Raw genomic sequence first — 101,142 nt, forward strand, 5'->3', positions numbered from 1 at the left:
GGTGCGCGCGCCGACGACCGCGCCGTCGAGCACCGTGCAGTGATTGGCGAGCACCGCCTCCGCGCCGATGTGCGCACCGTGCACGACGCACGCGTGTGCGACCGTGGCGCCGGGTCCGATGTCCACAGGGATGCCGGGCGGGGCGTGCAGGATGCAGCAGTCCTGCACGTTGGCGCCCTCGCGGACCACGATCGGAGCGAAGTCGGCCCGCAGGACCGCGTTGAACCAGACCGAGGCGCCCGCCTCGACGTGCACGTCACCGACCAGCGTGGCCGTCGGCGCGATGAACGCGTCCGGATCGATCGTCGGTGCGCGCCCCTCGAAGGAGTACAACGGCATCGTTTGGTTATACCCCTAGTTGAGTGGCAATGAGCGCTTCATGAGGGGGCGGATTACCTGCATAGATTGCGTGTGGAGCGGGAAAAACTGTAACGTGTTCTAGTTAGAGACACAGAACCGGGAGGCCCACCGTGACTACCAACAGCGCGGGAATTCGTGAGATCGACACCGGCGCCCTGCCCGACCGGTACGCCCGGGGTTGGCACTGCCTCGGCCCGGTGAAGAACTACCTGGACGGCAAGCCGCACGGCATCGAGATCTTCGGCACCATGCTGGTGGTCTTCGCCGATTCGCACGGCGATGTGAAGGTGCTCGACGGCTACTGCCGCCACATGGGCGGAAACCTCTCCCAGGGCACAATCAAGGGCGACGAGGTGGCCTGCCCGTTCCACGACTGGCGCTGGGGCGGGGACGGCAAATGCAAGCTGGTGCCCTACGCCAAGCGCACACCGCGGCTGGCCCGCACTCGGGCTTGGGAGACCGACGTTCGCGGCGGGCTCCTGTTCGTCTGGCACGACCACGAGGGCAATCCGCCCCAGCCTGAGGTCCGGATCCCCGACATCCCGGAGGTCGAAAGCGACGAGTGGACCGACTGGAAGTGGAACTCGATCCTGATCGAGAACGCCAACTGCCGGGAGATCATCGACAACGTCACCGACATGGCGCACTTCTTCTACATCCACTACGGCTTGCCGACGTACTTCAAGAACGTCTTCGAGGGCCATATCGCGTCGCAGTACCTGCACAACGTGGGCCGGCCTGACATCAACGACATGGGCACCACCTACGGTGAGGCGCACCTCGACTCGGAAGCGTCGTATTTCGGCCCGTCGTTCATGATCAACTGGCTGCACAACAACTACGGCGGATACAAGGCCGAGTCGATCCTGATCAACTGCCACTACCCCGTCACGCAGAACTCCTTCATGTTGCAGTGGGGCGTCATCGTCGAGAAGCCCAAGGGCCTGGACGAGAAGATGACCGAGAAGCTGGCCAATACGTTCACCGAGGGTGTCAGCAAGGGCTTCCTTCAGGACGTGGAGATCTGGAAGCACAAGACGCGCATCGACAATCCGCTCCTCGTCGAGGAGGACGGTGCGGTGTACCAGATGCGTCGGTGGTATCAGCAGTTCTACGTCGACGTCGCCGACGTCACCCCGGACATGACCGACCGCTTCGAGATCGAGGTCGACACCACGGCGGCCAACGAGAAGTGGCATGTCGAGGTCGAGGAGAACCTCAAGCGTCAGGCCGAAGAGAAGGACGAGAAGGAAAGAGCCGAGCAGACCTCGTCATGAGTCCGCGCGACGAAGTTCCTGATGTCGACCGGCTGGCCCGGGCGATGCTGATGCTGCATGGCGCGCACGACGACGACCACGGCCACGGTCACGGCGGTTCGGCACCCGGAATCACCTCGAAGGCGCCCTCTTTCGGCGCCGAACGGGCGGCGGCGCTGCGAGAAGCCACCCAACGGGACCGCGAACGCTATCTGCGGTCGGGCCTGGTGTCGGTCGACTGCCGCTTCTGCCACGTCTCGGTGGACGTCAAAAAGCTGGGGCCGGCTCACACGTCGGTGCAGTGGAACACCGAGGCATCGCGACGGTGTGCGTACTTCACCGAGATTCGCGAGTCCGGGGGCGAGCCGGCCCGCGAGAAGAACTGCCCTCGGCTGGCCGACAGCATCAAGCACGCCGTGGCCGAGGGATGCCTGGAGGAGATCTCGTCGGCACCCTCCCCCGGCGACGGCTAGTTGTCTTTTCGCGAGCTTCTGCCGGCCCAGAGACGTAAAGTTGCCCGAAATGCGGCGGTTTTGGGCAGTTTTCTGTCTGTTCGCGGTTTGTGCTGCGGCCTGCACGCGGGTGGTTGACAGCCCGCAGCCGACAGCCGAACCGCCGATCGCCCCAATTACCGCCGGACAGGTCGGCGACCTGCTGAGCCCCGACGTCACCAAGGGCGACGGCAACCTATTCGTGTCCGTCGACCCCGACGGCTGCGCGGGCGTGGCGCGTGAGGTGGATCCGCCGTTCATCGTCGATCACGATCCCGCGGCGTACGACGGCGGGCATTGGATGACGGTCAACGGCGGTCTGGACGTGTACGTCGAGGAGATGGTCGGCGTCTACCGCGCCGATTTCGACGCCAAAAGCGCGCTCGCACAGGCGAAACGCACGATCGACTCCTGTCAGGGCATGACCTTTCGGGTGACCAGCATGGCCGAACGCGAATATCTCTTCGAACTTCTACCACAGGTCGATTCCGGTTCACCCGAGATTCTGCTGTGGTCGTTCAAGGGTGACGACTGGGCTTGCGACAGCGCGCTGGTCGCCGCGTACAACGCCGCGATCGAGATCTCGACATGCGGTCCCGCGAATGGCTACGACGTGCGTTCCCTGGCCGAGGACGCGCTCGAGCGGATCGAGAAGTTGGCCAACACGGCCGCTTGAGCCGGGGCGCGAAATCACAGCCCCCTGAAGCGCTCCTTGACCTCGTCGTCGGTCAGACCGTAATCGGCCAGTGAGTAGGTGTGCTTGGGTGCCCGTGGGCCCTTCTTGCTCTCTTCGTGAGTCGCGGTCGCCGCGTCACGCGCCGCGTCGGTGAATTCGATTCCGAACGCACGGTAGATGTCGGCCACAGCGCCGACGGGATCCTTGATCAGCTCGAAGTAGTCGAGATCGTAGAACTGGGCCGGATCGTGTTTGGCTCGTTCGGCGTTGAACAGTTCCAGTCCCCGCGACCAGGTCTCCAGCGAATTGCGTCCGATCGTCTCCCCGACGAACATGGTGGACCAGCCCTCGGTGGTGTGTTGGGCCAGCGAGCACATCGAGGCCATGATCGTCTCCGGCGGCCGGTGACACTGGATGACCAGCGCGTCCGGATACGTCTTGAACAGCGCGTCGAGCGCGAACAGGTGACTCGGGTTCTTCAGGACCCACCGCTTCTCGGGTTCGTTGAGACCGATCAACTGAAGGTTCTTGCGGTGCCGCCGGTAGGGCTTCGTCCAGTCCTGTTTGGCCAGCCATTGTGAGTATGTCGGGAGGTGGGCCAGCGTCTCGTAGGACACTGAATGGAGCGACTGGCGGAGCAGCTGCCAGCATTCCTCGACCTCGTCGGCGGTCATGTAATGCAGCCCGGTGTAGTCCGGGTTCTCCGCGTGGGCCTTGCTGAACTGGGCGTCGAGTTGGGCGAAAACCGGGTTTTCGGGCCACGTTTCGCGCGGCGGCCGAGGCTGCGGGTATTCCGCCAGCCACAGTTCGAGACCCTGGTGCCGAGGGTCGGCGGCCAAGAGTCGGTGGATGGCTGTGGTGCCGGTGCGGGGCAGACCCGTCACGAAGATCGGCTTCTCGATCGCGACGTCGGCGTGCTGCGGGTGCTGTTTCCACGCCGCTTCCGACACGAGCCGGGCGACCAGCGCGTTGCGCACGAAGAACCGTTGCATCTTGCTGCCGAACTCGGTGAGATCCGCGTCGCGGCGGTAGGATTCGAGCAGCACCCCGAGTGCTTCGCGGTAGTTGTCGTCGTCGCTGCCGAAGTCGTCGAGGCCGCAGGCCTTGGTCGCCGAAGCGTGCAGATCCTCGACCGTACCGACGTCCGTGCGTGCGCTCACGCCTTGTACTCCCCACAGTTGACATCCAGTGCCTGGCCGGTGATTCCGCTCGACAGCTCGCTGGCCATGAACAGGATCGCCGAGGCCACCTCGTCCTCGGTGGGCAGCCGTTTGAGATCGGATGCGGCCGCGGTCGCCTTGTAGATCTCGTCGACGGTGGTGCCGTACTTGCCGGCCTGATGGTTGAAGTAGCTCTCCAACGTCCCGCCCCAGATATAGCCCGGCAGAATGGAATTCACCCGGATACCCTGCTCGCCGAGTTCAGTGGCCAACGACTGCGACATCGCCAGCAGCGCCGACTTGGCCATCTTGTAGGCGCCGTACTTGGCCTGCGAGTGACGAACCACCATGGAGTTCACGTTGACGACGGATCCGTTGGATGCCGCCAGCGCAGGGGTGAACCCCTGAATCAGCCGCAGAGCACCGAAGACGGTCAACTCGATCGCATCACGCATGTGCTCGAACGTGGTGTTGGCCAACGGTTTCATCGACGGCACCCGAAACGCGTTGTTGATGAGCACGTCGACCTTGCCGTACGCCTTCATCGTCTCGTCGACGAGATTGTTCACCTGCGCGTCGTCGGTGATGTCGGTGCCCACCGACAGCGCCCGCCTGCCCAGGTCGGTCACCTGTTTGGCGACGTCCTCCAGCCGTTCGACCGTGCGGGCGGCCAGCACGAGGTCGGCGCCCTCCTGGGCGCACCGGCGCGCGAGCGTCGTGCCCAGCGCGGGTCCGACGCCGCTGATGACGACGACTTTTCCATCGAGCATCCCGGCCATGGTCAGCCCACCATCCTGTTCTGAATCTGCTGTTGTCGCAACGCGATCCTGGCACGCCAGTCGTCGTCGGAGATCTTGTTGCTGTCGTAGTAGGGCAGCGCGTCGGCGACCCTGTCCACGTCGAGGACCTCGACCGTCGGACCGTCCGCCTCGGTCAGCGCGCGTGACAGGCGCTGCCACCGGAACTGCAGATATCCTTTTCGGTGACCGAGCGTCTCGCACCAGTTGGTGACGCCGGGGTTGGCGTCGGAGACGACGATGCGGATCCTATCGTCCGGATCGGCTTGTGCCTGAGTGCCGTTCAGCGATGTCTGGTGGTTGATGTAGTCCAGCGAGATGTACCAGAGGCTGCCGAGCTGGAATCCGAGATACGGAGCTTCGCTCACCGGCAGCGTGATGATCATGGCCTGGTCCGGTGCCAGGTCGAAGTGGCCGACCGACGAGTACTGCGTGGCCAGGCCGCCCGGGGTGAGCCGTGGCGCCACCATCGTGTTCACCGGCAACGTGTTGTAAAACCACTGCGGGAATTGCAGCCACGTCTTGACCCGCTGGACCAGTTGCTTGCCGGCAACGGCATAGCGCTTCTCGATAGTCGCCTTGCTCAGCGGCGGCGGGGCCGTGCCTGCGGTGTCGGTCCGCGCGATGCTGATGTAACCGCGCTGCGCCGACCAGTCGTTGTAGACCTCGCGGACCACCAACTGCGACGGGCTTGTCGGCGTGAACCGCCATTCGTAGGTGCCGTCCTCGGCGATGTCGAGTTCGCGGTCGTCGAACGCGGCTTGGCTGTCAGGGACGTTGTCGTCGGTGTACTCCCCGCCGAGCATCTGGAAGGCGAGGTCGGTCGTGGTGCCCCGCCTACCGGTGACGACGTACTCGTGGCCGGCCTGCACGCGGGTGCCGAAGTAGAGGGCGTCAGGATTGTCGAGACCCATCTTCGTGAACGGCCCCGTCCCGGACTGCATGAACGGATGGTCGCGGTCGTAGTCGAACGCCAGGTGGGTGCAGGCTGCGACGCATCCGGCGAGGTACTGCAGACCCTCGAGCAGGTCGGCTTCCGATTCGATGAACGGCGCGGTGGACACGAGGTGCTCGGCTTCGGCGATCGCGTCGATAAGCGGTTGGGAGTACACACTGCGAAACTAGAACGCGTTCTAGCACTAGTCAATATACCGACCGCTATGGTCCAAATATGGAACGGACAGTAGCCTGGGCGCATGAGCTCAACCGAAACCTCCGGTCGTGCGTCGCCGCCGACCGAGCGCGTGGTGCGCGTGCTCGACTTCCTGGCCGGCCACCCCGACCAGCGGTTCGGCGTCTCAGAGTTGGCTCGGCGCACCGGTTTGAGCAAGCCGACCTGCCTAGGGTTGGTCAGTACGCTCGCCGATGCGGGGTATCTCGTGCGCGATCCGAGCGACAAAACGTACCGGCTGGGCCCGTCGCTGATCACGCTCGGGCACCGGGCCCAAGAGGCGTTGCGGGTGAGCCCCGCCGCCCGCGAGGAACTGCGCCGGCTGTCGTCCCGCTTCGGCGTCACGGCGGCCCTGTCGGCGGTGGTCGATGACCGCATCACGGTGCTCGACCTCGTATCCCCGTCAGGCGTCCGTGCCGGCGTCGAGGTCGGGCAGAGCTATCCGTTCGCACCGCCGGTCGGCTTGATGTTCGTGCTCTGGGACGAGGAGGCGCAACGCGACTGGTTGGCCAAGGAGCCGACGGTGTTGACGCGCACGCCTCTGCGCACGGACACCGAACGGTTGCACCGGGTGATCGCCGAATGCCGCGCGGACGGTTACCTGGTCGAGCGGCTGACGCCCGGCGGGCGGCGGTTGTATTCGTTGATGGCGGGGATGTCGACACAGTTGCCTGACGAGTTGCGTGTGCTGCTCGGTGAACTGGTCTCCGACATCGGCGAACGGGTTTACCTGCGCGACGAGAACGGCACCGGCCGCAAACGCCATGACATCAGCGTGATCTCGGCACCCGTGTACGACCACTACCAGCGACAGATCATGGTGGTCTCGATGCACATCGGAAAGGCATTGACCGACAACGAGATCACCGAGCGGGCGCGAGGATTGGTGGCAACGGCCGACGCGGTGACCGAACAGTTGGGCGGGTTCAAGCGCCGCGACATCACTTAGCACAGCAAACCTAAAATCTTGTTCGGTGCGTTTTGCCCGAGCGGTTCAGGGGTAACCGGAATCGCGTCTGGGGGTCTTCAAGCCGCACCGGTCGCACCGGTCGGGGCGGTAACGGTGATCTCGCATGCGCATTGGCCGGTGTTCCCGACGGGCAAGCGCTGCTCGACGAAGCCGAGAAGCGCGACCTGTTCCTTCGTCGGCTCGACGACGAGGGAGAGTGGTTCTGCTACCACCAGTTGTTCGCCGACTTCCTGCGGCGGCGTTTCAAATGCGACCAGCCGCAACGCATCCCGGAATTGCATGCGACGGCGTCCAGCTGGTTCGCCGACCACAACATGATCCGTGAGGCGATCGGGCATGCAGTGGTCGCCGGGGACGAGGACCGCGCCATCGAGCTGATCGATCGGCACGGTGTCGACTTGGTACAGCAAGCGCAGCTGTCGACGTTGCAGGCGCTGGTCGCCACACTGCCGCCTCGTCTCGTCACGCTCAGCCCGCGGCTGCAACTTTTCCTGGCGCGTGCGCACAGCATCCTGCAACAGCCGGAACAGGCGCGTATCGCGTTGAACGCGTTCGAGGCAGCGCTGGAAGCGCGTGCCCTGCCACCGTCTGAGGTCCGCGACATGCGCGTCGAGGCCGACGTTTTCCGAGCACTCGTCGAAGTCTGGGCCGACCGTGGGGACGGCGTTGAAGAGTTGCTCGCAGAGTGCCTGGCCCGACCGGAGTCTTTGCCGCCGTTTGTCGTCGGCACCGCGGCGAACGTCGCCTCCTTCCTCGAGATCTCTCGGTTCGATTTCGTCGCCGCCCGCCGATGGCAGGACTGGGCCACCGGTTACCACTATCGATGCAACTCGTTCGTCTTGACTTACGGACTCTGTCTGGCTGCGATGGCCGCTTCCCAACAGCTCGACATGGGCGAAGCGGAACGTCGGCTCCGCCATGCGGTGCGGATCGCCAGGCAATCGCAGGCGCCCTATTCGCATGCCGCACGTGTCGCCTATGCGCTGCTGGCGGAGTTGCTTTACGAGCGCGGAGAACTGAGCGATGCCGACCGCCTGCTCGAAGACAGCGGCCGGTTCGGCACGGGCGGCGGGCCGCCGGTGGAGTTCATGATCGCGCGCTGCTGCGCCGGGGCGCGGATCAAGGTCGCGCTCGGACGGCACGACGCCGCTCGCAGGCTGCTGGACGAAGGATCGGAAGTAGCGACTGCCGTGGGCCTTTCGCGGCTGGGCGCCGCCGTGGACGTGGAGCGGATACGGCTGAATCTCGGGTCCGAGGACACCGCCCACATCGGATCGACGCCCGTCGGCGGAATCGGCGCCGAGATCACCGTTCAACTCCGCGACGAGGCCGAGATACTGCGGCTACTCGGCACCGATCCCGATTTGGCCTGTGAACGCGCCATGGCCTGGGTCAAAAGGCTCGAGCCGCAGGGGCGTCCGCGCGCACTGCTCCAAGCGAATCGCCTGCTGATTGCCGCGTTGGGTGCCGCCGGCCGAGTCACCGAAGCGGCACGATTGCTGGCGAGCGTCGGGGACCGATGCGCCGAGCTCGGCATGGTGCGCTACCTGCAGGATGGCGGACCAGAGGTCAGCGCGCTGATCTTTGCAACGGCGCTGCAACGCATCTGCAACCGCTGTTCGCGACGGTGGTTCCGTCATCTCATCACTGCATTCGCGGGGGAATCAGCCGATGAGCAAGTGATCGACTGAAGGAGAACCAAGATGAAGAAGTATTCGTTGTGGGTGTTCGGCCCCGCAGCGATCGCCATTGCGATCGGCGTGCTTGTGCCGCCCGGCGTCTCGCACGCCAAGGACGAGTGGGATATCGGTGCGTACGACACGTGTGTCAAAGCAATACACGATCGGCAAGAAGCCGGCGAAATTGGTCCGCAGCAGGCGGGCGAGGAGCTGAGGTTCTGCTGATATGTCCGGTGGGGTCTGGTCCTCTGATGCGAACGGAGCCCACTGCGCTGCGCCGCCCGCGACAGCACAGACCGCGCCGAAGAGCCCTGGTGAAGTCGTCCAGGCGCCCTCGGCGGGAACGGCCGATCCGGGCCAGAACCCGGAGCGCACCGGCGACGGCACATACGAGGTGGTGCCGATCGGTCCCGGCGGGCCCGTGCTCTTCAATCCGTAGTGGCCCCGAAGACACTTGTGGCGCCAGCTGGCAGCCGGCGCCACAAGGTCGTTCATGGGTTATGCGTCAGTCAACGCAGCCGAGATCGGTGTCGGATTCACCTCGACACCACACTGGGTCGAGATCTCCGTGACCGGCTGGTTGATCGCCTTCAGCTCGGATTCGACCTGCGGGTTCTGCGCGAAGTAGGCGCGGAAGTCCTGCGTGGCCTGATCCTGCGGCTTCGTGGCGATCTCCGTCAGCGCCTCATTGGCCTCGGGGTTCGAGGCGAGATAGGTGCTGGTCGATGCCGACACGGTGCTCGAGGTGTTGGCGATCGCGCTCACGCTGCAGGTGTTGTCCTGCGTCGGCGCGGGGGCCGGCTGGGCATTGACGACCGGTGTCACGATCGCCGCGGACCCGAACGCGAGTAGACCGCCTGCGAACATGCCGTACAGGCCGCGTCGAACGGTCGTTACGGACAGCTTCATCAAATCACTCCTTCGGTCTGCGACTCGGTGGCCGCTCCGTAAGGCGTAACCGACCCCGGGGGAGGCCTAAACAAACCCCAGCGCAGACGCGTATTCGAGCGGCCAGCGTTCGCACTAACCGGTTGATCGCACGCAGCTGGTGCCCGCAAACAACCCGCTAAGCGCCCGGGGTGACCGGGGAAACTCGCACTTCAGACGGCCGTCCGTCGAAGAGCCGTCAGCTCACGCTGGCCACCGCAAACGGCAGCACCGCTGGGGCCCCCGCCGTCCTGACCAGCCGCGATGCCATCGTCAGCGTCCAGCCCGTGTCGGTCATATCGTCGACCAACAACACCGGGCCGTCGACGAGACCTGCCAGGTTGGGCGGCATCCACGCACCGTTCAGCGCGGCCACGCGGTACGCCGAATTCTTGGCGGTCACCGGCCTGCGCCCAGGCGCGTAACGGAGCACACCCAGATCGCTGAGTCGCCCGAGCCGGGCGAGTGCCCGCGCCAGCGACGTGATCAACAGCGGATGCGTGTCCGAGTCGAGCGCCAACACCGCGGTCGGGCGACTCTCCCACTTCCACGCCGCCAGCACCTGCACAGCGGCCTGCACCACGTCGTCGGACGCCTCCGCATCCGGTTCGTCGAGCAGGCGCCGCAGGCGCCCGCCCCAGCCGAGGTCGGTCAGCCGTCCGATCGCTCGACCGGGTTCCGGACCGTCGGAGATCTTGCCCTTGAGGTCCAACCCGAGAACGCCAAGCCCCGAGGGCCACTGTTTGCGCGGCGTCAGTTCGATCCCGGGCCGCATGAGCCGCGTGCGGGTGTCGTCCACGGCGGCGGCATCGACCGTGGCGTCATAGCGCGAACCTGTGCAGTTGTCGCAGCGGCCGCACCGCTCTCCCTCGGCCAGTTCGGGGTCATCGAGCTGAGCGCGCAGGAACGCCATGCGGCAGCCGTCGGTCACCTGATAGTCGAGCATCGCCTGCTGCTCACGTTTGCGCGCCTCGTCGAGATTGCGATAGCGGGCATCGTCGTACACCCACTCCCGGCCCGTTCCGACCCAGCCGCCCTTCACCCGCCGCACCGCCCCGTCGACATCGAGCACCTTCAGCACCATCTCCAGCCGCGTCCGGTTGAGGTCGACCATCGGCTCCAATGCGGCCGTTGACTGCGGCCGCTCCGAATCCAGTGCACGAATCACGTTGCGCACCATCGCTTCCGACGGGAACGCCACCGACGAGAAGTAACGCCAGACATCCTGATCCTCACGGCCCGGCAGCAGGATCACCTCGGCGCTGGCCGTCGACCGGCCGGCGCGGCCCACCTGCTGGTAGTACGCGATCGGCGAGGACGGCGCACCGAGGTGCACAACGAATCCGAGGTCGGGTTTATCGAAGCCCATCCCGAGCGCCGACGTCGCGATCAACGCCTTCACCCGGTTGGCCAGCAGGTCGGCCTCGAGTTGTTCGCGCTCGGCGGCTTCGGTCGAGCCGGTGTAGGCCGCCACCGAATGACCTTGTTCACGCAGCAACGCGGCGAAGTCGTGCGCCTGCGCGACGGTCAACGTGTACACGATCCCGGAGCCGGGCAACGAATCGAGGTGTGCAGCAAGCCAAGCCGCGCGTTGTGCAGGGTTGCCGGCGTTGACGACCGACAGTCGCAACGACTCGCGGTCCAGTCCGCCCCGCAGCACCAAAGTGTCGCCGCCGCCGACGCCCAACTGGGCCGCGACGTCGTCGACCACCCGGTCGTTGGCGGTGGCGGTGGTTGCCAGCACCGGGATGTCGGCGCCGAGTTCGGCGATCAAAGTGCGGATCCGCCGGTAGTCGGGCCGAAAGTCGTGGCCCCAATCGGACACGCAGTGTGCCTCGTCGACGACCACCAGCCCGGCGTCGTGCGCCAGTGCGGGCAACACCGCATCGCGAAAGTCGGGATTGTTCAACCGCTCTGGGCTGACCAACAGCACGTCGAGTTCTCCGGTCCGCACGCGCCGATGGATCTCAGCCCATTCGGCGACATTGCTCGAGTTGATGGTGGCCGCGTGGACACCAGCCCGCTCGGCGGCGGCGACCTGGTTGCGCATCAGCGCCAGCAGCGGCGACACGATCACCGTCGGCCCGTGTCCTTCGACGCGCAGCAGCTTGGCCGCTATGAAGTAGACCGCCGACTTTCCCCAGCCGGTGCGCTGCACGACGAGCGCGCGCCGACGGTGCACGACCAGCGCTTCGATCGCACTCCACTGGTCGTCGCGCAGCACGGCCTGCGGACCGGCCAGCTGCTCGAGGATCTCCTGGGCCTGCGCACGGTTGATCACCGCTTCATCGTGCCTCGCGGGTGCGACAGTTTCGCACCGACATGTGAGCAGGGTTACTCAAGACTCAAGGGTATGCGGCTGACGTGTCCGTAGAACTGCAAGTCCTCGCCTGTCCTGGCCCGCGCGCGCCACTCGCAGGAAGGATGTGACGATAATCTTGCACGGGTATCGCTGCGGATATGGTTGCGGCACACGGTACCTGGATTCGCAGCGTGCATACCGGCGCGCCTGCCTGCACGCGAACGATTCCCTGACCAACTTCGGCTATAGACCGGAGCAGGCTTCGATCGACCCAGGTATCGGCGCCCCGCGCGCTGCGTCGTAGGACTCGGCACGGGTCACCTGGTCGCCTCGCAGTCATGGCCGAACGTGGGTTACCCGCACACCAGATACCGATTGGGCGTGCGGGTAACCCACGTTCGCGCCTACTGGGGTGCCAGTCGGCGTCATCTACGGTCGAACCATGGACGGAACCTTGACCGTGGTCGCGGATGCAGGCCCAAGCGTCGGAGGTGTGGCGGGGTGGGCGGTGTCGTTGATGGACCGGCTCGGTGGCGTGGGTGCGGGCGCGGCGATCGCCGCGGAGAACATCTTCCCTCCCCTGCCGAGCGAGATCATCTTGCCGTTGGCGGGTTTGACGGCCGCCCGCGGCGAGATGTCGCTGTGGGAAGCCATCGTCTGGACGACGGTGGGCTCCGTGGTGGGTGCGATGGTGCTGTATCTGGTGGGCGCGCGCCTCGGACGTGACCGGGTGCACCGATTGGTCGAGCGGCTTCCGTTCTTCTCCGCCGACGATCTCGCGAAAAGCGAGGCATGGTTTCGTCGCTACGGATCCGTGGCGGTGTTGGTCGGGCGCATGATCCCCGTCGTCCGGAGCCTGGTCTCGGTTCCCGCCGGGATGTACTGCATGCCTCTCGTCCGATTCGTCGCGCTGACGGCCGCGGGCAGCGCGGTATGGAACAGCCTGTTGGTGGTGGCCGGCTTCAAGTTGGGCGACAACTGGGAAACCGTGTCCACCTGGACATCGCGTTACCAGTACGGGGTCCTGGCCGTAGCCGCCGTCCTAATCGCGGTGTGGCTCGCGAGGAAGCGGCCCAGCCGAGCCCGTTAGGTCAAGCCGTCGCCGCGTCCTGTTCGCGTTTGATCTCCAGCGCGATGTCGATCAGCTGGTCCTCCTGGCCGCCGATCAGCTTGCGCTGGCCGGCGCGGTGCAACAGCTGGTGCGCCGGCACGCCGTAACGCTCGGACTGGCGGATCGCGTGCTTGAGGAAGCTCGAGTACACACCGGAATAGCCCATGATCAGCGCGTTGCGGTCCAGCAGGCACTCGGCTGGCATCGCCGGTGCGACGACCTCCTCGGCCGCGTCGGCGATGTCGAAGAAGTCGATGCCGGTCTTGACGCCGATCTTGTCGAACACGCCGATCAGCGCCTCCACCGGCGCGTTACCCGCACCCGCGCCGAACCGGCGGCACGACCCGTCGATCTGCTTGGCGCCCGCGCGCACGGCCTCGATCGAGTTCGCGACACCGAGGCCGAGGTTCTCGTGGCCATGAAAACCGACTTGCGCATCGTCGCCCAACTCCGCCACCAGCGCCGCCACCCGGTCCCGGACGCCTTCGAGCACCAGGGCGCCCGCTGAGTCGACCACGTACACGCACTGGCAGCCGGCATCGGCCATGATGCGCGCTTGCTTGGCGAGCTTCTCCGGCGGGATCGTGTGGCTCATCATCAGGAAGCCGACGGTCTCCAGGCCGAGTTCGCGGGCCAGCCCGAAGTGCTGGATCGAGACGTCGGCCTCGGTGCAGTGGGTGGCGATCCGGCAGATCGAGCCCCCGTTGTTCTGCGCCTCCTTGATGTCCTCCTTCGTCCCCACGCCCGGCAGCATCAGGAACGCGATCTTGGATTCGGTGGCCGTCTCGGCGGCCAGCTTGATCAGCTCCTGCTCGGGGGTCTTGGAGAAGCCGTAGTTGAAGCTCGATCCGCCGAGACCGTCACCGTGGGTCACCTCGATGACCGGCACTCCGGCGGCGTCCAGCGCCGCGACGATCGCGTGCACCTCGTCCTTCGTGAACTGGTGCCGTTTGTGGTGGCTGCCGTCGCGCAGCGACGTGTCCGTCATCCGGACGTCCCAGATCGGGTTGAAGTAGATCTCCTGCGTGCTCATGCCTGGCCTCCTGCCTGCACAGCCAGCGATTCCTTCGCGATTTCCTCGCCGACCTTGGCCGCCGCGGCGGTCATGATGTCCAGGTTTCCAGCGTAGGGCGGCAGGTAGTCGCCCGCACCCTCGACTTCGATGAACGTCGTGACGACGTGCTGACCACCGTTGACCACCGACGGCTCGTCGAACTGCGGTTCGTTGAGCAGCCGGTAGCCGGGCACGTAGGTCTGCACCTCGGCAACCACATCCTTGATCGACTGCGTGATCGCGTCGTGGTCGGCGTCCTCGGGGATCGCGCAGAAGATGGTGTCGCGCATGATCATCGGCGGCTCGGCCGGGTTGAGGATGATGATCGCCTTGCCCCGCTGGGCGCCGCCGATGTTCTGCACACCAGCGCTGGTGGTCTTGGTGAACTCGTCGATGTTGGCGCGCGTGCCCGGGCCGGCCGACGCCGACGACACCGACGCGACGATCTCGGCGTAGGGCACCTCCACCGCGCGAGAAACCGCGTACACGATCGGGATCGTGGCCTGCCCGCCGCAGGTGACCATGTTGACGTTCGGCGCGTCGAGGTGATCGCGCAGGTTGGCCGGCGGGATCACACCGGGGCCGATGGCCGCGGGTGTCAGGTCGATCGCGCGAATCCCCGCGTCGGCGTATTTCGGCGCGGCGTCTCGGTGCACGTAGGCGCTGGTGGCCTCGAAGACCATATCGGGTTTCTCGCTTTGGGCCAGCAGCCAGTCGACCCCTTCGTGTGAGGTCTCCAGCCCGAGCTTGCGGGCGCGTGCCAGGCCCTCGCTCTCCGGGTCGATGCCGATCATCCAGCGCGGTTCCAGCCACTCCGAACGCAGCAGTTTGTACAGCAGATCGGTGCTGATGTTGCCCGACCCGACGATCGCGACGCTTGCTTTAGGCATGACGCTCCTATTCGAAACTCAGATGGACCGAGCCGAGCCCGGCGAAGTCTGCGACGTAATCGGCGCCGGGGGTGGCGTCGAACGCCTTGGTGCACGAGCCGGGTAACACGATGTCACCGGCCTTGAGGCGGACACCGAAGCTGTCGACCTTGCGCGCCAACCACGCCACCGCGGTCACCGGGTTACCCAGCACCGCGTCGCTGCGGCCCTTCGCCACCACCTCGCCGTTGCGGGTCAGCACGGCATCGATCGCGGTGATGTCGATGTCCTTCGGCGAAACCCGGTTCTCGCCCAGCACCCAGCCCGCCGAGGACGCGTTGTCGGCGATGGTGTCGCAGAGTTTGATCTTCCAATCAGTGATGCGGGTGTCGATCAACTCGATGGCGGGTGCGAAGGCGGCCGTCGCTGCCAGGACGTCGTCCTCGGTGCAACCTTCACCGGGCAGATCGTCGGCCAGGATGAATCCAACCTCCACCTCGACGCGGGGATAGAGGTAGTCGGCTGACTTGACGGGGGTTTCCTCGTAGACGGCCATGTCGTCGAGCAGATGTCCGTAGTCGGGTTCGTCGACGTTCATCATCTGCTGCATGGCCTTGGACGACAGCCCGACCTTGTGGCCGATGACCGTCGCGCCTTCGGCGACCCGTTGCCGGATGTTGATCAGCTGGATCTCGTAGGCATCGACGACGTCGATGTCCGGATGGGCGTCGGTCAAGGGCGGGATGGGAACCTGGCTGCGCTCGGCCTGGGCGAGATCGGCGGCGAGCTTCTGCCGCACCTGATCACTGAGCATCCTTATGAAGTCCCCTTGTTCTGTTGACCGGCGCGGTTGTGGGTCGGCCGGGCAATTCTATAACGTGTTCTACATGACTGGTCAGGAGTACGACGTCGTCGTGGTGGGCAGCGGCGCAGCCGGTATGGTCGCCGCGCTCACCGCAGCCCACCAGGGACTTTCCACAGTAGTCGTCGAGAAGGCTCCGCACTACGGTGGTTCCACTGCGCGGTCAGGTGGCGGCGTCTGGATTCCGAACAACGAGGTGCTCAAGCGCGACGGTGTCAAGGACACCCCCGACGCCGCCCGCACGTACCTGCACCACATCATCGGCGACGTCGTCCCCGCCGAGAAGATCGACACCTATCTCGATCGCGGCCCGGAGATGTTGTCCTTCGTGCTCGAGCACTCACCGCTCAAGCTGTGCTGGGTGCCGGGCTACTCCGACTACTACCCCGAGACCCCGGGCGGCAAGCCGACGGGTCGTTCGGTCGAACCGAAGCCCTTCGATGCCAAGAAGCTAGGTCCAGACCTTGCCGGGCTGGAGCCGCCCTACGGCAAGGTCCCGCTGAACGTGGTTGTCATGCAGCAGGATTACGTCCGGCTCAACCAGCTCAAGCGGCACCCGCGCGGTGTGCTGCGCAGCCTCAAGGTCGGCGCGCGCACGATGTGGGCCAAGGCCACCGGCAAGAACCTGGTCGGGATGGGCCGTGCGTTGATCGCGCCGCTGCGCATCGGCCTGCGCGAAGCCGGTGTGCCGGTTCGACTGAACACCGCGCTGACCGACCTCTATGTCGAGGACGGTGTCGTGCGCGGCATCTACGTACGCGATGCCAGCGCACCGGAGTCCGCTGAACCCGAACTGATCCGGGCCCGCCGCGGCGTCATCCTCGGCTCGGGCGGCTTCGAGCACAACGAGCAGATGCGGGTCAAGTACCAGCGTGCCCCGATCACCACCGAATGGACGGTCGGCGCCAAGGCCAACACCGGCGACGGCATCATCGCGGCCGAGAAGTTGGGCGCTGCACTCGATGTCATGGAGGACGCCTGGTGGGGGCCGACGGTGCCGCTGGTCGGCGCCCCGTGGTTCGCGCTGTCAGAACGCAACTCGCCGGGCTCGATCATCGTCAACATGGCGGGCAAACGGTTCATGAACGAGTCGATGCCCTACGTCGAGGCATGCCACCACATGTACGGCGGGCAGTACGGCCAGGGTCCGGGGCCCGGCGAGAACATCCCGGCTTGGCTGGTGTTCGATCAGCAGTACCGCGACCGTTATATCTTCGCCGGTTTGCAACCGGGACAGCGGATTCCGAAGAAGTGGCTGGAATCGGGCGTGATCGTCACGGCGGGCACGCTCGAGGAACTGGCCGAAAAGACCGGCCTGCCGGTCGATGCGTTCAAGGCCACCGTCGAGCGCTTCAACGGCTTCGCGCGCTCGGGCGTGGACGAGGACTTCAGGCGCGGCGAAAGCGCTTACGACCGGTACTACGGCGATCCGACCAACAAGCCCAATCCGAACCTCGGCGAGATCACGCATCCGCCTTACTACGCGGCCAAGATGGTGCCCGGCGACCTTGGTACCAAGGGCGGCGTGGTGACCGACGTGCAGGGCCGTGCTCTGCGCGACGACGGCTCGGTGATCGAGGGACTCTATGCTGCGGGCAACGTCAGCGCTCCGGTGATGGGCCACACCTACCCGGGCCCGGGTGGGACCATCGGCCCGGCGATGACGTTCGGATACCTTGCAGCGCTACACATCGCCGGAAAGGCTTGACGCATGCCCATCAATCTCGACGAGGCGCTCGGCGCCGAGCTTCCCGCGGCCGAGTTTTCCTGGACCAGCAGCGACATTCAGCTCTACCACCTCGGGCTCGGCGCAGGTGACGATCCGATGGACAAGCGCGAGCTGCGCTACCTGACCGACGAAACGCCGCAGGTGCTACCGACATTCGGCAACGTGGCGCAGAGCTTCCACATGACGGACCCACCGACGGTGCAGTTTCCCGGTATCGACATCGAGCTTGCCAAGGTGCTGCACGCCAGCGAAGCGGTATCGGTTCCGGGCCCGATTCCACCGTCCGGGACCGGTATCGCCGTCACGCGCTTCACCGACATCTGGGACAAGGGCAAGGCCGCGGTCATCTGGTCGGAGACCACGGTGACGGCGCCCGACGGCACCCCGTTGTGGACTCAGAAGCGCTCGATCTTCGCGCGCGGCGAAGGCGGTTTCGGCGGCGAGCGGGGACCGTCGGGGTCTTCTGAGCCTCCGCAGCGCGCACCGGACTTCGAGATCGCGATCCCCACGTCGCCGCAGCAGGCGTTGCTGTACCGGATGTGCGGCGATCGCAACCCGCTGCACTCCGACCCCGACTTCGCGGCCGCGGCGGGATTTCCGCGCCCGATCCTGCATGGGTTGTGCACGTACGGCATGACGTGCAAGGCGATGGTCGACACCCTGCTCGACGGTGACACCGCGCGGGTGGGCAGCTACGGTGCGCGGTTCGCCGGTGTGGTGTTCCCCGGCGAGACGCTAAAGGCCAGCGTGTGGAAGGAAGGCGACGGCTTTGTCGCCACCGTGACCGCACCTGAGCGCGACGATGCGGTGGCTCTCGCCGGTGTGGAGCTGACTCCGGCCTAGTGCGTCGCTTTCAATCGCCGCGTGGTGCAGTGCACTTTGCACCATGGTGGACTAAATTTCTCACGGTCGAATCCGCCACGCCTCGCGACAAAATGGCGTCTTTGCCGTTTAGTTCGAATATTCCTGAAACACAACGCCATATGCCTTACGTGCACGAAAGTTCGATTGCTGTCGACGATTAGTTCGGATCGTATTACGAACTGCTTCAACCGATCCGGATTACCCAAACAATTCGCAGCCTGATAGTTTTCTGCGTTGACCATCCCAATTGTCGGACGAGTCAGGAGCACATCATGAAGATCAGCAAGATCAGCAGCATGTTGGCAGCAACCGCGACGGCGGGATTCATCGCGGCACCTTTTGCAGCCGCCGAGCCCGAGGCCACGCCGCCGGCCGGGCCGACAGTTCAGACGCAGACACTCGGAACCCAGGGCAAGTTGGTCGACGGGGCCGTCATCCAGGGCTGGACGATCGCCAACCTCCAGCCCAGCAGCGACGTCATCCCCTTCCCGGTGACCGGCACGCTGTGGGAGGCAACGGCGACAGATCAGGCGATCCAGGGATCGGTGACGCCGATCGTGGCGAATCTGGTTGCCCGGGCCGCTGACGGCCAGACGTACCGCTCGCTGTTCGAAGTGGCCACACCGCAGGGCGTGAACCCCTCGACGTTGGCTCAGGGACAGGAGACGTCCGGCAAGGTCTACTTCGACGTCACCGGCGCGACGCCCGACAGCGTGGTCTACAACGCCGGCGGACAGGATCTGTTGGTGTGGACCAAGCCGGCCACAAGCTCGAGCACGAGCACGTCCTCGCCGTCGACGTCGTACGGCACCGGCAGCACCGCACCCGCGGAGGCACCGGCGACCGAGGCTCCGGAGGGCACCACCGCCGCGCCGGAGGGCACCACCGCCGCACCGGCCGCGACGGGCGCCGAGGCACCCGAGGGCAGCCAGGGCACCCCGATCGCCGAGGGCAGCCAGGGCACTCCGATCGCGCCGGCTGAGGGCACCCCCGCACAACCCGCGCAGGGCGTCCCCGCACAACCTGCGGAGGGCACCCCCGCACAACCCGCGCAGGGCACCCCGGCCCCGGCCGGCACCGAGGGCGTTGCGCAGCCCGCGGGAAGCCAGGGCACCCCGCTGCCCGCAGGTGACCAGGTGCAGACCCCGACCACCTACACCCCGGTCCCGACTCCGTAAGCGGATCGCCTAACCGGTCATACGGTCAGCGTCGTCACGAGTGCGATGACCACCACGCGTACAGCCGTGGAAAGGTCGGGCCATCCGGCCCCGCTCGGACGGCGCTGACCGTCTTTCTCTCCTCGTCGGTCCAGACCACGGTCGGTTGACCGTCCACGAGGCCGCAGTAGAGCTGTCCGCTGACGCTGTCCGGCGTGGCGTTGCGCCGCCACGGTCCCGGCGACTGGATATTGCCGGGGCAATCGACTCTGTTAGCGGCCGAGATCGTCTCGTTGAAGACCTTTTCGAGCCCCATGGTGTCTCCGACGAGGCTGAATGTCGCCGACACCGGGCCGTCGGGATCGTCGTTCTGGGCGCATTTCACCTGCGACAGAACACCTTCGGGTGCCTGCGTCGGTTCACACGCGCCGGCGCGGTAGCCCTTCGGCAGCAGTCGGAGCAGCCGCGCATCGTCCTCGGACGTGGCCGTCGGCTGTGGTCCGCTGGTCGTCGTGGGTTCCTCGGGTCCGGCGGGTTGGACGTTGTCCTCAGAGGGCCGTGCCAACCAGAAGAGCAGCCCGGCGAGCGCGGCGACACCCGCCACGGCGGCACCGAGAGCCAGCGGCTTCACGTTGCGTCGAGGCTGCACCGGGCGCGGGCTGACCGTCAGCGGAGCGTCGAACCGGCGGCCCCAATTGCCCTGACCGGCAGAGAAATCCGGATCATGGTCGTCCGACTGAGGCGGCCTCGGCGAGTTCACACCTCAGAGGGTAATAGGCGGAGCGACCCCAGCCGCACGCCGATCAACCCAGGATCAGCCCGGATGTCGGGACACCGGTACCCGCGGTGACGAGGACGTGCTCGACATTCGGAACCGGATTGACCGATGTCCCCCGCAGCTGGCGAACGCCCTCGGCGATCCCGTTCATGCCGTGGATGTATGCCTCGCCCAACTGGCCGCCGTGGGTGTTGATCGGAAGCCGCCCGCCGATTTCGATCGCCCCGTCCTTGATGAAGTCCTTGGCATCGCCCTTGTCGCAGAACCCGAGCTCTTCCAACTGGATCAGGGTGAACGGGGTGAAATGGTCGTAGAGGATCGCGGTCTGGATGTCCTGCGGCTTGAGCCCCGACTGCGACCACAACTGCCTGCCGACGAGCCCCATCTCGGGCAGTCCCAACTCCGGTCGGTAGTAGCTGGTCATCGAGTACTGGTCCGGGCTGGAACCCTGCGAGGCCGCCTCGATGACCGCAGGGCGGTGTTTGAGGTCCTTGGCCCGCTCGGCGGATGTCACGACCAACGCGACGCCGCCGTCGGTTTCCTGGCAGCAGTCGAGAAGCCGCAGGGGTTCGGCGATCCACCGTGAATTCTGGTGATCCTCGATGGTGATCGGCTTCTCGTAGAAGTACGCCTTGGGGTTTTTTGCGGCGTGTTTGCGGTCCGCGACCGAGATCATGCCGAAGTCCCTGCTGGTCGCGCCCGACTGGTGCATGTAGCGCCGGGCGATCATCGCGACCTGCGCAGCCGGCGTCGACAAACCGTGCGGATAGGAGAACGAGTTGTCGACGCCGGTCGAGTCGGCGTTCTCGACCAGGCGCATCTGCACCTGGCCGAACCGGACACCGGATCTCTCGTTGAACGCGCGGTATGCCACAACGCAATCCGCGACACCAGTCGCTACGGCGATCGCCGCCTGCTGAACGGTCGCGCAGGCAGCGCCACCTCCGTGGTGGATCTTGGAGAAGAACTTCAACTCGCCGATGCCCGTCGCCCGCGCGATCGCGACCTCGGTGTTGGAGTCCATCGTGAAGGTGACCATGCCGTCGACGTCGGCGGGAGTCAGGCCCGCATCGTCGAGCGCGTCCAGCACCGCTTCGGACGCGAGCCGAAGCTCGCTGCGGCCGGAGTTCTTCGAGAAGTCGGTGGCGCCGATGCCGACGATCGCCGCCTTCCCCGACAGTCCACTCGACATCAGGCGTTCCCTCCGATAACGAGTGTGGCGGTGGCGATCACGTGGTCGCCCAGGCTGTTGCTGCCGACAATCTTCAGCGTGATCAGCCCGTCGTCGATCGCGGTCACCTCACCGGAGAACGTCACCGTGTCGTAGGCGTACCACGGCACGCCCAGCCGAAGCGAGATGGATTTGATGACCGCGGTCGGGCCGGCCCAGTCGGTGATGTAGCGCTGCACCAGGCCGGTGTCAGTGAGGATGTTGACGAAGATGTCCTTGCTGCCCTTGGCCTGCGCCTTGTCCCTGTCGTGATGGACATCCTGATAGTCCCGGGTGGCGATGGCCGTCGACACGATGAATGTCGGGTCGCCGTACAGGGCGAGCTCGGGGAGCTTGGTACCGACCTCGACTGCGGGTGCGCTCACGCTGTGCCCTCCTCAACTACGGCGCCCTCCTCAACTACGGCGCCCTCCTCGTCAGGCTCCCACGCGTAGAGCGTCCACGCCGGATCGGAGTCACCTTCGGGGAAGTCGATATACGTTGCGCGAACCGGCATTCCGATCTCCACGGTGGCCGGGTCAACGTTTCGGAGCTGCCCGAGCATCCGCACACCTTCCTCGAGCTCGACAAGGGCGATGACGAACGGCAACGTGCGACCGGGCACCTTCGGCGCGTGGTGCACGACGAAACTGAACACCGTGCCCTTACCGCTGGCGACGACGTAGTCGGTCGGCAGGTCTTTGTCCTGCCAGATCGCGGGTATCGGAGGATGCACCAGCGTGCCGTCGTCGCGCTTCTGGATGCGCAACTCGTGGGCATTGACGCCGTCCCAGAAGAACTTGGTGTCGCGGGACGAGGCCGGCCGCATCATCATGTCCGCGTCCAGATCGTCGGGCACCGGCGCGCCCGCGTCTTTCTCGGCGGGCTTGAATTTCATGATGCGCCAAACCATTTCGGCGACGCCCTCGTCGCCCACCTGCCAGGTGATGAGTTGATTGATGAAGTATCCCTCACCCAGCGCTGTCCGCTTCGGGCCCACAACGTCTGTGATCTCAGCGTGGATGCTGACCTCTTCGCCCGGGCGCAGATACCGGTGGTATGTCTGCTCGCAATTGGTGGCGACCACGCCAACGTAGCCGGCATCGTCGAAGAGTTGCATCATCTTGGTCAGCGGATCATCGTCCGAGCGGCCCTGACCTAGCCCGCCCATCGTCCACACCTGGATCATCGCCGGCGGCGCCACGATGCCGGGGTGGCCCGCGGCCTTGGCCGCTGCCTCGTCGGTGTAGATCGGGTTCCGGTCACCGATGGCGTCGACCCAATGGTGGATCATTGGCTGATTGACCGGATCTCGGCCGGTGCGCGGCTCGCTCTTGCCGTCCGCCTTGATCTTCTCGATGTCCGCCCTCAGGTCGGCGCTCACCGCGGAACCCTCGGCACCTTCAAGCCTGCGGCCGCGATCATCTCCCGCATCACCTCGTTGACACCTCCACCGAACGTGATCACCAGGTTCCGTTTTGTCTGCGAGTCAAGCCATTCCAGCAGTTCGGCGGTCTCCGGCTCGGCGGGGTTGCCGTACTTGCCGACGATCTCCTCGGCCAGGCGCCCGGCGTACTGGATCCGCTCGGTGCCGAACACCTTGGTGGCTGCGGCGTCGGCGACGTCGATGGTCTCCCCCGCCGCGGCGACCTGCCAGTTGAGCAGTTCGTTGATGCGCCACATCGCCTTGAGCTCGCCGAGTGAGCGCTTGACATCGTCGTGATTGATCGGAATGTCGCCGTTGCCACCGGGTTTCGATGCCCACGCGTGCACGTGGTCATACAGGCTGGCGAATCGGCCGGCGGGTCCCAGCATCACGCGCTCGTTGTTCAGCTGGGTGGTGATCAGCTTCCATCCGGCGTTCTCCTCGCCGACGAGCATGTCGGCCGGCACCCGAACGTCGTTGTAGTACGTCGCGTTGGTGTGGTGGGCGCCGTCGGACAGGATCATCGGCGTCCACGAGTATCCGGGGTCCTTGGTGTCGACGATGAGGATCGATATCCCCTTGTGCTTCACGGCTTCCGGATCGGTGCGACACGCCAACCAGATGTAGTCAGCGTCGTGCCCGCCGGTGGTGAACACCTTCTGCCCGTTGACGATGTACTCGTCGCCCTGGCGCACGGCTGTGGTGCGCAGCGAGGCCAGGTCGGTGCCCGCTTCGGGCTCGGTGTAGCCGATCGCGAAGTGAACCTCGCCCGCGAGGATCGCTGGCAGGAACTTCTTCTTCTGCTCTTCGGTGCCGTACTGCTGCAGCGTGGGCCCGACGGTCTGCAGGGTGACGGCCGGAAGCGGTACGTCGGCCCGCTGCGCCTCGTTGACGAAGATCGACTGTTCGATGGGCCCAAAACCCAAGCCGCCGAATTCCTTCGGCCAGCCGACGCCGAGCTTGCCGTCCGAGCCCATCCGTTTGATGACCGTGCGGTACGCCTTGCCGTGGCGATCTTTCTCCATCTCCTTGGCCTCTTCCGGAGAGATGAGACTGGAGAAGTACTCGCGTAGTTCGGCCTGCAACTGCTTCTGTTCGGGCGTCAGTTCGATGAACATTCCTATTTCCCGTCCCCTCGCTCGCCCAGTGCGGCTCCCACCAAGTCGAGCCGGTGTGACGGACCACCCACGAGGCGGGCGAGGTCCTTGATCGAGGAGTAGTAGCGGTCCATCGGGTAGGCGATGTCCATACCCATGCCGCCGTGCAAGTGATGGCAGAGCTGCATCACCGGAGGCGCCTGCGAGGCCAGCCAATATCCGAGGATGTCGATATCGTCGTCAGCGTCGCGGCCCTCGGACAGTCGCCAGGTCACCGAGTTAGCCGCCAATGTCAGTGTGCGCGAGGCGATGTAGACCTCGGCGAGCTGCGCAGCGACGGTCTGGAAGGTCGACAGCGGCTTGCCGAACTGCTCGCGGTTGGCCACGTAGTCGGCGGTGAGCCGCAGCGCGCCGGCGACCAGCCCCGAAGCCAACGCACCGATCGCGGCGAGGGCCAGCTGATTGATCCGTCGCGGCTGCGCACCCTCGAGCGTGCCGTCGACGGCTGCGTCGGTGAACGTCACCGAGTACTCGTCACCGTGGTTGGAGGTCGGCGTCTTCGTCACCACCACGCCGTCGGCCTTCGGCGACACCACCACCACGGCGGTGTCGGCGGTGACGACGAGCCAATCCGCCTGTTGCGCATAGGGAACAGCGACCTTCGTACCGTTGAGCCGGCCATCGGCGAACGTGACCGCGGGCCGATCAGGCAGCGGCGCCCCCGGCTCGTTGAGCGCGGCCGAGAGGACCGCGCCTTCGGCGACCCCGGACAGATAGCGGTCCTGCTGCTCGTCAGTCGCCGATTCGAGAAGGGGCAACAACCCCAGACCCAGCGTGGCCAACGCGGGGCTGATCGTGGCGTGCCTGCCGATCTCGGTGAGCGCGGTGGCCACCTCGGGCAGGCCGACGCCGTCGCCGCCGAGACGCTCGGGAACCGCCAGGGCTGTCACGCCTCCGGACACCAGTGCGTCCCAGCTGTTGTCCCGGGTCAGCACCGAGGTCACCACGTCGGCGACAGCCTGCTGCCCTTCGTCTGGACTGAAGTCCACCCGAATCCTCCTTGATACCGGGAAATTTCGCGGTCGCTACAACTTACGTCGTCAGCTGTTGGTGACCGGGCACTTTCCGGTGTAATCCACCTGCCAGTGCTTGATGCCGTTGAGCCAGCCCGACTTGAGCCGCTCGGGCTCGCCGATCGGCTTGAGATCGGGCATGTGGTCGGCGACCGCGTTGAAGATCAGGTTGATGGTCATCTTCGCCAGGTTCGCGCCGATGCAGTAGTGCGCGCCGGTGCCACCGAAGCCGACGTGCGGATTGGGATCGCGCAGGATGTCGAACTTGTGCGGGTTCTCGAAGACCTCTTCGTCGAAGTTGGCCGAGCGGTAGGACATCACGACCCGCTGCCCCTTCTTGATCTGCACGCCACCCAGCTCGACATCCTCCAACGCGGTGCGCTGGAAGGCCGAAACCGGGGTGGCCCAACGGACGATCTCGTCGGCGGCGGTCTCGGGGCGTTCGCGCTTGTAGAGCTCCCACTGGTCGGGATTCTGCGAGAACGCGATCATCCCGTGGGTGATGGAGTTGCGGGTGGTCTCGTTACCGGCGACCGCGAGCATCACGACGAAGAAGCCGAACTCGTCATCGGAGAGCTTCTCGCCTTCGATGTCGGCCTCGATCAGCTTGGTGACGATGTCTTCGGTCGGGTTCTTGGCCCGCTCCTCGGCCATCTTCATCGCGTACTGGATCAACTCGAACGACGACACCGCAGGATCGACGTCGGCGTACTCGGGGTCTTCGCCGGCGGTCATCTCGTTGGACCAACGGAAGATCTTGTCGCGGTCGTCCTGCGGGACGCCGAGCAGTTCGGCGATGGCCTGCAGCGGAAGTTCGCACGAGACCTGTTCGACGAAGTCGCCGGAGCCCTCGGCCGCGGCGGTCTCGGCGATCTTCTGCGCCCGAGAACGCAGTTCGTCTTCGAGCCGTCCCACGGCGCGGGGCGTGAAGCCGCGCGAGATGATCTTGCGAAGACGGGTGTGCTGCGGTGCGTCCATGTTCAGCAGGACGGCCTTCTGCAGATCGATGGCATCGCGCGTCATGTCCTGCGGCCAGACCGGGATGGCGCCGTCCGGTGAGCTGCCGAAGACGTCGTTGCGCTTCGAGACCTCTTTGACGTCGGCGTGCTTGGTCACCAGCCAGTAACCCTTGTCGCCGAAGCCGCCGGTGCCACCCGGCACGTCGACCCAGTGGATCGGCTCGGACTTGCGTAACTCGGCCAGCTCTTCGACGGGCAGGCGCTCCAGGTTCAGGCTCGCGTCGAGGAAGTCGAAGTCGGCTGGGATATTCGGGCAAGGCATGGGGGAAGCTCCTCCGCAACAGTTATTGCAACATGTTCTAGTGCCAGTAAAACATGCCTTCTGCGCAGATAAAAGGCAGGTCATCAACGCCGCTTGTCAGAGTAATGAAACGTGTTCTAGCCTGACGGAATGGGTAACCCTGTCATCGTCGAAGCCACCCGTAGCCCCATCGGTAAGCGCAACGGCTGGCTGTCCGGTCTACACGCCACCGAGTTGCTCGGCGCCACCCAGAAGGCCCTCGTGGAGAAGGCCGGGATCAACGCCGCTGATGTCGAGCAGGTCGTCGGGGGCTGTGTCACCCAGTACGGCGAACAGTCCAACAACATCACCCGGGTGAGCTGGCTGGTGGCCGGCCTGCCCGAGCACGTCGGCGCGATGACCGTGGACTGCCAGTGCGGCAGCGGCCAGCAGGCCAACGGGCTCATTGCCGGATTGATCGCAGCGGGCGCCATCGACATCGGCATCGCCTGCGGTATCGAGGCGATGAGCCGCGTCGGCCTCGGCGCCAACGCCGGCCCCGACCGCAGCATCCTGCGGCCGGCGTCGTGGGACATCGACCTGCCCGACCAGTTCACCGCCGCCGAGCGGATCGCCAAACGGCGCGGGATCACCCGCGAGGACATCGACCAGTTCGGCTTCGAGTCCCAGCGCAAGGCCAAGCAGGCGTGGGCCGAAGGCCGGTTCGACCGCGAAATCAGCGGCATCGAGGCTCCCGTGCTCGACGAGCAGAAACAGCCCACCAGTGAGCGCCACGTCGTGACGCGCGACCAGGGCCTGCGCGACACCACCCTCGAGGGATTGGCATCGCTGAAGCCGGTACTCGAGGACGGCATCCACACCGCCGGCACCTCGTCGCAGATCTCCGACGGTGCGGCCGCCGTGCTGTGGATGGACAGTGATGTGGCCAAGGCCCACGGGTTGCGCCCGCGGGCGCGCATCGTGAGCCAGGCGCTGGTCGGCGCCGAACCGTACTACCACCTCGACGGGCCGGTTCAGTCGACGGCGAAGGTGCTCGAAAAGGCCGGTATGAAGATGGGCGACATCGACATCGTCGAGATCAACGAGGCCTTCGCCTCGGTCGTCCTGTCGTGGGCCCGGGTACACGAACCCGACATGGACTGCGTCAACGTCAACGGCGGCGCGATCGCGCTCGGCCACCCCGTCGGCAGCACCGGCAGCCGGCTGATCACCACCGCCCTGCACGAGTTGGAGCGCACCGACAAGAGCACCGCGTTGATCACGATGTGTGCCGGCGGTGCGCTGTCCACAGGCACGATCATCGAACGGATCTAGTCGCACCTCTGCCCGAAACCGTCGGACAGAGAGGCAGTTTGCGCGCGCTCAGTCGCGCAGCAGTACCGGTCGCACGCGCGCGTGGATGTGGTGGATCTTTCCGTCGTCAGCCGGAATGAGGAAGGTCTCCTCGGTGCGGGCACCCACGCGCCGACCCGCGATTCGCGGCTTCGTGACGACGGTGAACGTCGCGTGCACTTCGTCGCCGTCGACGCGGAATTCACGATCGACGATCGCCGAGATGATCCGGAACTGTGGCCCGCCATTGAGGCTGCGGCGCAGATGCGCACCCGAGAAGCCGGTCTTGAGACCGTTCTCGATCCTGATGCAGTCCGGCGCGAAGGGGACGTCGTCGCCGCGATGGCTGACCAGCGCATCGATATAGGACTCCGCAGCGGCGATGCGATCGGTGTCAGAGACTGTGCCCATCGATCGAGCATAGGATGGCGGCCATGCCAAAGTCGCGGCCACGCTTCATGGATACGAAGGCTTCGGACTTCTTCGTCAAACAGATGTCGAGGCTCAACACCTTCATGTATCGCCGCAACAACGGGGAAGGGCTCGGCGGCGAGTTCCAGGGCATCCCGGTGGCCCTGCTGACGACCATCGGGCGCAAGAGCGGCCAACCGCGGGTCAGCCCGCTGTACTTTCACCGCGACGGCGACAAGGTCATCGTCGCCGCGTCGAAGGGCGGCAGCGACAAGCACCCGATGTGGTACCTCAACCTCAAGGCCGATCCCCGCGTCCAGGTGCAGATCAAAAGCGAGGTACTCGACCTGACCGCGCGCGACGCGACCGAAGAGGAACGTGCGACATACTGGCCACGACTGGTCGAGATGTACCCGACGTACGAGGATTACCAGTCCTGGACCGACCGCGTGATCCCGTTGGTGGTGTGCGAACCCTGACCGACGACCCGGCCGCTCACGCGCCGTAGACCGGCACGGGGGGACGCGCTTTCCCCAGCAGATCGGCGACCACCGGACCGAGTTCGGCCGGATCCCACCGCGCGCCCTTGTCGACCTGGGGCCCGTGCGCCCAGCCCTCGGCGACCCGGACGATCCCGCCTTCGACCTCGAACATGCGGCCGGTGACATCTTTGGATTCGACGCTTCCCAGCCAGACCACCAGCGGCGAGACGTTCTCGGGCGCCATCGCGTCGAAGTCCTGACCTTGGGTGGCCATCATGTCGGCGAACACGGTCTCGGTCATCCGGGTGCGTGCCGACGGCGCGATCGCGTTGACCGTGACGCCGTAGCGACCCATCTCCGCAGCGGCCACCAGGGTCAGGGCCGCGATTCCCGCCTTCGCGGCGCTGTAATTCGCCTGTCCCACACTGCCTTGCAAGCCGGCGCCCGAGCTCGTGTTGATGATCCGGGCATCGACGGGATTGCCGGCCTTGGACTGCGCGCGCCAGTACGCCCCGGCGTGCCGCATGGTGGCGAAGTGCCCCTTGAGGTGCACGGCGATGACGGCGTCGAACTCCTCTTCGCTGGTGTTCGCGAACATCCGGTCGCGGACGATGCCGGCGTTGTTTACCAAGACATCGAGCCCACCGAACGTGTCGACCGCGGTCTGGATCAGGCCCTCGGCCTGGGTCCAGTCGGCGACGTTGGCACCGTTGGCGACGGCTTCCCCTCCGGCTGCGGTGATTTCGTCGACGACGCTTTGCGCGGCGCTACCACCGCCGGCGGGTGACCCGTCGAGTCCCACACCGATGTCGTTGACCACCACGCGGGCGCCCTCGGCGGCGAACGCGAGAGCGTGTGCGCGACCGATGCCGCCGCCGGACCCCGTCACGATGACCACGCGGCCGTCGAGCAATCCCATATTCGTTGTCTCCCTTGACTATTTGATATCGGCAGTGGTGGTTGCGAGGTAGTGCGGCGGCTCGCCGCCGCCGTGCACTTCAAGCGATGCGCCGCTGATGTATGACGCCGCGTCGGAGGCCAGGAATGCCGCCGCCCAACCCACGTCCGCCGGTTTGGCGAGCCGGCCCAGCGGGACGTTGCGCGAGATCGCCGCGATGGAATCCGCATCGCCGTAGAAGAGTTCGGACTGTTCGGTCTCAACCATCCCGACCACGACCGAGTTGACGCGAACCTTCGGCGCCCACTCGACCGCCAACGTGGAGGTGAGGCTTTCCATGCCGGCTTTGGCCGCCCCGTAGGGTGCGGTGCCCGGCGTGGGCCTGCGCCCGCTCACGCTGGCGATGTTGATGATCGACCCGCCACGTTCCTGCTTCTGCATCCGCGCATTCGCGTGGGTGGACACCGAAAGCGGCCCCAAAAGATTGAGTTCGACGATCTTGCGGCTGAACTTGGCCGACGACTCCGCGGCGAGCACGTACGGCGATCCGCCGGCATTGTTGATCACCACGTCGATACGACCGTGACGCTCAGCGACGGTCTCGACCAGAGCGGCGACCGCGTCGTCGTCACGCACATCGCAGGCGTGGAACTCGTACGGCAGGCCCTCGACTGGCCGGCGGGCGCACGTGACGACGGTGGCGCCCTGATCGGCGAACACGGCGCTGATGCCGGCGCCAACCCCGCGCACACCGCCGGTCACCAGCACCACCCTGCCGTCGAGGCCGAGGTTCATGTCTTGCAGGTCGGTCACTGTGCTAGCGTACCAAGCAAGTGCTTGCTTTCCTACCGGACCCAGGAAGTGCTCGGGAGCTCAGATGACTATCAACTCGACCATCACCGAACCGGGAATCGTCTCGGTCACCGTCGACTACCCGCCGGTCAACGCGATTCCGTCGCGCGGCTGGTTCGAACTCGCCGACGAGATCACCAAGGCGGGAGCCGATCCGGAAACGCATGTCGTGATCCTGCGCGCCACCGGCCGAGGCTTCAACGCCGGTGTCGACATCAAGGAGATGCAGCGCACGGAGGGCTTCACCGCGCTGATCGACGCCAACCGCGGCTGCTATGCGGCGTTCAAGGCGGTCTACGAGTGTGCGGTCCCGGTGGTCGCCGCCGTCAACGGATTCTGCGTCGGGGGCGGCATCGGTTTGGTCGGCAACGCCGACGTCATCGTCGCCTCGGACGACGCGACCTTCGGCCTGCCCGAGGTCGAGCGTGGCGCGCTCGGCGCGGCGACGCACCTGTCGCGTTTGGTGCCCCAGCACATGATGCGCCGGTTGTTCTTCACCGCCGCCACGGTCGATGCGGCGACGCTGCACCACTTCGGCTCGGTGCATGAGGTGGTTCCCCGCGATCAACTCGACGAGGCCGCGCTGCGCGTCGCGCGCGACATCGCCGCCAAGGACACCCGGGTGATCCGGGCGGCCAAGGAGGCGCTGAACTTGATCGACGTACAGAGGGTGAACTCCAGCTACCGCATGGAGCAGGGCTTCACGTTCGAGCTGAACCTCGCAGGCGTGTCAGACGAGCACCGCGACGCATTCGCAGGCACCGACAAGGGATCCAAATGAGCGACAAGAGAACAACTCTCGACGACGCCGTCTCGCAGATTCGCAGTGGGATGACCATCGGAATCGGCGGCTGGGGTTCTCGGCGTAAGCCGATGGCGTTCGTGCGGGCGCTGCTGCGCACTGACGTCACCGACCTCACGGTCGTCACCTACGGCGGGCCCGACCTCGGGCTGCTGTGCTCGGCGGGCAAGGTGAAACGTGCCTACTACGGCTTCGTGTCGCTCGACTCGCCGCCGTTCTACGACCCGTGGTTCGCCAAGGCGCGCACCACCGGCGCGATCGAGGCCCGCGAGATGGACGAGGGCATGCTTCGATGCGGGCTGCAGGCCGCGGCCCAGCGACTGCCGTTTCTCCCGATCCGGGCCGGGCTGGGCAGCGACGTCCGCGCGTTCTGGGGCGACGAGCTGAAGACCGTGCGGTCCCCCTACCCCACCGGCGAGGCCTACGAAGAACTCGTCGCGATGCCCGCGCTCACGTTGGACGCCGCGTTCGTCCACATGAATCTCGGCGACGCTGCGGGCAATGCTGCCTACACCGGCATCGACCCCTACTTCGACGATCTGTACCTGATGGCGGCCGAACGCCGGTTCCTGTCGGTCGAGCAAGTGGTTCCGACCGACGAACTGGTCAAGGCCGTTCCGCCGCAGGCGCTTCTGATCAACCGGATGATGGTCGACACCGTCGTCGAGGCACCCAACGGTGCGCACTTCACGACGGCCGAGCCTGACTACCGTCGCGACGAGAAGTTCCAGCGCCACTACGCCGAAGCGGCGAAATCCGAGGAGTCGTGGCAGGAGTTCGTGCAGACCTATCTGTCCGGCACCGAGGCCGACTACCAGGCTGCGGTGCGCAAGCTGCAGGAGGATCAATGATGTCGGTATCCCGTGCCGAAGTGTGCGCCGTCGCCTGCGCCGAATTGTTCCGCGACGCTGGTGAGATCATGGTCAGCCCGATGACGACCATGGTCTCGATCGGCGCCCGACTGGCCCGGCTGACCTTCTCCCCCGACATCCTGCTGACCGACGGTGAGGCGCGCCTGCTCGCCGACACGCCCGCACTCGGCGCCGCGGGGGCGATCGAAGGTTGGATGCCGTTCGGTCGGGTCTTCGAGACGCTGGCCTGGGGTCGGCGCCATGTGGTCATGGGCGCCAACCAGATCGACCGCTACGGCAACCAGAACCTGTCGGCGTTCGGGCCGCTGCAGCATCCGACCCGCCAGATGTTCGGTGTGCGCGGGGCACCGGGCAACACCATCAACCACGCGACGAGTTACTGGGTGGGCAACCACTCGACGCGCGTGTTCGGTGAATCCGTCGACATCGTCTCCGGTATCGGTTGGGACAAAATCGATCCCGACAACCCGGCGTACCGGTTCGTCAACGTGTACCGGGTGATCACGAACCTCGGTGTGTTCGACTTCAACGGCCCCGATCATCAGATGCGGGCCGTGTCACTGCATCCCGGTATCGAGCCCGAACAGGTCGCCGAGAACACCTCGTTCGAGGTGCACGGGCTGGACTCGGCCGAGCAGACCCGGCTCCCCACCGACGACGAGCAGAGGCTGATCCGCGAGGTGATCGACCCCAAGGGACTGCGGGACAAGGAAATCCGGTGAGCACACCGGGTAAGCCGACACTTCGCACACCGCTGACCGAGCTCATCGGTATCGAACATCCAGTGGTCCAGACCGGCATGGGCTGGGTCGCGGGTGCACGGCTGGTCTCGGCGACGTCGAACGCCGGCGGCCTGGGAATCCTTGCGTCGGCGACCATGACGCTCGAGGAACTGCAGACGGCGGTCACCAAGGTCAAAAGCACCACAGACAAGCCTTTCGGCATCAACATCCGCGCTGACGCGGGAGATGCCGGAGAACGCATCGACCTGTTGATCCGCGAGGGCGTCAAGGTCGCCTCATTCGCCCTGGCACCCAAACCCGATCTGATCGCCAAGCTCAAAGACGCCGGCGTCGTGGTGATTCCGTCGGTCGGCCTGGCCAAGCACGCCAAGAAGGTGGCGGGCTGGGGCGCCGACGCGGTGATCGTGCAGGGCGGTGAAGGCGGCGGCCACACGGGGCCGATCGCGACGACATTGTTGTTGCCGTCGGTGCTGGACACTGTCGAGATCCCGGTCATTGCGGCCGGTGGCTTCTTCGACGGCCGCGGGCTGGCGGCGGCGCTGTCCTACGGCGCGGCCGGAGTCGCGATGGGCACCCGATTCCTGCTGACGTCGGACTCCACGGTGCCGGATGCGGTCAAGCGCCGCTACCTGGAATCGGGCTTGGACGGCACCGTCGTATCGACCCGTGTCGACGGGATGCCGCACCGCGTGCTGCGCACCGGCCTGGTCGAGAAGCTGGAGAGCGGATCACGACTTCGGGGATTCTCCGCGGCCGTCCGAAACGCGCAGAAGTTCAAGAAGATGTCGGGTATGACATGGCGGTCGATGATCCGCGACGGCCTGGTGATGCGGCACGGCAAGGAGTTGACCTGGTCGCAGGTGGTCATGGCCGCCAACACCCCGATGTTGCTCAAAGCCGGTTTGGTCGAGGGCAATACGGACGCGGGGGTACTGGCCTCCGGCCAGGTCGCAGGCATCCTGGACGATCTGCCGTCGTGTGCGGAACTGATCGAGACGATCGTTGCCGATGCGGTCAAGCACCTGCGACAGGCCAGCGGCTACATCGAGTGAAGGATATCACTTAATTCTGTGATAGTGAAGCTATAATCTTCATGTGTCAGCACTGAAGCGGTCCCCTTCACCGCGCTCGCGCGCCACATTGATCGGCGACGTGATCGGCTCACGCCACGTGGCCGATCGCGCCGCCACGCATCGTGCACTCGATAAGGCGCTCGTCGACGCCACCGGCGACGCCATCGACGCACCCGCATTCACGGTCGGTGATGAGTTCCAGGGCAGCTATCGAACGGTCGGCGCGGCGATCGAAGCGGCGTTCGTCATTCGGCTGGCCGTCGCGCCCGGGATCGACGTTCGATTCGGTGTCGGCTGGGGTTCAGTGACCGTATTGGATGCGGCTTCCGGGATCCAGGACGGGCCGGGGTGGTGGGCTGCCCGCGAAGCGATCGAGTGGACCGCCTCCGCGCAACGCCAACCGGGGCTGGCCTTGGTGCGCACGTCGTTTCGGGCCGAAGGCGAGAGCCGCCGCGACCTCGACGCGATCAACGCCGCGCTGCTGTGTCGGGACCATCTGATTGGATCGCTCGATGACCGCTCATTGAGGATTGTGAAGGGACTGTTGACTGGCAAGACCAAGAAGGACATCGCGGCGGACGAGGGCATAAGCGCGTCGGCGGTATCCCAACGCGCGGGCCGCGACGGGTTGGACCTCATCCTGCTCGCGGCGCAGTATCTGCGGGACGTGCCATGAGCGCGGTCGCGGTGCTGCTGATCGCGATCGGTGTCGCCGATGTCCTTCGGCGGCTCGTCGATCGCGTGTGGCTATCCGCCGCGGCGGCACCCCTGGTCGTGATCGGTTGCGCGGCGATGGCCGGGTTGTGGCGGCGGGGCGACATCGTGCTGCTCGTCGTGGCGGCGGTGGCCGGCGTCGGCTGGGTGGTGCTGAGCGCGCGAGCCGAACGCACCGGACGCCGACAGATCGCCCCGCTGGTCGTGTTCGGCGGTGCGCTCGGGGTGCTGATCCTGCTCTCGGGCTGGGGTTCGGAGGTGGCAGGTGTGGCGGCGCGGTGGCCGGACTGGGTCGGCATCGCGGTGTCCCCCGACCGGCTCTTGATGATCGTCGGTGTGATGCTGATGCAACTCGTAACCGGGAATCAGTTGGTGCGCTTGGTGCTTGGCTCTGTCGGCTCGGTCAAACCGACGGGCGAGCCGCAGGCCTCGGACCGGTTGAAGGGCGGGCGGCTCCTCGGTCCGATGGAGCGGGTGCTCATCCTCGGGCTGGGCCTGGCAGGCCAGCTCGCCGCGGCCACGGCCGTCGTCGCCGCCAAGAGCATCATCCGATTCCCGGAGATCAACGCTCAGAAGGCACGCGAAAACGGAGGAATCGGAATCGACGAAGTGACCGAGTACTTCCTCGTCGGCAGCTTCGCCAGCTGGATCGTCGCGCTCGGCGGCCTGGCTCTCGCGCACTGAACAGTAAGCCTTTCGATTCGCCCGTAATCCGGCCCCACGTTTCCTACACTCGCGCCCATGAAGACCAACGCCGCCGTTCTGTGGGGACTCAACGAGCCGTGGAGCATCGAGGAGATCGACCTCGATGGCCCAAAGGAGGGCGAGGTCCTCATCTCCTTCGAGGCCACCGGGCTGTGCCACTCGGACCACCATGTCGTCACGGGTGATTTCGCCGATGTGCCGCTGCCGATCATCGGTGGCCACGAGGGCGCGGGCGTCGTCGTGGAAGTCGGTCCCGGCGTGCGCGACCTCAACGTCGGTGACCACGTCGTCACGTCGTTCCTGCCGGCGTGCGGACGCTGCCGTTGGTGCGCCAGCGGACATCAGAACCTGTGTGACCTCGGCGCGCTGATCCTGATTGGCCTGCAGGCCGACGGCACATACCGACGCAAGGTCCGCGGTCAGGACGTCGGCGTCTTGTCGGGCATCGGCAGCTTCTCGCAGTTCGGCACGCTGTCGGAGGCATCGGTCGTCAAGATCGACGACGATCTGCCACTGGCCCGGGCCTGCCTGTTGGGCTGCGGGGTGATGACGGGGTGGGGTTCGGCCGTCAACACCGCAGACGTCAGCCCGGGTGACACGGTCGTGATCATCGGGTGCGGCGGGATCGGCAGCGGCGCAATTCAAGGTGCGCGGCTGGCCGGAGCGGAACACATCGTGGTCGTCGACCTCGTAGAGAGCAAGCGGGAGAAAGCTTTCGGGTTCGGCGCCACCCACTTCGTGACCTCCATGCCGGAGGCGATGGAACTGGTCGCCGAGCTCACCCGCGGCGTGATGGCCGACTCCGCGCTGCTGACCATGGGCGTGCTCGAAGGGCGGATGATCGACGAAGCGCTCAACATCATCCGCAAGGGCGGTGCGGTTGTGATGACGGCGATCGCGTCGATGGCCGACGTCACGCCGACGCTGTCGATGGCGATGATGACGCTGTTCCAGAAGCGCCTGCTGGGCAGCCTCTACGGCGAGGCCAATCCGCGCGCCGACATCCCGCGGCTCCTCAACCTCTACCGCGACGGCAAGCTTCTGCTCGACGAAACCGTCACTGCCGAATACAAACTCAACGACATCAACGAGGGTTACGACGACATGCTCGCGGGGCGCAACATCCGCGGCGTGATCATCCACGACCACTGACGTGATGCCGGAGGCATAGTGCGCTGGCTGTCGCATGTGCGGTCGGTGCTGAGCACCGAGACTAACGCCGTCCGCAATCGCAAGCTGGACCTCAATCCCGCCGATCTCACGCGATTCACGGTCCCGTTGGTCCTGGGTTTGGCGGGTGCGGTGGCGTTCGGCGCCGTGCCGCTGATCGTCATTCGCAGTAGCGTCAGCACTGACGACGTGCTGGTTCCGCTTCTGGGATCGCTGGCCCTGACGGCTGTGGGCACGGCTGTGATGACGTGGTTGATCGCCATCGTGGTGTCCGGTCTCGTGCTGGTGGTCGTGTATCGAACCGCGCCGGCTACGGCGTCACGGTTGGTGATTCGTACCGTCGTCGACTCGTTCGACCGCGTCAGCGATACGGCCGCGCGCCTGGCGACGCTCGCATTGGTGGCCGGCCTCATCGCCCTGGCGATCGGGCTGCCGACGCGGCCCGACGACGAGCTGGCGCATCCGGTGGTCAACGACCTGCTCACCGCGCAGATCGGAGTGCTCCTGGCTGCGCTCGGCGTTGCCTACCTTGCCGAGACCGTGCGCTGCGCCGCCGAACTGGTCGACAGACAATCATTGCTGCTGGCATGGCCGTGGTCGCTTGGGATCTCCTGTGCCAGCTGGATTATCGCGACCAGCGTCGGGCCGTTCCAGACCTCCCGCATGCTGGCGGTCCTGCTCAACGAGTGGCTGCCGGCCGACGTGAACGGAACGCCACGAGCGGAAGTGATCGCCGATCTACTGCCGGCCGGTGCGAACTGGTGGGCGGCCTTCGCACTGTTGCCCGTGATCGCCGTGGTGTGGGCGCTCGGTGCGCACCGCCATGACGGGTTTGCGGCGATGCGAGAGCTCGTCGAGGGCGACAGTGCGAGGCCGCGGGAGGCCTAGAGGCGCTCGATGATCGTGACGTTGGCGGTGCCGCCGCCTTCGCACATCGTCTGCAGGCCGTAGCGACCGCCGGTGCGCTCCAACGTGTTCAGCATCGTCGCGAACAACTTCGCACCCGTCGCACCCAGCGGATGACCGAGCGCGATCGCGCCGCCGCTGGGGTTGACCTTCGCGGGGTCTGCGCCGGTCTCCTTGAGCCAGGCCATCACGACCGGCGCGAAGGCTTCGTTGATCTCGACGGTGTCGATGTCCTCGATCGACAGGCCCGTCTTCTTCAACGCGTACTCCGTTGCCGGAATCGGCCCGGTCAACATGAACACCGGGTCGGCGCCGCGGGCGCTGATGTGGTGGATGCGGGCGCGGGGCTTGAGTCCGTGGTCCTTGACGGCCTGCTCGGAGGCGAGCAGCACCGCACTGGCGCCGTCGGAGATCTGGCTGGCCATCGCGGCGGTCAGCCGGCCGCCGTCGACCAGGGTCTTGAGGCCGGCCATCTTCTCCAGCGAGGTGTCGCGAGGACCCTCGTCGGTGGCGAACCCGTCGACCGCAATGATCTCGTTCTCGAAGTAACCGGAGCGGATCGCCTCTTGTGCCCGTTCGTGGCTCGTCAGCGAGTACTGCTCCATCTCCTCGCGCGAAATGTCCCACTTCTCCGCGATCAGCTCGGCGCCGCGGAACTGTGAGATCTCCTGATCGCCGTAGCGGTGCAGCCAGCTCTTGGATTCGTTTGTCGGCGAGGTGAAGCCGAACTGCTCGGCCACGGTCATCGCCGACGAGATCGGGATCTGGCTCATGTTCTGCATACCGCCGGCGACGATGAGGTCGGCCGTTCCAGACATGATCGCTTGTGCGCCAAAGGAAACAGCCTGCTGGCTGGACCCGCACTGTCGGTCGACGGTGACGCCCGGCACCTCTTCCGGGTAGCCGGCCGCCAGCCACGAAAGCCGGGCGATGTTGCCGGCCTGCGGACCGATGGCATCGACGCAACCGGCGATGACGTCGTCGACGGCGCCGGGATCGACTTCGACGCGGTCGAACAGGCCCCGCCATGCGGCAGCGCCCAGATCCACGGGATGCACACCGGCCAGCGATCCGTTGCGCTTGCCGACTGCGGTGCGAACCGCGTCGATGACGTAAGCCTGCGATGTTGGAGTCATGGTTTCCTCATTTTTTCGTGATGCCACCAAGAACGATAGCGAGATACTGACGGCCGACCTCTTCGGCTGTGAGCGGTCCGCCCGGCTGATACCAGCGGACTGAAACCCAGGTGGTGTCGCGGATGAACCGGTACACCAGATCAACGTCGATGTCGGGCCGGAAGTAGCCCTCTTCGACACCCTGGTTGAGCAGGTCCAGCCACATCTTGCGTTGTTCTTTGTTGCGCTGCTCCACGTAGGAGAACCGCTCCTGCCCGGACAACCGCTTGGCCTCGTCCTGATAGATGACGACCTGCGCGTGCCGGTGCTCGATCGCCTCGAACGAGGTCATGAACAGACCCTTGAGGCGCTCCAGCGGGTTGGGTTCGGTGTCGACGATCTCCTGGTAGCGCGTGAACAACCAGTCGAGGAAACCCCGCAGGACTTCGTCGACCATTTCTTCCTTCGATGAGAAGTGGTGATACAGGCTGCCTGAGAGGATGCCCGCGGAGTCGGCGATATCGCGCACCGTCGTCGCGCGCAGGCCTCGCTCGGCGAACATCGTCGCGGCGAGCTCGAGTAGCTCGGCGCGGCGTGTCGGCGGCTGACTCGCCGGCTGCTTCTGTGGCACCTGATCCACCGACACATGATATCAACCAAGCGCTTGCTTGGCTACTTGCGTCCCGGTTGGCGAGCCGGTCGGTATGGGCGCCATCGTCTTATTCAGCGCCTTCTCCCTCGGATATCGCGATGCGTTGGCCCACCGACCCATCGCGGCCGGACAGAAAGTGCAGCTCGCCCTGGTGACCGTGCTGACCCTGGGTGTCATCGCGATGGTGTATCTGGGATCCTACAAAGCCGGCGCGTCGGGCTGTCGACGGTCGGACTACCACCTAGGCCCGTTGACTCGACACCGAAATCACTTCTCCAGTCAGATAACTGGAGTAGTCACTGGCCAAGAATGCGATCGTCGCGGCGACCTCCCACGGCTCGGCCGCGCGGCCGAACGCCTCGCCCTCCGACAACCGGTCCAACAGATCCGCGCTGCTGGTCTTCTCGAGGAACTTGTGCCGCGCGATGCTCGGTGAGACCGCATTGATTCGCACCCCGTACTCGACGGCCTCGATCGCACTGCACCGAGTCAGCGCCATCACCCCGGCCTTGGCTGCGGCGTAGTGCGACTGTGAATGCTGTGCGCGCCAACCCAACACGCTGGCGTTGTTGACGATCACGCCGCCGTGGTCGGCGTCGCGGAAGTACCGCAACGCCGCCCGCGTCGCACGCATCACCGACGTCAGCGTGACGTTGAGGACGCGGTCCCACTCTTCGTCTGTCATGTCGACGACGGGGGTCTGCCCGCCGAGGCCGGCATTGTTGACCATGACGTCCAGTCGGCCCATCCGCGCCGTCGTAGATGCGATCAACGCATCCACCTGTGCGGTGGAGGTCACGTCGCATACGACACTTTCGACCCGCCCCAACCCGAGTTCGAGCAACTGATCGCGGGCCTCGCCGAGGCGCCGCTCGTGATGGTCGGAGACAACCACGTCGGCGCCCTCGAGCAGCGCCCGGCGTGCCACCGCGGCCCCGATGCCGGTGCCCGCAGCCGCCGTCACGACGACCACCTTGCCGGTCAGCAGGCCGTGTCCCTCAATCTCTTTCGGGGCTTCTGACAGGTTCACGAAGGCCTGACCTCTCGGGGGAGACCGAGCACCCGCTCGGCGATGATGTTGCGCTGCACCTCGTTGGACCCGCCGTAGATCGTGTCCGCCCGCGAGAACAGGTACAGCCGCTGCCACTCACTGAAGTCGCCGTCGGTCAGCGTCAGACCCTCGCGGCCGAGCACGTCCATCGCGATCTCGCCGAGCTCGCGATGCCAGTTGGCCCACAACAGCTTCGAAACGTTGTCTTGACCCGGCTGCTCGACGTCCATGGTCGCCAGTGCGTACGACCGCATCGTCCGCAGGCCGGCCCACGACCGCGCCAATCGCTCCCTGACCAACGGATCATCCGCTGCGCCAGTGCGTTTCGCCAACTCCGCCACACCGGAGAGCTCGCGGGCGTACTCGATCTGCTGGCCCAGCGTCGACACCCCGCGCTCGAACGTCAGCGTGCCCATCGCGACCCGCCAGCCGTCACCCGGTTCGCCGACCACCAGCGACGCATCCGTGCGGGCGTCGTCGAAGAAAACCTCGTTGAACTCCGAGTCGCCGGTCAGCTGCACGATGGGGCGAATCTCCACGCCCGGTTGATCCAGCGGCACCAGCAGATACGACAGACCGGCGTGCCGCTTGGAGCCCTTCTCTGTGCGGGCGACGACGAAGCACCACTGCGCCCAGTGCGCGAGCGAGGTCCACACCTTCTGCCCGTTGACCACCCACTGGTCGCCGTCGAGTTCGGCGGTCGTGGACACGTTGGCGAGGTCGCTGCCGGCACCCGGTTCGGAGTAGCCCTGGCACCACAACTCGGTCACGTCGAGGATCTTCGGCAGGAAGCGCTTCTGCTGCTCGGGGGTGCCGTACGCGATTAACGTCGGTCCCAGCAACTCCTCACCGAAGTGGTTGACCTTCGCAGGAGCGTTCGCAATCGCGTACTCCTCGTAGAACGCCACCCGGTGCGCCACCGACAGACCGCGACCGCCGTGCTCTTCGGGCCAGCCCAGGCATGTCAGTCCGGCCGCCGCCAGATGCTGGTTCCACGCTCGGCGTTCCTCGAATGCTTCGTGTTCTCGGCCCGGCCCGCCGAGGCCCTTGAGTGCGGCGTACTCCCCGACGAGGTTGTCGGCGAGCCAGTCGCGGACCTCGGCCCGGAACTCCTCGACCTCAATCACCCTTGTAGGCTAACCTACCAAGCACTTGCTTTGTTAGAGGAGCAGCGATGAGTTCGGATCCAAGGACCATTCCCCAGGTCTTGGACCACATTGCCGACCGATTCGCCGACCACCCGGCCCTGTTGACCGAGGACCGGACGTTCACGTTCGCCCAGCTGCGCGACGAGGTCCGCCGGGCGGCCGCAGCCATGATCGACCTCGGCATCAACGCCGGTGACCGCGTCGCGATCTGGTCCCCCAACACCTGGCACTGGGTGGTCGCCTGCCTGGCCACCCACTACGCGGGCGGCGTCGTCGTACCTCTCAACACCCGCTACACCGCCAGCGAGGCCACCGACATCCTCTCGCGCACCGGCGCCCCGCTGCTGTTCGCATCGGGTGAGTTCCTCGGCGCCGACAAAGCCGCCTCCATCGACCGCGACGCCCTGCCGCAGCTACACCACGTGGTCCGGGTGCCGATCGAGAAAAACGATGGCACCTGGGATGAGTTCATCACCCGCGGCACCGACCTCGGCGCGGTGGATGCGCGTGCCGGCGCGGTGGAACCCGACGACGTCTCCGACATCCTGTTCACCTCCGGCACCACCGGCCGCAGCAAGGGCGTGCTGTGCGCGCACCGCCAGTCGCTCGACGCCCCGGCGGCGTGGGCCGAGTGCGGCCGACTGACGAGCGACGACCGTTACCTGTGCATCAACCCGTTCTTCCACAACTTCGGCTACAAAGCGGGCATCCTGGCCTGCCTGCAGACCGGCGCCACGCTGATCCCGCAGCTGACGTTCGATCCCGAGAAGACCATGTCCGCCGTGCAGGAGCACCGCATCACCGTGTTGCCGGGGCCGCCGACGATCTATCAGACGCTGCTCGACCATCCCAATCGCGCCGACTTTGACCTGACCTCGCTGCGGTTCGCCGTCACCGGCGCGGCGACCATCCCGGTGGTGTTGATCGAGCGGATGCAAACCGAACTGGACATCGACATCGTGCTGACCGCCTACGGCCTCACCGAGGCGAGTGGGTTCGGAACGATGTGCCGTCCCGACGACGACGCCGTCACCGTGGCCACCACATCGGGCCGCCCGATCGCGGATTTCGAACTGCGCATCGACAACCCGGGCGAGGACGACGCGGGCGAGGTGCTGTTGCGTGGACCGAATGTCATGCTGGGCTACCTCGACGACCCCGACGCCACCGCGGCGGCCATCGATTCCGACGGCTGGCTGCACACCGGCGACGTGGGCACCGTCGACGACAACGGCAACCTGCGCATCACCGACCGCCTCAAGGACATGTACATCTGCGGCGGGTTTAACGTCTACCCCGCCGAGATCGAGCAGGTGCTCGCGCGACTGGACGGCGTCGCGGAATCCGCGGTGATCGGCGTGCCCGACGAACGGCTCGGTGAGGTCGGCAAGGCCTATATCGTGGTCAAGCCCGGCGCCGAACTCGACGACGACACCGTAATCGCTTACACCCGGGAGCATCTGGCGAACTTCAAGACCCCCCGCTCGGTCGAGTTTCTCGATGCGCTGCCGCGAAACCCCGGGGGCAAGGTAGTCAAACCGCTGCTGCGTGAGAGGGCTGGATCTTCCTGATGGACCTGAATATCGACGACGCGACGCGAGAGTTCCAGGCCGAGGTGCGCGAGTTCCTGGCCGAGAACAAGGACAGCTTCCCGACCAAGTCGTACGACACCGCCGAAGGTTTCGAACAGCACCGACGCTGGGACAAGGTGCTCTACGACGCCGGGCTGTCCGTGATCACCTGGCCGGAGAAATACGGGGGCCGCGACGCCAGCCTGCTGCAGTGGGTGGTGTACGAAGAAGAGTACTTCCGCGCCGGGGCTCCCGGCCGCGCCAGCGCCAACGGCACGTCTATGCTGGCGCCGACTCTGTTCGCCCACGGCACCACCGAACAGCTCGACCGCATCCTGCCGAAAATGGCGAGCGGTGAGGAGATCTGGGCGCAGGCCTGGTCGGAACCCGAGTCGGGTAGCGACCTGGCGTCGCTGCGGTCGACGGCCACCAGAACCGACGGCGGCTGGCTGCTCAACGGGCAGAAGATCTGGAGTTCACGCGCGCCGTTCGGGGAACGCGCCTTCGGGCTGTTCCGCTCCGACCCCGAGGCCGAACGCCACCGCGGCCTCACGTACTTCATGTTCGACCTCAAGGCCGACGGCGTCACGGTCCGCCCCATCGCGCAACTCGGCGGTGACACCGGTTTCGGTGAGATCTTCCTCGACGACGTGTTCGTGCCCGACAACGACGTCATCGGCGAGGTGCACGAGGGCTGGCGCGCCGCGATGAGCACGTCGAGCAATGAGCGCGGCATGTCGTTGCGTAGCCCGGCTCGCTTCATTGCCCCCGCCGAACGGCTTGTCGCGCAATGGAAAGAGAACCCCGACCCCGCTTACTCCGACCGCGTGGCCGATGCCTGGATCAAGGCCCAGGCCTACCGCCTGCACACATTCGGCACCGTGACGCGCGTCGCCGCAGGCGGCGAATTGGGCGCCGAGTCGAGTGTGACGAAGGTGTTCTGGTCCGACCTCGACGTCGCCATCCACCAGACCGCCCTGGACATGCGCGGTCCCGACGCCGAGCTCGCCGACAACTGGACCGAAGGGTTGCTGTTCTCGCTCGGCGGCCCGATCTACGCCGGAACCAACGAGATTCAGCGCAACATCATCGCCGAGCGCCTGCTGGGCCTGCCGCGAAAGTAGCCACATGAACTTCGAATTGGACGAACAGCAGCGCGATTTCGCCGCCAGCATCGACGCCGCACTGAGTGCGGCCGACCTGCCGGGCGCGGTTCGCGGGTGGGCCGCCGGGGACACGTCACCGGGCCGCAAGGTGTGGGCGCAGCTGACCGACCTCGGCGTCACGGCGCTTCTGGTGCCGGAGAAGTACGACGGCATCGAGGCTCATCCGGTCGACCTGGTGGTCGCCATCGAGCGACTCGGCCGGTGGTGCGTTCCGGGTCCGGTGGTCGAATCCATCGCGGTCGCGCCGATCCTGCTCGCCGACGACGAGCGTTGCGCCGGCTTGGCTTCCGGCGAGCTGATCGCGACCGTCGCCCTGCCGCCACAGGTGCCGAGGGCTGTCGACGCCGACACCGCGGGGCTCATCCTCGTGGCCGACGATGGTGAAGTACGTGACGGCACCGCAGGAGCCGAGCACGAATCGGTCGACCCGAGCCGAAAGCTGTTCGACGTCAACACGTCAGGCGACGGCAGACCAGCCGACGTGGCCCGCGCCTATGAATTCGGCGTGCTCGCCACCGCGGCCCAGCTGGTGGGCGCGAGCCAGGCGATGCTGGACATGTCGGTCGAATATTCCAAGCAGCGCAGTCAGTTCGGCAAGGTCATCGGCACCTACCAGGCAATCAAGCACAAACTCGCCGACGTGCACATCGCGGTGGAGTTGGCCCGGCCGCTGGTGTACGGCGCGGCCCTGTCGCTTGCCGACGGATCCGCCGACACTGCGCGCGATGTCAGCGCCGCCAAGGCCGCGGCCAGCGACGCCGCACTGCTGGCGGCCCGCTCGGCGCTGCAGACACATGGCGCGATCGGATTCACCCAGGAGCACGACCTGTCGTTGTGGCTGCTGCGTGCGCAGGCGCTGCGCTCGGCGTGGGGGGGTCCCGCTGTCCACCGTCGGCGCGTACTGGAGGCCCTCTGATGAGTGAAGAACGTCAACTGCTGCGGGAGACCGTCGCTGCGCTGGTGGACAAGCACGCGTCGCCCACCGCGGTGCGCGAGGCGATGGATTCCGAACGCGGATACGACGAATCGCTGTGGACGCTGCTGTGCGAGCAGGTCGGTGCGGCGGCGCTTGTGGTGCCCGAGGAGCTGGGCGGCGCGGGCGGTGAGCTTGCCGATGCGGCGGTCGTGCTCGAGGAGCTCGGCAAGGCACTGGTTCCGACTCCCCTGTTGGGGACCACTCTCGCCGAGCTGGCACTACTGGCCGGCGACGAGCCGGACACCGAAGCGCTCGAGGGTATGGCCGAGGGCGCCATCGTCGGCACGGTGGTCTTCGACCCCGACTATGTGATCAACGGCGACATTGCCGACGTGGTGATCGGTGCGGACGGCGCCCGCATGGCCCGGTGGACCGAGTTCACCGCGACGCGCCTGGATGCGATGGACCTGACCCGCCGGCTGGCGCGCGTTGAGGTCCAACAGAGCAATGACATCGGCTCGGATCCGGGACTGGCCGACACCGCTGCGTTGCTGTTGGCCGCCGAGCAGATCGGCGCGGCGTCGCGGTGCCTCGACCTGACTGTGCAGTACACGAAGGACCGGGTGCAGTTCGGCAGGCCCATTGGCAGTTTCCAGGCGCTCAAGCACCGGATGGCCGACATGTACGTCGCGGTTCAGTCCGCGCGTGCGGTCGTCGACGAGGCGATCGCCGCGCCGTCACCGACCTCGGCTGCGCTGGCCCGGTTCTCGGCAAGCGAGGCGTTCACCAACGTCGCCGCCGAAGCCGTCCAGATGCACGGCGGCATCGCGATCACCTGGGAGCACGACATTCAGCTGTATTTCAAGCGCGCGCACGGCAGTGCCCAGTTGCTCGGTGCTCCGCGCGATCATCTGCGCCGCCTCGAATCCGAAGTGTTCTAGCGTTGGCCGTCGAGCTTCCGACGTAGGCTCGCGGCAATGTTGAGCTTCGTCGTGGATCAGAACCTCGGCTTGCCCGCCTGCGACGAGCCGTGGACCACACTTCTCGCCGCGGAGGGGATCTCCGCAGCCGAGAGCACCGACCTCGCCGGCATCGACCGGGCGCTGGCGCAACATCAGCCGGACATCGCCTATGTCCCGGCACCCAGCTTGCACCGCTTGCTCCGAAGCGGTGATCACCATTACCGGGGATTGGCGATCGCAACATCGAAGTTCACCGGTGAGCCCCGCCAGACCAGCGTGCTCGTCGTCCGACGCGACGACCCTGCTAGCGGACTGGACGACCTGGCCGGAGCGCAATGCGGTTACATCAACACTTCATGCACATCGAGCTACTTCGCTCCCGCCATTCTGTTCACCGGCCAGCGGAAACTCGCGATGCATTTCGTTGCGGTTCCCCCCTGGCAGGGACAGATCGATGCCGTTGTCTCCGGGCGAGTTCGGGCGACGATGGTCCTCGAAGATGTATGGAAGACGACACCCGAGAACGCGTCGACAACCAGGATCGTCGCTCGATACGACAACTGTAGGCCTCCGGTCGTCCTCGTCAAAGAAGCAGTCGACAACGCCTCCTGTGCAACGCTTCTCGACGCTTTGCTCACCTGGGTGCCCGACTGGAGCGGCGTGTACGGCGCCCTCAAACCGTTTTACTACGCCGACGTGCACGGGTTCTTCCACGATCTCGACCAGCTGACGGAGTGCCCCCGATGAGCGTCGCACTGCGCGCAGGGATCCCCCCGTTCTACGTCATGGACGTCTGGCTGGCCGCCGCCGAGCGGCAGCGCAGTCACGGCGACCTGGTCAACCTGTCCGCGGGCCAACCGAGCGCGGGCGCTCCCGCAGCCGTGCGGGCAGCGGCCAAGGAGGCACTGGAAACCACCGTCCTCGGCTATACCGTCGCGCTCGGGATCCCGGAGCTGCGCGCAGCAATCGCCCATTCGTACCTGGATCGGCATGGCCTGCAGGTGGATCCGGATGACGTGGTCATCACCACGGGCTCGTCGGGTGGCTTTCTGCTGGCGTTCCTGGCCTGCTTCGACGTCGGTGACCGCGTCGCGATCGCCAGCCCCGGATACCCCTGTTACCGCAACATCCTCTCCGCGCTGGGTTGTGAGGTCGTGGAGATACCCTGCGGCCCCGCGACCCGGTTTCAGCCGACGGTGCAGATGCTCGCGGAACTCGACCCGCCCGTACAGGGTGTCATCGTGGCGAGCCCGGCCAACCCGACAGGCACGGTGATTCCGCCGGACGAACTCGCTGCGATCGCTTCGTGGTGCGCGTCGCGCGGTGTCCGGCTGATCAGCGACGAGGTGTACCACGGGCTGGTCTACGAGGGTGCCCCCGCCGTCAGCTGCGCCTGGGCGACATCACGGGATTCGATTGTGGTGAACAGCTTCTCGAAATACTTCGCGATGACAGGCTGGCGGCTCGGCTGGCTTCTGGTGCCGAAGGAACTGCAGCGAGCGGTCGACCGTCTCACCGGAAACTTCACGATCTGCCCGCCGACACTGCCGCAGTATGCCGCGATCGCGGCGTTCACCCCGGAGTCGATCGCGGAGTCCGACGCGCTGCTGCACCACTACGCCGCCAACCGGCAGATGCTGCTCGACGGCCTGCGCGCCCTCTGCATCGATCGCCTGGCCCCAACCGACGGAGCGTTCTACGTGTACGCCGACGTGTCGCATCTGACATCGGATTCGCTGTCGTTCTGTTCGAAGCTGCTCGCCGACACCGGAGTTGCGATCGCACCGGGCATCGACTTCGACCCGGCCCGCGGTGGATCCTTCGTCCGGTTGTCGTTCGCCGGGCCGGCGGGCGACATCACCGAGGCGCTACGGCGAATCGGCAGCTGGCTGGGTCAACTGCAGCATTAGCATTCCGGTGCACGTCGGCCGGAGTCAAAACGACGGCGACTCCGAGGCGTTCTGTGCCCGTTCGGCTTTGATCCGTTGGGCACGTTCGACCGATCGGGTGTTCTTGCGCATCGGCATCTTCAATCCGCGGTTGTCGGGTGGCGGGCCGGCACCATGCGGTGGGCTGGTGGCCCGCGGCGGCAGCTCGGCTGCCCTGGTGTCCCATCCGGGGAACAGACTTCGAGACCCTGGATACGACGTATATGTACGGCCTGTCGGTGACGTCCAGACCGCGGCGCCGTCTGCTCGCAGTAGATACGACCAGTCACCGACCCAGAAGGTTTTCAGTAGGTGGTGAAGACGGCAGAGGCAAGCCAGATTCGACTGATGCGTTGCCCCGTTCGGATGGGATGTGACGTGGTCGATATCGCAGAACTCCGCTCGCCGATGGCATCCCGGAAAGCGGCAGCGCAGATCCCGGGCGCGGATGCGACGGGCCAGCTTGGCCGATGGCCGATATCCGTGCTCGGGCTGTTCGTCCGGTGCGCCCAGCGGCCGCAGCGTGGCACCGTTGCGCAGCAGCGCGGCCAGCATCGGCGTGGTCAGCACCTCGGGGCCCCCGACTCCGGATATCACTGCGGTGCCCGGGTCCCGTCGGCAGGCCGCGGTGCGGCGGACGGACTCCTGTGTCGCGTGGGTGGCATCGACGGCGGACTGGTCGGCGTAAACATTCACCACCACCGACGATGACGGGGCGGGCTGGGCCGCCCGCGCCGGGCAGGCCGGGGAGCCGCATTCGCACGGTAGGTGGTCGTTGCCGTTCGCAAGCGCCCCGACTGCGTCGCTGCGACGCTCGCCGGACGAACGCGGATCGTCAGGGCACACGGTGGCCACCATCGCGGCGACCTTGCGGTCGAGGACCGCGGCATCGGCGGGCTGCAACTTGCCCCACACCGATGTGGCGCCGTGCTCGTCTTCGTAGGACCCGACTTTGAAATCGCGGCCACGGGTGCGGGCCTGGCTGGCGATCACCGCGTCGGGGTCGTACTGCAGCACCAACGCGTCCACGCCGATGCGCAGATCGTCTTCCGACAGTGGTCCCCACTCGTCCGCCCGTTCGGCCAGCGCCGCGTCGACCAGCGCCCAAACCGCGTCGTCGGCGATCAACCGGGTACGCCAGGTGAGTATCCCGATCACCCGCGCTGAGAGCCGGCCCGCGCCGAACAGGGCACCGACCTTGGGCAGGTGATCGCGCAGGGTTTCGGCGATGCGCATCTGCCCGCAGGCCCTGCCGTGGCTGATGTTCATGGCCGCGGTGACCTCGGCAGCGGCCGAAGCCCACGGATCACACGCCCACAACGCGCGCGGATGATCGTCGTCGCCGACACCGCGGCGCGACATCAGCTCCCCAATCGCCGCCGTGCGCAATGCGCTCGCGGACGCTTCGGCGCGGGTGGCCTCTTCGATGGTGGCCACCAACCCCGCTTCATCCACATCTTCGAACACATGTTCGATGATGCCACACCGGGGCGACACGAATAAACACCTGAATGCTCGGGATAACTCAGCGCCTCTGCGTGACGTACCAGTCCAACAGGTCCGGGTCGTCGACGGCGCTGCGCTCGACCACCTTCGCGGCGTCGGCGCCCTGGAACAGCTTCTTGATCGGCACCTCGAGCTTCTTGCCCGTGCGGGTGTGCGGAACACCTGGCGCAGCGATGATCTCATCGGGTACATGCCGCGGTGAGACCTCTTCGCGGACGGTGTTCTTGATACGGTCGCGCACCTCGTCGGTCAATTCGGCGCCCTCGGTGAGGACCACGAACAGCGGCATCCAGTAACCGCCGTCGGCTTCGTCGACACCGATGATCAAGGCTTCGGCCACCTCGGGCAGCCGTTCGACCGCCTGGTAGATGTCGGCGCTGCCCATCCGGATACCGTGCCGGTTCAACGTCGAGTCCGAGCGGCCGTGCACGATGACGCTGCCGTGATCGGTGATCGTGATCCAGTCCCCGTGCCGCCACACCCCGGGAAACATCTCGAAATACGCTGCGCGGTAACGTGACCCGTCGGGATCGTTCCAGAACCCGACCGGCATCGACGGCATCGGCTTGGTCACCACCAGCTCGCCGACTTCGTTGCGCACCGGCTGTCCGGACTCGTCCCACGAGTCCAGAGCGCATCCGAGATACGGCGCCGACAGCTCGCCCGGCCACACCGGAACCGTGCGGACCCCGCCGATGAAAGCGGACACCACGTCGGTGCCGCCACTGATCGAGGACACCTGCACGTGCTCACCGACGTTGTCGCGCAACCACAGTGACGACGACGGGGGCAATGACGAGCCGGTGATGCCGACCGTGCGCAGCGCCGACAGGTCATGCTCCTTGCGCGGCACCGCGCCGGCCTTCGCGCAGCCCAACACATAGCCCGGGCTCGTCCCCAGCACCGTCGCCTTGACGCGCGCCGCGATCTCCCAGAGCACATCCGGACGCGGTGCATTGGGACTACCGTCGTAGCAGACGACCGTCGACCCGACCAGCAGGCCCGCCACCTGGAAGTTCCACATCATCCAGCTGGGACTGGTGTACCAGAAGAAGATGTCGTCCGGCCCGATATCGGACTGCAGGCTCACGGCTTTGAGGTGTTCGACCAGCACACCGCCGTGGCCGTGAATGATGCCCTTGGGCAGCCCGGTGGTGCCCGAGGAGAACAGTATCCACAGCGGGTGGGCGAAGTCGACCGGCGTCGTGGTCAACTCCTTGCTACTGCTGCCCGCCATGTCGGGCGCCATCACCGTCGCACGCAGCGTAGGTAATCCCTTCTGCAGCGCGGTGATTTCGGCGGCCTTATCGTGGAACTTCCCGCCGTACGTATAGCCGTCGGTGGTCACCAACACGGTGGGTTCGAGCTGACCGAGACGGTCGAGTGCGGCCTTGGCCGAATAATCCTGGCCGCACGCACTCCAGATCGCGCCGATGCTGGCCGTCGCCAGGAACGCAATCACGGCCTCGGGAATGTTGGGCAGATATCCGACGACCCGGTCGCCGGCGCGCACACCGAGGTCGCGCAGCGTCTGGGCGAATGCCGCCGCGCGTCCCAACAACTCGGCCCATGACACCTCGACGGGATCCCCACCCTCGCGCAGGTACAGGATGGCGGGCCGGTCCGACCGGGCGTTGCGAATCACCTGATCCACATAATTGAGCTGCACGCCCGAAAACCACTGCGCTCCAGGCATTTCAGCAGAGGTGAGCACCAGCTCCGGGCGTTCACCGAGGTCGAAGTAGTCCCACAACGCGGCCCAGAACTCATCGGGCTCGTCGGTCGACCACTGCCACAGCGACTCGTAGTCGGGGTGATTTCGGCCGGTGCGGCGCTGCACGAATTGTGCGAAGTCGGTGACGCGCGCTCCGGCCACATCCTCCTCGGTGGGTGTCCATTGCGGAGTGGCGGTCATCGGGCGCTCCATCCGCCGTCCATCGTGTACGACGCTCCGGTCACCATCACCGCGGCCGGCGAGGCCAGCCAGGTGACCAGGGAGGCAACCTCCTCGGGTTCGACAAGTCGCTTGATCGCGCTCTCCTTCAACAGAATGTCGGCGACCACCTTATCCTCGTCGATCCCGTGGGTGCGGGCCTGATCGGCGATCTGCTTGGTCACCAGCGGGGTCCGCACATAGCCCGGGTCGACACAGTTGCTTGTGACGCCGTGCGGCCCGCCCTCCAGAGCCGTCACCTTCGAAAGCCCCTCCAAACCGTGCTTGGCGGTGACGTAGCCGCTCTTGAACTCCGAGGCGCGTAGACCGTGCACCGAGGAGATGTTGATGACGCGCCCGAACTCCTGCTCGTACATGTGTGGCAACGCCGCGCGGATCAGCAGGAACGGCGCTTCCAGCATCAACGCCAGAATGAAGCGGAAGCGCTCTGGCGGAAACTCGTGGATCGGGCTGACATGCTGCACCCCGGCGTTGTTGACCAAAATATCGATCTGCAGCCGAAGGTCCTCGAGCGCCGCCACCTCGGAAAGGTCCACCGCCCATGGCTTTCCACCGATCTCGTCGGCAACCTCCTTGGCACCGGCCTCGTCGAGATCCGCGACGGTGACCGAAGCGCCTCGCTCGGCCAGCGCACGCGCGCAAGCCGCACCGATCCCGCTTGCGCCACCGGTGACCAGCGCGGTGCGCCCGTCGAGATCGCTCATATGACACCGGTCTTGGCGAGTTGCTCGCGATCGGCGGCGTCGACCGTCTCCAGATCGAGGCCCTTGGTCTCCCGGTTGAACAACGCGGCCACCAGGGTGATCACCGAGGCGCCTGCGAGATAGAGAGCAATGGGCACCGCCGAGTCGAACTTGTCGAGCAGCCAGGTGGCGATGGCAGGCGCGAGCGATCCGGCGACGATCGATGTCACCTGATAGCCAAGGGAGACACCGGAATACCGCATACGGGTCGGGAACATCTCTGCCATGATCGCCGGCTGCGGTGAGTACATCAGCGCGTGGATGACGAGTCCGAGGATGATGGCGGCCATGATCAACCCATAGGAACCGGTGTTCATCATCGGGAACGCGAAGAAGCCCCACGTGCCTCCGAGGATCGCCCCGACGATATACACCGGCCGCCTACCGAACCGATCAGACAAGCGCCCCACTTGGGGGATCACCACGAAGTGCACGGCGTGCGCGACCAGCAACCACCAGAGGATGTCGCTGGTGTCGGCGCCGACGTGCGTCTTGAGGTACACGATCGAGAAGGTGACCACTAGGTAGTACATGATGTTCTCGGCGAACCGCAGGCCCATCGCGGTGAAAACTCCACGCGGATAACGCTTCAGCACCTCGACCACGCCGTACGAGACGGCCTTGGCGCGCTCGACCTCCTCTTGTGCGGCTACGAAGATCGGGGCGTCGGTGACCTTGGTCCGGATGTAGTACCCGATCAGCACCACCACGGCCGACAGCCAGAACGCGACCCGCCATCCCCAGGACAGGAACGCCGTCTCCGGCAGCGCGGCGGTCAGCACCAGGAGGACGACGGTGGCGAGCATATTGCCCACCGGCACCGCCGCCTGCGGCCAGCTGGCCCAGAAGCCGCGCTTGTCGTTGGGGCTGTGCTCGGCGACGAGCAGGACCGCTCCGCCCCATTCGCCTCCGACCGCGAAGCCCTGCATGAACCGCAGGACCACCAGCAGGATCGGCGCCCACACGCCGATTTGCGCGTAGGTCGGCAGGCAGCCCATGAGGAAGGTGACGGCACCGACGAGCAGGATCGCGAACTGCAGCAGCTTCTTGCGTCCGTACTTGTCGCCGAAGTGCCCGAAGACGATGCCGCCCAGCGGCCGTGCCACGAATCCGACTGCGTAGGTCAACAGTGCGGCGATCAGGCCGCTGGCCTCACTGGTGCCTTCTGCGAAGAACACCTTGTTGAACACCAGGGTGGCGGCGGTGGCGTAGAGGAAGAATTCGTACCACTCGACGACGGTGCCTGCCATCGAGGCGACCACGACGCGTTTGAGCCCGGTGGGGACCGGCGCGGCGCCGCTGTCGGCGTTGGTGACACCCATCGCACACTCCTTCGGGTTGTGATGGCAGACAAGTCGCCTGTGAGTATTCACGCAGATACGCCCCCGGGCAATGGCGAAAGGCGCAGGGAGTATCTGCAAAAATGCACACATGACCCAGCCATCGGCTCGGCGACGACCGAGCGCCGATGACCTCCTGGTGCTGCTGGCCGTCGGCCGATCGGGGCGGTACAACGCGGCCGCCGAGGAACTCGGCCTCAACCACACCACGATCTCCAGGCGCATCGCCGCGCTCGAAGAGTCGGTGGGCGGACGGGTGCTGGCCCGCGGCGCGGGCGGATGGGAACTCACCGAACTCGGACGCGACGCCCTGGCCGCCGCGGAGACCATCGAGTCGGCCGTGCGATCACTTGCCGTCGATCCCGCCGGCGAGCGCGCGCTCGAGGGCGTCGTCCGGATCTCGGCCACCGACGGCTTCTCCGCCTACATCGCGGCACCCGCTGCCGCGCGCGTTCAGCGGCAGCATCCGAATGTGGCGGTCGAGATCGTCGCCGCCACCCGCCGTGCGACCCAGCAGAGGTCCGGGCTGGACGTCGAGGTGGTCGTCGGCGAACCCCGTGTCCATCGGGCCAGGGCGATCCGGCTCGGCGACTACTGCCTCGGCCTCTACGGGTCCCGCGACTACCTGGCCGAGCACGGTACGCCGAGGACCGTAGCCGATCTGAGCCGTTATCCGCTGGTGTACTTCATCGACTCGATGTTGCAGGTCGACGACCTCGATGCGGCGACGAGCTTCGCGCCCGCGATGCGCGAATCCGTCACGTCCACGAACGTTTTCGTCCACGTCGAGGCGACCCGCGCGGCCGCGGGCCTCGGGCTGCTGCCCTGCTTCATGGCCGACCGCCACGCCGATCTCGTACGCGTCCTGCGCACCGAGGTTTCGGTGCGGCTGACGTACTGGCTCGTCACCCGAGGAGAAACACTGCGGCGGCCGGAGGTGGCGGCCGTCGTCGACGCTATTCGCGATCGGATGGACGACCAGCACGACGTGTTACTCGGCAAGGGCTAACGTCGTCGGTATGCCGTTCATCGACCACCCGAAGGGTCGGGCCTACTACCGCCACTGGGCGTCGCCGCAGCCCCGCGCGGCGGTGATCTTCCTGCACGGCTTCGGCGAGCACACCGGTCTCTACCACCGTTACGGCTTCGCACTCAACGCCGCGGGCTTCGACCTCTGGGCGGTAGACCAGTTCGGCCACGGGCTCAGCCCGGGCACCCGCGGTGACTTCGGATCGACCGAGGACAGCTCCTCACTGGCCGACGACCTGATCTCGCTCGCCGAAAGCGCCACTCCCGGAATATCGTTGATCGCACAAGGACATTCGTTCGGCTCGATCGTCACGCTGTTCCGGTTGCTCGACCAGCCCGACCGTTACGCCGGCGGTATCGTCTCCGGCGCTCCGCTGGTACCGACGGCGGCGATGCTCGACAACGACACCTCACTGGCCCTCGAGTCGAGTTGGCTGTCCGAGGACCCGTTCTACCTCGACCTGCTGGCGAACGATCCATTGACGTTCGTCGACGCCGACGGTGTGGCGCTGGTGCGGGAGCTCGACCGGGCCTGGGACCGGTTCGGCGCGGTGCTGCCGAAGCTGACGGTGCCGACACTGGCCGTGCACGGTTCAAACGACCCCCTCGCCCAGGTCGGGGCGGTACGTGCCTACGCCGAGCAGATCGACGCGCTGCGCCTCGCCGAGTTCGAGGGGGCTCGTCACGACATTCTGAACGAGACCATGCACCAAGAGGTCGCGGCCGCGATCGTCGACTTCATCGACGGGTTGTTGTAGCGCGCCTACAACCAGGTGTCGTCGGTGGTCGCGGTGAGGAAGGCCTCGAGATCGTCACGCCATTGGGCGGGCGTGTTCTTCTCCGGCTCGATACCGGTGTACTGCCCGCGGTAGAAAAGCAGCGGCCGCGGCTTGCGGTGCGGGACGTCCGACAGCGAATGCACGGCGCCGAATACGACGTAGTGGTCGCCTCCGTCGTGCACCGAATGCACCGAGCAGTCGATGTGAGCGAGCGTGCCTTCGATGACCGGCGAGCCGAGTTTGGACTGATACCACTCGATTTCGGCGAACTTGTCGGGTTCCTTCGAGCCGAACCGCGCCGAAACGTCCTTTTGATTCTCGTGCAGCACGTTCACGCAGAAATTACCGCTGGTCTCGATCGCCTGCCACGACCGCGACATCTTCGTCGGGCAGAACAGCACCAGCGGTGGATCCAGGCTCAGCGCGGCGAACGACTGGCACGCGAACCCGACCGGCACGCCGTCGTGGATCGTCGTGATCACCGTGATGCCCGTACAGAACTGTCCGAGCACGCTGCGGAATGTGCGCGGATCGATCGGTTCGGCCGCCATTATCGAGTGATCTTCACCGTCACTTGAAGCCGACGCTGAAGTCGTGGCCCCATAGGCTGACCGCGGTACTTTCCCGCGCGACCCAGTCTTCATTCTCGACTTGCAAACCCTCACAACCGAACTCGACGTCAAAGCCGCCCGGCGTCTTCATGTAGAACGACAGCATCTTGTCGTTGACGTGGCGACCCAGCGTCGCCGACATCGGCACCTTGCGCCGCAACGCGCGGTCCAGACAGAGCCCGACATCGTCGGCGCTTTCGACCTCGACCATCAGGTGAACGATGCCGCTCGGCGTCTCACCCGGCATGAACGCCAGGCTGTGGTGGCGCGGGTTGACCCCGAGGAAGCGCAGCCACGCGGGCGCGCCGTCGGCGGGCCGTCCGACGAGCTGGGGTGGTAGCCGCATCGAGTCACGCAGGTAGAACCCCAGCACGTCCCGGTAGAAGTGCAGCGTCTCGGCGTCGTCACGGGTGGTAAGCACCACGTGGCCCAGGCCCTGCTGCTCGGTGACGAACTTGTGGCCGTACGGGCTGACGACGCGACGGTGCTCGAGCGCGACACCGTGGAAGACCTCGAGCGTGTTACCGGACGGGTCGTCGAAACGGATCATCTCGTCGACGCGGCGTTCGGCCAACTCGGCAGCCGAGGCCTCCTTGTACGGTACGCCTTCGATGTCGAGGCGGTTCCGGATGTCCTGCAGCTCAGTGGCGTTGGCGGTTTCCCAGCCGGACTGCAGCAACCGGTCGTGTTCTCCTGGCACGATCACCAGCCGGGCCGGGAACTCGTCCATCCGCAGATAGAGCGCACCGTCGGTCTGGCCGGAGCCCTCTACCATGCCGAGTACCTTCAGGCCGTACTCGCGCCACGCCGCGACGTCGGTGGCCTCGATCCGAAGGTAGCCAAGCGATTTGATGGTCATCGCGCAACCTCCTTGGGTTTGACCGTCAGAAAGTCGATGGTGAGCTTGTTGAATTCGTCGAACTTCTCCAGCTGAGCCCAGTGTCCGCACTGCCCGAAGACATGCAGCTGAACCCGCGGAATCTGTTTGAGCGCCACCAGCGCGCCGTCGAGCGGGTTGACGCGATCTTCGCGACCCCAGATCAACAGCACCGGTTGACGCAGCTTGTACACCTCGCGCCACATCATGCCGAGCTCGAAGTCCGCACCCGCGAACGACATTCCCATCGCCTTGGCCGCGGCCAGCGACTCGGGCCGGCTGGCGATCTCGAACCGCTCGTCGATCAGTTCGGGAGTAATCAGGTTCTGGTCGTGAACCATGATGCGCAGGAACTTCTCCATGTTCTCGCGCGTGGGCTCGGCGGTGAACTTGCCCAGCAGCTTGACGCCCTCGGTGGGATCGGGCGCAAAGAGGTTGACCGACAGCCCGCCGGGGCCCATCAGCACCAGCCGGCCCGCCCGCTTGGGGTTGTCGAGCGCGAACCGCACCGCGGTCCCGCCACCGAGCGAGTTACCAACCAGCGCAGCACGTTCGATGCCCAGGTGGTCGAACAGCCCGAGCACCGCGTTCGCGCTGTAGCGGTTGTACTGCTCGTGTTCGGTGTGCTTGTCCGAGTGACCGTAACCGGGCTGGTCAATGGCGATGACGTGAAAGTGCCTGGCCAGCACCGCGATGTTCTTGGAGAAGTTCGACCAACTCGACGCTCCCGGCCCGCCGCCGTGCAGCAACACCACCGTCTCGGAGTGGCCGACACCGGCCTCGTGGTAGTGCAGCCGCATGTCTCGTTCACCGGCGCGGACCTGCGCGTACCGAGACGTCGATTCGAAGGTGACCTCGACCTGCTGCTCGGTCTCCTGGATGTATGAGGTCATCTGGCCTTCCGTTAAACCATCGTGTCTTGCGGCGGCAGCCCGAATTCGTTGTTGCCAAAGATCAGGTAGGCGCGTTCGGGATCGTTGGCGGCATGCACACGCCCGGCATGGGCGTCGCGCCAGAACCGTTGCACCGGTGCGTCGTTACTGAGCGCGGTGGCGCCGGAGGCCTCGAACAGGCGGTCGATCGAGGCGATCGCGCGGCCGGTCGCGCGGACCTGGTCGCGGCGGGCGCGGGCGCGCAACTCGAACGGGATCTCCTCGCCCGCTTTCAGCAGGGCGTACTCGTCGCCGACATTGCCGATCAGCTGGCGCCAGGCCGCGTCGATATCACTGGCGGCCTCCGCGATGCGGATCTTCGCGAACGGGTCGTCCTTGGCCTTCTCCCCCGCGAACGCCGCGCGTACACGCTTGCCCTGATGTTCAACGTGCGCGTCGTACGCGCCGTACGCCATACCGACGATCGGAGCGGAGATGGTGGTGGGATGCACTGTGCCCCAGGGCATCTTGTAGACCGGGGCGGTGTTGGTCTGGAGTCCGCCCGCGGTGCGATCGTTCATCGCCTTGTAGGACAGGAAGCGGTGCCGCGGCACGAACACGTCTTTGACCTTGAGTGTGTTGCTTCCGGTTCCCTTGAGGCCGACCACATGCCAGACGTCGTCGATCTCGTATTCGGAGCGCGGGATCAAGAAGCTCCCGAAGTCGACCGGCTTGCCGTCCTTGATCACCGGACCGCCGACGAACGTCCACGTGGCGTGGTCACAACCGGACGACCAGTTCCACGAGCCGTTGACGATGTAACCGCCGTCGACGACGGTGCCCGCACCCATCGGGGCATACGACGAGGAGATCCGCACGGCCGGGTCCTCGCCCCATACCTCCTCCTGCGCCTTCTGGTCGAACAGCGCGAGGTGCCAGTTGTGGACGCCGATGATCGAACTGACCCAACCGGTCGAACCGCAGGCGCTGGCCAGGCGGCGCACCGCCTCGTAGAAGAGCGTCGGATCGCACTGCATCCCGCCCCACTGCTCGGGCTGAAGCAGCTTGAAGAAGCCGACCTCGTTCAGTTCGTTGACGGTGTCGTCGGGGAGGCGGCGCAGGTCTTCGGTCGCCTGTGCGCGTTTGGCGATCAGCGGCCGGAGGTCGTCGATCCCGGCTAGGACCGACTGCACGTCACGCTGTTCAATGGACGTCACTGATGTGCCTCCCGATAGGACGGACTGCGATGAGCACGCACGCGAAGCGCGAACCGCTTAGCCGTCAGATTAGAACACGTTACGATTCATGTCGAGTAGGGCATACCTGTAGTACCTGGACCTGCACACATGCATTTCTGTAACCTGTTCTAGTTATTGCCCTGGATCGCAGGGCCGGCGGACGTGAGAGGTGGACGCGAAAGTGACCGACGAGCCACTCGGCAGCCACGTGCTCGAGTTGGAACTTGCCGATGTCGTCACCGAGACCGACGATGCGCGCTCGCTGGTGTTCAGCGTGCCCTCCGGTGCCGATATCCCCGCCGAACGGTTGCGATACGCGCCGGGGCAGTTCCTGACCCTGCGCGTGCCCAGCGACCGGACGGGTTCGGTGGCGCGGTGCTACTCGTTGTGCAGTTCCCCGTTCACCGACGACCGGCTGACCGTCACCGTCAAGCGCACCGCCGACGGGTACGCATCGAATTGGTTGTGCGACCACGCGCACGCCGGCATGAAGATCCACGTGCTCGCGCCTTCGGGCACGTTCGTGCCCAAGACGCTGGACACCGACTTCCTGCTGCTGGCCGCGGGTTCCGGGATCACGCCGATGATGTCGATCTGCAAGTCGGCGCTGGCCGAGGGCAGCGGCAAGGTCGTGCTCGTCTATGCCAACCGCGACGAGAAGTCGGTGATCTTCGGCTCGGCGCTGCGTGAGCTGAGTGAGAAGTACCCCGAGCGGTTGGTCGTCGTGCACTGGCTGGAAACGGTGCAGGGTTTGCCGAGCGCGGCGGCGCTGGCCGCTTTGACCGCTCCCTACACGAGCCACGACGCCTACATCTGTGGCCCCGGGCCGTTCATGGCCGCGGCAGAGGAGGCGGTCAAGGGCGCAGGACTGCCCGCCGAACGGGTGCACATCGAGGTGTTCAAGTCGCTGGACTCCGACCCATTCGCGTCGGTGGTCATCGAGGAGGACGAGAGCGACGAGGGGCCGGCCACGGCGATCGTCACGCTCGACGGCGAAACCCACGAGGTGCGCTGGCCTCGCAACGCCAAACTGCTCGACGTGCTGCTGGACAAGGGACTCGACGCGCCGTTCTCCTGCCGCGAGGGCCATTGCGGCGCGTGCGCCGTGCTGAAGAAGAGCGGCGACGTCGAGATGGACGTCAATGACGTCCTCGAGCAGTCCGACCTCGATGAGGGTCTGATCCTGGGCTGCCAGGCCCTACCCCGCTCGGATTCGGTCGAAGTCACCTATGACGAATAGCGCGCGGGCTAGCATTCGCCGCACGTGGAAGGGGAGCAATGTGACGAACCGGTTGACCGGCGTCGCTGCGGCGATCTCGGCGGTGCTGCTGGCGCTGACGCTCATGGCACCCACCCCGACGGCGGCCGCGGCCGTCGACACCGCGGACTCGTCGATCCCGGTCGACCCCGGCACCAACCTCGAGATGCACGCGACCGCGAACTGCATCGCGGCCGAGGCCAAGTGCTTGTTCGACGCCAGGGCCAATCTGCGCCGCGGCCCGGACGTTCTCGGCTTCCCCGGCGACCTGTGGGCCCGCCAGACCACCACGCTGCGCACCATGGACCGGGGCGTGTACGTCGGAAACTTCAACTTCGACGCCCCGAACACCCGGTCGTTCAAATCGCTCACCGACGTGGAGTTCACGACCATCTACTTCGGGGGCGGACCGCCCGAGAAGTTCCAGCTCCGCGGGATCGCCTGGCCGGTCGATCAGCGCACGGGAGCGCCGCGCACCGACGTTCCCTTGATCGTGTGCTCGCACATCCAGGTGGTCTACAGCGGGGTCAACATCACCTCGCCGGACGCGTGCGCGCAGGCCTCGTTCAGTTAGCGGGGTAGGCCCAGAAGCCGTTCACCCGCGAGGGTGAGCAGGATCTGCTCGGTGCCGCCCGCGATGGTCAGGCAGCGCGTGTTGAGGAAGTCGAACACCGTCGAGTTCTCGACCACGCCGCCACCTTCGGACAGTTCCATCCGCAGTTCGGCCAGCGCCTGCCGGTAGCGCACGCCGATCAGCTTGCGCGCGCTGGCCTGCGGGCCCGGATCCTGCCCTCCCACAGCGAGTTCGGCGATCTTCTGATCCAGCAGTGAGCCGACCTGAGCCGCCACGATCAACGAACCCAAGCGGTCCTGACCGGCCACGTCGAAGTCCAGCGTGGCGACCTGCTTGAGCAACTCCTCCATCGGGTTGCCGAGCGCGGTGCCGTGAGCCATCGCGACCCGCTCGTTGGCCAGCGTGGTGCGGGCCAGCCGCCATCCGTCGTTGACCTGACCGACGACCATCTCGTCGGGCACGAACACCTCGTCGAAGAACACCTCGTTGAACAGGTTGTCGCCGGTGATCTCGCGCAGCGGGCGGATGTCGATGCCCGGCGACTTCATGTCGACCAGAAAGTACGTGATCCCCTTGTGTTTCGGCGCGTCCGGGTCGGTGCGCGCCAGGCAGACGCCCCACGCGGCCTTGTGCGCCGCGGAGGTCCACACCTTCTGGCCGGTCAAATTCCAACCCGGGCCCTTTGCGCCGCCCGCGGTCGCGCCGTCGACGCGTACGGCTTTGGTGCGCAGCGCGGCCAGATCCGATCCGGCGCCCGGCTCGGAGAACAGCTGACACCACAGCAGTTCGCCGCGCAGCGTCGCGGGGACGAACTGTTCGATCTGTTCGGGGGTGCCGTGTTCGAGAATCGTTGGCGCAGCCCACCATCCGATCACCAGGTCGGGCCGGGTGACACCGGCGGCCGCCAACTCCTGGTCGATCAGCAGCTGTTCGGCGGGCCCGGCCCCGCGGCCGTATGGCTTGGGCCAGTGCGGCGCCTGCAGGCCCGCGTCGGCGAGTGCGGCCTGCTGCTTCTCGACGGGCAGGGCAGCGACTTCCGCGACGGCAGCGGCAATCTCGGGTCGCAGACCCTCAACCGATTCGAGGTCGATACGCAGATCCCGGCGCACACCCTGTTGCGTCAACGCCGCGACCCGGCGCAGCCAGCGCGGCGCTCCGCCGAGGAAGTGCGAAATGCCGTAGGCGCGGCGCAGATACAGATGCGCGTCGTGCTCCCAGGTGATCCCGATGCCGCCCAGCACCTGGATGCAGTCCTTGGCGTTGGCCTTGGCGGCCTCGATTCCGACCGCAGCCGCCACCGCAGCGGCGATCGAGAGCTGGTTCTCGTCGCCTTCCAAAACGGCTCTAGCCGCATCCATGGCGGCCACCGAGGCCTGCTCGGACCGCAGAAGCATCTCCGCGCACATGTGCTTGATGGCCTGGAAGCTGCCGATGGGCTTGCCGAACTGCTCGCGCACCTTCGCGTACTCGGTCGCGGTCTGCAGCGCCCAGCGGGCCAGACCCGCGGCCTCGGCCGCCATCACGGCCGCGGCGACGTCGATCACTCGCTGCGCCGGAGCGCTGACCGCCTCGGCAGGCGCGGACTCGAGAACGACCCGCCCAAGCGGCCGGGAGAAGTCGGTGGCCTTCAGCGGCTCGACGGTCACGCCGTCCGCGCCGGCATCGACCGTGACGAAGACGTCGCCCGCCGGCAGCAGCAGCACCCCCGCCTGATCGGCGCCGAGCACGTAGTCCGCGGTGCCCGAGGCGCGGCCGTCGGCGAAGCGCAGGTCGGCCGTCAACGCCGCCCCGGCAACCCGCTCACCCGAAGCCAGCGCCTGCAGCACTTCCGGCGATTCGAGCACGAGCGTGGCCAGTGCGGTCGTCGCTACCGGGCCGGGCACCAGCGAGGCCGCCGCCTCGTCGACCATCGCGCACAGGTCGTCGACCGTGCCGTCGGCGCCGCCGTGCGCCTCCGGTAACGCCACCCCGAAGATCCCCAGTTCGGCGATCCCCGCATAGGCCCGGCGCCAGGCGTCCGCCTGCCCCTGCTCGACGTCTCGCGCGGCGGTGACGACGTCAGAAGCTGTTGCCCAGTCACGCACCAGCTCCCTTACGGCTGCCTGGTCGTCGGCAATGGTCCCCGGGGATGCGAGCGACACCGTCCACTCCTAGCTATTGGGTGAGAAGGCGGTGCTCCTCACTAGAACGTGTTCTAATAGTGCCAGCGACCGACCGTCAAGTCGACCGCCATTACAGCAGGACACATCGGTGCCATCGGCGACATCGGGGTGAGAAAAAGTGCATCGGCATGCGTATCGTTTCCAACGAGAACGCGTAACGAAGGAGAAGCCCGCCGCATGTCCGGCCCGTCCCAGCCAGCAGCCGCCAACCCGGGCTCGGGGTCGGAATCTCGACCACGTCAGGTGATGAACGTCGCGGTCCTGTCCGAGTCAGAGCTCGGCTCAGAAGCCCAGCGCGAGCGCCGCAAGCGCATCCTGGACGCGACGCTGGCCATCGCCTCCAAGGGCGGCTACGAAGCCGTCCAGATGCGGGCCGTTGCCGAACGGGCCGATGTCGCGGTCGGCACCCTCTACCGGTACTTCCCGTCCAAGGTGCACCTGCTGGTGTCCGCACTGGGTCGCGAGTTCGAGCGCATCGACGCCAAGACCGACCGCGCCTCGCTGGCCGGTGGCACGCCGTATCAGCGGCTGAACATCATGGTGGGCAAGCTCAACCGCGCGATGCAGCGCAATCCGTTGTTGACCGAGGCGATGACGCGAGCGTTCGTGTTCGCCGACGCGTCGGCGGCCGGTGAGGTCGACCACGTCGGCAAGCTGATGGACTCGATGTTCGCCCGCGCCATGAGCGACGGTGAGCCCACCGAGGACCAGTACCACATCGCGCGCGTCATCTCCGATGTCTGGCTGTCCAACCTGCTCGCCTGGCTGACCAGGCGGGCCTCGGCAACCGACGTCAGCAAGCGATTGGACCTCGCGGTGCGGCTGCTGATCGGCGACGGAGAGCACCCCAAGATCTGATTCGGAGGGCAGGAGCGTAGCGACCCGGGATGATGGTCTAGTGCTTCCAGCCGATCTGCAGCGCGCGCTCACTTCGGCTGCTGCGGCGCCACGGCTGCTGATCACCTCCGATTTCGACGGCACGCTGGCGCCGATCGTCAGTAATCCGGGCGACGCCCGGCCACTCGCCGAGGCCGCGGACGCATTGGTCGCGCTCGCCGACCTGCCCGACACGGCTTCCGCACTGATCTCCGGACGCGCGCTCGAGGTGCTGCGCGAGTTGTCGGGGATGCCGCCTGCGGTGCATCTCGTCGGCAGCCACGGTGCCGAGTTCGACACGGGCTTCACGCACGAGGTCGACGACGTTGCGCTGCAGCGCATCACGTCGGAGCTGCTAAAGATCGCCTCGGGTAAGCCGGGTGTCACGGTCGAGACCAAACCGGCCAGCGTCGCGCTGCACGTGCGCAACGCCTCGGCAGACGACGGCGCGGCCGCGCTCGCCGCGGCTCGCGAGGCGTCGACCGACTGGGATGCCCAGCTGACCGAAGGCAAGGAAGTGCTGGAGTTCGCGGTGATCCAGACGGATAAGGGCGAGGCGATCGACATCCTGCGAGAGCAGGAGAACGCGAACGCCGTGGTGTTCTTCGGCGACGACGTCACCGATGAGAAGGCGTTCCGTCGTCTTCGCGGTGACGACGTCGGAGTGAAGATCGGGCCGGGTGACACGTTGGCGGCCTATCGCGTCGAATCGCCGCAAGACGTTGCGGCAGCGTTGGTTTACCTGCTCGACGCGCGCCGCTCGCAATCGGGTTGACGTGCTGACCGACGCCGAGATCGCCGAGCGGACCGCTTCCGCAGTCGCCGCGGCCGTTGCCGCCGGGGCCGACCTCGGCCTGCGCAGCGACGATCCCCGCGTGCTCTACGACGTGTTCTCCGTGATCGTCCACCTTCATCCCGAGCCGGTCGTCGTCCGGGTGCCCACGGTCCTGCCGCCGTCGTACACCCGAAATCCGGATGTGCAGACCAGACAACAGCGCGCAGAGCTCGCCGTCACCAGATGGCTCGCCGAGCGCGGGCATCCGGTAGTGGCACCGACCCCACTGGTTCCCGCCGAACCTGTTCGCCGCGACGGGTTTTCGATGACATTCTGGCAGTTCGTCGAGCAGGTCCCCGATACGAACCCGGATTTGAGTCACCGCATGGAGCAGACCGCGCAGCTACACGCCGCGTTGCGCGACTACGACGGGGAGCTGGATTTCTGGGCGCCGTTCGGCTCCTACATACCGGAGGGGCTGGCGGCGTTGAGGAACCTGCCCGACCTCATTCCGACATCCGATCTCGAACGGGCGCAACGCGAATGGGATGTCATCGGCCCAGCGTTGACCTCGCGCGCGGCCTTTCAGTCCGCGTTCCCCGGCGTCGGCGTTCAGCCCATTCACGGTGACGCGCCATACCACAACATGATCACCACACCGGACGGCGAGATGTGGTCGGACTTCGAACTCGTGACGCTCGGTGCGGTCGAATCGGACCTCGCGATGGTGGGCGCCGACGCCCTCGCCGCCTACGACGCGGCGGCGGTCTCCATAGGGTTGCGCCCGACCGATGAACGTGTTCTGCGGATCACCGAGGCGGCCGGCAGGCTCGCGATGGTCGCGGCGCTGGCGATGGCTCCCGAGCTGCCGGTGCTCACGTCGGGTATCGCACCGATGGTCCAGCAGTGGCGGGCATCCCCGCCGGTCACCGCGCTCTAGGCGGGCGGTCCCGCCGTGCGGCCCCGGACCAGCTCGGTGTCGAGGACTTCCACGACCGGCAGACCCGATCGTGGCGGGTGGTGCAGCAGCCGTCCCGCCCGGCGACCCTTCTCGATGCTGGGCTGTGCGACGGTGGCCAGACCGCGCCGCAGCGCCTCTGGCACTCCGTCGAATCCGGTGACCGTCATCTCGCCGGGAACGTAGATGCCTCGCGCCCGTAGGTAATCCATCGCCGAGAGGGCCAGTACGTCCGCAGTGCACATCAATGCGGTGAGCCGGGGATTGGCGGTCAAGGCGACTGCCGCGGCCGCCCCGCCCGACGTCGGCAGGTGCTCGTAGCTCTCCACCACGGTCAGCGATTCCGGGTCGAGCCCGGCTGCACTCATCGCGTCACGAACCCCTGCGATGCGCTCGCGCTGTACGTGAAAATGCGGAGTCTGCAGTCGTTGCGGGTCGGCCACCGTGGGCCCTGCCCCGCCCTTCGGCCGATCCCGGCCCAGCCGCATCGTCAGCAGGCCGATCTCCCGATGACCCAGCTGCACAACGTGTTCGGCGAGTTGGCGCATGGCGCCACGGTCGTCGATGGACACGCGCGAGGCACCGGGTACGTCCTTGGGCTGGTCGATCACCACCATCGGGAGGTGCCGCTGCTGGACGGTCGCGAGATACGGGTCGTCGTCGGAGGCCGAATAGACTGCGAAACCGTCCACCCCGGCAGCGAGGATCGCCGCCGTCCCGTCGCTGACGCTGCGGTTGGGGCCGATCGCGACGAGCAGCAGTCCCTGCCCGGCCTCTTCACACGACTCGGCCAAGCCGGCCACGAAGTCGAGTGCGGCTGGATCGCTGAAGGAATAGTTGAGCGGTTCGGTGATCATCAGACCGACCGCACCGGCCTTGCGGGTGCGCAGCGAACGCGCCACCGGGTCGGGGCCGGGGTATCCCAGCCGCTTCGCGGTGGCCAGTACGCGATCGCGGAGTTCGGCCGACAACTGGTCGGGCCGGTTGTAGGCGTTGGAGATCGTGGTGCGGGAGACCTTCAGTTCGGCGGCCAGAGAAGCCAGCGTGGCACGCCGTCGCGGCGTGGGACTCCTCGGCATGCTCCGTGAGGGTAGCCGACCGCGGCTCAAGCTCAGGTGACCAGCACCTGATCGGCGGTTCGTCGCAGCCCGCGCTGCCCGGCCCACACCACCGCCCAGACGCTGCACGCGATCGTCACGATCACGAAGCTGGGCGGTGCGTTGAACATCGCCGAGAGCCCAAGACCCACCCACACCGCTGCGAGGCTGAACGCCGTGGACAGGGCGATCGCCTTGCCCGGTCGCGGTGTCAGCATGATCGCCGCCGCAGCGGGACTGACCACGAGCGCGAACAGCAGCAGCGTGCCGACTGCCTGCACGGCCATCGTCACCGCCAGGCCGAGCAGCGCCATGAACGCCACCGAAAGCGCGCGCACCGGCACTCCCCTGGCGTCGGCCACCTGGGCGTTGACGGACGTGAACAGCAGCGGCCGGTAGATCAGCGCTATGCACACCGCCAGCACCGCCACCAGCACCGCGAACGTAATGATCTGCTGGCGCGAGATCGCCAGCAGGTTGCCGAACAGGACGTTGGTCAGGGTGCTCGAACTCTTGGTCGCCAGCGAGTTGAAGAACAGCCCGAGACCGGTCGCCATGGCCAGTACGGTTCCCGTGGCCACCTCGCGGTCGGCCGCCCGGCGGCCCAGCGCTCCGATCACCAGGGCGCCGCCGATGCAGAACACGCCGAGCCCCACCCCGACGGGGACGCCGACGAGTACCGCGCCCGTCGCGCCCGGCAGCCCGATGTGAGCGAGCGCGTGGGCTGCGAAGGCGGTGTTGCGCACGACGACGAAGTAACCGATCAGGCCGGCGGCCAGGGCGACGATCGTGCCGCCGATCAACGCGTTGCGCATGAAGGACGACGTGAGGATCTGCCACCAATGGTCTTGGTAGCCAAGCGCGACGATGGTCGTGTTCATCACGGCCTCCGCACGTAGAGATCGCCCTGCGGCGTATGCACGACCTCGACTCGGGTGCCGTAGAGGTGGCTCAGCAGTGTCTCGTCGACGGGGCCGTCGAACGTGTCGAAGTGCGCGTGTCCGTCGAGCAGGTAGATGGCGCTGGTCAACACGCCCAGCAGTGGGTTTAGGTCATGTGCGACGACCAGGATCGTCACCCCGAACTCCTTGCTGATCCGCTCGAGCACGGCGATGATCTCGCGTTGGCTGCGCAGATCGAGTGCGGCCAACGGCTCGTCGAGGATCAACATGCGGGGCTTGGAGACCAGCGCCTCGGCCAGCGCGACCCGCTGGCGCTGGCCGCCCGAGAGTTGGGAGAGCCGTTTGTGCGCCACCGCGGTCGCGTCGACGGCGGCGAGCACCTCGTCCACGCGACGGTTGTCTTCACGACTCGGCCACCCGACTCCCCACCGGTGCCCGACGAGGCCGAGCATCACGGCGTCGCGCGCCCGGATCGCCTCGCCGGAGGCCGACGCGTAGTTCTGCGGGACGTAACCGATCGACTTGTTGAGCGCACCGGCCGGTTGGCCGAAGACGCGGACGTGTCCGGACGCCGGCGGCACCAGACCGAGCACGATCTGCAGCAGCGTCGTCTTTCCGGCCCCGTTCGACCCGATGACGGCCACGATGCCGCCGGCGGGGACCTCGAACGTCGCCTCCGACCAGATCAGCCGCCCGCCGCGCGCCGCGCTGACGTCCTCGAAGGTCAGCGCCGTCTGCTCGACGTCGGGCTCGGCCTCAGGTTCGGAACTAGGTTGCGGCACCGAGCGCCTCGCCGAGTGCGATCAATTGGTCGATCTGCCAGCTCTGGAACGAATCGGCGTCGGGCGGCAGTGTCTCGGTGATCTCGACCACCGGAACCCCCGACTGTTCGGCCGCTGCCCGAAGCTGTTGCGGGACAGAGCCTTCGGTCTGCACGTTGTAGACCAGGACGTCAACGCCGCGATCGGACAACAGTTGTAAGAAGGCGTCGAGGTCGGCCGGGGACGGTTCGGAGTCGTTGGACGATGCGACCTGATAGCCGCGCGGGGTGCGGTTGGCCAGACCGAGCGCCGCACCCATGTCATCGAATGACGTCTCGGTCGCCGCATAGCTCTTGCCGGACGCTTTGGCCCTCAGGGAATCAATGAGCTCATGGTACGGCTTGAGGTTCTGCGCGAGCGCGACGCGACGTTCGTCGAAGTAACCCGCCGCCTCCGGCGCGAGTTGGCGTAGTCGCGCGGTGACCGCGTCGGCCAGCGCAGTCACCGCGGCGGGGTCGTACCAGGCGTGGGGGTTGGCCCCGTCTTCGTGGTCGACGGCCATCGCCGCCACGACCGGCGCGTCCGGGGCCGTGCTCGCGGCGAGCTTGACCGCCCACTCGTCGTAGTGACCTCCGTTGAGGACCACGAGCTGCGCCCCGTCGAACTTCGCCGCATCCGACGGTGCGGGCTCGAAGTCATGGGGGTCGGCCGCCGAGCCGGCCAGCACCGTGGAGACCTCCGCGCAGGCACCGCCCAACTGGGAGACGATGTCACCCCACTGATCCACGCTGACGACGACGTCGACCGGCCGGACCGGACACGGAGCGGTACTCGTCTCCTGGGCTCGCTCGTCACTGCCGGCGCACGCCGCCAAAGCCAACGGCGCGGCCAGCACCGCACCGGCGAGGATCGTGCGGGCAATGCGGGGGGTCATCACACCGATAACGATAACCGTTTCCATTAGTGGGCGCTGCCCGGACCGCGCGGCCGGCGTCACGGCGGTCCCCGAATGTCTAAGCTGGCCGCGTGAACCAGCACGCGTTCGACGTCGAAGAACGCCGCGCGGTTTATCGGGTGATCGCCGAACGCCGCGACATGCGCCGGTTCCTGCCCGGCACGCAGATACCCGAAGACGTACTGGTGCGGCTGCTGCAGGCCGCACACGCCGCACCGAGCGTCGGCCTGATGCAGCCATGGCGATTCGTCCGGATCACCGACGACCGGTTGCGGGCACGCATCCATGACCTCGTCGACGAGGAGCGTGTGCGGACCGCCGAGGCGTTGGGGCCACGTGGAGAGGAGTTCCTGGCTCTCAAAGTTGAAGGGATCCTGGAGTGCGCCGAGCTCCTCGTCGTCGCGCTGGGCGACGGCAGACACGAGCATGTGTTCGGGCGTCGCACCCTTCCACACATGGATTTGGCCTCGGTCTCCTGCGCGATACAGAACCTGTGGCTCGCCGCGCGCGCAGAGGGGCTCGGCATGGGCTGGGTGTCGATCTTCGAACCGGACAGGCTCGCCGAGTTGCTCTGCATGCCGAACGGCGCTGAGCCCGTGGCGATCCTGTGTCTCGGCCCGGTCCCCGAGTTTCCGGATCGTCCCCAGCTCGAGATCGACGAATGGACGACTGGACGCCCGTTGACCGAATTCGTCGCCGAAAACCGTTGGCCGTCATCGACATCCGCGGAGTCACCGACATGAGAACCGTCGACATGAATGCCGACCTCGGTGAGGGCTTCGGGGTCTGGCGCCTCGGCGACGACGATGCCATGCTCGACATCGTCACCAGCGCCAACGTCGCCTGCGGCTTCCACGCCGGCGACCCGGCCCTGCTCGTGCGGGCCTGCCGAGCGGCGGCCGAGCGCGACGTGCGGATCGGCGCGCAGGTCAGCTATCGCGATCTGCCCGGCTTCGGCCGCCGGTTCATCGACGCGACACCCGAGGATCTCAAGGCCGACGTGATCTACCAGATCGGCGCGCTACAGGCGATCGCGCACGCTGCCGGATCCACCGTCACCTACGTCAAGCCTCATGGGGCGCTGTACTTCGCGATCGTGACCAACAACGATCAGGCCCGAGCGGTCGCAGAGGCCGTGCACGACGTCGATCCCGCCCTTCCGGTGCTCGGGCTCACCGGCTCGGCGTTCTTCCGCGAGGCCGAACAGCTCGGATTGCGCACGGTGCCCGAGGCGTTCGCCGACAGGGCCTATCGTCCCGACGGCCGGCTGGTGGACCGACGCCAGCGCGGTGCCGTCCTGCACGACACCGACGTCATCGCCGACCGGATCGCGTCGATGGTGTCGGACGGGCGCGTCGACGCGGTCGACGGCTCGACGATTCCGATCACCGTCGATTCGATCTGCGTGCACGGTGACTCACCGGGCGCCGTGCAGATCGCCACGGCGGTACGCGACAGGCTGCTGGCCGAGGGCGTGGAGATCGCCCCCTTCACCTGATTCAGCGCAACGCACAGTCTCCGCACTTCGATCCGTCGCTCACGCGGTAGTACAGACAGCAGCTTCGGCGACGAAACGCCAAGTTGTATTTGACCGTTCCGGTTCCGGTGAGTCTGCCGGTCTCCAGCAGAGACCGCGCCAGGGCGGTCGCGGAATCGCGCAGCTGCGGTCGCACCGAGTAGAGCGCTCTGGTCGCGGCCACTAACGCCGAGGCGATGTTGCCGTAGAGCAGGCCGGGTGCGACCTTGACACGCAGCCCGTCGGCCAACCGCTCCAGGTGCTCCTCGACGACGAGGCGGTACAGCGCGGCCGACGGATCCCCGACGATCTGAGCACCTTCGGGAGCAGGAACTCTCAGCGCTGGGCTGTCCTCCGCACGTTGCAGGCTCGTGAGGTCGGGGACCACCCCGTATGTGACGGCGCACGCGAGCACCGGTGACCACAGCCTCGACGCGTGGCTCAACTGCACCGCCGACGCGCTGATGCGAAGGTCGCTCGTGCGGTAGCGTTTAGCCGTCACCTCGATCAGGTCCTGGTATCCGTCGGTGTAGCACGCGTTCACCGGCCGCCAACCCGCTTCGGCGCCCCCATGGGCGATGGCAAAGAACCCTCCGAAGCGGGTGATCTCGGTGAGTTGAGCGTCGATCCTCACCGGGTCCGCTCCTTGGGTGTCACGTCGACCCGGATTCGATCGGTGCCCGCATCGAGGCCGACCCTGGCCGCGACGCCGTAGACCTCGGCGAGCATGCCCTCGGTCAGGACCTGTGCGGGAGTGCCGATCGACACCACGCGGCCGGTATCGAGGACGCAGACCCGGTCGCAGTATGCCGCAGCGAGATTGAGGTCGTGCAATGCCGCGATGACGGTGGTGCCGGTGTTCCGTAGCAGGTGCAGAGCATCGTGCTGGTGGCGCAGATCGAGGTGGTTGGTCGGCTCGTCCAACACGATCGTGTCGGTCCTCTGTGTAAGCGCACGAGCGATCATCACGCGCTGCTTCTGACCACCCGAGAGCCGGTCGAACGGTTCGTTCGCCAGACCGGATACCTCCACCGATTCGAGCGCCTCGGCGATGATGCGGCGATCGTCGGTGTTGTCACCGTCGAACGCGCGCTTGTACGGGGTCCGGCCCATCGCGACCACGTCGAACACCGTGAGCGCGAAATCGCCCGGCGCGTCCTGCAACACCGCCGCGATGCGGCGCGCCGCGCGCTTGGCCGACATCTGCCAGACGTCGTCGCCGCCGACCAGCACGCGCCCCGATGTCGGCCGCTGAGCGCGGTAGAGCGTGCGCAACAGCGTGGTCTTACCGGCGCCGTTGGGTCCGACGACCGCCACCATCTCACCGCGCTCCGCCCGCATGAAGACGTTGCGGATCAACGTCTTTCGCCCCCTCGTCACCGTCACATCGTCGATGAGGACTCCGCCGGTCACGCCGACACCTTGCGCCGCATGAGCCACAGGAAGTACGGGCCGCCGACGAGGGCGGTCAGGACGCCGACCGGCAGTTCCTCCGGTGCGGCGACGGTTCGCGCGGCGATGTCGCACACGATCAGGAACGAGGCCCCGAGCAGCGCGGCCGCGGGCAGGGCGCGACGGTGGTCGGCGCCGACGAGCATCCGCACGATGTGCGGCATGATCAGGCCGACGAATCCGATCGCACCGCTGACCGCGACCATGGCACCCACCATCAACGCGACCACGACGAACATCGCCCCGCGGAAGCGATGAACGTCCAAACCCAGTGCTGCAGCGGCCTCTTCACCGCTGTACAGCAGATTCAGCGGCCGGGTGACGGCGAGCAGCACCGCGATACCGACGGCAACGGCGACAGCCGGGATCCACACCGTCGACCAGGTGGCCCCACCGAGGCCGCCGAGCATCCAGCGCACCGCCGACTGGGCCTTGTGCGGGTCGTCAGAAGTGACGATCAGCAGACTGGCGACGGCCGACAGCACCTCCGCGACCGCGACACCGGCGAGTATCAGTCGCAGCGTGGTCATCCGTCCGCCCGTACGAGCGAGAAAGTAGACGGCGACCAACGCGACCAACGCTCCGAGAAACGCCGCCAGCGGCAGCATGAACACGCCGAGCCCTGCGCCGGCCACCAGCACCGCAACCGCACCCACCGACGCACCCGACGACACACCCAAAAGCATCGGGTCGGCCAACGGGTTGCGCACGACAGCCTGCAGCACCATCCCGCAGCATGCCAGGCCGGCCCCGATGACCGCCGCCAACGCAACCCGGGGTAGCCGTGCGTCGAGCACGATCGAGGCACGCACCGGCGGCCATGTCGGGTCGACCAACATCGGATGGAGCTGGTGGAGCAGGATCTGCCACACCTGCCCGGGCGGAAGGGCCACCGACCCGATGGTGACCCCTGCGGTCGCGCACATCAGAAGGAGCCCCGCGAGCATGGTCAGCACGAGGCCGTAGGGAACGCGTTGCGAGCCCGGGGTCACCGACCGCACCGGCTTGTCCAGGACGACGGCCGTCATCGCGCCTGCTCCGGATGCAGCTGTTCGGCAAGGGATCTGACCGCGTGCCCGACACGCACGCCTGCGGTGATCTCGGACAGCGGCAACACCGCGAAGCGCTGGTCGCGGACGGCAGGTACCCGCTGCAGCAGCGGGTTGTCCTGCAGAAACCGTTTCTTCTGCTCGACCGATTGATCGCCGTAGTCATAGATCAGGATGACCTCGGGCGCCCGTTCGGCGAACTGTTCGAACGAGACGTCGGCCCACACCTTCGGTACGTCGGCGAACAGGTTGCGCCCGCCCGCGGATTCGATGATCTGGTTGCCGATGCCCTGCCCGCCGGAGGTGAACACGGTGGCCTCACCGCTGTCGTAGACGGCCACATCGACCGGTGCCAGGTCGCGCACGCGCTGACGGGTTTCCTGCAGGCTACGCTGCTGGCGTTCGACCACCCACTCGGCTCGGTCGCTGACACCGAATATCCGCCCCATGGTGCGTATTTCGTCGTCCACCGCAGAGAACGTCATCAGCTCAGAAGAGCAGTTCTCAGGGTTGAGGTGGGTGTCGATGCCGACATCGCGCAACCGCTTGCGCCCACGCCCCTCCTTCTCGTCGAATGCGCTTTCCCAACCGCCGTAGACGAAGTCGGGTTCGGCGGCGAGCAGTGTCTCGTACGACGGGTATTCCTCGGCGATCACCGGTATGGCCTCGTAGGCGTCGCGGTATTCGGGCAGCACCTGATCGTCGAGGAATGCGGTGCCCACCATGGACTCCCGAAGTCCCAGCGCCAACATCGTCTCGACCGAGTGCTGGTTCAAGGCCACGGCCCGGCGCGGAGGGCGGTCGTAGGTTGTGGTGATGCCGCAGTTGGTGACGCTCACCGGGAATCCCGCCGCGGCTTCGGCAGCGGTGGTGCCGGCCGGCGGGCTCGCAGTGCCGCACGCGGTAAGCAGCAGCGCCGAGATCACCGCCGCCGCAAGATGTCGACGCGCCATATGCCGTGCCCTCCGTCGTGCGCGGATGCCACGGGAAGCGCTCTCGGTACGCCGAGGTCAGCCTCACCGGGGAAATCCGCCCCAGCCTTATGAGGAGGCGACCGCGGTGAGTATCTGGCTCCCGGCTCGATCGCAAAGACCTCGCCGGTCACAGTGGCGGGACCGCGCCGGATTCACACCGGCTTCCTCGAGTCGCGATCGCCTGTCGGGCATGATCCTGCCACACGGGCGTCGGTGGGCGCTCGTCCCGACGGCTCGGCCGGCTCGGTGAGCCGCTGTCGTTCTGTTGGCGTCGTTGCGCCCCAGATGCCCCATGGCTCCACGGCTGTGAGTGCATACCGCAGGCATTCGGGCTGCACGGGACACGGCCGACAAACTCTTTTCGCCTGTTCTTCGCGTGCTACTCGACGTTGCCCGCGCTCACCTTCGGCCGCGAAGAAGATCTCTGTCGGCAGCCCACGGCACCGTGCGTGCAACAGCCACTGCCGATCGTCTGCGGGGCTGTGCGCCGGACGAGGACAGGCCACCATCAGCGTTCCTCTCGGAAGTCGACGTGGCGGCGGACGGTGGGGTCATACTTGCGCAGCACCAATCGATCCGGGTCGTTGCGCCGGTTCTTGCGTGTGACATATGTGTAGCCCGTGCCGGCCGTCGAACGCAGTTTCACGGTGGGCCTGATATCGGTGCGCGCCATCAGATTTTCTTCCCCTCCTTCCGTAACCGCGCCACGACGGCCTCGACGCCGTCTCGGTCGATGACCTTGATGCCCTTCGCGCTCACCCGCAGTTTGATCCGGCGCGATTCGGACGGCAGGTAATACGTCTTCGTCTGGATGTTGGGACTCCAGCGACGACGCGTGCGTCGGTGCGAATGCGATACCGAGTTGCCGAAACTTGGTGCTCGGCCGGTGACCTGACAGTGCGCGGACATATTCCTCCTTCGGCGGTAACCTAGCGTTAATGAAAATCATTTTCAACTGAGGAAGGGGTCGCTGTGCGCACTCCACTGGTGCTGATCTGCGGGCAAGGCAACACAGAAGGCGTCGCCACCGTGCTGGCCCGGGCGACCGGCACGGTGGTCGTCAGACATGGATACGACGGTCAAGTCGTGGTGCGTACCGTCACGACGTCGTCGGGCACCACGGCTTGGAACATCGAGTTGGTCCGCGGATGCGTGACCTGCACCGTGCGCGAGGACCTACTGGCGCTGCTGCGCCGACTACACCGCCGCGGCGATGTCAATCGCATTGCGGTGCAACTCATGCCATGGCTTGAGCCCGAACCGGTGTGCTGGGCGATCAACAACGTGCGGGTGCACGTGGGTCCTGGCTACATCGACGCACCAGCGGCTCGTGACGTGCGCATCGAGGCGGTGGTGACCTGCGTCGACTCTGCCGTTTGGCTGACTCAGGCGACCGGCGACCACGACCTCGACGACGGACGGACCGTGGCGCAGGTGGCTGTCGGGCAGGCCGAATTCGCCGACACGCTCGTACTGGACCAAGCTCATGCGCAGACACTGAAAGTACTGCGACGGTTGGCACCTCGTGCGCGCCTGACGGTCGGTTCTGAACGCATCGAGATGGCGCTGGCCAACCTCGAGCCTGACAGCAGGCGCGGACGCAGCGACCACCCGCACGACCCGCTGCTCGCCGGACAGCCGTCACTGGATGCCGACGGCGAGATCGGGTTGTTGCTGTTCTCTGCCCGTCGGCCATTCCATCCCCAGCGACTGCACGACGCGCTGGAGGTGCTTCTCGACGGCGTGGTGCGCACGAGGGGACGGCTGTGGTTGGCCAACCGGTTCGACGATGTCATGTGGCTCGAATCAGCCGGCGGAGGTATGCGGTTCGAGTATGCGGGTCGATGGCTGGCCGCAATGAGCGAAACCGAGCGGACCTACGCAGACCCGCAACGTGTTGCGCTCGCTGCCGCCGACTGGGACGGCCGTCTCGGCGACCGTCACGTTTCGATCACCGTGTTGGTGCGCGGAGCGGAACCAGAGGAAATCGTCGACGCGTTACGCGCGGCACTGCTCACCGACGAGGAATGGGCGCGCCCACACGAATGGCCCGCATATGCAGACCCTTTCGGCGACTGGCACGAGGATCCGTGTGACGACAGGGCCGAACATGCCGGCGAAATCAGCAGCCGGCACGAAGGGGAGGATCGGTGAAGGACGCGGTCGACAGTCACGATCGAGCGCACCATAGCGTTGGCCACTTAGAGTTGGCGCTATGCGTCTCAAACTCGGCAGGCCCAACCTGGCGGATTACGAGCGCTATTTCGACGTCCCGCCGGCGGGTGCGGATACGCCGCTGAGGGTCACCTGGGCGGGCGTCACGACGCTGCTGATCGACGATGGCGAATCGGCGCTGCTGACCGACGGCTTCTTCTCACGCCCGAGCCTGGCCGAAGTCGGGCTGCGGCGGCTGTCACCGGCGGAACCGCGCATCGACGGCTGCCTCACCCGCCTGCGGATCGACCGGCTGGAGGCCGTCCTTCCCGTACACACCCACTACGACCACACGATGGACAGTGCGGCTGTCGCCGAGCGGACCGGCGCGCGACTTGTCGGCGGCCAATCCGCCGCCCACGTGGGCCGCGGCCACCGGCTGCCCGAGGACCGCATCGTGGTCGTCAGCCCCGGCGACCCCGTCGCGCTGGGCGCTTACGAGGTCACGCTCATCGAGGGGGATCACTGCCCGCCCGACCGGTTTCCGGGTGTCATCACCGGTCCGGTCGTGCCGCCGGTCAGGGTGTCGGCGTACCGGTGCGGTGAGGCGTGGTCCACGCTGGTTCGTCACCGTCCGTCGGATCGTCGTCTGCTGATCGTCGGCAGTGCGGGATTCGTTGCCGGCGCACTGGCCGGACACCGCGCCGATGTCGCGTACCTCGGAGTCGGCCAGCTCGGACTGCAGCCGGAGCGCTACCTGCGTGATTACTGGCGCGAAACCGTGCGGACCGTGGGCGCGCGCCGCGTGGTGCTCATCCACTGGGATGACTTCTTCCGTCCCCTGCACGAACCACTGCGCGCGCTTCCCTACGCAGCCGACGACCTCGACGTCTCGATGCGGGTGTTGTCGCGGCTGGCCTACGACGATGGCGTCGCATTGCACCTGCCCACGCTGTGGCAGCCTGCCGATCCGTGGATCTGATCCTGGCGGTGGCCGCCCTGGCGGTCATACTGGGTTTCGCGGTGGCCCGCCCGCACAAATGGCCGGAAGCCGTCGTGGCGGTACCCGTGGCCGCGCTGCTGATCGGCGCCGGCATCGTCTCGCTGGACGAGGCCGCCGCGGAGGTCGGTCGCCTGGTGCCGGTGGTGGGCTTTTTGGCGGTCGTTCTGGTGTTGGCGCGGCTGTGCGCCGACGAGGGAGTGTTCCGCGCAGCGGGTGCGGCGTTGGCGCGTGCCGCCGACGGCAGCCAGAACCGCTTGCTGGCAGGGGTGTTCGCGATCGCCGCGGCGACGACGGCGGTCCTGAGCCTGGATGCCACCGTGCTGTTGCTGACCCCCGTCGTGCTTGCCACTGCCCGCATGCTGTCGGTGCCGGCCACCCCGCATGCCTATGCGACCGCGCACCTGGCCAACAGCGCGTCGCTGCTGTTACCGGTGTCGAACCTGACCAATCTGCTGGCGTTCACCGCGGCGGGCATTACCTTCCTGCACTTCGCCGCGCTCATGACACTGCCCTGGCTGTTGGCCATCGTCGTCGAATTCGTCGCGCTGCGTTGGCTTTTCCGGAAGCAGCTCTCGATCGCGCCCCGGCCGGTGCCCGACGATACGGTGCACGTCCCCGTGTTTCCCCTTGTCGTACTGGGCTTGACGCTGGCCGGATTCGTCGTCACCTCGATGCTCGGAGTCTCGCCGGCCTGGGCGGCACTCGGCGGAGTCGTCGTGCTCGGTGGGTGGAGCCTGACGCGACGCCACACGACCGTCGCCCGGATGGCAGCCGCAGCCGATGTGCCGTTTCTGCTTTTCGTGCTGTGCCTCGGCATCGTGGTCGACGCCGTCATGGTCAACGGTCTCGACAACGCGATGCGCGGCCTGCTGCCCAGCGGTCACGGACTGCTCGCGCTGCTTGGGATCGCGGCCGTCGCGGCGCTGCTGTCGAACGTCGTCAACAACCTGCCCGCGGTGCTGGTGCTACTGCCGCTGGTGTCGGCATCGGGACCGGGCGCCGTGCTGGCGGTGTTGATCGGAGTGAACATCGGACCGAACCTCACCTACGTCGGCTCGCTGGCCAACTTGCTCTGGCGTAGCGTCGTACGCCGCGAAATGACAACCACCGCAGGTGAGTTCAGCCGCATCGGACTGTGCACAGTACCCGCCACGCTGGTGGCCGCGGTCGCCGGCCTGTGGGTGGCGCTGCGGTTGTTCGGCCTCTAGCCTCGGCGCTGACGGGCGATCTCGGCGAGCACGACGCCCGCGGCCACCGAGGCGTTCAACGACTCCGTGGGGCCGGCCATCGGGATCGAGACCACGGCGTCGCAGGTCTCCCGCACCAGGCGCGAAAGCCCTTTACCCTCGGAGCCGACCACGACGACGATCGGTCCCGAGCCGTCAAGTTCGTCGACCGTGATGTCGCCATCGGCGTCCAAGCCGACGATCTGCAGGCCCTCGTCGGCCCAGTTCTTCAGTGTGCGGGTGAGATTCGTGGCCCGCGCGACCGGAAGCCGCGCGGCGGCACCCGCACTGGTACGCCACGCGACCGCGGTCACAGAGGCCGACCGGCGCTGCGGAATCAGGACGCCATGACCGCCGAACGCGGCGACCGAACGCACGATCGCACCGAGATTGCGCGGGTCGGAGATGTTGTCCAATGCGACCAGCAGCGCCGAGGCGCCATCGGCCGTCACGGCCGCGAGCAGATCGTCCGGATGCGCGTACGAGTACGGCGGAACCTGAAGCGCCACACCCTGATGCAGACCGTTGGTGGCGATGCGGTCGAGGTCGTGGCGCGCGACCTCGAGGATCGAGATCCCCGCGTCCGCGGCGATCTGGACAGATTCGGTCAATCGCTCGTCGGCGTCCGCACCCAGCGCGACGTACAGCGCCGTCGCGGGCACCCCCGCGCGCAAACACTCCAGGACCGGATTGCGTCCCAGCACCACCTCGGTGTCGTCGGTTTTCTTGCCCTGCCGACGCGGCTGGGATTTCGCCGCCTTGGCCGCCCGCTTCGCCGCCGGATGGTGGGGACGCATATGCGCGGGCGGAGTGGCGCCGCGGCCTTCCAGACCGCGCCGCCTAACGCCGCCGGACCCGACCGTCGGACCCTTCTTCGTTCCCGGCTTGCGTACCGCGCCTCTGCGCTTGGAGTTTCCGGCCATCTACTTCGTGTGCCCGTCGAGCAGCGTCCACTGCGGACCGTCGCCGGTGTCGGTGACCTCGATCCCGGCTTCCTTGAGGCGATCACGAATCGCGTCGGCTTCGGCCCAGTCCCGCCGCGCCCGTGCGTCCTCGCGCCGTTCGACCTCCGCGCGCACCAACACATCGACCGCGGCCAGTGCGGCCGACGTCTCGTCCTTGGATTCCCAGCGCTCGTCGAGCGGGTCCGCCCCGAGGATGCCCATCATCGCGCGGATCGACATCGCCTGCGTCAGGGCCGTTTCGTGGTCACCGGCGTCCAGCGCGCGATTGCCCTCGGCGCGCGCGGCGTGCACCTCGGCCAGCGCGATCGGAACGGACAGGTCGTCGTCGAGCGCCTCGGCGAACTTCGGAGTCCAAACGCCGGGTACGACTGCGCCAACCCGGTTGCGCACGCGGTGCAGGAAGTCCTCGATACCGGTGTAGGCCCTCGCCGCGTCCTGCAGCGCCGTCTCCGAGAACTCCAGCATCGACCGGTAGTGCGCGCTGCCCAGGTAATAGCGTAACTCCGCGGCCCGGACACGTTGCAGCACAGCGGGAATCGCGAGCACGTTGCCCAACGACTTGCTCATCTTCTCGCCGCCCATGGTCACCCAGCCGTTGTGCAGCCAGTACCTGGCGAACGGGTCGCCGGCCGCCTCGGCCTGGGCGATCTCGTTCTCGTGATGAGGGAACACCAGGTCCATGCCGCCGGCGTGGATGTCGAACTCCGCGCCGAGATACGCCTGGCACATCGCGACGCATTCGGTATGCCAGCCCGGTCTTCCACGACCCCATGGCGTCGGCCAGGACGGTTCACCGGGTTTGGCGCCTTTCCACAAGGTGAAATCGCGTTCGTCGCGCTTGCCGGTCGCTACGCCCTCACCCTGGTGCACATCGTCGATCTTGTGACCGGACAGCTTGCCGTAGCCCGGCAGGCTGAGTACGTCGAAGTAGACGTCGCCGTTACCGACATACGCGTGGTCCCGCTCGATCAGCCGCTCGATCAGCTCGACCATCTGGGTGATGTGTCCGGTGGCGCGCGGTTCGGCCGACGGCGGCATCACCCCGAGCGCGTCATAGGCGGCCGAGAACGCGCGCTCATAGGTGGCGGCCCACTCCCACCACGGCCGTCCCGCGTCGGCGGCCTTGTTGAGGATTTTGTCGTCGATGTCGGTGACGTTGCGGATGAAGGCGACGTCGTAGCCCTTGGCCATCAGCCAGCGCCGAAGCACGTCGAAGGCGACTCCGCTGCGCACATGTCCGATGTGGGGCAGACCCTGAACCGTGGCTCCGCAGAGGTAGACCGAGGCGTGCCCGGGACGCACGGGAACGAAGTCGCGGACGGCACCGCTCATGGTGTCGTACAGCCGCAGGTCGGTCACGCGCTGACCGCCCAACCGTTCGTCTGATTCACGGCACCCAATCGTTCGCCCCCAATCACGAAGGGCCAGCTTACAGGCCTAATCGCGGTCGACCACCAACGCGGTCGCGATCGCCGCCAGACCCTCACCACGGCCGGTCAGACCCAGGCCGTCGGTGGTGGTCGCACTGACGGACACGGGGGCGTCGAGCAGTTCGGACAGGAGCGTCTGCGCCTCGATGCGGCGCGGACCGACCTTCGGACGGTTGCCGATCACCTGCACTGCCGCGTTGACGATTCGAAAGCCCTGATCGGTGACGAGCCCGTGGACGTGCCGAAGCATGTCGGCGCCGCCGGCGTCGCGCCACTCGTCGCGACCGGTTCCGAAGACCTCGCCGAGGTCGCCGAGACCGGCGGCGGAAAGCAGCGCGTCGCACAGCGCGTGCGCCGCGACATCACCGTCGGAGTGGCCTTCGCAGCCGTCTGCCCCGTCGAACAGCAGACACAGCAGCCAACACGGCCGCCCCGCCTGGATGGGGTGTACGTCGGTGCCGAGCCCGACCCTTGGCAGGCTCGTCATCGGCTTCAGGAAGCGGCGGCGAGTGCCTCGTCGAGGATGGTCGCGGCCTTCTCGTCATCGGTGTTCTCGGCGAGAGCAAGCTCGCCCACCAGGATCTGTCGCGCCTTGGCCAGCATCCGCTTCTCACCTGCCGACAGGCCACGCTCCTGATCGCGTCGCCACAAGTCGCGGACCACTTCGGCGACCTTGTTCACGTCACCCGAGGCCAACTTCTCGAGGTTGGCCTTGTACCGCCGCGACCAGTTGGTCGGTTCCTCGGTATGGGGGGCACGGAGCACCTGGAAAACCTTGTCCAGGCCCTCCTGTCCGACGACGTCGCGCACCCCGACATACTCTGCGTTCTCGGCTGGCACTCGAACCGTGAGGTCCCCCTGAGCGACCTTCAAGACGAGGTATTCCTTCTGTTCGCCTTTGATGGTCCGGGTTTCGATCGCCTCAATTAACGCAGCACCGTGGTGGGGATAAACAACGGTGTCTCCGACCTTGAAAATCATCAGTTTCGAGCCCCTTTCACATCTCAATGCTAGCACGGTGCCCAGACAGGGGTGGACCAACGGTGCAGGTCAGGGGCACCTCGGGGGAACGTTAGGGGTTGACACGCCGACGAATCCATGCATGGCTCAGGCGTCTTCGAGACGTCCATCCAGTAGCTGGGGCGGGGCATCGAGCATGGGGCAGTGGGACTTCCGGTGCCACTTTCGCCATGCCGCCCGCGGATTCCCGACGGCGTGCCGGACCTCAGCTACCGCCGCCCGCACGCACCTACTACTCTGCATAGTCGAAACCCGTGACCGACCGGATCGGTCGCTTCGACGGCCCGAGCAGGAGGCAAGAGTGGACCGCTTCAAACTGGCCGCCTGCGGGTTGGCCGCTGCCGTTGCGCTCGTCGGCTGCAGTTCGGGACAGGTCTCCCAGATGACCACGCAGGAGCCGGCCGTCAACGGCACCAGCGCGAACCTCGGCGAGATCGCGTTGCGCAACGTTCACCTGCGGGCCCAGCAAGTGACCGACTTCGTCCGGCCGGGCAAAGAGGTCGAGCTCATCTTCGTGGCGGCCAACACGTCGCCTGAAGAGGCGGACAAGTTGGAGTCGGTCACCTCCGAGGTCGGCACCGTGACCCTGACCGGTGACACCACTGTCCCCGCGGGCGGCATGCTCACGGTCGGCGCACCGGACGGACAGATCACCCCATTGGAGAGCGTCGAGGCCGCAGAAGCCGCCGAAGCCATGGTCACCTTGAGCAAGCCGATCACCAACGGCCTGCTCTACGACTTCACGTTCAAGTTCGAGAAGGCGGGCGAGGCGACCGTGCGGGTGCCGATCTCCGCCGGTGAGACGCCGCGTCGAGACGAAGCCGCCGAAGCGGGCGGACACGGCGGCGGGCACTGAGCGAAGTCCGCGACACGACCGCTCGGCGCTGAGTTTCTGTCGCTGTCTGTCGGAGGCGACGGCTACCGTCAACGCGTGGCCAAAAGTGGCGCCAAAGCGCGCTCGCAGTACCGCTGCTCGGAGTGCCACCACGTAACCCTCAAGTGGGTCGGCCGCTGCCCCGAATGCGGCACCTGGGGCACTGTCGACGAGGTGGGCGTGTTGTCCGCGGTAGCCGGAGCCGGAGCGCGACGTTCGGTCGCCCCCTCCTCAGCGGCCGTGCCGATCAGCTCGATCGATCCCGGGCGCACCCGTCACTGCCACACCGGTGTCACCGAGTTGGACCGGGTGCTCGGCGGCGGCCTGGTGCCCGGATCGGTGACGCTGCTCGCCGGCGATCCCGGTGTGGGCAAGTCCACGCTGCTGTTGGAGGTCGCGCACCGGTGGGCGGCGGCAGGGAAACGGGCGCTGTACCTATCGGGTGAGGAGTCGGCAGGCCAGATCCGGATGCGGGCGGAACGGACGCGCTGCACTCACGACGAGGTATACCTGGCCGCGGAATCGGATCTGGGCACAGCACTTGCACACATCGACGAGGTGCAGCCCAGCCTGGTGGTCGTCGACTCGGTGCAAACCATGTCCACCACCGAGGCCGACGGCGTCACCGGCGGCGTCACCCAGGTACGCGCGGTGACCACCGCTTTGACGATGGCGGCCAAGACATCCGGCGTCGCGCTGATCCTCGTCGGCCACGTGACCAAGGACGGTGCGATCGCCGGGCCGCGCTCGCTCGAACATCTCGTCGACGTCGTGCTGCACTTCGAGGGCGACCGCGCATCGTCGCTTCGGATGGTCCGCGGCATCAAGAACCGCTTCGGCGCCGCGGACGAAGTCGGCTGTTTCCTTCTGCACGACAACGGGATCGAAGGCGTGGCCGACCCGTCCGGCCTCTTTCGCGACCAACGACCCAAACCCGTTGCGGGAACGGCGATCACGGTCACCCTGGACGGTAAGCGTCCGCTGATCGGAGAGGTGCAGGCGCTGATCGGGGCGCCTGCGAACGGGACCGCCCGCCGCGCCGTCAGCGGAATCGACTCCTCGCGTGCCGCGATGATCACCGCGGTCCTGGACAAGCACGCGGGCCTGTCGGTGGGCGCCCACGACATCTACCTGTCGACCGTGGGCGGGATGCGGCTGACCGATCCGTCGGCGGACCTGGCGATCGCGGTGGCCATCGCGTCCTCGAAGATGGACCTGCCCGTGCCGGCCGCCGCCGTGGCAATCGGCGAGGTGGGCCTGGCGGGCGATCTACGCCGGGTCACCGGCATGGACCGACGCCTGGCCGAGGCGGCCCGGCTCGGCTTCACCTCGGCGGTCGTACCACCCGGCGTGAGCTCGGTGCCCGCGGGATTGCGGGCGATCACCGCCCACGACATCGGCTCGGCGTTGCGGGTTTTGCGCGATATCAGCAAAGATCAGCAAAGATAGAGCAATGACGGCCGATCCTAGGGAGGGGCGATGGCCGTGAAGTCGGGTGGCAGATCGGGACGCACGGTGGTGCCGTTGGCGCGGCCCACCATGCGCGAGACGATCGCCCGCTTGGCCCCGGGAACGGCGCTGCGCGACGGGCTGGAGCGCATCCTGCGCGGCCGCACCGGCGCCCTGATCGTGATCGGCTACGACGAGAGCGTCGAGGCTATTTGCGACGGCGGCTTCTCCCTCGACGTCCGCTATGCGCCGACACGCTTGCGGGAGCTGTCGAAGATGGACGGCGCGGTCGTGCTGTCCAGCGACGGCGCCCACATCCTGCGGGCCAACGTGCAACTGGTTCCCGACCCGTCGATCCCGACCGAGGAATCCGGAACCCGGCACCGCTCCGCCGAGCGCACGGCCATCCAGACCGGCTATCCGGTGATCTCGGTGAGTCACTCGATGAGCATCGTGACCGTGTACGTTGCCGGTGAGCGGCACGTGGTCCCCGACTCGGCAACGATCCTGTCGCGCGCGAACCAGACGATCGACACCCTCGAGCGGTACAAGACGCGCCTCGACGAGGTCAGCAGGCAGCTCTCGACCGCCGAGATCGAAGACTTCGTCACGCTGCGCGACGTGATGACCGTGGTGCAGCGACTCGAGATGGTCCGCCGTATCAGCCTCGAAATCGACTCGTACGTGGTCGAACTCGGCACAGACGGCCGTCAGCTCAAACTGCAGCTCGACGAGCTCGTCGGCGACAACGACACCGCCCGCGAGCTCATCGTGCGCGATTATCACGCCAACCCGGACCCTCCATCGGCGGCGCAGGTGAGCGCCACCCTCGAGGAGCTCGACGGGCTCTCCGACAGTGAGCTCCTCGACTTCACGACGCTGGCAAGGGTTTTCGGTTACCCGTCCACGATCGAGGCGCAGGATTCGGCGATGAGCTCGCGCGGCTACCGCGCGATGGCCGGCATCCCCCGCCTGCAGTTCGCGCATGTCGACCTGCTGGTGCGCTCGTTCGGGTCGTTACAGGGCCTGCTGGCGGCCAGCGCCGGCGACCTCCAGTCGGTCGAGGGCATCGGCTCGATGTGGGCGCGCCACATCCGGGAGGGCCTGTCGCAGTTGGCCGAGTCGACGATCGCCGACCGGCTGGCCTGAATCTGCGCCGAACCTCAGTTGGGGACGGGTCCCGGCGGCGGGGCGACGCCCTGACCGTGCTCCGGCGACTGCGGCGCGGCGAGGATGAACGGCACCGTGGCCGACCGCAGATTGCCCAGCTGGACGACGAGGTTGTAGGTGCCCGGCCCGATGGGCTGACGCGGCAGCGGGCAGCCCGGAGCCGATCCCATGCCCGTCCAGGTGACCTCGGTGGTCACCTGCTCACCGGGCTGGAACGCCTTGACCAGCGTCTCGTTCGACGGCGCACAATCGAGGTTGGACCAGAGCCGGGCGTTGTCCAGCGAGTAGACGTAGGCGGCCAGCACCGCAGCGCCGACGTCGCGCTTGCAGCCGACGAGCCCGATGTTGGTGACGACCATCGTGAACTTGGGCTGCTCACCGACGACGTATTGCGGTTGGTTGGTGATGCCCTTGACCGCCAGCGTCGAGTCGGGGCAGTCGTCGCCCTCGTTGAGGATCGGCGGCGGTGTGACGGCCGCGGTGGGTGTCGGGGTGGGCGGCGGTGCGTCCTGCGCCGGCGGCATCACCGGCGTCTTCACCTCGGGGTTCTCCCCCGGCAGCGGCGTCGTTTCGCCTGCCGCAGCGTCGGCGCCCTTCGTCTCGGAGCCCCCGGTGTTCTTCACGACCACGACCACGATGGCCGCGATCACGCCGATCACGAGGACCGCTATGCCCAACGCCAGTGCCCTGCGACGCCAGTAAATCTGCGTCGGTAGCGGGCCATGCGGTTCCAGATCCAGCACAACCTCACGGTAAGGCCAGGTCACGCCTTATCGGTCGAGGTCGCTCGGCGTGTCGCCCTCAGCTTTCGCCGATGTCGCCGAGGTGGTCCCGCAACACCACCCGGCCGTCGGCGAGGTGATAGGTGACGCCGACGATCGCCAGCTCGCCCGCGGCCACCTGTTCGGAGACGGTCGTGGAGCGGGACAGCAGTTGGGCGCCGGTCTCGCTGACGTGACGAGCCTCGAACTCGTCGACGCGGGTCAGCCCGTCGCGACGACCCAACAGGATCGACGGCATCACGCGCTCGACGATGTCGCGGACATAACCGCCAGGCACCACGCCCTCGTCGAGCGCCCCCAGCGTTGCCTTCACCGCCCCGCAGCTGTCGTGGCCGAGCACGACGATCAGCGGCACGTCGAGCACCGCGACCGCGTACTCGATCGAGCCCAGCACCGCCGAATCGATCACGTGCCCGGCGGTGCGCACCACGAACATGTCGCCGAGCCCCTGGTCGAAGATGATCTCGGCGGCGACCCTGCTGTCTCCGCAGCCGAACACCACCGCGGTCGGCTTCTGGGAACCGGCCAGGCTGGCGCGGTGCTCGACGCCTTGGCTGGGATGCAGGGGCTTGCCGGCGACGAAGCGCTCGTTACCCTCTTTGAGTGCTTTCCACGCGGTCACTGGGCTGGTGTTGGGCATGACCGACATTGTGCCCCAGTTGGTGGATTGGTATGACCGCGAACAGCGAGATCTGCCGTGGCGCCGGCCGGGGGTCACCCCGTGGCAGATCCTGGTCAGCGAATTCATGCTGCAGCAGACGCCGGTCTCACGCGTCGAACCGGTCTGGCTCGCGTGGGTGCAGCGGTGGCCCACACCGTCGGCGACCGCGGCGGCAAGCGCCGCAGACATCCTGCGGGCGTGGGGCAAGCTCGGCTATCCGCGCCGCGCCAAGCGGTTACACGAATGCGCGACGGTGATCGCCGAGCAGTACGACGACGTCGTACCGTCGGACGTCGAGACGCTGCTGACGCTGCCGGGCGTCGGGGCCTACACCGCGCGGGCCATCGCCTGCTTCGCATACCGCGACCGGGTACCGGTGGTCGACACCAACGTTCGGCGGGTGGTAACCCGGGTCGTCCACGGTCGAGCTGACGCGGCGTCGTCAACGCGCGACCTTGCCGATGTCGAGGCTCTTCTGCCCGAAACCGCTCTGGCGCCCAAGTTCTCTATCGCCTTGATGGAGTTGGGCGCGACGGTGTGTACCGCGCGGGCGCCCCGTTGCGGGCTGTGCCCGCTGAGTACGTGCGCGTGGCGGTCTCGGGGCTTCCCTGCGTCGCCTTCGCCGGCACGGCGCGTTCAACGCTATGCGGGCACCGACCGGCAGGTCCGGGGCAGGCTGCTGGATGTCCTGCGGGACAACGCCTCTCCGGTCACCCGAGCGCAGCTGGACGTCGCGTGGCTGTCCGACACCGCACAACGCGACCGCGCGCTGGACTCGCTTCTGGTCGACGGCCTCGTCGAACAGACCGCCGACGGCCGCTTCGCACTCGCCGGTGAAGGCGGCTGAGCGCGCACGGCATGAGGTCAGGCCGAGGCCATTTCCGTATCGGTGTCGGGCTCGGGTTCACAAGTGCTGCATGAGAACCGGCGGCGGTAGTCCGACGGTGTCACCCCGATGATCCTGCGGAAGTGGTGCCGCAACAGCGTCGCTGTCCCGAAACCGCTGCGCTCGGCGATCCGGTCGACGTCGAGATCGGTCTCCTCCAACAGGGTTCGCGCGTACAACACGCGTTGGTCGGTCACCCACTGCATCGGGGTACGTCCCGTCTCCTCCACGAACCGGCGGGCGAAAGTACGCGCCGACATGTGCGCGCGGGCGGCCAGGGTGGCGACCGTGTGCGGCTTGTCGAGGTTGCTCAGTATCCAATCCAGGTGCGGCGCAAAGCGTTCCGAACACCGCACTGGAATCGGCTGGTCGATGTACTGGCGTTGACCACCGTCTCGTTGCGGCGGCACCACCATGCGGCGCGCGATCTTGTTGGTGACCTCGCTGCCCAGCTCACGCCGGACCAGGTGCAGGCACGCGTCGATACCTGCTGCCGTGCCCGCGCTGGTGATCAGGTTTCCGTCGTCGACGAACAGCACGTTGCGGTCGACCTTGGCCGTCGGGTACCTGCGCGCGAGTTCGTCGGCGTGCATCCAGTGCGTCGTGCACTTCCTTCCGTCGAGGAGACCGGCGGCGCCTGCGACGAACGCTCCCGAACACACGGTGAGGATGATCGATCCCGACTCGGCGGCGGCCCGGACGGCGGCCAACGCCTCGGGCAGGTACTGGGACCCTCCGATCGCCGGGATGGCGACCAGGTCGGCGCCGATCAGGTCGTCCAGGCCGTGGTCGGGGGTCAGCGTCGCGCCGACGGAGGTGCGAAGCGGCTTGCCGGGAACCGGACCGCACACTTTGAAGTCGAAGTTGGGGACGCCGTCGCCGGAGCGGTCGATGCCGAAGACTTCGCAGATGACGCCGAACTCGAATATCGCCAGATCGTCCAGGACGAGCGTCGATACGCTCCTGATTGACATGGCAGCATTTTATCGCAAAGTGTCATTGCTGCCACTGTTGGCGGGATTTTGCCTGTCGAAGAATTACTGCCATGAGCACTTTACTGGCACTTCTGGTTCTCGTTTCCCCGGTCGCGGTCGCAGCCGCGTTCGCCTGGGCGGCCAGCCGCTCCGGGTACCTGCGGTTGCACCGCGACCAGTTCCGCATGGCCGCGCCGATGGCAGGCCGGGTGTTCGAAGACGACCGCGACCTGTTGCGTCTCGAGCGCGACATCGACGCGATCCGCACCCGTTTTGAGCGCCACCCCGTCTGGCCTTCCTCAGGTGCGCTCGGAGAGCGTCGCTAGAAACGACTCGACCGCCTGCCGATAGGCCTGCGGCGCATCGTCGTGGACGAGGTGACCGGCCTCGGGCACCCGCAGATACGTCGTGTGCGGGCCGGACTCCGCCATCTGGGCCATCTGTCCCGGCGGGGTGACCGAGTTACCCGCCTCGATCAACAATGCCGGCACGCGGACGCCCTGCCACTCGCGCCAGTAGTGGCGGGTGCCCCATTCCGCGGCGATATCGATCCAGACGTCCGTTCGGCCGTGCAAGCGCCAACCGCCTGGAATGCGATCGAACGCCTCGAGGAAATACTGGCCCGCCACCGGACCGAACTCGTCGTAAACCCTCTGGGCGGAATCGAATTCGACCGGTAACGCATGCAGCCACGGCTCCCAGGGCCCGGTGGTGCGGCCGCGAAAGTCCGGTGCCATGTCCTCGACCACCAACGCCTCCACGAGATCGGGTCGCGTCGCGGCCAGGCACCACGAATGCAAACCGCCCATCGAGTGACCGATCATGACCGCCGGCTGGCCGATGCTCGCCACCGCGTCGCCGAGTTCGGCGACGAACCGTTCGGTGCTGATCGGCCCGACATCGTCGGCGTCGCGGCCGCGGTGCCAGGGCGCGTCGTAGGTGTAGACCTCACCCAGCCGGGTCAACCACGGCAACTGGCGCGACCACGTGCTGCCGCGCCCCATCAGCCCGTGCACCAGGACGAGCGGTCGCCCCCTGCCGCCGCGGTGGGTGAGCGGGGCCCGCGTACCGCCTGGTGACTGCATCCCGACATCATCGTGCCTCCGGGTGACCCCGATGCATTCGGTAGCCTGATGCGCATGGCAAGCCAGAATCCCGTCGTGAAGATCAACGCGATCGAGGTACCGCCCGATGCCGGTCCCGAACTGGAGAAGCGCTTCGCGCACCGGGCCCACGCCGTCGACAACCAGCCCGGCTTCCTCGGCTTTCAGCTGCTGCGCCCCATCAAGGGCGAGGACCGCTACTTCGTGGTGACGCAGTGGGAGTCCGAGGAGGCGTTCCAGGCCTGGGCGACGGGCCCGGCCATCGAAGCCCACAAGGGCCAGCAGGCAAACCCGGTGGCCACCGGTGCGTCTCTGCTCGAGTTCGAGGTCGTCCTCGACGTTGCGGGTGCTGACAAGTAAAGGCTCGCTCATCGCGTGCCGGGCGCTTGCGCTGACGGTCGCGGCCTCGTTGGTCGTCGCCGTCGGCGGCTGCGCGGAAGTCGGGCCTGCACCGGCCGACGCCGCGTACGGCACGCCCATCGAAATCAACACGCCCCAGGGGCTGCGGGCCAAGCAGACGCTGGACATGCTCAACTCCGACTGGCCGATCGGACCCGTGGGCGTGCGCACGATGGCGGAGCCCGAGAAAGTCGACGAGATCGTCGCCAAGCTCGACCGGATCTGGTGGGACCGGCCGTTCAAGGTGACCGACGTCGACATCCGGGCCGGACAAGCCGAGGTCGGAGTGGTGACGTCGTACGGCGTCGCCCAGGAGATCGACCTTCGCACCAACGACGCCGGCATGGTGGACCGGTTCGATGTGACGCTGCGCCCGCCGGAGATCGACGAATGGTCCGATATCGACACCGAGATCACGAAATCTGGGGCCCGCTACTCGTACCAGGTGTCGAAGGTCGTTGCCGACCAGTCGAAGTGCGACGTGGTGGCCGGGACCAACACCGAACTGTCGTTGCCGTTGGCATCGATCTTCAAGCTCTACGTGCTGCTCGCGGTCGCCGAGGCGGTCAAGGCGGGCACCCTGAAGTGGACCGACCCGCTGACCGTCACGAAGCGGGCCAAGGCGGTCGGCTCCGCGGGCCTGGAAGAACTCCCTCCCGGCTCCCGGGTGTCGGTGAGAACCGCTGCGCAGCAGATGATATCGGCCAGCGACAACATGGCCACCGACCTTCTCATCGACCGTCTGGGGACCGGCGCTGTGGAGCGGGCACTGGTCCTGGCGCGCCATCACGACCCCGCCAGCATGACGCCGTTTCCGACCATGCACGAGATGTTCTCAGTCGGCTGGGGCCGGCCCGATCTGCGCGAGCAGTGGCGCCAAGCGGTCGAAAAGGGCAGCCCGCAAGTCCGGGCGCAACTGCTCCAGCAGACCAATTCCCGCCCGTACGAACCGGATCCGCAGCGCACGCATACCCCGGCGTCGAACTTCGGGGCGGAGTGGTACGGCAGCGCCGCCGACATCTGCCGTGTGCACATCGCGCTGCAGGCCGCCGCCGTGGGTGAGGCCGCGCCGGTGAAGGACATCCTGTCGGCGATACCCGGCATCGATCTCGACGGGTCCAAGTGGGGCTACATCGGCGCCAAGGGTGGAAACCTGCCCGGTGATCTGACGTTCAGCTGGTATGCCGTCGACCACACGGGGCAGCCGTGGGTGGTCAGCTTCCAGTTGAACTGGCCCCGCTACCGCAGCCCCACCGCCGCGGGGTGGTTGTTGTCGATCGTGCGCCAGACCTTCGACCTGGTGCCGATCGGCTGAACGGCGTTTCGACCGCTCTAGCTCGACCGCTCAGGCTGATCAGCGGTTCGACCGCTCAGGCTGATCAGCGGTTCGACCGCAGCGTCCAGGCGTGCCCGCGAAAGTGCATCACCGTCCGGCTCACCGGGGCAATGTCGATGCGCCAGAACGACTTCGGCGGAGCGTCCAGCGCGATGAGGATCGCGGCACGGATCACCGCCGGATGTGTCACCGCCACGAGCCTGCTGCGACGGTCGGTCAACGAGTCCATCCAGTCGCGAACCCGGTCGACCACCTCGACAACCGATTCGCCGCCGTGCGGCGACCGGGTGGGGTCGGTCAGCCAGATCGCCAGATCCGCCGGTCGCACCCCGCTCAGCACGTCGCCGCGCCACCGGCCGCAGTCCAGGTCCGCCAACCGCCCTTCCACCTCGGCCTGCAGGCCGAGCAGTTCGGCGGTTTGCCTGGTGCGCTTCTCGGGACCGCACAGAGCCGCGTCGACGACGCCGAGGTTGATCGACGCGTCGACCTGCCGGTGGCCGGCCGGGTTCAACGGCTCGTCGGTGGGGAATCGTCCGGCCGACATCGCATCGGTCAGCGCGTGCGATACGAGCGTCAGCCGGACGACCTCAGTCACGCAGGGATGCTCTCCCGGCGGTTCTGTTCGAGCAGCCGCGCGGCCATCGCACCGAAGACCAATGCGATCGTCGTGTACATGACGATCTGGGTGCCCAACGAGTACAGCCGGAACTCATAGAGCACATCCGCCGGGAAGCCCTCGTAGACAATGTTTCCGGCGTCGTCGGTCAACGGTCCCGGTGTCTCGTTGATGCTCGGCAGCACCAGCATCACGACCGCCACCGCGACGATGTAGGACCCCGCAGCGGCCAGCGCCGCATTCCATGTCCCCAGGCGTTCGGCCAGCCGTCGGCCCAGATACACCGCGCCGACCAGAAGCGCCGCCGACAAAACCACCGTCAGCAGGTACAGCAGCGTGCGCTGGCGGATGGTCTCGTCCAGGCTCAGAGCAGGCGGGCTGGGGGGATACTTCAGGGCGGGAACGACGTACAGGCTCAACAGCATTCCGCCGGCCACATACACCGACAGCAGGCGTGCCGACATATTGCCGATGCGGCCGTAGGCCACGGCGAAGATCACCGCGAAGATCGCGCCGATCGCCAGGCTGAACAGCAATACGCCCAGCCCCATACCGATGTTCATCTGAACGGCGCGCTCGAATCCGCCGCCCTCACCGTGGCTATGACCCGCGCCTTCGGCGTGTTCCAGCGCCTCGTGCGCGGCCCCGACACCGTCCTCATAGGCGATGGCCAGGTCGATCTGCGGTTCGACGAAGATGCGCGCGAAGACGAACGCGAGCACGCCGGCGACGGCACCTGCGAGCAGGCCACGCCAGATGATCTGCTTTTCCATGTTCGGTTACCTCGGCCCGTCAGTGGCAGGGGAAGCCGAGCAGGTGGCGAGCGTCGTGCACGAACTCGTGGATCGCGGTGTTGTCCGCACCGAACACCGACGTCGCGCCCTGGTCCAAGCCGATGAAGTAGAGCACCAACAGCGCCAGGAAGGTGGTTGCCGACAGCCACACGGCCGCTCCGGTGGCGGACAGGTCGAGTGCGGGTGCAACGCTTTTGCGGGCGTCGGGTGAGGTCATGTCGGTGTCCTTTCCGGGATTTTCGCGTCCCGAGTTCTAAGGTGACGGCGAGCGTCGGGTCTGACTTGACACAGTGGCGCGACCGTTCTGGATTCTCACCAGATTCCTTCGCCCGCCGATAACATCGCACATCCTAACCACTCGGTCCAGCGGTAGCGGGATCGGACGGAAAACGGGCGGCACCCGTGTGGGTACCGCCCGTTCTCTCTGCGTGATGCCGCTATTCGGCTGGGCCTGCAGCGCCTGCCGCACCGGCCTGGGCCAGGTCCGGCTCGGCCACCGGAGCCGGCCGCTTGGTGCCCTTGAAGGTGAACACCGCGTCCTCTCCGGCGCTTTCGCCGTCCCAGTTGTCGACGTCGACCGTGATGAGCTGGCCGGGGCCGATCTCCTCGAACAAGATCTTCTCCGACAGCTGGTCCTCGATCTCGCGCTGGATGGTGCGCCGCAGCGGCCGCGCGCCGAGCACGGGATCGAACCCGCGCTTGGCCAGCAACTCCTTGGCCCGGTCCGTCAGCTCCATCGTCATGTCCTTGGCCTTCAGCTGAGTGGACACGCGGCCGATCATCAGGTCGACCATCTTGATGATCTCGTCGCGGGTCAGCTGGTGGAACACGATGATGTCGTCGATACGGTTGAGGAACTCCGGGCGGAAGTGCTTCTTCAGCTCGTCGTTGACCTTCTGCTTCATCCGCTCGTAGTTGTTGTCTCCGCCACCCTGGGAGAAGCCCAGCCCGACCGCCTTGGAGATGTCGGACGTGCCCAGGTTCGACGTGAAGATCAGCACGGTGTTCTTGAAGTCGACTGTGCGGCCCTGGCCGTCGGTCAGGCGGCCGTCCTCGAGGACCTGCAACAGGCTGTTGTAGATCTCCTGGTGGGCCTTCTCGATCTCGTCGAACAGCACGACCGAGAACGGCTTGCGCCGCACCTTCTCGGTGAGCTGGCCACCCTCCTCGTAGCCGACGTAGCCCGGAGGGGCGCCGAACAGCCGCGAGGCGGTGAACCGGTCGTGGAACTCGCCCATGTCGATCTGGATGAGCGCGTCGTCATCGCCGAACAGGAAGTTGGCCAGCGCCTTGGACAGCTCCGTCTTACCGACACCGGACGGGCCGGCGAAGATGAACGAACCGGACGGCCGCTTCGGGTCCTTCAGGCCTGCACGGGTACGCCGGATCGCCTTGCTGACCGCCTTGACGGCGTCCTCCTGGCCGATGATCCGCTTGTGCAGCTCCTCCTCCATGCGCAGCAGCCGGGTGGTCTCCTCCTCGGTCAGCTTGAACACGGGGATGCCGGTCCAGTTGCCGAGCACCTCGGCGATCTGCTCGTCGTCGACCTCGGCGACAACGTCGAGATCACCTGAGCGCCACTGCTTCTCGCGCTCGGCACGCTGCGCGACGAGCTGCTTCTCCTTGTCGCGCAGGCTGGCCGCCTTCTCGAAGTCCTGCGCGTCGATCGCGGACTCCTTCTCCCGGCGCGCGTCGGCGATCTTCTCGTCGAACTCGCGCAGGTCTGGCGGCGCGGTCATACGCCGGATGCGCATCCGGGCGCCGGCCTCGTCGATCAGGTCGATCGCCTTGTCCGGCAGGAACCGATCGTTGATGTAGCGGTCGGCCAGGGTGGCCGCCGCGGCAATGGCGCCGTCGGTGATCGAGACACGGTGGTGCGCCTCGTAGCGGTCGCGCAGACCCTTGAGGATCTCGATGGTGTGCGCGACGGTCGGCTCACCGACCTGCACCGGCTGGAAGCGACGCTCCAGCGCGGCGTCCTTCTCGATGTACTTGCGGTACTCGTCGAGCGTGGTGGCGCCGATGGTCTGCAGCTCGCCGCGGGCCAGCTTCGGCTTCAGGATCGAAGCGGCGTCGATGGCGCCCTCGGCCGCACCCGCACCGACCAGCGTGTGCAACTCGTCGATGAACAGGATGATGTCGCCGCGGGTGTTGATCTCCTTGAGGACCTTCTTCAGGCGCTCTTCGAAGTCGCCGCGGTACCGGCTGCCCGCCACCAGGGACCCCAGGTCCAGCGTGTAGAGCTGCTTGTCCTTCAGCGTCTCGGGCACGTCGCCGTGCACGATGGCCTGCGCCAGGCCCTCGACGACGGCGGTCTTGCCGACGCCGGGCTCGCCGATCAGCACCGGGTTGTTCTTGGTGCGACGGCTCAGCACCTGCATCACCCGCTCGATTTCCTTCTCGCGGCCGATGACGGGGTCGAGCTTGCCCTCCATCGCGGCCGCGGTCAGGTTGCGGCCGAACTGGTCGAGCACCAGCGAGGTGGACGGGTTGCCCGCCTCGCCGCCGCGTCCGCCGGTGCCGGCTTCCGCGGTCTCCTTGCCCTGGTAGCCCGAAAGCAGCTGGATGACCTGCTGACGCACGCGGGTGAGCTCGGCGCCCAGCTTCACGAGCACCTGGGCTGCGACGCCCTCGCCCTCACGGATGAGGCCGAGCAGGATGTGCTCGGTGCCGATGTAGTTATGGCCGAGTTGCAGCGCCTCGCGGAGGCTCAGCTCCAGCACCTTCTTGGCGCGCGGGGTGAACGGGATATGGCCCGACGGCGCCTGCTGGCCCTGGCCGATGATCTCTTCGACCTGGCTGCGCACGCCCTCGAGCGAGATGCCCAGCGACTCCAGCGACTTGGCCGCTACGCCCTCACCCTCGTGAATAAGTCCCAACAGGATGTGCTCGGTGCCGATGTAGTTGTGGTTGAGCATCCGGGCCTCTTCTTGAGCCAGGACGACGACCCTGCGGGCACGGTCGGTGAATCTCTCAAACATCGGTGGTTACCTGCTCTCCATCATTTGGTCGGTGCCACGCGCGCCCAACGGTCTCGAGTACGCACCACACCACCGTCCACTCTAGTGGGCAGTAGGGCGGCGCGTCCCGCCCGCCGGTCTGCTCTAAGCGGACACCCGGGGCATCGACGCGCACGGGATCGAATACCCGCCGCTATGGGAGAGCAACGCATCGGTGGGCCGATTCGTTTCCCAATCGAGCCCCGATGGCTTCGCGGCTAGCGAACAACCGACACGGCGCGCGTGAGGAGCACCTCTACGTGGCGGCGTGGAAGGCGTCGATCACATCGGCGGGAATGCGCCCACGCGTCGACACATTGTGTCCGTTACGCCGGGCCCACTCGCGGATCGCCGCGCTTTGCTCGCGATCGATCGCCGCCCGCCCGCGGCCCGACCCGGCGGCACGTCCGCGCCGACGGCCGCCGACCCGACGACCGGAATCGACCCACGGCTTCAGGGCGTCGCGCAGTTTTGCGGCATTCTTCGAAGAAAGGTCGATCTCATAGGTGACCCCGTCGAGGCCGAATTCAACAGTCTCGTCGGCCGCACCTTCGCCGTCGAAATCATCGACCAAGGTGACGGTAACTTTCTTCGCCATTTAAACACGCCCTTCTGCGCGATCACAGGACCGCAGTAAAGTATCGAACCCGGCACCAATGTGCCATATCTGTGTGCGCTATACAACAAAGATCATACGCCGCGGCGTTCAGTTGCCGTGGCGCCGAACAATCGGGAACAAAACCGTCTCTCTAATCGACAGTCCCGTCAGGGCCATCATCAATCTGTCGATACCCATTCCGGTTCCCGTCGACGGCGGCATGGCATACTCCAGGGCTGCCAGAAAATCCTCGTCAAGGACCATCGCCTCGTCGTCACCTGCGGCCGCCGCCCTCGCCTGGGCTTCGAACCTTTCGCGTTGGATTACGGGATCGATCAACTCCGAATAGCCGGTCGCCAGTTCGAAACGCCTGATATAGAGATCCCATTTCTCGGTGACGCCCTCAATACTGCGGTGCGGCCGCGTAAGGGGGGTCGTCTCGACAGGGAAATCACGGACGAACGTGGGCGCCCACAAGGTGTTCCCGACGGTGTGCTCCCACAGTTCCTCGACCAATTTCCCGTGACCGTAACCCCGGTCGCGAGGGATCTCGACTCCGAGACGATCGGCGATCGCCCATAACTTCTCGGCCGGTGTTTCCGGTGTGATCTCTTCGCCCAGAGCTTCAGACAGTGACGGATACATTTCGACGGACTGCCATTCGCCATCAAGATCATAGACAGTGCCATCAGGCAATGGCACCTCACGTGTTCCGATCGCCTCGTCTGCGACTTCTTGAATAATCTCTCGGGTCACGACGGCGGAATCGTCGTAGGTCCCGTATGCCTGATATGTCTCGAGCATCGCGAATTCCGGAGAATGCGTGGAATCGGCGCCTTCGTTTCTGAACACCCGATTCAACTCGAAGACGCGCTCGAATCCACCTACCAGTGCGCGCTTGAGAAACAGTTCGGGCGCGATACGCAGATATAGGTCGGCATCGAGCGCATTGGAGTGCGTCACGAACGGCCGCGCCGCAGCGCCGCCCGCGAGTGTCTGCAGCATCGGAGTTTCGACTTCCAGGAATCCGCGCCGTTCCAGCGCCGTCCGCACCGCGCGCACCACCGCGACCCGCTGGCGAGCGACAGTCCTGGCCTCGGGACGCACGATGAGATCGACGTAGCGCTGCCGAACCCGGGCCTCTTCGCTCATCTCCTTATGCGCCACCGGCAGCGGCCGAAGGGCCTTCGAAGCCATTTGCCACGAGTCGGCAAGGACCGAGAGTTCGCCGCGCCGGGAGCTGACCACCTCACCGCGCACGAAGACGATGTCGCCGAGGTCTACGTCGGCCTTCCACGCGTCCAGCGATTCCTGTCCTACCTTGTTGAGGCTGATCATCGCCTGCAGCTGGGTGCCGTCCCCCTCCTGCAGCGTGGCAAAGCACAGCTTTCCGGAGTTGCGGGCGAACATCACCCGTCCGGCCACACCCACGATCTGGCCCGTCTCGTCGCCGGCGGCCAGATCCGGATAGGCCGCGCGGATCTCGGCCAGGGAATGGGTGCGCGCGATCTCCACCGGATACGGCTCGCGCCCCTCGGCGAGCAGCCGCTCACGCTTGGCCTGACGGATCCGGTACTGCTCCGGAAGGTCAGGCTCGGCTGTGGCGTCCGCGGCCGGTGCGGTGCGGGAGGGGTCGGGTTCGGTCACGTCGTGCCAGCCTAAATGAACGTGCGCCGACGAGGAATTTCGGTGCGTCGACGCTGACCTGGCAACCGGTTGGGCACCGAAATCATCCTTCAGCGGGCCTGTTTGAGGCGGCCACGCTGGTTGTCGCGGTTGCGCTCGAACACCAGACGCAAGCCGTCGAGGGTGAGGTGCTCGTCGTAATGCTGAACCGTGCGCATATCCGGCAGCAGAAGCGGCGCGGTGTGCCCGGTGGCGACCACCGCGATGTCGGTGCCCCCGAAGCCGTCGACGTCGTCTCGGATGCGCTGCACGAGGCCGTCGACCAGGCCGGCGAATCCGAACACCGCACCGGCCTGCATGCACTCGACGGTGTTCTTCCCGATGACCGAACGCGGTCGGGTCAGCTCGACGCGACGCAACGCCGCCGATCGCGCCGCAGCCGCGTCAGACGACACCTCGACACCGGGAGCGATCGCGCCGCCGAGGAACTCGCCCTTCGCCGAGACCACGTCGACGCAGATCGACGAGCCGAAGTCGACGACGATGGCCGCGGTGCCGTACTTGTGGTAGGCGGCCAGGCAGTTCACGATGCGGTCGGCGCCGACTTCCTTCGGGTTGTCCACCAGCAGCGGGATCCCCGTGCGGACACCGGGCTCGATCAACACATGCGGCACCGACGGCCAGTACTGGCGCAACATTTCGCGCAGTTCGTGCATCACCGACGGGACGGTCGACAGCCCGGCCGCCCCGCTCAGGCGTTCGGAGTCGTCGCCGATCAGTCCGTCGATGGTCAGGGCGAGTTCATCGGCGGTGACTTCCGATTCGGTGCGAATCCGCCACTGCTGCACCACTTTGGCGTGCTCTCCGGAACCCGACACCAAACCCACGACGGTGTGGGTGTTACGGACGTCGATGGCTAGTAACACGGTCTCACCGTGGCGATATCAACTCGGCCGCGTCGGCCGGTACGAACGCCGGATCGTGACCGAGGTCGACCTGCTTATTGTCGGCGTCGACGAACACGATCCGCGGTTGGTACGCCCTGGCTTCGGCATCCTCCATGGTGCCGTAGGCGATCAGGATAACCAGATCCCCGGGATGCACGAGATGCGCCGCCGCACCGTTGATCCCGATCACGCCGCTGCCACGCTCACCGGTTATGGCATACGTCACCAGCCGGGCGCCGTTGTCGATGTCGACGATCGTCACCTGCTCCCCCTCGAGCAGGTCGGCGGCCTCCATGAGGTCGGCGTCGATGGTCACCGATCCGACGTAGTGCAGGTCGGCCTTCGTGACCGTCGCGCGGTGGATCTTCGATTTCAGCATTGTCCGTAACATCAGTTCCTCCAAGGAAGTTCGTGCTCGTCAAACGCGACGTCCGGGCCAGCCCCCGACGGCACCCCGATATCTATGGCGATGTTGTCCACCAGCCTGGTGGGCCCCAGCCGGCCGGCCACCAACATGCGCGCCGCCCCGACCTCCGGCGGGGGCCCGAGCATCGGGTCGCGCACGTCGAGATAATCGACCTCGATGGCCGGCACCGAGTCGAGCACCGCACGTGCGGCGTCCAACGCTGCCGCGGTCCCCTCCCCCGCGGCGTACATCCCGGCCAGCAGCGCGGCCGACAGCGCGCCCGCATGTTCGCGCTGCTCGGAGTCCAGATACCGGTTGCGCGACGACATCGCCAGCCCGTCGGCCTCCCGCACGATCGGCACACCCACGATCCTGGTGTCGACGTTGAGGTCGGCGATCATCTGCCGGATCAGCGCCAACTGCTGGTAGTCCTTCTCCCCGAAGAACGCGTGGTCGGGACGGACAATGTTGAGCAGCTTGAGCACCACCGTCAGCACACCAGCGAAATGCGTTGGCCGAGAAGCGCCTTCGAGGTCGGCACCGAGCGGCCCGGGATGGACCGACGTGCGGGTGCCGTCGGGGTACATGTCGGCGACGGTCGGCGTGAACGCGATCTCGACGCCTTCCTCGCCCAAGGCGGCGAGGTCGTCGTCGAGCGTGCGCGGATACGCCTCGAGGTCCTCACCCGCCCCGAACTGCAGCGGGTTGACGAAGATCGACACCACCACGACGGCGCCCTGGACACGCTTTGCGGAGCGGATGAGCATGCGGTGACCCTCGTGCAGAGCGCCCATCGTCGGGACCAGCATCACGCGCCGACCGGTGGCACGCAGCGCCCTGGTGACCGCCGTGACGTCACCGGGTTTCGAGTAGACGTTCAGTTCGCCCGCCGTGAACTGCGGTTTGCGAATGGTCATCGGCCCATCTCCGTCCGTCGCGAGCTCCCGCCGCGGTCCGGATCGGCGGCGAGCACGGCGACCACCTCGTCCGGTGCGTGCGCACGCTGGGCGGAGCGCAATGAGTTCGCCCGATATGCCTGCGCCAATTCGGGATTCACCTCCGTCAGGGCTTCCAGATGACGCGCCACAGCGGCGGCGTCCCCGCGTGCCACCGGGCCGGTCAATGCCGCCTGCCCGCGTTGCAGCGCGTTCTCCAAAGACGCGCGCGCCAGCGGGCCGACGACCCGCTCGGGCAGACCGCCCGGCGCATCGCCGACCAGTTCCTGGCCGAGCAGCTCCTGGCCCCACAGCGCCGACCGCAAGCCCTCGACCGCGTCGAGCAGCACCGTCACCAGGTGATTGCTGGCATGCGCCAGTGCCGCGTGATAGAGCGTGCGCGCGTCCTCGCGGACCCGGAACGGCTCCCCGCCGATCTCGAGCACAAGCGATTGGGCGATCGCGTATCCGACCTCGTCGGCGGCCGTCACCCCGAAGCAGGTGTCGGCCAAGCGGTCGATGTCCTCGTCGGTGCCGGTGAAGGTCATCGCCGGATGGATGGCCAACGGTATGCAGCCCTGCGATGTCAGCGGTGCCAGCACGGCGATTCCGTTTGCACCGGAGGTGTGCGCGACGATCGTGCCCGACCGCACCGACCCGGTCGCGGCCAGACCGGACACCAACTTCTCGAGCTCGGCGTCGGGCACCGCGAGGATCAGCAGTTCGGAACGGCTGGCCACCTCGTCGACCGGAAGCACCGCGGTGTCGGGCAGCCGGCGCTGG

At 66.7% G+C, this 101,142-nt stretch carries 107 protein-coding genes and 1 riboswitch (1 of these 108 cut by a window edge); of the genes, 46 read left to right on the top strand and 61 right to left on the bottom strand.

Annotation, left to right across the window (positions count from 1 at the left end; translation table 11 throughout):
• Positions 1-339 carry the 5' portion of a gamma carbonic anhydrase family protein gene (locus tag A5790_RS02100; RefSeq protein ID WP_066841074.1) on the bottom strand. Its footprint begins 192 nt before the window's first position, so only the first 339 of its 531 coding nucleotides appear in the window; it begins with the start codon at positions 337-339; its stop codon lies off the left edge, out of view.
• Between the two features lie 131 nt (positions 340-470).
• Here A5790_RS02100 and A5790_RS02105 point away from each other — a divergent pair, with 131 nt between their 5' ends.
• The 3 genes from A5790_RS02105 to A5790_RS02115 all read left to right on the top strand — a co-directional run bounded on the left by A5790_RS02105 (position 471) and on the right by A5790_RS02115 (position 2,783).
• On the top strand, positions 471-1,637 hold the full coding sequence (locus A5790_RS02105) for a Rieske 2Fe-2S domain-containing protein (RefSeq protein ID WP_064399196.1): 1,167 nt from the start codon (positions 471-473) through the stop codon (positions 1,635-1,637).
• The gene (locus A5790_RS02110; protein ID WP_066841076.1) at positions 1,634-2,089 is read left to right on the top strand and encodes a hypothetical protein; all 456 of its coding nucleotides are present in this window, start codon (positions 1,634-1,636) and stop codon (positions 2,087-2,089) included. The genes A5790_RS02105 and A5790_RS02110 overlap by 4 nt, the downstream gene beginning before the upstream one ends.
• A 109-nt stretch (positions 2,090-2,198) precedes the next feature.
• Positions 2,199-2,783, top strand: coding sequence for a sensor domain-containing protein (locus A5790_RS02115; RefSeq protein WP_369829756.1), 585 nt, complete (start codon positions 2,199-2,201; stop codon positions 2,781-2,783).
• Positions 2,784-2,797: 14 nt separating this feature from the next.
• Here the strand turns inward: A5790_RS02115 and A5790_RS02120 are convergent, their stop codons facing one another.
• Genes A5790_RS02120 through A5790_RS02130 form a run of 3 tightly spaced genes read right to left on the bottom strand, consistent with a single transcriptional unit; the run spans position 2,798 to position 5,852 of the window.
• Entirely contained in the window at positions 2,798-3,943 is a 1,146-nt protein-coding gene (locus A5790_RS02120) for a sulfotransferase (RefSeq protein ID WP_066841081.1), read from the bottom strand.
• Positions 3,940-4,722, bottom strand: coding sequence for an SDR family oxidoreductase (locus A5790_RS02125; protein WP_066841083.1), 783 nt, complete (start codon positions 4,720-4,722; stop codon positions 3,940-3,942). Before A5790_RS02125 ends, A5790_RS02120 begins: the two co-directional genes overlap by 4 nt.
• Before the next feature lie 2 nt (positions 4,723-4,724).
• Complete coding sequence (locus A5790_RS02130) at positions 4,725-5,852, bottom strand: hypothetical protein (RefSeq protein WP_066841084.1); 1,128 nt, start codon at positions 5,850-5,852, stop codon at positions 4,725-4,727.
• A gap of 84 nt (positions 5,853-5,936) precedes the next feature.
• Here A5790_RS02130 and A5790_RS02135 point away from each other — a divergent pair, with 84 nt between their 5' ends.
• The 4 genes from A5790_RS02135 to A5790_RS02150 all read left to right on the top strand — a co-directional run bounded on the left by A5790_RS02135 (position 5,937) and on the right by A5790_RS02150 (position 8,999).
• Positions 5,937-6,860, top strand: coding sequence for an IclR family transcriptional regulator (locus tag A5790_RS02135; RefSeq protein ID WP_066841085.1), 924 nt, complete (start codon positions 5,937-5,939; stop codon positions 6,858-6,860).
• Positions 6,861-6,991: 131 nt separating this feature from the next.
• Positions 6,992-8,572, top strand: coding sequence for a hypothetical protein (locus A5790_RS02140; RefSeq protein ID WP_066841088.1), 1,581 nt, complete (start codon positions 6,992-6,994; stop codon positions 8,570-8,572).
• A 12-nt stretch (positions 8,573-8,584) separates the two neighbouring features.
• Complete coding sequence (locus tag A5790_RS02145; protein ID WP_066841090.1) at positions 8,585-8,785, top strand: hypothetical protein; 201 nt, start codon at positions 8,585-8,587, stop codon at positions 8,783-8,785.
• A 1-nt stretch (position 8,786) separates the two neighbouring features.
• Complete coding sequence (locus tag A5790_RS02150) at positions 8,787-8,999, top strand: hypothetical protein (protein WP_066841093.1); 213 nt, start codon at positions 8,787-8,789, stop codon at positions 8,997-8,999.
• A gap of 59 nt (positions 9,000-9,058) precedes the next feature.
• Here A5790_RS02150 and A5790_RS02155 read toward each other — a convergent pair whose 3' ends face one another.
• Both A5790_RS02155 and A5790_RS02160 read right to left on the bottom strand, forming a co-directional pair.
• On the bottom strand, positions 9,059-9,469 hold the full coding sequence (locus tag A5790_RS02155; protein WP_082961537.1) for a hemophore-related protein: 411 nt from the start codon (positions 9,467-9,469) through the stop codon (positions 9,059-9,061).
• 217 nt (positions 9,470-9,686) lie between these two features.
• Positions 9,687-11,768, bottom strand: coding sequence for a RecQ family ATP-dependent DNA helicase (locus A5790_RS02160; protein WP_066841097.1), 2,082 nt, complete (start codon positions 11,766-11,768; stop codon positions 9,687-9,689).
• A 463-nt stretch (positions 11,769-12,231) separates the two neighbouring features.
• Here A5790_RS02160 and A5790_RS02165 point away from each other — a divergent pair, with 463 nt between their 5' ends.
• Positions 12,232-12,879 (top strand): DedA family protein, encoded by a 648-nt coding sequence (locus tag A5790_RS02165; protein ID WP_066841099.1) that lies wholly within the window; start codon positions 12,232-12,234, stop codon positions 12,877-12,879.
• 1 nt (position 12,880) lies between these two features.
• Here A5790_RS02165 and dmpG read toward each other — a convergent pair whose 3' ends face one another.
• The 3 genes from dmpG to A5790_RS02180 are packed head-to-tail and all read right to left on the bottom strand — an operon-like array spanning position 12,881 to position 15,637.
• Positions 12,881-13,933, bottom strand: coding sequence for a 4-hydroxy-2-oxovalerate aldolase (gene dmpG, locus A5790_RS02170; RefSeq protein ID WP_066841102.1), 1,053 nt, complete (start codon positions 13,931-13,933; stop codon positions 12,881-12,883).
• Complete coding sequence (locus A5790_RS02175; protein WP_066841104.1) at positions 13,930-14,844, bottom strand: acetaldehyde dehydrogenase (acetylating); 915 nt, start codon at positions 14,842-14,844, stop codon at positions 13,930-13,932. The genes dmpG and A5790_RS02175 overlap by 4 nt, the downstream gene beginning before the upstream one ends.
• 7 nt (positions 14,845-14,851) lie before the next feature.
• Positions 14,852-15,637: a 2-keto-4-pentenoate hydratase gene (locus A5790_RS02180; protein ID WP_066841107.1), complete on the bottom strand. Its 786-nt coding sequence runs from the start codon at positions 15,635-15,637 to the stop codon at positions 14,852-14,854.
• 73 nt (positions 15,638-15,710) lie between these two features.
• Between A5790_RS02180 and kstD the strand changes: the two genes are divergently transcribed.
• From kstD to A5790_RS02195, 3 genes are all read left to right on the top strand, one after another.
• A complete protein-coding gene (gene kstD / locus A5790_RS02185; protein WP_066841246.1) occupies positions 15,711-17,393 on the top strand; it encodes a 3-oxosteroid 1-dehydrogenase in 1,683 nt (560 codons plus the stop codon).
• A gap of 3 nt (positions 17,394-17,396) precedes the next feature.
• Positions 17,397-18,257, top strand: coding sequence for a MaoC family dehydratase (locus A5790_RS02190; RefSeq protein WP_066841110.1), 861 nt, complete (start codon positions 17,397-17,399; stop codon positions 18,255-18,257).
• 293 nt (positions 18,258-18,550) lie between these two features.
• Positions 18,551-19,456, top strand: a complete 906-nt coding sequence (locus A5790_RS02195; protein WP_066841112.1) for an MPT63 family protein — start codon at positions 18,551-18,553, stop codon at positions 19,454-19,456.
• A 34-nt stretch (positions 19,457-19,490) separates the two neighbouring features.
• Here the strand turns inward: A5790_RS02195 and A5790_RS02200 are convergent, their stop codons facing one another.
• The 7 genes from A5790_RS02200 to A5790_RS02230 are packed head-to-tail and all read right to left on the bottom strand — an operon-like array spanning position 19,491 to position 26,300.
• Positions 19,491-20,195 (bottom strand): hypothetical protein, encoded by a 705-nt coding sequence (locus tag A5790_RS02200; protein ID WP_082961539.1) that lies wholly within the window; start codon positions 20,193-20,195, stop codon positions 19,491-19,493.
• A 43-nt stretch (positions 20,196-20,238) separates the two neighbouring features.
• A complete protein-coding gene (locus A5790_RS02205; protein WP_066841114.1) occupies positions 20,239-21,405 on the bottom strand; it encodes a lipid-transfer protein in 1,167 nt (388 codons plus the stop codon).
• On the bottom strand, positions 21,405-21,809 hold the full coding sequence (locus A5790_RS02210; RefSeq protein WP_066841116.1) for a MaoC family dehydratase: 405 nt from the start codon (positions 21,807-21,809) through the stop codon (positions 21,405-21,407). Before A5790_RS02210 ends, A5790_RS02205 begins: the two co-directional genes overlap by 1 nt.
• Entirely contained in the window at positions 21,806-22,807 is a 1,002-nt protein-coding gene (locus A5790_RS02215) for a bifunctional MaoC family dehydratase N-terminal/OB-fold nucleic acid binding domain-containing protein (protein WP_066841118.1), read from the bottom strand. Before A5790_RS02215 ends, A5790_RS02210 begins: the two co-directional genes overlap by 4 nt.
• Positions 22,804-23,967: an acyl-CoA dehydrogenase FadE29 gene (fadE29, locus tag A5790_RS02220; protein ID WP_064419329.1), complete on the bottom strand. Its 1,164-nt coding sequence runs from the start codon at positions 23,965-23,967 to the stop codon at positions 22,804-22,806. Before fadE29 ends, A5790_RS02215 begins: the two co-directional genes overlap by 4 nt.
• Before the next feature lie 2 nt (positions 23,968-23,969).
• On the bottom strand, positions 23,970-24,995 hold the full coding sequence (locus tag A5790_RS02225) for an acyl-CoA dehydrogenase family protein (RefSeq protein WP_066841121.1): 1,026 nt from the start codon (positions 24,993-24,995) through the stop codon (positions 23,970-23,972).
• A gap of 51 nt (positions 24,996-25,046) precedes the next feature.
• Positions 25,047-26,300 carry a cytochrome P450 gene (locus tag A5790_RS02230; protein ID WP_064399222.1) on the bottom strand — a complete coding sequence of 418 codons (1,254 nt, stop codon included), beginning with the start codon at positions 26,298-26,300 and terminating at the stop codon, positions 25,047-25,049.
• Positions 26,301-26,429: 129 nt separating this feature from the next.
• Between A5790_RS02230 and A5790_RS02235 the strand changes: the two genes are divergently transcribed.
• Positions 26,430-27,593, top strand: a complete 1,164-nt coding sequence (locus A5790_RS02235; protein WP_066841123.1) for a steroid 3-ketoacyl-CoA thiolase — start codon at positions 26,430-26,432, stop codon at positions 27,591-27,593.
• 48 nt (positions 27,594-27,641) lie between these two features.
• On the opposite strand, the gene A5790_RS02240 is transcribed toward A5790_RS02235, so the two are convergent.
• A complete protein-coding gene (locus tag A5790_RS02240; protein ID WP_066841124.1) occupies positions 27,642-28,022 on the bottom strand; it encodes a hypothetical protein in 381 nt (126 codons plus the stop codon).
• A 23-nt stretch (positions 28,023-28,045) separates the two neighbouring features.
• Between A5790_RS02240 and A5790_RS02245 the strand changes: the two genes are divergently transcribed.
• On the top strand, positions 28,046-28,501 hold the full coding sequence (locus A5790_RS02245; protein WP_066841250.1) for a nitroreductase family deazaflavin-dependent oxidoreductase: 456 nt from the start codon (positions 28,046-28,048) through the stop codon (positions 28,499-28,501).
• Positions 28,502-28,517: 16 nt separating this feature from the next.
• On the opposite strand, the gene A5790_RS02250 is transcribed toward A5790_RS02245, so the two are convergent.
• Entirely contained in the window at positions 28,518-29,423 is a 906-nt protein-coding gene (locus A5790_RS02250) for an SDR family oxidoreductase (RefSeq protein ID WP_066841127.1), read from the bottom strand.
• A gap of 18 nt (positions 29,424-29,441) precedes the next feature.
• Positions 29,442-30,197, bottom strand: a complete 756-nt coding sequence (locus A5790_RS02255) for an SDR family oxidoreductase (protein ID WP_066841252.1) — start codon at positions 30,195-30,197, stop codon at positions 29,442-29,444.
• Positions 30,198-30,279: 82 nt separating this feature from the next.
• On the opposite strand from A5790_RS02255, the gene echA20 reads away from it, so the two are divergent.
• The 8 genes from echA20 to A5790_RS02295 are packed head-to-tail and all read left to right on the top strand — an operon-like array spanning position 30,280 to position 37,221.
• Positions 30,280-31,035, top strand: a complete 756-nt coding sequence (gene echA20 / locus A5790_RS02260; RefSeq protein ID WP_066841129.1) for a (7aS)-7a-methyl-1,5-dioxo-2,3,5,6,7,7a-hexahydro-1H-indene-carboxyl-CoA hydrolase — start codon at positions 30,280-30,282, stop codon at positions 31,033-31,035.
• Entirely contained in the window at positions 31,032-31,907 is an 876-nt protein-coding gene (ipdA, locus tag A5790_RS02265; protein WP_066841131.1) for a cholesterol ring-cleaving hydrolase subunit IpdA, read from the top strand. Before echA20 ends, ipdA begins: the two co-directional genes overlap by 4 nt.
• The gene (gene ipdB, locus A5790_RS02270) at positions 31,904-32,650 is read left to right on the top strand and encodes a cholesterol ring-cleaving hydrolase subunit IpdB (protein ID WP_064419314.1); all 747 of its coding nucleotides are present in this window, start codon (positions 31,904-31,906) and stop codon (positions 32,648-32,650) included. The genes ipdA and ipdB overlap by 4 nt, the downstream gene beginning before the upstream one ends.
• Positions 32,647-33,723, top strand: a complete 1,077-nt coding sequence (gene ipdC, locus A5790_RS02275; protein WP_066841133.1) for a (3aS,4S,5R,7aS)-5-hydroxy-7a-methyl-1-oxo-octahydro-1H-indene-4-carboxyl-CoA dehydrogenase — start codon at positions 32,647-32,649, stop codon at positions 33,721-33,723. Before ipdB ends, ipdC begins: the two co-directional genes overlap by 4 nt.
• A gap of 43 nt (positions 33,724-33,766) precedes the next feature.
• The gene (locus A5790_RS02280; protein WP_156656282.1) at positions 33,767-34,420 is read left to right on the top strand and encodes a SatD family protein; all 654 of its coding nucleotides are present in this window, start codon (positions 33,767-33,769) and stop codon (positions 34,418-34,420) included.
• Complete coding sequence (locus tag A5790_RS02285; RefSeq protein ID WP_066841135.1) at positions 34,417-35,142, top strand: hypothetical protein; 726 nt, start codon at positions 34,417-34,419, stop codon at positions 35,140-35,142. Before A5790_RS02280 ends, A5790_RS02285 begins: the two co-directional genes overlap by 4 nt.
• Before the next feature lie 57 nt (positions 35,143-35,199).
• Complete coding sequence (locus tag A5790_RS02290; RefSeq protein WP_066841136.1) at positions 35,200-36,315, top strand: NDMA-dependent alcohol dehydrogenase; 1,116 nt, start codon at positions 35,200-35,202, stop codon at positions 36,313-36,315.
• 45 nt (positions 36,316-36,360) lie between these two features.
• Entirely contained in the window at positions 36,361-37,221 is an 861-nt protein-coding gene (locus tag A5790_RS02295; RefSeq protein WP_231987576.1) for a hypothetical protein, read from the top strand.
• Here the strand turns inward: A5790_RS02295 and fadA6 are convergent.
• The 4 genes from fadA6 to ipdE1 form a co-directional block, all read right to left on the bottom strand.
• Positions 37,218-38,375 (bottom strand): steroid 3-ketoacyl-CoA thiolase FadA6, encoded by a 1,158-nt coding sequence (gene fadA6 / locus A5790_RS02300; RefSeq protein WP_066841141.1) that lies wholly within the window; start codon positions 38,373-38,375, stop codon positions 37,218-37,220. The genes A5790_RS02295 and fadA6 overlap by 4 nt on opposite strands.
• 7 nt (positions 38,376-38,382) lie before the next feature.
• Positions 38,383-38,985 (bottom strand): TetR family transcriptional regulator KstR2, encoded by a 603-nt coding sequence (gene kstR2 / locus A5790_RS02305; RefSeq protein ID WP_082961544.1) that lies wholly within the window; start codon positions 38,983-38,985, stop codon positions 38,383-38,385.
• A 262-nt stretch (positions 38,986-39,247) separates the two neighbouring features.
• Positions 39,248-40,036 (bottom strand): (5R,7aS)-5-hydroxy-7a-methyl-1-oxo-2,3,5,6,7,7a-hexahydro-1H-indene-carboxyl-CoA reductase, encoded by a 789-nt coding sequence (ipdF, locus tag A5790_RS02310; RefSeq protein ID WP_066841145.1) that lies wholly within the window; start codon positions 40,034-40,036, stop codon positions 39,248-39,250.
• Positions 40,033-41,184 carry an acyl-CoA dehydrogenase IpdE1 gene (gene ipdE1 / locus A5790_RS02315; RefSeq protein WP_066841147.1) on the bottom strand — a complete coding sequence of 384 codons (1,152 nt, stop codon included), beginning with the start codon at positions 41,182-41,184 and terminating at the stop codon, positions 40,033-40,035. The genes ipdF and ipdE1 overlap by 4 nt, the downstream gene beginning before the upstream one ends.
• Positions 41,185-41,231: 47 nt before the next feature.
• On the opposite strand from ipdE1, the gene fadD3 reads away from it, so the two are divergent.
• Genes fadD3 through A5790_RS02345 form a run of 6 tightly spaced genes read left to right on the top strand, consistent with a single transcriptional unit; the run spans position 41,232 to position 47,730 of the window.
• Complete coding sequence (fadD3, locus tag A5790_RS02320; protein ID WP_066841149.1) at positions 41,232-42,776, top strand: 3-((3aS,4S,7aS)-7a-methyl-1,5-dioxo-octahydro-1H-inden-4-yl)propanoate--CoA ligase FadD3; 1,545 nt, start codon at positions 41,232-41,234, stop codon at positions 42,774-42,776.
• The gene (locus A5790_RS02325; protein ID WP_066841152.1) at positions 42,776-43,900 is read left to right on the top strand and encodes an acyl-CoA dehydrogenase family protein; all 1,125 of its coding nucleotides are present in this window, start codon (positions 42,776-42,778) and stop codon (positions 43,898-43,900) included. Before fadD3 ends, A5790_RS02325 begins: the two co-directional genes overlap by 1 nt.
• A gap of 4 nt (positions 43,901-43,904) precedes the next feature.
• Positions 43,905-44,858: an acyl-CoA dehydrogenase family protein gene (locus tag A5790_RS02330; protein WP_066841154.1), complete on the top strand. Its 954-nt coding sequence runs from the start codon at positions 43,905-43,907 to the stop codon at positions 44,856-44,858.
• Complete coding sequence (locus A5790_RS02335) at positions 44,858-45,799, top strand: acyl-CoA dehydrogenase family protein (RefSeq protein ID WP_066841156.1); 942 nt, start codon at positions 44,858-44,860, stop codon at positions 45,797-45,799. Before A5790_RS02330 ends, A5790_RS02335 begins: the two co-directional genes overlap by 1 nt.
• A 36-nt stretch (positions 45,800-45,835) precedes the next feature.
• Complete coding sequence (locus tag A5790_RS02340; protein WP_066841158.1) at positions 45,836-46,567, top strand: PhnD/SsuA/transferrin family substrate-binding protein; 732 nt, start codon at positions 45,836-45,838, stop codon at positions 46,565-46,567.
• Positions 46,564-47,730, top strand: a complete 1,167-nt coding sequence (locus A5790_RS02345; protein ID WP_066841160.1) for a pyridoxal phosphate-dependent aminotransferase — start codon at positions 46,564-46,566, stop codon at positions 47,728-47,730. Before A5790_RS02340 ends, A5790_RS02345 begins: the two co-directional genes overlap by 4 nt.
• A 24-nt stretch (positions 47,731-47,754) precedes the next feature.
• Here the strand turns inward: A5790_RS02345 and A5790_RS02350 are convergent, their stop codons facing one another.
• From A5790_RS02350 to A5790_RS02365, 4 genes are read right to left on the bottom strand one after another with little or no spacing between them, the layout of a single operon-like run.
• A complete protein-coding gene (locus A5790_RS02350) occupies positions 47,755-49,215 on the bottom strand; it encodes an HNH endonuclease signature motif containing protein (protein ID WP_231987577.1) in 1,461 nt (486 codons plus the stop codon).
• Between the two features lie 58 nt (positions 49,216-49,273).
• Positions 49,274-51,169 carry an acetoacetate--CoA ligase gene (locus A5790_RS02355; protein WP_066841257.1) on the bottom strand — a complete coding sequence of 632 codons (1,896 nt, stop codon included), beginning with the start codon at positions 51,167-51,169 and terminating at the stop codon, positions 49,274-49,276.
• Complete coding sequence (locus A5790_RS02360; protein WP_066841162.1) at positions 51,166-51,912, bottom strand: 3-hydroxybutyrate dehydrogenase; 747 nt, start codon at positions 51,910-51,912, stop codon at positions 51,166-51,168. Before A5790_RS02360 ends, A5790_RS02355 begins: the two co-directional genes overlap by 4 nt.
• A complete protein-coding gene (locus tag A5790_RS02365) occupies positions 51,909-53,273 on the bottom strand; it encodes an MFS transporter (RefSeq protein ID WP_066841164.1) in 1,365 nt (454 codons plus the stop codon). The genes A5790_RS02360 and A5790_RS02365 overlap by 4 nt, the downstream gene beginning before the upstream one ends.
• Before the next feature lie 70 nt (positions 53,274-53,343).
• Here A5790_RS02365 and A5790_RS02370 point away from each other — a divergent pair, with 70 nt between their 5' ends.
• Positions 53,344-54,300 carry a LysR family transcriptional regulator gene (locus A5790_RS02370; RefSeq protein WP_066841166.1) on the top strand — a complete coding sequence of 319 codons (957 nt, stop codon included), beginning with the start codon at positions 53,344-53,346 and terminating at the stop codon, positions 54,298-54,300.
• Between the two features lie 10 nt (positions 54,301-54,310).
• Positions 54,311-55,078, top strand: a complete 768-nt coding sequence (locus A5790_RS02375; protein WP_066841168.1) for an alpha/beta fold hydrolase — start codon at positions 54,311-54,313, stop codon at positions 55,076-55,078.
• Positions 55,079-55,083: 5 nt separating this feature from the next.
• On the opposite strand, the gene hsaB is transcribed toward A5790_RS02375, so the two are convergent.
• From hsaB to hsaA, 4 genes are read right to left on the bottom strand one after another with little or no spacing between them, the layout of a single operon-like run.
• Entirely contained in the window at positions 55,084-55,650 is a 567-nt protein-coding gene (gene hsaB, locus A5790_RS02380) for a 3-hydroxy-9,10-secoandrosta-1,3,5(10)-triene-9,17-dione monooxygenase reductase subunit (protein WP_066841172.1), read from the bottom strand.
• Between the two features lie 19 nt (positions 55,651-55,669).
• Complete coding sequence (gene hsaC / locus A5790_RS02385; RefSeq protein WP_066841175.1) at positions 55,670-56,569, bottom strand: iron-dependent extradiol dioxygenase HsaC; 900 nt, start codon at positions 56,567-56,569, stop codon at positions 55,670-55,672.
• Entirely contained in the window at positions 56,566-57,480 is a 915-nt protein-coding gene (gene hsaD, locus A5790_RS02390; RefSeq protein ID WP_066841177.1) for a 4,5:9,10-diseco-3-hydroxy-5,9,17-trioxoandrosta-1(10),2-diene-4-oate hydrolase, read from the bottom strand. Before hsaD ends, hsaC begins: the two co-directional genes overlap by 4 nt.
• An 11-nt stretch (positions 57,481-57,491) precedes the next feature.
• Complete coding sequence (gene hsaA / locus A5790_RS02395) at positions 57,492-58,676, bottom strand: 3-hydroxy-9,10-secoandrosta-1,3,5(10)-triene-9,17-dione monooxygenase oxygenase subunit (RefSeq protein ID WP_064419296.1); 1,185 nt, start codon at positions 58,674-58,676, stop codon at positions 57,492-57,494.
• A 202-nt stretch (positions 58,677-58,878) separates the two neighbouring features.
• Here hsaA and A5790_RS02400 point away from each other — a divergent pair, with 202 nt between their 5' ends.
• Positions 58,879-59,937 (top strand): ferredoxin--NADP reductase, encoded by a 1,059-nt coding sequence (locus A5790_RS02400; RefSeq protein ID WP_066841259.1) that lies wholly within the window; start codon positions 58,879-58,881, stop codon positions 59,935-59,937.
• A gap of 103 nt (positions 59,938-60,040) precedes the next feature.
• The gene (locus tag A5790_RS02405) at positions 60,041-60,529 is read left to right on the top strand and encodes a hypothetical protein (protein ID WP_064428274.1); all 489 of its coding nucleotides are present in this window, start codon (positions 60,041-60,043) and stop codon (positions 60,527-60,529) included.
• Here A5790_RS02405 and A5790_RS02410 read toward each other — a convergent pair.
• Positions 60,526-62,670: an acyl-CoA dehydrogenase gene (locus tag A5790_RS02410; protein WP_066841179.1), complete on the bottom strand. Its 2,145-nt coding sequence runs from the start codon at positions 62,668-62,670 to the stop codon at positions 60,526-60,528. The genes A5790_RS02405 and A5790_RS02410 overlap by 4 nt on opposite strands.
• 267 nt (positions 62,671-62,937) lie before the next feature.
• Here A5790_RS02410 and kstR point away from each other — a divergent pair, with 267 nt between their 5' ends.
• Genes kstR through A5790_RS02425 form a run of 3 tightly spaced genes read left to right on the top strand, consistent with a single transcriptional unit; the run spans position 62,938 to position 65,282 of the window.
• On the top strand, positions 62,938-63,549 hold the full coding sequence (gene kstR / locus A5790_RS02415; protein ID WP_197696698.1) for a cholesterol catabolism transcriptional regulator KstR: 612 nt from the start codon (positions 62,938-62,940) through the stop codon (positions 63,547-63,549).
• Between the two features lie 40 nt (positions 63,550-63,589).
• A complete protein-coding gene (gene otsB / locus A5790_RS02420) occupies positions 63,590-64,342 on the top strand; it encodes a trehalose-phosphatase (RefSeq protein ID WP_066841181.1) in 753 nt (250 codons plus the stop codon).
• 1 nt (position 64,343) lies between these two features.
• A complete protein-coding gene (locus A5790_RS02425; protein WP_066841183.1) occupies positions 64,344-65,282 on the top strand; it encodes a phosphotransferase in 939 nt (312 codons plus the stop codon).
• Here A5790_RS02425 and A5790_RS02430 read toward each other — a convergent pair.
• From A5790_RS02430 to A5790_RS02445, 4 genes are read right to left on the bottom strand one after another with little or no spacing between them, the layout of a single operon-like run.
• Positions 65,279-66,379 carry a substrate-binding domain-containing protein gene (locus A5790_RS02430; protein WP_066841185.1) on the bottom strand — a complete coding sequence of 367 codons (1,101 nt, stop codon included), beginning with the start codon at positions 66,377-66,379 and terminating at the stop codon, positions 65,279-65,281. The two genes, A5790_RS02425 and A5790_RS02430, sit on opposite strands and share 4 nt — an antisense overlap.
• A 32-nt stretch (positions 66,380-66,411) precedes the next feature.
• Positions 66,412-67,278, bottom strand: coding sequence for a metal ABC transporter permease (locus A5790_RS02435; RefSeq protein ID WP_066841187.1), 867 nt, complete (start codon positions 67,276-67,278; stop codon positions 66,412-66,414).
• Entirely contained in the window at positions 67,278-68,081 is an 804-nt protein-coding gene (locus A5790_RS02440) for a metal ABC transporter ATP-binding protein (protein ID WP_066841189.1), read from the bottom strand. The genes A5790_RS02435 and A5790_RS02440 overlap by 1 nt, the downstream gene beginning before the upstream one ends.
• The gene (locus A5790_RS02445; protein ID WP_066841191.1) at positions 68,068-68,994 is read right to left on the bottom strand and encodes a metal ABC transporter solute-binding protein, Zn/Mn family; all 927 of its coding nucleotides are present in this window, start codon (positions 68,992-68,994) and stop codon (positions 68,068-68,070) included. The genes A5790_RS02440 and A5790_RS02445 overlap by 14 nt, the downstream gene beginning before the upstream one ends.
• Before the next feature lie 161 nt (positions 68,995-69,155).
• On the opposite strand from A5790_RS02445, the gene bluB reads away from it, so the two are divergent.
• On the top strand, positions 69,156-69,758 hold the full coding sequence (bluB, locus tag A5790_RS02450) for a 5,6-dimethylbenzimidazole synthase (RefSeq protein WP_231987578.1): 603 nt from the start codon (positions 69,156-69,158) through the stop codon (positions 69,756-69,758).
• Positions 69,755-70,513, top strand: a complete 759-nt coding sequence (locus A5790_RS02455) for a LamB/YcsF family protein (protein ID WP_066841261.1) — start codon at positions 69,755-69,757, stop codon at positions 70,511-70,513. Before bluB ends, A5790_RS02455 begins: the two co-directional genes overlap by 4 nt.
• Before the next feature lies 1 nt (position 70,514).
• On the opposite strand, the gene A5790_RS02460 is transcribed toward A5790_RS02455, so the two are convergent.
• The 7 genes from A5790_RS02460 to rpmB all read right to left on the bottom strand — a co-directional run bounded on the left by A5790_RS02460 (position 70,515) and on the right by rpmB (position 74,915).
• The gene (locus A5790_RS02460; protein WP_066841195.1) at positions 70,515-71,165 is read right to left on the bottom strand and encodes a (2Fe-2S)-binding protein; all 651 of its coding nucleotides are present in this window, start codon (positions 71,163-71,165) and stop codon (positions 70,515-70,517) included.
• Entirely contained in the window at positions 71,162-71,944 is a 783-nt protein-coding gene (locus A5790_RS02465) for an ABC transporter ATP-binding protein (protein WP_066841263.1), read from the bottom strand. Before A5790_RS02465 ends, A5790_RS02460 begins: the two co-directional genes overlap by 4 nt.
• Positions 71,941-73,011, bottom strand: coding sequence for an iron ABC transporter permease (locus tag A5790_RS02470; RefSeq protein ID WP_197696697.1), 1,071 nt, complete (start codon positions 73,009-73,011; stop codon positions 71,941-71,943). The genes A5790_RS02465 and A5790_RS02470 overlap by 4 nt, the downstream gene beginning before the upstream one ends.
• Positions 73,008-73,985, bottom strand: coding sequence for an ABC transporter substrate-binding protein (locus A5790_RS02475; RefSeq protein WP_066841197.1), 978 nt, complete (start codon positions 73,983-73,985; stop codon positions 73,008-73,010). Before A5790_RS02475 ends, A5790_RS02470 begins: the two co-directional genes overlap by 4 nt.
• Positions 73,986-74,093: 108 nt before the next feature.
• A riboswitch (cobalamin riboswitch) is annotated at positions 74,094-74,174 on the bottom strand.
• The gene (locus tag A5790_RS25295; protein ID WP_156616940.1) at positions 74,159-74,515 is read right to left on the bottom strand and encodes a WhiB family transcriptional regulator; all 357 of its coding nucleotides are present in this window, start codon (positions 74,513-74,515) and stop codon (positions 74,159-74,161) included. It overlaps the preceding riboswitch by 16 nt.
• On the bottom strand, positions 74,515-74,679 hold the full coding sequence (gene rpmG, locus A5790_RS02480; RefSeq protein ID WP_066841199.1) for a 50S ribosomal protein L33: 165 nt from the start codon (positions 74,677-74,679) through the stop codon (positions 74,515-74,517). The genes A5790_RS25295 and rpmG overlap by 1 nt, the downstream gene beginning before the upstream one ends.
• Positions 74,679-74,915 carry a 50S ribosomal protein L28 gene (gene rpmB / locus A5790_RS02485; RefSeq protein ID WP_064425041.1) on the bottom strand — a complete coding sequence of 79 codons (237 nt, stop codon included), beginning with the start codon at positions 74,913-74,915 and terminating at the stop codon, positions 74,679-74,681. Before rpmB ends, rpmG begins: the two co-directional genes overlap by 1 nt.
• 63 nt (positions 74,916-74,978) lie before the next feature.
• On the opposite strand from rpmB, the gene mrf reads away from it, so the two are divergent.
• From mrf to A5790_RS02500, 3 genes are all read left to right on the top strand, one after another.
• Positions 74,979-76,160, top strand: a complete 1,182-nt coding sequence (gene mrf / locus A5790_RS02490) for a ribosome hibernation factor-recruiting GTPase MRF (protein ID WP_066841200.1) — start codon at positions 74,979-74,981, stop codon at positions 76,158-76,160.
• A gap of 61 nt (positions 76,161-76,221) precedes the next feature.
• Positions 76,222-77,142 (top strand): MBL fold metallo-hydrolase, encoded by a 921-nt coding sequence (locus A5790_RS02495; protein ID WP_066841202.1) that lies wholly within the window; start codon positions 76,222-76,224, stop codon positions 77,140-77,142.
• The gene (locus A5790_RS02500) at positions 77,133-78,371 is read left to right on the top strand and encodes an SLC13 family permease (protein WP_066841204.1); all 1,239 of its coding nucleotides are present in this window, start codon (positions 77,133-77,135) and stop codon (positions 78,369-78,371) included. The genes A5790_RS02495 and A5790_RS02500 overlap by 10 nt, the downstream gene beginning before the upstream one ends.
• On the opposite strand, the gene rlmB is transcribed toward A5790_RS02500, so the two are convergent.
• From rlmB to carD, 4 genes are all read right to left on the bottom strand, one after another.
• Positions 78,368-79,312: a 23S rRNA (guanosine(2251)-2'-O)-methyltransferase RlmB gene (gene rlmB, locus A5790_RS02505; protein ID WP_066841206.1), complete on the bottom strand. Its 945-nt coding sequence runs from the start codon at positions 79,310-79,312 to the stop codon at positions 78,368-78,370. The genes A5790_RS02500 and rlmB overlap by 4 nt on opposite strands.
• Positions 79,313-80,713 carry a cysteine--tRNA ligase gene (gene cysS / locus A5790_RS02510; RefSeq protein WP_066841267.1) on the bottom strand — a complete coding sequence of 467 codons (1,401 nt, stop codon included), beginning with the start codon at positions 80,711-80,713 and terminating at the stop codon, positions 79,313-79,315.
• A gap of 78 nt (positions 80,714-80,791) precedes the next feature.
• Positions 80,792-81,271 (bottom strand): 2-C-methyl-D-erythritol 2,4-cyclodiphosphate synthase, encoded by a 480-nt coding sequence (gene ispF, locus A5790_RS02515; RefSeq protein ID WP_066841209.1) that lies wholly within the window; start codon positions 81,269-81,271, stop codon positions 80,792-80,794.
• 5 nt (positions 81,272-81,276) lie between these two features.
• Entirely contained in the window at positions 81,277-81,765 is a 489-nt protein-coding gene (gene carD / locus A5790_RS02520) for an RNA polymerase-binding transcription factor CarD (protein ID WP_003888533.1), read from the bottom strand.
• A 340-nt stretch (positions 81,766-82,105) separates the two neighbouring features.
• Between carD and A5790_RS02525 the strand changes: the two genes are divergently transcribed.
• The 3 genes from A5790_RS02525 to disA all read left to right on the top strand — a co-directional run bounded on the left by A5790_RS02525 (position 82,106) and on the right by disA (position 85,276).
• Positions 82,106-82,660 (top strand): hypothetical protein, encoded by a 555-nt coding sequence (locus A5790_RS02525; protein ID WP_066841211.1) that lies wholly within the window; start codon positions 82,106-82,108, stop codon positions 82,658-82,660.
• Positions 82,661-82,735: 75 nt separating this feature from the next.
• The gene (radA, locus tag A5790_RS02530; RefSeq protein ID WP_066841213.1) at positions 82,736-84,127 is read left to right on the top strand and encodes a DNA repair protein RadA; all 1,392 of its coding nucleotides are present in this window, start codon (positions 82,736-82,738) and stop codon (positions 84,125-84,127) included.
• A gap of 30 nt (positions 84,128-84,157) precedes the next feature.
• Positions 84,158-85,276 (top strand): DNA integrity scanning diadenylate cyclase DisA, encoded by a 1,119-nt coding sequence (gene disA / locus A5790_RS02535; RefSeq protein ID WP_066841215.1) that lies wholly within the window; start codon positions 84,158-84,160, stop codon positions 85,274-85,276.
• A 14-nt stretch (positions 85,277-85,290) separates the two neighbouring features.
• Here the strand turns inward: disA and A5790_RS02540 are convergent, their stop codons facing one another.
• Complete coding sequence (locus A5790_RS02540; protein ID WP_066841216.1) at positions 85,291-86,040, bottom strand: hypothetical protein; 750 nt, start codon at positions 86,038-86,040, stop codon at positions 85,291-85,293.
• Between the two features lie 58 nt (positions 86,041-86,098).
• On the bottom strand, positions 86,099-86,719 hold the full coding sequence (locus A5790_RS02545; protein ID WP_066841217.1) for a carbonic anhydrase: 621 nt from the start codon (positions 86,717-86,719) through the stop codon (positions 86,099-86,101).
• Here A5790_RS02545 and A5790_RS02550 point away from each other — a divergent pair.
• Positions 86,718-87,587, top strand: coding sequence for an A/G-specific adenine glycosylase (locus A5790_RS02550; protein ID WP_066841219.1), 870 nt, complete (start codon positions 86,718-86,720; stop codon positions 87,585-87,587). The genes A5790_RS02545 and A5790_RS02550 overlap by 2 nt on opposite strands.
• Positions 87,588-87,604: 17 nt before the next feature.
• Here the strand turns inward: A5790_RS02550 and A5790_RS02555 are convergent, their stop codons facing one another.
• Complete coding sequence (locus tag A5790_RS02555; protein WP_066841221.1) at positions 87,605-88,600, bottom strand: GlxA family transcriptional regulator; 996 nt, start codon at positions 88,598-88,600, stop codon at positions 87,605-87,607.
• Positions 88,601-88,671: 71 nt separating this feature from the next.
• Here A5790_RS02555 and A5790_RS02560 point away from each other — a divergent pair, with 71 nt between their 5' ends.
• Entirely contained in the window at positions 88,672-88,926 is a 255-nt protein-coding gene (locus tag A5790_RS02560) for a hypothetical protein (RefSeq protein WP_066841223.1), read from the top strand.
• On the opposite strand, the gene A5790_RS02565 is transcribed toward A5790_RS02560, so the two are convergent.
• On the bottom strand, positions 88,900-89,685 hold the full coding sequence (locus A5790_RS02565; RefSeq protein WP_066841269.1) for an alpha/beta fold hydrolase: 786 nt from the start codon (positions 89,683-89,685) through the stop codon (positions 88,900-88,902). The two genes, A5790_RS02560 and A5790_RS02565, sit on opposite strands and share 27 nt — an antisense overlap.
• 54 nt (positions 89,686-89,739) lie before the next feature.
• Here A5790_RS02565 and mhuD point away from each other — a divergent pair, with 54 nt between their 5' ends.
• Positions 89,740-90,063 carry a mycobilin-forming heme oxygenase MhuD gene (gene mhuD, locus A5790_RS02570; RefSeq protein ID WP_064399378.1) on the top strand — a complete coding sequence of 108 codons (324 nt, stop codon included), beginning with the start codon at positions 89,740-89,742 and terminating at the stop codon, positions 90,061-90,063.
• Entirely contained in the window at positions 90,044-91,417 is a 1,374-nt protein-coding gene (locus A5790_RS02575; protein ID WP_369816208.1) for a serine hydrolase, read from the top strand. The genes mhuD and A5790_RS02575 overlap by 20 nt, the downstream gene beginning before the upstream one ends.
• Positions 91,418-91,481: 64 nt before the next feature.
• Here the strand turns inward: A5790_RS02575 and A5790_RS02580 are convergent, their stop codons facing one another.
• The 10 genes from A5790_RS02580 to A5790_RS02625 form a co-directional block, all read right to left on the bottom strand.
• On the bottom strand, positions 91,482-92,033 hold the full coding sequence (locus A5790_RS02580; protein WP_066841225.1) for a histidine phosphatase family protein: 552 nt from the start codon (positions 92,031-92,033) through the stop codon (positions 91,482-91,484).
• A complete protein-coding gene (locus A5790_RS02585; protein WP_066841227.1) occupies positions 92,030-92,827 on the bottom strand; it encodes a CbtA family protein in 798 nt (265 codons plus the stop codon). Before A5790_RS02585 ends, A5790_RS02580 begins: the two co-directional genes overlap by 4 nt.
• Before the next feature lie 19 nt (positions 92,828-92,846).
• Positions 92,847-93,065 (bottom strand): CbtB-domain containing protein, encoded by a 219-nt coding sequence (locus tag A5790_RS02590; RefSeq protein WP_066841229.1) that lies wholly within the window; start codon positions 93,063-93,065, stop codon positions 92,847-92,849.
• A 220-nt stretch (positions 93,066-93,285) separates the two neighbouring features.
• Positions 93,286-95,829 carry an ATP-dependent protease ATP-binding subunit ClpC gene (gene clpC1 / locus A5790_RS02595; protein WP_066810204.1) on the bottom strand — a complete coding sequence of 848 codons (2,544 nt, stop codon included), beginning with the start codon at positions 95,827-95,829 and terminating at the stop codon, positions 93,286-93,288.
• Between the two features lie 274 nt (positions 95,830-96,103).
• Complete coding sequence (gene lsr2 / locus A5790_RS02600) at positions 96,104-96,445, bottom strand: histone-like nucleoid-structuring protein Lsr2 (protein WP_064347878.1); 342 nt, start codon at positions 96,443-96,445, stop codon at positions 96,104-96,106.
• Between the two features lie 108 nt (positions 96,446-96,553).
• Positions 96,554-98,092, bottom strand: a complete 1,539-nt coding sequence (lysS, locus tag A5790_RS02605; protein ID WP_066841231.1) for a lysine--tRNA ligase — start codon at positions 98,090-98,092, stop codon at positions 96,554-96,556.
• 89 nt (positions 98,093-98,181) lie between these two features.
• Positions 98,182-98,997, bottom strand: coding sequence for a type III pantothenate kinase (locus A5790_RS02610; RefSeq protein ID WP_066841233.1), 816 nt, complete (start codon positions 98,995-98,997; stop codon positions 98,182-98,184).
• Positions 98,998-99,001: 4 nt separating this feature from the next.
• Complete coding sequence (panD, locus tag A5790_RS02615; protein ID WP_066841234.1) at positions 99,002-99,409, bottom strand: aspartate 1-decarboxylase; 408 nt, start codon at positions 99,407-99,409, stop codon at positions 99,002-99,004.
• Positions 99,409-100,341 (bottom strand): pantoate--beta-alanine ligase, encoded by a 933-nt coding sequence (gene panC, locus A5790_RS02620; RefSeq protein ID WP_066841235.1) that lies wholly within the window; start codon positions 100,339-100,341, stop codon positions 99,409-99,411. Before panC ends, panD begins: the two co-directional genes overlap by 1 nt.
• Positions 100,338-101,142: Rossmann-like and DUF2520 domain-containing protein (locus A5790_RS02625; protein WP_066841237.1), on the bottom strand; the 805-nt coding region annotated here is incomplete at its 5' end. The genes panC and A5790_RS02625, both read right to left, overlap by 4 nt.

The organism is Mycobacterium sp. 852002-51152_SCH6134967, from assembly GCF_001667105.1.
Lineage (GTDB): Bacteria > Actinomycetota > Actinomycetes > Mycobacteriales > Mycobacteriaceae > Mycobacterium > Mycobacterium neumannii_A.

Bases quoted from the DNA above. Each gene is read 5' to 3' on its own strand.
- A5790_RS02470 (WP_197696697.1), bottom strand. From the start codon at position 73,011: ATGACGGCCGTCGTCCTGGACAAGCCGGTGCGGTCGGTGACCCCGGGC.
- A5790_RS02475 (WP_066841197.1), bottom strand. From the start codon at position 73,985: ATGGCGCGTCGACATCTTGCGGCGGCGGTGATCTCGGCGCTGCTGCTT.
- A5790_RS02355 (WP_066841257.1), bottom strand. From the start codon at position 51,169: ATGACCGCCACTCCGCAATGGACACCCACCGAGGAGGATGTGGCCGGA.
- A5790_RS02405 (WP_064428274.1), top strand. From the start codon at position 60,041: ATGGCACCCACCCCGACGGCGGCCGCGGCCGTCGACACCGCGGACTCG.
- kstD (WP_066841246.1), top strand. From the start codon at position 15,711: ATGACTGGTCAGGAGTACGACGTCGTCGTGGTGGGCAGCGGCGCAGCC.
- A5790_RS02335 (WP_066841156.1), top strand. From the start codon at position 44,858: ATGAGTGAAGAACGTCAACTGCTGCGGGAGACCGTCGCTGCGCTGGTG.
- A5790_RS02585 (WP_066841227.1), bottom strand. From the start codon at position 92,827: ATGGAAAAGCAGATCATCTGGCGTGGCCTGCTCGCAGGTGCCGTCGCC.
- lsr2 (WP_064347878.1), bottom strand. From the start codon at position 96,445: ATGGCGAAGAAAGTTACCGTCACCTTGGTCGATGATTTCGACGGCGAA.
- A5790_RS02230 (WP_064399222.1), bottom strand. From the start codon at position 26,300: ATGCCTTGCCCGAATATCCCAGCCGACTTCGACTTCCTCGACGCGAGC.
- ipdA (WP_066841131.1), top strand. From the start codon at position 31,032: ATGAGCGACAAGAGAACAACTCTCGACGACGCCGTCTCGCAGATTCGC.
- A5790_RS02360 (WP_066841162.1), bottom strand. From the start codon at position 51,912: ATGAGCGATCTCGACGGGCGCACCGCGCTGGTCACCGGTGGCGCAAGC.
- A5790_RS02325 (WP_066841152.1), top strand. From the start codon at position 42,776: ATGGACCTGAATATCGACGACGCGACGCGAGAGTTCCAGGCCGAGGTG.
- A5790_RS02590 (WP_066841229.1), bottom strand. From the start codon at position 93,065: ATGACCTCACCCGACGCCCGCAAAAGCGTTGCACCCGCACTCGACCTG.
- A5790_RS02445 (WP_066841191.1), bottom strand. From the start codon at position 68,994: ATGACCCCCCGCATTGCCCGCACGATCCTCGCCGGTGCGGTGCTGGCC.
- A5790_RS02345 (WP_066841160.1), top strand. From the start codon at position 46,564: ATGAGCGTCGCACTGCGCGCAGGGATCCCCCCGTTCTACGTCATGGAC.
- A5790_RS02240 (WP_066841124.1), bottom strand. From the start codon at position 28,022: ATGGGCACAGTCTCTGACACCGATCGCATCGCCGCTGCGGAGTCCTAT.
- A5790_RS02435 (WP_066841187.1), bottom strand. From the start codon at position 67,278: ATGAACACGACCATCGTCGCGCTTGGCTACCAAGACCATTGGTGGCAG.
- mhuD (WP_064399378.1), top strand. From the start codon at position 89,740: ATGGCAAGCCAGAATCCCGTCGTGAAGATCAACGCGATCGAGGTACCG.
- carD (WP_003888533.1), bottom strand. From the start codon at position 81,765: ATGATTTTCAAGGTCGGAGACACCGTTGTTTATCCCCACCACGGTGCT.
- A5790_RS02565 (WP_066841269.1), bottom strand. From the start codon at position 89,685: ATGCAGTCACCAGGCGGTACGCGGGCCCCGCTCACCCACCGCGGCGGC.
- A5790_RS02430 (WP_066841185.1), bottom strand. From the start codon at position 66,379: ATGCCGAGGAGTCCCACGCCGCGACGGCGTGCCACGCTGGCTTCTCTG.
- A5790_RS02235 (WP_066841123.1), top strand. From the start codon at position 26,430: ATGGGTAACCCTGTCATCGTCGAAGCCACCCGTAGCCCCATCGGTAAG.
- A5790_RS02190 (WP_066841110.1), top strand. From the start codon at position 17,397: ATGCCCATCAATCTCGACGAGGCGCTCGGCGCCGAGCTTCCCGCGGCC.
- A5790_RS02285 (WP_066841135.1), top strand. From the start codon at position 34,417: ATGAGCGCGGTCGCGGTGCTGCTGATCGCGATCGGTGTCGCCGATGTC.
- dmpG (WP_066841102.1), bottom strand. From the start codon at position 13,933: ATGAGCACGCAGGAGATCTACTTCAACCCGATCTGGGACGTCCGGATG.
- A5790_RS02555 (WP_066841221.1), bottom strand. From the start codon at position 88,600: ATGTCAATCAGGAGCGTATCGACGCTCGTCCTGGACGATCTGGCGATA.
- A5790_RS02145 (WP_066841090.1), top strand. From the start codon at position 8,585: ATGAAGAAGTATTCGTTGTGGGTGTTCGGCCCCGCAGCGATCGCCATT.
- A5790_RS02370 (WP_066841166.1), top strand. From the start codon at position 53,344: ATGGCGAAAGGCGCAGGGAGTATCTGCAAAAATGCACACATGACCCAG.
- A5790_RS02135 (WP_066841085.1), top strand. From the start codon at position 5,937: ATGAGCTCAACCGAAACCTCCGGTCGTGCGTCGCCGCCGACCGAGCGC.
- A5790_RS02165 (WP_066841099.1), top strand. From the start codon at position 12,232: ATGGACGGAACCTTGACCGTGGTCGCGGATGCAGGCCCAAGCGTCGGA.
- ispF (WP_066841209.1), bottom strand. From the start codon at position 81,271: ATGACGAGCCTGCCAAGGGTCGGGCTCGGCACCGACGTACACCCCATC.
- A5790_RS02180 (WP_066841107.1), bottom strand. From the start codon at position 15,637: ATGCTCAGTGATCAGGTGCGGCAGAAGCTCGCCGCCGATCTCGCCCAG.
- ipdB (WP_064419314.1), top strand. From the start codon at position 31,904: ATGATGTCGGTATCCCGTGCCGAAGTGTGCGCCGTCGCCTGCGCCGAA.
- A5790_RS02175 (WP_066841104.1), bottom strand. From the start codon at position 14,844: ATGCCTAAAGCAAGCGTCGCGATCGTCGGGTCGGGCAACATCAGCACC.
- rpmB (WP_064425041.1), bottom strand. From the start codon at position 74,915: ATGTCCGCGCACTGTCAGGTCACCGGCCGAGCACCAAGTTTCGGCAAC.
- A5790_RS02245 (WP_066841250.1), top strand. From the start codon at position 28,046: ATGCCAAAGTCGCGGCCACGCTTCATGGATACGAAGGCTTCGGACTTC.
- bluB (WP_231987578.1), top strand. From the start codon at position 69,156: ATGCGCCGGTTCCTGCCCGGCACGCAGATACCCGAAGACGTACTGGTG.
- fadE29 (WP_064419329.1), bottom strand. From the start codon at position 23,967: ATGTTCATCGAACTGACGCCCGAACAGAAGCAGTTGCAGGCCGAACTA.
- A5790_RS02375 (WP_066841168.1), top strand. From the start codon at position 54,311: ATGCCGTTCATCGACCACCCGAAGGGTCGGGCCTACTACCGCCACTGG.
- A5790_RS02455 (WP_066841261.1), top strand. From the start codon at position 69,755: ATGAGAACCGTCGACATGAATGCCGACCTCGGTGAGGGCTTCGGGGTC.
- A5790_RS02155 (WP_082961537.1), bottom strand. From the start codon at position 9,469: ATGAAGCTGTCCGTAACGACCGTTCGACGCGGCCTGTACGGCATGTTC.
- A5790_RS25295 (WP_156616940.1), bottom strand. From the start codon at position 74,515: ATGGTGGCCTGTCCTCGTCCGGCGCACAGCCCCGCAGACGATCGGCAG.
- disA (WP_066841215.1), top strand. From the start codon at position 84,158: ATGGCCGTGAAGTCGGGTGGCAGATCGGGACGCACGGTGGTGCCGTTG.
- A5790_RS02340 (WP_066841158.1), top strand. From the start codon at position 45,836: ATGTTGAGCTTCGTCGTGGATCAGAACCTCGGCTTGCCCGCCTGCGAC.
- A5790_RS02290 (WP_066841136.1), top strand. From the start codon at position 35,200: ATGAAGACCAACGCCGCCGTTCTGTGGGGACTCAACGAGCCGTGGAGC.
- fadA6 (WP_066841141.1), bottom strand. From the start codon at position 38,375: ATGACTCCAACATCGCAGGCTTACGTCATCGACGCGGTTCGCACCGCA.
- fadD3 (WP_066841149.1), top strand. From the start codon at position 41,232: ATGAGTTCGGATCCAAGGACCATTCCCCAGGTCTTGGACCACATTGCC.
- A5790_RS02545 (WP_066841217.1), bottom strand. From the start codon at position 86,719: ATGCCCAACACCAGCCCAGTGACCGCGTGGAAAGCACTCAAAGAGGGT.
- A5790_RS02110 (WP_066841076.1), top strand. From the start codon at position 1,634: ATGAGTCCGCGCGACGAAGTTCCTGATGTCGACCGGCTGGCCCGGGCG.
- A5790_RS02150 (WP_066841093.1), top strand. From the start codon at position 8,787: ATGTCCGGTGGGGTCTGGTCCTCTGATGCGAACGGAGCCCACTGCGCT.
- A5790_RS02195 (WP_066841112.1), top strand. From the start codon at position 18,551: ATGAAGATCAGCAAGATCAGCAGCATGTTGGCAGCAACCGCGACGGCG.
- A5790_RS02365 (WP_066841164.1), bottom strand. From the start codon at position 53,273: ATGGGTGTCACCAACGCCGACAGCGGCGCCGCGCCGGTCCCCACCGGG.
- A5790_RS02495 (WP_066841202.1), top strand. From the start codon at position 76,222: ATGCGTCTCAAACTCGGCAGGCCCAACCTGGCGGATTACGAGCGCTAT.
- hsaD (WP_066841177.1), bottom strand. From the start codon at position 57,480: ATGACCTCATACATCCAGGAGACCGAGCAGCAGGTCGAGGTCACCTTC.
- hsaC (WP_066841175.1), bottom strand. From the start codon at position 56,569: ATGACCATCAAATCGCTTGGCTACCTTCGGATCGAGGCCACCGACGTC.
- clpC1 (WP_066810204.1), bottom strand. From the start codon at position 95,829: ATGTTTGAGAGATTCACCGACCGTGCCCGCAGGGTCGTCGTCCTGGCT.
- A5790_RS02255 (WP_066841252.1), bottom strand. From the start codon at position 30,197: ATGAACCTCGGCCTCGACGGCAGGGTGGTGCTGGTGACCGGCGGTGTG.
- rpmG (WP_066841199.1), bottom strand. From the start codon at position 74,679: ATGGCGCGCACCGATATCAGGCCCACCGTGAAACTGCGTTCGACGGCC.
- A5790_RS02250 (WP_066841127.1), bottom strand. From the start codon at position 29,423: ATGGGATTGCTCGACGGCCGCGTGGTCATCGTGACGGGGTCCGGCGGC.
- hsaB (WP_066841172.1), bottom strand. From the start codon at position 55,650: ATGGCGGCCGAACCGATCGATCCGCGCACATTCCGCAGCGTGCTCGGA.
- panC (WP_066841235.1), bottom strand. From the start codon at position 100,341: ATGACCATTCGCAAACCGCAGTTCACGGCGGGCGAACTGAACGTCTAC.
- A5790_RS02205 (WP_066841114.1), bottom strand. From the start codon at position 21,405: ATGTCGAGTGGACTGTCGGGGAAGGCGGCGATCGTCGGCATCGGCGCC.
- A5790_RS02125 (WP_066841083.1), bottom strand. From the start codon at position 4,722: ATGGCCGGGATGCTCGATGGAAAAGTCGTCGTCATCAGCGGCGTCGGA.
- panD (WP_066841234.1), bottom strand. From the start codon at position 99,409: ATGTTACGGACAATGCTGAAATCGAAGATCCACCGCGCGACGGTCACG.
- A5790_RS02560 (WP_066841223.1), top strand. From the start codon at position 88,672: ATGAGCACTTTACTGGCACTTCTGGTTCTCGTTTCCCCGGTCGCGGTC.
- kstR (WP_197696698.1), top strand. From the start codon at position 62,938: ATGAACGTCGCGGTCCTGTCCGAGTCAGAGCTCGGCTCAGAAGCCCAG.
- rlmB (WP_066841206.1), bottom strand. From the start codon at position 79,312: ATGGCCGGAAACTCCAAGCGCAGAGGCGCGGTACGCAAGCCGGGAACG.
- A5790_RS02550 (WP_066841219.1), top strand. From the start codon at position 86,718: ATGACCGACATTGTGCCCCAGTTGGTGGATTGGTATGACCGCGAACAG.
- echA20 (WP_066841129.1), top strand. From the start codon at position 30,280: ATGACTATCAACTCGACCATCACCGAACCGGGAATCGTCTCGGTCACC.
- A5790_RS02330 (WP_066841154.1), top strand. From the start codon at position 43,905: ATGAACTTCGAATTGGACGAACAGCAGCGCGATTTCGCCGCCAGCATC.